At 58.1% G+C, this 115,343-nt stretch carries 105 protein-coding genes, 1 other RNA gene, 6 pseudogenes and 1 riboswitch (1 of these 113 running past the window's edge); of the genes and pseudogenes, 45 read left to right on the top strand and 67 right to left on the bottom strand.

All coding sequences use genetic code 11. The features are described from left to right. Both Q4B98_RS00550 and Q4B98_RS00545 read right to left on the bottom strand, forming a co-directional pair. A protein-coding gene (locus Q4B98_RS00550; RefSeq protein ID WP_303194689.1) for an MFS transporter crosses the window boundary here: on the bottom strand, positions 1-812 show its 5' portion. 412 nt of this gene lie to the left of the window's left edge; 812 of the gene's 1,224 nt are visible here — the first part of the coding sequence; the start codon lies at positions 810-812; its stop codon lies beyond the left edge, outside the window. 995 nt (positions 813-1,807) lie between these two features. Further along, positions 1,808-2,215, bottom strand: coding sequence for a hypothetical protein (locus Q4B98_RS00545; RefSeq protein WP_368492290.1), 408 nt, complete (start codon positions 2,213-2,215; stop codon positions 1,808-1,810). A 344-nt stretch (positions 2,216-2,559) separates the two neighbouring features. Between Q4B98_RS00545 and Q4B98_RS00540 the strand changes: the two genes are divergently transcribed. After that, positions 2,560-3,741, top strand: coding sequence for a Nif3-like dinuclear metal center hexameric protein (locus tag Q4B98_RS00540; RefSeq protein ID WP_303194685.1), 1,182 nt, complete (start codon positions 2,560-2,562; stop codon positions 3,739-3,741). A 6-nt stretch (positions 3,742-3,747) separates the two neighbouring features. Then, positions 3,748-5,067, top strand: a complete 1,320-nt coding sequence (locus tag Q4B98_RS00535) for a threonine/serine exporter ThrE family protein (RefSeq protein WP_303194683.1) — start codon at positions 3,748-3,750, stop codon at positions 5,065-5,067. Positions 5,068-5,083: 16 nt separating this feature from the next. On the opposite strand, the gene Q4B98_RS00530 is transcribed toward Q4B98_RS00535, so the two are convergent. Further along, positions 5,084-8,032, bottom strand: a complete 2,949-nt coding sequence (locus Q4B98_RS00530; RefSeq protein WP_303194681.1) for a bifunctional [glutamine synthetase] adenylyltransferase/[glutamine synthetase]-adenylyl-L-tyrosine phosphorylase — start codon at positions 8,030-8,032, stop codon at positions 5,084-5,086. 122 nt (positions 8,033-8,154) lie between these two features. On the opposite strand from Q4B98_RS00530, the gene Q4B98_RS00525 reads away from it, so the two are divergent. Continuing rightward, on the top strand, positions 8,155-8,958 hold the full coding sequence (locus tag Q4B98_RS00525) for a sterol carrier family protein (protein WP_303194679.1): 804 nt from the start codon (positions 8,155-8,157) through the stop codon (positions 8,956-8,958). A 12-nt stretch (positions 8,959-8,970) separates the two neighbouring features. Here Q4B98_RS00525 and glnA read toward each other — a convergent pair whose 3' ends face one another. Further along, on the bottom strand, positions 8,971-10,272 hold the full coding sequence (glnA, locus tag Q4B98_RS00520) for a type I glutamate--ammonia ligase (RefSeq protein WP_303195532.1): 1,302 nt from the start codon (positions 10,270-10,272) through the stop codon (positions 8,971-8,973). Between the two features lie 104 nt (positions 10,273-10,376). Between glnA and Q4B98_RS10500 the strand changes: the two are divergent. The 4 genes and pseudogenes from Q4B98_RS10500 to Q4B98_RS10495 all read left to right on the top strand — a co-directional run. Beyond that, positions 10,377-10,448 (top strand): annotated as a pseudogene (locus Q4B98_RS10500) (hypothetical protein); the annotation flags it as partial. A gap of 432 nt (positions 10,449-10,880) precedes the next feature. Beyond that, complete coding sequence (locus Q4B98_RS00515) at positions 10,881-11,240, top strand: hypothetical protein (protein WP_303195530.1); 360 nt, start codon at positions 10,881-10,883, stop codon at positions 11,238-11,240. A gap of 242 nt (positions 11,241-11,482) precedes the next feature. Next, entirely contained in the window at positions 11,483-12,223 is a 741-nt protein-coding gene (gene map / locus Q4B98_RS00510; RefSeq protein WP_303195528.1) for a type I methionyl aminopeptidase, read from the top strand. A gap of 104 nt (positions 12,224-12,327) precedes the next feature. After that, positions 12,328-12,831: pseudogene (locus Q4B98_RS10495) on the top strand (carbon starvation CstA family protein); the annotation flags it as partial. Positions 12,832-12,930: 99 nt separating this feature from the next. Here Q4B98_RS10495 and Q4B98_RS00500 read toward each other — a convergent pair. The 3 genes from Q4B98_RS00500 to Q4B98_RS00490 all read right to left on the bottom strand — a co-directional run bounded on the left by Q4B98_RS00500 (position 12,931) and on the right by Q4B98_RS00490 (position 14,336). After that, positions 12,931-13,131: a hypothetical protein gene (locus tag Q4B98_RS00500; RefSeq protein ID WP_303194676.1), complete on the bottom strand. Its 201-nt coding sequence runs from the start codon at positions 13,129-13,131 to the stop codon at positions 12,931-12,933. 16 nt (positions 13,132-13,147) lie between these two features. After that, positions 13,148-13,529: RNase P RNA component class A (gene rnpB / locus Q4B98_RS00495), an RNA gene on the bottom strand. 54 nt (positions 13,530-13,583) lie between these two features. Next, a complete protein-coding gene (locus Q4B98_RS00490; RefSeq protein WP_303194675.1) occupies positions 13,584-14,336 on the bottom strand; it encodes a zinc ribbon domain-containing protein in 753 nt (250 codons plus the stop codon). Between the two features lie 236 nt (positions 14,337-14,572). Between Q4B98_RS00490 and Q4B98_RS00485 the strand changes: the two genes are divergently transcribed. Then, on the top strand, positions 14,573-15,313 hold the full coding sequence (locus Q4B98_RS00485) for an aspartate/glutamate racemase family protein (RefSeq protein ID WP_303194673.1): 741 nt from the start codon (positions 14,573-14,575) through the stop codon (positions 15,311-15,313). Between the two features lie 110 nt (positions 15,314-15,423). Here the strand turns inward: Q4B98_RS00485 and Q4B98_RS00480 are convergent. Next, a pseudogene (locus Q4B98_RS00480) lies at positions 15,424-15,564 on the bottom strand (transposase); the annotation flags it as partial. A 303-nt stretch (positions 15,565-15,867) separates the two neighbouring features. On the opposite strand from Q4B98_RS00480, the gene Q4B98_RS00475 reads away from it, so the two are divergent. After that, complete coding sequence (locus Q4B98_RS00475) at positions 15,868-17,364, top strand: aminopeptidase P family protein (RefSeq protein ID WP_303194671.1); 1,497 nt, start codon at positions 15,868-15,870, stop codon at positions 17,362-17,364. A gap of 40 nt (positions 17,365-17,404) precedes the next feature. Here the strand turns inward: Q4B98_RS00475 and Q4B98_RS00470 are convergent, their stop codons facing one another. Together Q4B98_RS00470 and Q4B98_RS00465 are read right to left on the bottom strand one after the other, a co-directional pair. Next, on the bottom strand, positions 17,405-18,277 hold the full coding sequence (locus Q4B98_RS00470) for a heme A synthase (RefSeq protein ID WP_303194669.1): 873 nt from the start codon (positions 18,275-18,277) through the stop codon (positions 17,405-17,407). Positions 18,278-18,371: 94 nt separating this feature from the next. Then, the gene (locus Q4B98_RS00465) at positions 18,372-18,878 is read right to left on the bottom strand and encodes a general stress protein (protein WP_303195526.1); all 507 of its coding nucleotides are present in this window, start codon (positions 18,876-18,878) and stop codon (positions 18,372-18,374) included. 213 nt (positions 18,879-19,091) lie between these two features. On the opposite strand from Q4B98_RS00465, the gene Q4B98_RS00460 reads away from it, so the two are divergent. From Q4B98_RS00460 to Q4B98_RS00450, 3 genes are all read left to right on the top strand, one after another. Beyond that, positions 19,092-20,306, top strand: coding sequence for a CBS domain-containing protein (locus Q4B98_RS00460; RefSeq protein WP_303195524.1), 1,215 nt, complete (start codon positions 19,092-19,094; stop codon positions 20,304-20,306). Then, positions 20,299-20,823, top strand: a complete 525-nt coding sequence (locus Q4B98_RS00455) for a DUF1003 domain-containing protein (protein ID WP_303194668.1) — start codon at positions 20,299-20,301, stop codon at positions 20,821-20,823. The genes Q4B98_RS00460 and Q4B98_RS00455 overlap by 8 nt, the downstream gene beginning before the upstream one ends. Positions 20,824-20,885: 62 nt before the next feature. After that, the gene (locus tag Q4B98_RS00450; protein WP_303194667.1) at positions 20,886-22,040 is read left to right on the top strand and encodes an Mrp/NBP35 family ATP-binding protein; all 1,155 of its coding nucleotides are present in this window, start codon (positions 20,886-20,888) and stop codon (positions 22,038-22,040) included. A gap of 72 nt (positions 22,041-22,112) precedes the next feature. Here the strand turns inward: Q4B98_RS00450 and Q4B98_RS00445 are convergent, their stop codons facing one another. Next, positions 22,113-22,526, bottom strand: coding sequence for a sec-independent translocase (locus tag Q4B98_RS00445; RefSeq protein ID WP_303194665.1), 414 nt, complete (start codon positions 22,524-22,526; stop codon positions 22,113-22,115). Positions 22,527-22,568: 42 nt separating this feature from the next. Next, positions 22,569-23,450, bottom strand: a complete 882-nt coding sequence (gene dapA, locus Q4B98_RS00440) for a 4-hydroxy-tetrahydrodipicolinate synthase (RefSeq protein WP_303194663.1) — start codon at positions 23,448-23,450, stop codon at positions 22,569-22,571. Between the two features lie 69 nt (positions 23,451-23,519). Between dapA and Q4B98_RS00435 the strand changes: the two genes are divergently transcribed. Continuing rightward, a complete protein-coding gene (locus Q4B98_RS00435) occupies positions 23,520-24,173 on the top strand; it encodes an O-methyltransferase (RefSeq protein ID WP_303194661.1) in 654 nt (217 codons plus the stop codon). Between the two features lie 71 nt (positions 24,174-24,244). On the opposite strand, the gene glgC is transcribed toward Q4B98_RS00435, so the two are convergent. Further along, positions 24,245-25,471, bottom strand: coding sequence for a glucose-1-phosphate adenylyltransferase (glgC, locus tag Q4B98_RS00430; RefSeq protein ID WP_303194660.1), 1,227 nt, complete (start codon positions 25,469-25,471; stop codon positions 24,245-24,247). Positions 25,472-25,612: 141 nt separating this feature from the next. On the opposite strand from glgC, the gene glgA reads away from it, so the two are divergent. Further along, a complete protein-coding gene (gene glgA / locus Q4B98_RS00425) occupies positions 25,613-26,800 on the top strand; it encodes a glycogen synthase (protein ID WP_303194658.1) in 1,188 nt (395 codons plus the stop codon). A 173-nt stretch (positions 26,801-26,973) separates the two neighbouring features. Here the strand turns inward: glgA and Q4B98_RS00420 are convergent, their stop codons facing one another. The 5 genes from Q4B98_RS00420 to Q4B98_RS00400 are packed head-to-tail and all read right to left on the bottom strand — an operon-like array spanning position 26,974 to position 30,512. Continuing rightward, positions 26,974-27,141 carry a DUF3117 domain-containing protein gene (locus Q4B98_RS00420; protein WP_303194656.1) on the bottom strand — a complete coding sequence of 56 codons (168 nt, stop codon included), beginning with the start codon at positions 27,139-27,141 and terminating at the stop codon, positions 26,974-26,976. 40 nt (positions 27,142-27,181) lie between these two features. Further along, the gene (locus tag Q4B98_RS00415; protein WP_303194654.1) at positions 27,182-27,487 is read right to left on the bottom strand and encodes a DivIVA domain-containing protein; all 306 of its coding nucleotides are present in this window, start codon (positions 27,485-27,487) and stop codon (positions 27,182-27,184) included. Then, positions 27,487-28,590, bottom strand: a complete 1,104-nt coding sequence (gene dapE / locus Q4B98_RS00410) for a succinyl-diaminopimelate desuccinylase (RefSeq protein ID WP_303194652.1) — start codon at positions 28,588-28,590, stop codon at positions 27,487-27,489. Before dapE ends, Q4B98_RS00415 begins: the two co-directional genes overlap by 1 nt. A 45-nt stretch (positions 28,591-28,635) precedes the next feature. Further along, positions 28,636-29,415, bottom strand: coding sequence for an ABC transporter ATP-binding protein (locus Q4B98_RS00405; protein WP_303194650.1), 780 nt, complete (start codon positions 29,413-29,415; stop codon positions 28,636-28,638). Then, complete coding sequence (locus Q4B98_RS00400; RefSeq protein ID WP_303194649.1) at positions 29,412-30,512, bottom strand: ABC transporter permease; 1,101 nt, start codon at positions 30,510-30,512, stop codon at positions 29,412-29,414. Before Q4B98_RS00400 ends, Q4B98_RS00405 begins: the two co-directional genes overlap by 4 nt. A gap of 106 nt (positions 30,513-30,618) precedes the next feature. On the opposite strand from Q4B98_RS00400, the gene dapD reads away from it, so the two are divergent. Both dapD and Q4B98_RS00390 read left to right on the top strand, forming a co-directional pair. After that, the gene (dapD, locus tag Q4B98_RS00395; protein ID WP_303194648.1) at positions 30,619-31,581 is read left to right on the top strand and encodes a 2,3,4,5-tetrahydropyridine-2,6-dicarboxylate N-succinyltransferase; all 963 of its coding nucleotides are present in this window, start codon (positions 30,619-30,621) and stop codon (positions 31,579-31,581) included. A gap of 151 nt (positions 31,582-31,732) precedes the next feature. Then, a complete protein-coding gene (locus Q4B98_RS00390) occupies positions 31,733-32,530 on the top strand; it encodes a hypothetical protein (protein WP_303195522.1) in 798 nt (265 codons plus the stop codon). Between the two features lie 18 nt (positions 32,531-32,548). Here Q4B98_RS00390 and dapC read toward each other — a convergent pair whose 3' ends face one another. Further along, on the bottom strand, positions 32,549-33,658 hold the full coding sequence (dapC, locus tag Q4B98_RS00385; protein WP_303194647.1) for a succinyldiaminopimelate transaminase: 1,110 nt from the start codon (positions 33,656-33,658) through the stop codon (positions 32,549-32,551). Further along, positions 33,655-33,975 (bottom strand): ferredoxin, encoded by a 321-nt coding sequence (gene fdxA, locus Q4B98_RS00380; protein ID WP_303194646.1) that lies wholly within the window; start codon positions 33,973-33,975, stop codon positions 33,655-33,657. The genes dapC and fdxA overlap by 4 nt, the downstream gene beginning before the upstream one ends. 349 nt (positions 33,976-34,324) lie before the next feature. Between fdxA and Q4B98_RS00375 the strand changes: the two genes are divergently transcribed. Continuing rightward, positions 34,325-35,080 carry a hypothetical protein gene (locus tag Q4B98_RS00375; RefSeq protein WP_303194644.1) on the top strand — a complete coding sequence of 252 codons (756 nt, stop codon included), beginning with the start codon at positions 34,325-34,327 and terminating at the stop codon, positions 35,078-35,080. Positions 35,081-35,420: 340 nt separating this feature from the next. Here Q4B98_RS00375 and Q4B98_RS00370 read toward each other — a convergent pair whose 3' ends face one another. Then, positions 35,421-35,669: a hypothetical protein gene (locus Q4B98_RS00370; protein ID WP_303194642.1), complete on the bottom strand. Its 249-nt coding sequence runs from the start codon at positions 35,667-35,669 to the stop codon at positions 35,421-35,423. Between the two features lie 312 nt (positions 35,670-35,981). On the opposite strand from Q4B98_RS00370, the gene Q4B98_RS00365 reads away from it, so the two are divergent. Continuing rightward, positions 35,982-36,752: a Fic family protein gene (locus Q4B98_RS00365; protein ID WP_303194640.1), complete on the top strand. Its 771-nt coding sequence runs from the start codon at positions 35,982-35,984 to the stop codon at positions 36,750-36,752. 447 nt (positions 36,753-37,199) lie between these two features. Here the strand turns inward: Q4B98_RS00365 and Q4B98_RS00360 are convergent, their stop codons facing one another. The 4 genes from Q4B98_RS00360 to Q4B98_RS00345 all read right to left on the bottom strand — a co-directional run bounded on the left by Q4B98_RS00360 (position 37,200) and on the right by Q4B98_RS00345 (position 43,108). Next, entirely contained in the window at positions 37,200-37,751 is a 552-nt protein-coding gene (locus tag Q4B98_RS00360) for a hypothetical protein (RefSeq protein WP_368492289.1), read from the bottom strand. 352 nt (positions 37,752-38,103) lie between these two features. Beyond that, the gene (locus Q4B98_RS00355) at positions 38,104-39,525 is read right to left on the bottom strand and encodes an NAD(P)(+) transhydrogenase (Re/Si-specific) subunit beta (protein WP_303194638.1); all 1,422 of its coding nucleotides are present in this window, start codon (positions 39,523-39,525) and stop codon (positions 38,104-38,106) included. 3 nt (positions 39,526-39,528) lie between these two features. Continuing rightward, positions 39,529-41,073 (bottom strand): Re/Si-specific NAD(P)(+) transhydrogenase subunit alpha, encoded by a 1,545-nt coding sequence (locus tag Q4B98_RS00350; RefSeq protein ID WP_303194636.1) that lies wholly within the window; start codon positions 41,071-41,073, stop codon positions 39,529-39,531. A 340-nt stretch (positions 41,074-41,413) separates the two neighbouring features. Beyond that, positions 41,414-43,108, bottom strand: a complete 1,695-nt coding sequence (locus Q4B98_RS00345) for a dihydroxyacetone kinase family protein (RefSeq protein ID WP_303194634.1) — start codon at positions 43,106-43,108, stop codon at positions 41,414-41,416. 116 nt (positions 43,109-43,224) lie between these two features. On the opposite strand from Q4B98_RS00345, the gene Q4B98_RS00340 reads away from it, so the two are divergent. From Q4B98_RS00340 to fucP, 10 genes are all read left to right on the top strand, one after another. Next, positions 43,225-44,274, top strand: coding sequence for an alcohol dehydrogenase catalytic domain-containing protein (locus Q4B98_RS00340; protein WP_303194633.1), 1,050 nt, complete (start codon positions 43,225-43,227; stop codon positions 44,272-44,274). Between the two features lie 343 nt (positions 44,275-44,617). After that, positions 44,618-46,081 (top strand): cytosine permease, encoded by a 1,464-nt coding sequence (locus Q4B98_RS00335; RefSeq protein ID WP_303194632.1) that lies wholly within the window; start codon positions 44,618-44,620, stop codon positions 46,079-46,081. Beyond that, entirely contained in the window at positions 46,078-46,635 is a 558-nt protein-coding gene (locus Q4B98_RS00330; protein ID WP_303194630.1) for a cysteine hydrolase family protein, read from the top strand. The genes Q4B98_RS00335 and Q4B98_RS00330 overlap by 4 nt, the downstream gene beginning before the upstream one ends. A 92-nt stretch (positions 46,636-46,727) precedes the next feature. Beyond that, positions 46,728-47,657 (top strand): metal ABC transporter solute-binding protein, Zn/Mn family, encoded by a 930-nt coding sequence (locus Q4B98_RS00325; RefSeq protein ID WP_303194628.1) that lies wholly within the window; start codon positions 46,728-46,730, stop codon positions 47,655-47,657. Between the two features lie 4 nt (positions 47,658-47,661). After that, entirely contained in the window at positions 47,662-48,513 is an 852-nt protein-coding gene (locus Q4B98_RS00320) for a metal ABC transporter ATP-binding protein (RefSeq protein WP_303194626.1), read from the top strand. A 1-nt stretch (position 48,514) separates the two neighbouring features. Next, complete coding sequence (locus Q4B98_RS00315) at positions 48,515-49,369, top strand: metal ABC transporter permease (protein WP_303194625.1); 855 nt, start codon at positions 48,515-48,517, stop codon at positions 49,367-49,369. Positions 49,370-49,962: 593 nt separating this feature from the next. Next, positions 49,963-51,750 carry an L-fucose isomerase gene (locus Q4B98_RS00310; RefSeq protein WP_303194624.1) on the top strand — a complete coding sequence of 596 codons (1,788 nt, stop codon included), beginning with the start codon at positions 49,963-49,965 and terminating at the stop codon, positions 51,748-51,750. Positions 51,751-51,754: 4 nt separating this feature from the next. Then, positions 51,755-53,272 carry a rhamnulokinase family protein gene (locus Q4B98_RS00305; RefSeq protein WP_368492274.1) on the top strand — a complete coding sequence of 506 codons (1,518 nt, stop codon included), beginning with the start codon at positions 51,755-51,757 and terminating at the stop codon, positions 53,270-53,272. 117 nt (positions 53,273-53,389) lie between these two features. Further along, a complete protein-coding gene (locus Q4B98_RS00300; protein ID WP_303194620.1) occupies positions 53,390-53,818 on the top strand; it encodes an RbsD/FucU family protein in 429 nt (142 codons plus the stop codon). Positions 53,819-53,867: 49 nt separating this feature from the next. Continuing rightward, positions 53,868-55,127: an L-fucose:H+ symporter permease gene (gene fucP / locus Q4B98_RS00295; RefSeq protein ID WP_303194618.1), complete on the top strand. Its 1,260-nt coding sequence runs from the start codon at positions 53,868-53,870 to the stop codon at positions 55,125-55,127. A 615-nt stretch (positions 55,128-55,742) separates the two neighbouring features. On the opposite strand, the gene Q4B98_RS00290 is transcribed toward fucP, so the two are convergent. The 7 genes and pseudogenes from Q4B98_RS00290 to Q4B98_RS00260 all read right to left on the bottom strand — a co-directional run bounded on the left by Q4B98_RS00290 (position 55,743) and on the right by Q4B98_RS00260 (position 64,948). Beyond that, the gene (locus tag Q4B98_RS00290) at positions 55,743-56,414 is read right to left on the bottom strand and encodes a class II aldolase/adducin family protein (RefSeq protein ID WP_303194617.1); all 672 of its coding nucleotides are present in this window, start codon (positions 56,412-56,414) and stop codon (positions 55,743-55,745) included. Positions 56,415-56,828: 414 nt separating this feature from the next. Continuing rightward, positions 56,829-59,864 (bottom strand): cadherin-like beta sandwich domain-containing protein, encoded by a 3,036-nt coding sequence (locus Q4B98_RS00285; protein ID WP_303194616.1) that lies wholly within the window; start codon positions 59,862-59,864, stop codon positions 56,829-56,831. A gap of 473 nt (positions 59,865-60,337) precedes the next feature. Continuing rightward, the gene (locus Q4B98_RS00280; protein ID WP_303194614.1) at positions 60,338-61,708 is read right to left on the bottom strand and encodes an alpha-L-fucosidase; all 1,371 of its coding nucleotides are present in this window, start codon (positions 61,706-61,708) and stop codon (positions 60,338-60,340) included. 85 nt (positions 61,709-61,793) lie between these two features. Beyond that, entirely contained in the window at positions 61,794-62,684 is an 891-nt protein-coding gene (locus Q4B98_RS00275) for a carbohydrate ABC transporter permease (RefSeq protein ID WP_303194612.1), read from the bottom strand. Continuing rightward, positions 62,681-63,397 (bottom strand): carbohydrate ABC transporter permease, encoded by a 717-nt coding sequence (locus Q4B98_RS00270; protein ID WP_303195520.1) that lies wholly within the window; start codon positions 63,395-63,397, stop codon positions 62,681-62,683. Before Q4B98_RS00270 ends, Q4B98_RS00275 begins: the two co-directional genes overlap by 4 nt. Continuing rightward, positions 63,361-63,637, bottom strand: a pseudogene (locus tag Q4B98_RS00265) (sugar ABC transporter permease). Before Q4B98_RS00265 ends, Q4B98_RS00270 begins: the two are co-directional and overlap by 37 nt. Before the next feature lie 84 nt (positions 63,638-63,721). Continuing rightward, positions 63,722-64,948, bottom strand: coding sequence for an extracellular solute-binding protein (locus tag Q4B98_RS00260; protein ID WP_303194610.1), 1,227 nt, complete (start codon positions 64,946-64,948; stop codon positions 63,722-63,724). A 366-nt stretch (positions 64,949-65,314) separates the two neighbouring features. Here Q4B98_RS00260 and Q4B98_RS00255 point away from each other — a divergent pair, with 366 nt between their 5' ends. From Q4B98_RS00255 to Q4B98_RS00235, 5 genes are all read left to right on the top strand, one after another. Next, positions 65,315-66,313: a LacI family DNA-binding transcriptional regulator gene (locus Q4B98_RS00255; RefSeq protein ID WP_303194608.1), complete on the top strand. Its 999-nt coding sequence runs from the start codon at positions 65,315-65,317 to the stop codon at positions 66,311-66,313. 89 nt (positions 66,314-66,402) lie between these two features. Then, positions 66,403-67,329 carry an ABC transporter substrate-binding protein gene (locus Q4B98_RS00250; protein WP_303194607.1) on the top strand — a complete coding sequence of 309 codons (927 nt, stop codon included), beginning with the start codon at positions 66,403-66,405 and terminating at the stop codon, positions 67,327-67,329. 248 nt (positions 67,330-67,577) lie between these two features. Continuing rightward, positions 67,578-68,300: an amino acid ABC transporter permease gene (locus tag Q4B98_RS00245; protein ID WP_368492288.1), complete on the top strand. Its 723-nt coding sequence runs from the start codon at positions 67,578-67,580 to the stop codon at positions 68,298-68,300. Positions 68,301-68,329: 29 nt separating this feature from the next. Beyond that, complete coding sequence (locus Q4B98_RS00240; RefSeq protein WP_303195516.1) at positions 68,330-69,091, top strand: amino acid ABC transporter ATP-binding protein; 762 nt, start codon at positions 68,330-68,332, stop codon at positions 69,089-69,091. Between the two features lie 45 nt (positions 69,092-69,136). After that, positions 69,137-69,352, top strand: coding sequence for an RNA-binding S4 domain-containing protein (locus Q4B98_RS00235; protein ID WP_303195514.1), 216 nt, complete (start codon positions 69,137-69,139; stop codon positions 69,350-69,352). 117 nt (positions 69,353-69,469) lie between these two features. Here Q4B98_RS00235 and meaB read toward each other — a convergent pair whose 3' ends face one another. The 4 genes from meaB to Q4B98_RS00215 form a co-directional block, all read right to left on the bottom strand. Then, positions 69,470-70,516, bottom strand: coding sequence for a methylmalonyl Co-A mutase-associated GTPase MeaB (gene meaB, locus Q4B98_RS00230; protein WP_303194605.1), 1,047 nt, complete (start codon positions 70,514-70,516; stop codon positions 69,470-69,472). 149 nt (positions 70,517-70,665) lie between these two features. Next, positions 70,666-72,858: a methylmalonyl-CoA mutase gene (gene scpA, locus Q4B98_RS00225; RefSeq protein ID WP_303194603.1), complete on the bottom strand. Its 2,193-nt coding sequence runs from the start codon at positions 72,856-72,858 to the stop codon at positions 70,666-70,668. Beyond that, a complete protein-coding gene (gene mutA, locus Q4B98_RS00220) occupies positions 72,855-74,765 on the bottom strand; it encodes a methylmalonyl-CoA mutase small subunit (RefSeq protein WP_303194602.1) in 1,911 nt (636 codons plus the stop codon). Before mutA ends, scpA begins: the two co-directional genes overlap by 4 nt. Positions 74,766-74,844: 79 nt before the next feature. Continuing rightward, positions 74,845-75,097: riboswitch (cobalamin riboswitch) on the bottom strand. Between the two features lie 142 nt (positions 75,098-75,239). Further along, on the bottom strand, positions 75,240-76,202 hold the full coding sequence (locus Q4B98_RS00215) for an alpha/beta fold hydrolase (RefSeq protein ID WP_303194600.1): 963 nt from the start codon (positions 76,200-76,202) through the stop codon (positions 75,240-75,242). Between the two features lie 160 nt (positions 76,203-76,362). Between Q4B98_RS00215 and Q4B98_RS00210 the strand changes: the two genes are divergently transcribed. After that, positions 76,363-77,529: a nucleotide sugar dehydrogenase gene (locus Q4B98_RS00210; RefSeq protein WP_303194598.1), complete on the top strand. Its 1,167-nt coding sequence runs from the start codon at positions 76,363-76,365 to the stop codon at positions 77,527-77,529. Here the strand turns inward: Q4B98_RS00210 and Q4B98_RS00205 are convergent. The 6 genes from Q4B98_RS00205 to Q4B98_RS00180 all read right to left on the bottom strand — a co-directional run bounded on the left by Q4B98_RS00205 (position 77,526) and on the right by Q4B98_RS00180 (position 83,145). Then, positions 77,526-78,761, bottom strand: a complete 1,236-nt coding sequence (locus Q4B98_RS00205; RefSeq protein ID WP_303195513.1) for an alpha-amylase family protein — start codon at positions 78,759-78,761, stop codon at positions 77,526-77,528. The genes Q4B98_RS00210 and Q4B98_RS00205 overlap by 4 nt on opposite strands. Positions 78,762-78,810: 49 nt before the next feature. Then, the gene (locus tag Q4B98_RS00200) at positions 78,811-80,235 is read right to left on the bottom strand and encodes an amino acid permease (protein WP_303194597.1); all 1,425 of its coding nucleotides are present in this window, start codon (positions 80,233-80,235) and stop codon (positions 78,811-78,813) included. Between the two features lie 157 nt (positions 80,236-80,392). Next, the gene (gene tpx, locus Q4B98_RS00195; protein WP_303194595.1) at positions 80,393-80,896 is read right to left on the bottom strand and encodes a thiol peroxidase; all 504 of its coding nucleotides are present in this window, start codon (positions 80,894-80,896) and stop codon (positions 80,393-80,395) included. Between the two features lie 51 nt (positions 80,897-80,947). Further along, complete coding sequence (locus Q4B98_RS00190) at positions 80,948-81,916, bottom strand: aldo/keto reductase (protein ID WP_303194593.1); 969 nt, start codon at positions 81,914-81,916, stop codon at positions 80,948-80,950. Between the two features lie 24 nt (positions 81,917-81,940). Next, on the bottom strand, positions 81,941-82,459 hold the full coding sequence (locus tag Q4B98_RS00185) for a glycine cleavage system protein R (RefSeq protein WP_303194591.1): 519 nt from the start codon (positions 82,457-82,459) through the stop codon (positions 81,941-81,943). Positions 82,460-82,482: 23 nt separating this feature from the next. Beyond that, positions 82,483-83,145, bottom strand: a complete 663-nt coding sequence (locus tag Q4B98_RS00180; protein WP_303195510.1) for a peptidyl-tRNA hydrolase — start codon at positions 83,143-83,145, stop codon at positions 82,483-82,485. Positions 83,146-83,261: 116 nt separating this feature from the next. Between Q4B98_RS00180 and Q4B98_RS00175 the strand changes: the two genes are divergently transcribed. Then, positions 83,262-83,864, top strand: coding sequence for an HAD-IA family hydrolase (locus Q4B98_RS00175; protein ID WP_303194589.1), 603 nt, complete (start codon positions 83,262-83,264; stop codon positions 83,862-83,864). A 424-nt stretch (positions 83,865-84,288) separates the two neighbouring features. Here the strand turns inward: Q4B98_RS00175 and Q4B98_RS10490 are convergent, their stop codons facing one another. The 12 genes and pseudogenes from Q4B98_RS10490 to Q4B98_RS00120 form a co-directional block, all read right to left on the bottom strand. Continuing rightward, positions 84,289-84,525, bottom strand: coding sequence for a 3-methyl-2-oxobutanoate hydroxymethyltransferase (locus tag Q4B98_RS10490; protein ID WP_368492287.1), 237 nt, complete (start codon positions 84,523-84,525; stop codon positions 84,289-84,291). Between the two features lie 45 nt (positions 84,526-84,570). Then, positions 84,571-85,437, bottom strand: a complete 867-nt coding sequence (locus tag Q4B98_RS00170) for a Rossmann-like and DUF2520 domain-containing protein (RefSeq protein ID WP_303194587.1) — start codon at positions 85,435-85,437, stop codon at positions 84,571-84,573. A 213-nt stretch (positions 85,438-85,650) separates the two neighbouring features. Then, positions 85,651-86,895, bottom strand: a complete 1,245-nt coding sequence (locus Q4B98_RS00165) for an arginine deiminase (RefSeq protein ID WP_303194585.1) — start codon at positions 86,893-86,895, stop codon at positions 85,651-85,653. Positions 86,896-87,297: 402 nt separating this feature from the next. Further along, a pseudogene (locus Q4B98_RS00160) lies at positions 87,298-87,858 on the bottom strand (transposase); the annotation flags it as partial. Between the two features lie 146 nt (positions 87,859-88,004). Further along, positions 88,005-88,670, bottom strand: a complete 666-nt coding sequence (locus Q4B98_RS00155) for a gamma-glutamyl-gamma-aminobutyrate hydrolase family protein (protein ID WP_303194584.1) — start codon at positions 88,668-88,670, stop codon at positions 88,005-88,007. Between the two features lie 13 nt (positions 88,671-88,683). Beyond that, on the bottom strand, positions 88,684-89,421 hold the full coding sequence (locus Q4B98_RS00150) for an amino acid ABC transporter ATP-binding protein (protein ID WP_303194583.1): 738 nt from the start codon (positions 89,419-89,421) through the stop codon (positions 88,684-88,686). Continuing rightward, positions 89,409-90,245 (bottom strand): amino acid ABC transporter permease, encoded by an 837-nt coding sequence (locus Q4B98_RS00145; RefSeq protein ID WP_303194582.1) that lies wholly within the window; start codon positions 90,243-90,245, stop codon positions 89,409-89,411. The genes Q4B98_RS00150 and Q4B98_RS00145 overlap by 13 nt, the downstream gene beginning before the upstream one ends. Then, the gene (locus tag Q4B98_RS00140; protein ID WP_303194581.1) at positions 90,242-90,901 is read right to left on the bottom strand and encodes an amino acid ABC transporter permease; all 660 of its coding nucleotides are present in this window, start codon (positions 90,899-90,901) and stop codon (positions 90,242-90,244) included. Before Q4B98_RS00140 ends, Q4B98_RS00145 begins: the two co-directional genes overlap by 4 nt. 8 nt (positions 90,902-90,909) lie before the next feature. Continuing rightward, on the bottom strand, positions 90,910-91,878 hold the full coding sequence (locus Q4B98_RS00135) for a glutamate ABC transporter substrate-binding protein (protein WP_303194579.1): 969 nt from the start codon (positions 91,876-91,878) through the stop codon (positions 90,910-90,912). Positions 91,879-92,060: 182 nt separating this feature from the next. Beyond that, on the bottom strand, positions 92,061-92,306 hold the full coding sequence (locus Q4B98_RS00130) for a hypothetical protein (protein ID WP_303194577.1): 246 nt from the start codon (positions 92,304-92,306) through the stop codon (positions 92,061-92,063). Positions 92,307-92,458: 152 nt separating this feature from the next. After that, positions 92,459-93,532 (bottom strand): redox-regulated ATPase YchF, encoded by a 1,074-nt coding sequence (gene ychF / locus Q4B98_RS00125; protein ID WP_303194575.1) that lies wholly within the window; start codon positions 93,530-93,532, stop codon positions 92,459-92,461. A 51-nt stretch (positions 93,533-93,583) separates the two neighbouring features. Then, positions 93,584-94,864: a M18 family aminopeptidase gene (locus tag Q4B98_RS00120; RefSeq protein ID WP_303194573.1), complete on the bottom strand. Its 1,281-nt coding sequence runs from the start codon at positions 94,862-94,864 to the stop codon at positions 93,584-93,586. Between the two features lie 78 nt (positions 94,865-94,942). On the opposite strand from Q4B98_RS00120, the gene Q4B98_RS00115 reads away from it, so the two are divergent. Then, positions 94,943-96,163 (top strand): DNA recombination protein RmuC, encoded by a 1,221-nt coding sequence (locus tag Q4B98_RS00115; protein ID WP_303194571.1) that lies wholly within the window; start codon positions 94,943-94,945, stop codon positions 96,161-96,163. Between the two features lie 20 nt (positions 96,164-96,183). Here the strand turns inward: Q4B98_RS00115 and Q4B98_RS00110 are convergent, their stop codons facing one another. Then, the gene (locus Q4B98_RS00110; RefSeq protein WP_303194570.1) at positions 96,184-97,155 is read right to left on the bottom strand and encodes a 4-hydroxy-3-methylbut-2-enyl diphosphate reductase; all 972 of its coding nucleotides are present in this window, start codon (positions 97,153-97,155) and stop codon (positions 96,184-96,186) included. Positions 97,156-97,183: 28 nt separating this feature from the next. Beyond that, a complete protein-coding gene (locus Q4B98_RS00105; RefSeq protein ID WP_303194569.1) occupies positions 97,184-97,351 on the bottom strand; it encodes a hypothetical protein in 168 nt (55 codons plus the stop codon). Here Q4B98_RS00105 and xseA point away from each other — a divergent pair. After that, the gene (gene xseA, locus Q4B98_RS00100) at positions 97,350-98,597 is read left to right on the top strand and encodes an exodeoxyribonuclease VII large subunit (protein ID WP_303194568.1); all 1,248 of its coding nucleotides are present in this window, start codon (positions 97,350-97,352) and stop codon (positions 98,595-98,597) included. The genes Q4B98_RS00105 and xseA overlap by 2 nt on opposite strands. Then, positions 98,594-98,851 (top strand): exodeoxyribonuclease VII small subunit, encoded by a 258-nt coding sequence (locus tag Q4B98_RS00095; protein ID WP_303194567.1) that lies wholly within the window; start codon positions 98,594-98,596, stop codon positions 98,849-98,851. Before xseA ends, Q4B98_RS00095 begins: the two co-directional genes overlap by 4 nt. On the opposite strand, the gene Q4B98_RS00090 is transcribed toward Q4B98_RS00095, so the two are convergent. The 3 genes and pseudogenes from Q4B98_RS00090 to Q4B98_RS00080 all read right to left on the bottom strand — a co-directional run bounded on the left by Q4B98_RS00090 (position 98,838) and on the right by Q4B98_RS00080 (position 101,270). Further along, a complete protein-coding gene (locus tag Q4B98_RS00090; protein ID WP_303194566.1) occupies positions 98,838-99,353 on the bottom strand; it encodes a DUF4245 domain-containing protein in 516 nt (171 codons plus the stop codon). The genes Q4B98_RS00095 and Q4B98_RS00090 overlap by 14 nt on opposite strands. A 70-nt stretch (positions 99,354-99,423) precedes the next feature. Further along, positions 99,424-100,467 (bottom strand): annotated as a pseudogene (locus Q4B98_RS00085) (PhoH family protein); the annotation flags it as partial. Positions 100,468-100,583: 116 nt separating this feature from the next. Beyond that, the gene (locus Q4B98_RS00080; protein WP_303194564.1) at positions 100,584-101,270 is read right to left on the bottom strand and encodes a hemolysin III family protein; all 687 of its coding nucleotides are present in this window, start codon (positions 101,268-101,270) and stop codon (positions 100,584-100,586) included. Positions 101,271-101,410: 140 nt separating this feature from the next. Between Q4B98_RS00080 and Q4B98_RS00075 the strand changes: the two genes are divergently transcribed. Next, positions 101,411-102,232 (top strand): isoprenyl transferase, encoded by an 822-nt coding sequence (locus tag Q4B98_RS00075; RefSeq protein ID WP_303194563.1) that lies wholly within the window; start codon positions 101,411-101,413, stop codon positions 102,230-102,232. Between the two features lie 11 nt (positions 102,233-102,243). Here Q4B98_RS00075 and Q4B98_RS00070 read toward each other — a convergent pair whose 3' ends face one another. Beyond that, positions 102,244-104,259, bottom strand: coding sequence for a thioredoxin domain-containing protein (locus Q4B98_RS00070; protein ID WP_303194562.1), 2,016 nt, complete (start codon positions 104,257-104,259; stop codon positions 102,244-102,246). Positions 104,260-104,316: 57 nt separating this feature from the next. Beyond that, a complete protein-coding gene (locus Q4B98_RS00065; protein WP_303194560.1) occupies positions 104,317-104,526 on the bottom strand; it encodes a GNAT family acetyltransferase in 210 nt (69 codons plus the stop codon). Positions 104,527-104,581: 55 nt separating this feature from the next. Here Q4B98_RS00065 and Q4B98_RS00060 point away from each other — a divergent pair, with 55 nt between their 5' ends. Both Q4B98_RS00060 and greA read left to right on the top strand, forming a co-directional pair. Next, entirely contained in the window at positions 104,582-105,019 is a 438-nt protein-coding gene (locus Q4B98_RS00060) for a DUF4307 domain-containing protein (RefSeq protein WP_303194559.1), read from the top strand. Positions 105,020-105,040: 21 nt separating this feature from the next. After that, complete coding sequence (gene greA, locus Q4B98_RS00055) at positions 105,041-105,559, top strand: transcription elongation factor GreA (protein WP_303194557.1); 519 nt, start codon at positions 105,041-105,043, stop codon at positions 105,557-105,559. A gap of 61 nt (positions 105,560-105,620) precedes the next feature. Here the strand turns inward: greA and Q4B98_RS00050 are convergent, their stop codons facing one another. Together Q4B98_RS00050 and Q4B98_RS00045 are read right to left on the bottom strand one after the other, a co-directional pair. Beyond that, positions 105,621-106,595 (bottom strand): hypothetical protein, encoded by a 975-nt coding sequence (locus Q4B98_RS00050; protein ID WP_303194555.1) that lies wholly within the window; start codon positions 106,593-106,595, stop codon positions 105,621-105,623. A 27-nt stretch (positions 106,596-106,622) separates the two neighbouring features. Continuing rightward, positions 106,623-107,849: an AI-2E family transporter gene (locus Q4B98_RS00045; protein ID WP_303194553.1), complete on the bottom strand. Its 1,227-nt coding sequence runs from the start codon at positions 107,847-107,849 to the stop codon at positions 106,623-106,625. Positions 107,850-107,950: 101 nt separating this feature from the next. Between Q4B98_RS00045 and Q4B98_RS00040 the strand changes: the two genes are divergently transcribed. Beyond that, a complete protein-coding gene (locus Q4B98_RS00040) occupies positions 107,951-108,634 on the top strand; it encodes a uracil-DNA glycosylase (RefSeq protein ID WP_303194552.1) in 684 nt (227 codons plus the stop codon). 24 nt (positions 108,635-108,658) lie between these two features. Here Q4B98_RS00040 and Q4B98_RS00035 read toward each other — a convergent pair whose 3' ends face one another. Next, complete coding sequence (locus Q4B98_RS00035; protein ID WP_303194550.1) at positions 108,659-108,763, bottom strand: methionine/alanine import family NSS transporter small subunit; 105 nt, start codon at positions 108,761-108,763, stop codon at positions 108,659-108,661. After that, positions 108,760-110,394, bottom strand: a complete 1,635-nt coding sequence (locus Q4B98_RS00030; protein ID WP_303194549.1) for a sodium-dependent transporter — start codon at positions 110,392-110,394, stop codon at positions 108,760-108,762. The genes Q4B98_RS00035 and Q4B98_RS00030 overlap by 4 nt, the downstream gene beginning before the upstream one ends. Positions 110,395-110,541: 147 nt before the next feature. Here Q4B98_RS00030 and msrA point away from each other — a divergent pair, with 147 nt between their 5' ends. Continuing rightward, positions 110,542-111,177, top strand: coding sequence for a peptide-methionine (S)-S-oxide reductase MsrA (msrA, locus tag Q4B98_RS00025; RefSeq protein WP_303194547.1), 636 nt, complete (start codon positions 110,542-110,544; stop codon positions 111,175-111,177). 13 nt (positions 111,178-111,190) lie between these two features. After that, positions 111,191-112,054: an aldo/keto reductase gene (locus Q4B98_RS00020; protein ID WP_303194546.1), complete on the top strand. Its 864-nt coding sequence runs from the start codon at positions 111,191-111,193 to the stop codon at positions 112,052-112,054. Positions 112,055-112,203: 149 nt separating this feature from the next. On the opposite strand, the gene Q4B98_RS00015 is transcribed toward Q4B98_RS00020, so the two are convergent. Together Q4B98_RS00015 and Q4B98_RS00010 are read right to left on the bottom strand one after the other, a co-directional pair. After that, the gene (locus Q4B98_RS00015; protein ID WP_303194545.1) at positions 112,204-114,192 is read right to left on the bottom strand and encodes an OPT family oligopeptide transporter; all 1,989 of its coding nucleotides are present in this window, start codon (positions 114,190-114,192) and stop codon (positions 112,204-112,206) included. A 67-nt stretch (positions 114,193-114,259) separates the two neighbouring features. Beyond that, complete coding sequence (locus Q4B98_RS00010) at positions 114,260-114,691, bottom strand: GtrA family protein (protein ID WP_303194544.1); 432 nt, start codon at positions 114,689-114,691, stop codon at positions 114,260-114,262. A gap of 135 nt (positions 114,692-114,826) precedes the next feature. Here Q4B98_RS00010 and Q4B98_RS00005 point away from each other — a divergent pair, with 135 nt between their 5' ends. After that, the gene (locus Q4B98_RS00005; RefSeq protein ID WP_303194543.1) at positions 114,827-115,315 is read left to right on the top strand and encodes a GNAT family N-acetyltransferase; all 489 of its coding nucleotides are present in this window, start codon (positions 114,827-114,829) and stop codon (positions 115,313-115,315) included. Positions 115,316-115,343: the final 28 nt, after the last annotated feature.

The following is a 115,343-nucleotide window of genomic DNA, read 5'->3' as shown; positions in this document are numbered from 1 at the left end:
CTTCCCAAAACGGTACCAAGAGCAAATGCCCCTTCCATCCACCCCCACCATGCTAAAGAGGAATGCCACTTCTGTATCAGAAGGGGACCAGCAACCATGTAAGTGCCCCAGACGATCAAGTGCCATAGTCCGGAAAAAAGCACCACTGCCCGAATTGTTTCGTTTCCGAAAAAAACGCGGAGCCCCGACTTTGCCTCCGCTAAAACTCCACCAGGCGCAAGGGGTGACACGAGACGCCCAGCAGGCAACTTGCACTGAGTAGCCACTGCAACCACCATGAGAATTGCAATTAAGAGCCAGCTGCCTACCAGAGATCCCTCCGTTGCGATCACTGTAAACAAAATCGGACCCAGCACACCGAGAGCGTTTCCCACCATAGCTCGCGTCGAATTTGCAGTCTTGAGCAGATCTTTCGAAACGATCTGGGGTAAATAACTCCCAATACTAGGATAGAATACCGACCCGATTAATTCCAACAGAAACGAGATAACAATCAGCAGCACCCGGGATCGAAACTCAAAGTACGATACCACCGACATAAAGATTGCGACAAAAAACCACGCTATCGCGGCCGATATAAAAAGACCTCTTTGGCTGATCTTTTGCAAGATCTTTGGCGAAAATAACGCGCCCAATACCGCAGGAAGCGCACCCGCGCCAAGAACCATGCCTAACGTATCGGAACTACCCCCTTGCTTCACCGTCGAGACGATAAGGAGAGCGGGCAATCCCGCCAGACACAAGCTATAGACCGATCTAGAGATCAAAAACAATCGAAAATTACTATTTTGCCAGATTTCACCACTCAGCACGAAGACATTCCTAACTCTACCCCACCTATGCCGTTGCCATATGTAACCGTATGCTTGGCAAGCGTTGCCGCACAACTATATAATACTTCACTACTAAGTCCGCCAGCCTCGCTCCTAACTCGCATCTGGATTCCATTCCCAGTATCCTCGACGAGGCCATGAAAACGTGATTTGGGTGGCCCGAAATCCATAACGTCTTGGCTAAATTTCGGGGATCTCCTCCAGACAACGCCCTTCCCCTTCCTTTGCTGCCGTAGTTGAGAGTAGGCACTCTTTTATGTCTTCTATCCCGACCGGCAGGCTGTAACTGTGGACATCTTGTCAATCGGTAGAAAAGCGAGTTGACCCTACAGTTGACGACCAGGAATAGCAACAGACCGACGAGACTCGCGAATAGTTTTTGCGCAGATAGCCCCCGTACCTCACGCTTTTCCCGCGAAGGCATCAGGCAACGGCGACGATCAGAGGTATGGATGGTGAGGGGCTGTCAACGCAGGCTCACTTCGAGGTGACCAACGAGGTACGCGGCCGCCTATGCGTCGGCGTCGACGCAGGACATAGGGATCATCTTGGATCAGGTGGTCGCAATGATCGGCTGGAACCGTGACCACGCCCGCCAGCAGCTGCGAGCCATGATGGCCAGCCCGAGCGGCCGCGCGAGCGCAACCGTCGCGGTCATTGACAACGCCGCGCCAGGTGCTGCACCCGCATACTCCTGTCTGCTGTGTGGTCCACCAGTAGTGCGCCAGCTCCATAGCTGGCTGCAGGCGATGGAGGCCGAGGGCTGCCTGGTCCGATGGCGAGGATCGTTACAACGTCGAGGGGACCCGATCACATGCCGTGGGGGGAGGCCTCGCCCTCCACTATGCGCCGCTGGCGCACGACCCGATCACATGCCGTGGGGGGAGGGCCAAGGTCCTCCTCCCCACCACCACACTTCATTGCCATTTGGGCTGGATATGCCAACACGGCGCGAATCGTGAGCCTGGTTCTTTTCAATCCAGCAACCGCACAGTCCCCTCAGGCGCCGGAGTGGCGTCGGACCCATGCGGCCCTGTGGAGGTTTCATCAGTCAGTGCGTGGTAATCCCCCAGGTCCAAACAGCCCTCCAAGACACCCGTCGCTGTCCCCACCGTTGCGACAAGCCGTCGTGCGCCTCGCTGCTCACAATTGCCATTCGTGCGCCATGACAATTCCCAACCCGAATACTGCTGTGGAGCAAGGCGTTTAGGTGCGGCCTTGGGATCGTAGGGTCGCCATATCACTGCGACAGGGTTCCCTTCCGCAGAACTCTGTTCAAGTTCCGGCATGACGGGCAAGGTCACCGTCGATGTGCCGCAATTACGGATATGGAGTCGGGTAACTCGCTCCCCCAGCGCGGCCTGAACGTCATCAAATCCCATCGCCATTTTCTCGCCTGGCCGGCACGTCAGGGTGCTCTGTCCCCCGCCAACACTGGTCACGCGTTGTGGGGAGGTGCTCGGCTCTGGCTCAGGGTGGAGCGAGTATTTCGGGGTCGCGGTCATGGACGAAGTCGGCACAACAGCCTCAGGCACCGCAGATATCCGCGTTGTCGCACACCCCGTTGCTACGGCTGCAACTGCAATGACGACGACCGCACCCCATACCTTCATCCGAACACCACTGCCACGATAAGCCACAAGGCCACTGCGCAAACCACCATGATCCCGTTGGAACGAGGAGCCTGTTGGAGCATGGTCGCGAGATCACAGGCTACCGTTAGCCCATGGTAGCTGATACATCCCCCACCGCCGACCTATCATCGCTTGACACCCGCGTGACCGTCGGTCGCGTCCGTGACATTCTCGACCAGTGGTATCCGCCTTCCTTGGCGGAGTCGTGGGACGCCCCCGGCCTGGTATGTGGAGATCCCGATGACACCGTCAAGAAGATCGCCTGCGCCTTGGAAGCGACCGACGATGTTGTCGACGCTGCCGTAGCGGCCCATGCAGACATGCTCGTCGTCCACCACCCGCTCCTCATGCGAGGGGCCACCTCGGTAGCAGCAGACACTGCCAAGGGACGCATCATTCATCGCCTCATCCGCCACCGCATTGCTCTCATGAGCGCTCACACCAACGCCGACGCTGCTGTTGGCGGTGTCAACGACGTCCTGGCCAGGCTCCTCGGCGTCATCATCGAGCGCCCCCTCGAACCCATCGCCCAGACCGTTGATCTGTGGGGTGTTCAGGTGCCGGTCGGCTCTGCCGAAACACTCCGCCATGCCCTGTTCGAGGCCGGAGCTGGTCGGTTCGACGGCTACGACCAATGCAGCTTTGAAACGATTGGGCGCGGCCAGTTCCGCCCCCTCGATGGATCCCATCCCACCCTCGGCACGACGAACGAGATCGAGACCGTCGAAGAAACTCGTCTTCACGTCGTCGCCCCCACTTCGGCACGCTCCCAGGTGCGCTCAGCTCTCATCGCTGCTCATCCCTATGAAGTACCGGCCTACGACGTGACAACCGTCGACTCTGGAACCCGCCCCGGGCCTGCAACCCCAGGGATCGGTCGGGTCGGCCATCTCGACGAACCGATGACGCTGCGTTCCTTCACCCAGCGGGTCTTCGAACGTCTTCCCCGCACCGTGTGGGGAGTCCGAGCTGCCGGAAACCCGCACCTACCTGTCACCACCGTGGCGCTGTGCTCGGGAGCGGGAGACTCCCTTCTGGAGGCAGCTGCAGCCAGCGGAGCTGACGTGTATCTCACCAGCGATCTGCGTCATCACCCCGCAGATGAGCATTTGCGTGCCGGCGGACCAGCCCTCATCGACACCGCTCACTGGGCCTCGGAGTCGCCGTGGTGCGCAGATGTGGCACGACGCCTCCAGGAGGAATTGGGCCTGCCGTGTCAGGATCTGGGTGTTCGAACCGATCCGTGGACTATCGGGGCTGCAGTGGCAGAATAACAGTATGTGACAAGCACCGATCCCTCGAAATCTGCCGAGGACGTACGACACGACCGAGAATTTGTCAATGACACCGAGGCCGTCATCCGGCTGGGGGCAATGCTGCTGTCGTCTGGCACCGGGTCCTACCGAGTCAAGAGAGCCATGTCGGACGCAGGCCGGGCCCTTGGCATGGACCGTATTGACGCAACAGTCGGCCTCACCGAGATCACTGCAACCGCGCATCGTGGGGACAACTTCCGCACTGTCGCCCGCGAGGTTTACCGGGTTCGGGTCGATTCTTCCCGTATCGCTGCATTAGAAGACCTGGCTCATCATCTGCCAGCGGGAACCAATGGCCGTGATCTGGAATCGCGCTTGGACCACATCTCGCGAACCGTACGACCAAAATGGGCTGAGTGGCAAACCGTCCTGGCCGGCGGAGTAGCCTGCGCCGGATTCGCCATCCTCAATAAGTTCTCCCTGGCTGATTCTCTTGTCGTCCTTCTGGCTGCTTCGGTAGGGCAGTTCGTGCGTGGTCGTCTCAACCGACGCTGGCTCAACCAGTTTGGGGTGGCCGCCCTCGCCTCAGGCGCAGCCTGTCTGGTCTACATGCTGCTCGCTGACTTGTTGACCGATACCGGACTGCACACTATCCATGGCCCCGGTTACGTCGCCTCCCTCCTCTTTCTGGTGCCCGGATTCCCGATGATTACCTCGATTCTTGACATGGTCAGAATGGACTTCACAGCCGGTTTGAGCCGGGCCACCTATTCCTTCGGCCTGGTGCTGGCAGCAACAATGTCCGCCTGGGTGTTTTCAACGGCAACAGGACTACAGCCACTACCAATCCAAACCGTTTTCCCGAATCCCTGGGCCTGGCTGGCCTACGCTGTTGCGACGGCGTGCGGAGTCGCCGGATTCGCCGTCCTGTTCAATTCCTCGCCACGCATGGTGGCATGGGCAGCGACGTTGGGAGTGTGCGGAAACCTGTGTCGTCTGGCCCTCATCGACATTCACATGCCAGTTCAGTTGGCGGCCGGGGTCGGTGGTCTCATCATCGGTTTCCTCGCAGGCCCACTATCAGCCAAGACGAAATTGCCCCGCATTACCTTGACCGTCCCGGCCTGCGTCATCATGCTCCCCGGAGCAGCGATGTACCGCACCGTGTTCTGGCTCAATGGCGAGGACATGACGAAGGCCCTGTCTTTCGGAGTCGACGCCATCCTCACCGTCACCCTCATCGCGTGCGGACTTGCCGTGGCCCGTATGTGTACGGACCCGGCTTGGGCCCGCAACCTTCCGGTGCCCAGCCCACACGCGTTCAAGTTCTCCGACCAGAAATGACCTCTGGTGCCAGAACTCACTGACCCCAGAACACGGCGTCAACAACCTTGGACGCACGCCGACAATGCCGAAAGTGGTCCTCAATGAGCTGCTCAGAAGCCCCTCGGCCCATTCCCAACGCCCGGGCGATAACGTCAAGATCAATGGAATCCGAGGGGATGACGTCGCTGGGACGCCCTCGCACCACCATGATCGCGTTGCGCAGCCGACTGGCAGCCAACCAAGAATCACACAGCTCTGCGTGCTGCTCCTGGTCAATGTAGCCAGCCGTCACAGCGGCATTGAGAGCCTCAATAGTCGAGGTGGTGCGTAGTGCAGGTTCTTTACCGGCATATTGCAGCTGAAGGACCTGTGCGGTCCACTCAATGTCGGACAGGCCCCCCGGTCCGAGTTTGAGATGACGTCTCGGGTCAACCCCATGTGGAATCCGCTCGGACTCCATTCGCGCCTTGAGCTTGCGGATCTCCGCCAACTGGCTTGCCGTCAGACCGTCGGCCGGGTAGCGCAGGTGGTCAACGCATTTCAACAGAGCAGCTGTCAGATCCCGGTCTCCGGCACCATGGTTGGCCCGCAACAAAGCTTGGGACTCCCAGGTATTTGACCACTTTTCGTAATACTTGCGGTAGCTCTCCAGACTGCGCACCATCGGTCCTGAGCGACCCTCCGGACGCAGATCTGCGTCGAGCACCAGGGCAGGATCTGCACCGTTCTTGCCGAGCAGGTTGCGCAGCGTCGTGACGATACGCAACGCCTTCTCACCGGCACCGGGGCCGTCGCCAACAACGAACAGACAGTCGGCGTCGGAACCGTAAGACAGCTCCTGACCGCCCCACCTGCCCATTGCAACAATGCCGATCGGCGGGGCGTCCTCGACCCCCCGCGAAACCGCGCCGAGTGCCGCGTCGATCGTCGCTCCCGTCAAATCGGTGAGGGCCTGGCCAATGCGCACGGTGTCGGTGACACTGAGGATGTCAGCCACCAGAATCCGGAACAGTTCACGACGCCGCACCGCACGGATCGCCGCGACCGCTTCCTCGACGTCGTGATGGCGTCTGGCGACCGCGTTCATCTGACGGATGAGGTCATCTCGGCCCACTGGCGTCAAGTCATCGTCGACGAGGACCTGAACCGTCTCGGGCGCTCGTGTGAGGACGTCGACGGCATACCTCGACGTCGACAGCACTGTTGCCAGCCGTTGAGCCATGGCCCCTTCATCGCGCATGGCACGCAAGTACCATGGCGACTCCCCCAGCGCCTCGGAGACCTGACGAAACGCCAGCAAGCCGTTGTCAGGGCTGGGGCCGTCGGCAAGCCAGGCGAGCATAGCTGGCATGAGGGCAGTCTGAATGCGTACCGCTCGAGTGGTGCCACTGGTAAGGGCTTCGATATGACGCAAACCCGCGTCCTCGTCGTGAAAACCCAGCGCGCTCAGGCGAACTTTGGCAGCCTCCGGACTCATCCGCAAATCCTCGGTGGGAATGCGAGCCACAGCCTCCACGACCGGCGAATAAAAGACCTGGCCATGGGTGCGCAGGACAGATTTGGACGTGGCGGTCCACACCCCTCGCACCTCATCGGGGGTGTGCAGCCCGACGGCTCGCGCCAACCTGCGCAAACCGGGCTTATCGTCAGGAAGGAGATGAGTGCGACGCAGCCGGAACATCTGAACCCGATGTTCCATGACTCGTTCCAGCCGGTACGCATCCTCGAGGCGTTCAGCTGCCCCTCGTGAGATATAGCCTCCGGCAGCCAGCGCGCGCAAAGCCGGTAAGGTGTCCCGAACCCGCAACGACTCATCGTGACGCCCGTGGACCAGCTGCAGCAACTGGGCAGTGAATTCGACGTCCCGCAGCCCACCGGCACCTAGTTTGATTTCGCGGCCCTTCTCCTTGGCGGCAATGAGGGAGACAACCCGGGTTCGCATCGCGCGGGTTTCAGGGACGAAACCTTCCGCTTCTCCAACCTGCCAGACCATCGGCGAGACCATCTCGACAAATCTCTGCCCCAAATGAAGGTCACCAGCCATCGGACGGGCCTTGAGGAGCGCCTGAAACTCCCAATTCTTCGCCCATTTCTCGTAATAGGTGCGCATCGAGTCCATGGTTCGCACCAGCGGTCCGGCATTGCCTTCAGGGCGCAGTGCAGCGTCGAGCTGCCAGATGGAACCCGCTGCCGAATGAGCCGAACAAATCCGTGCCACTGAAGCTGCCAGCTTTGTCGCGATGTCCACAGCCCGGGTGCCGGATACGCCCTCACGGGCCGGCTCAGCGACATGGATGACATCGACGTCAGACAGGTAATTGAGTTCCTGAGCTCCGCACTTCCCCATCGCTACGATGGCCAGCCGGGCGTCGGCATGGCCCGGGCAATCGGCACGTGCCAGAGCCAATGCGGCGGTAACGACGGCATCAGCGAGGTCTGTCAGCTCACCGGCAATGTCTTCCACCACCTCAGTCGGGTCGTCTGCACCGACGTCGCGGGAGGCGATTCGCACCAGGTGTCGACGATTCGCCAGTCTCAACCGATCTGCGGCTGGGCCTGTTGGTGTGTCAGCAACCAGGAATTCGCCGTCCTCATGAGCTCCCACAACCGCCAGCAGGTCGCCGAAAATCTCGTCACGGCTGGAACGCACGGGGTCCCGAGCCACCTCGGCCAGATCGTCCGGATGGGCGATAAGGTGGCGGCCCAGCTCGCTAGAGGCCCCTAGAAGTCGGACCAGCCGACGTGCCACGTCATCATCATGGAGCAAGTCGACGACAAGCGGGGACTCTTGCGAAAGATCAGCCAGCACGTCAAGGGTGAGATCGGGGTCACAGGAGGTTTCGAGGTGACGCTCCCACTCCGCCAGCCGGTTCGGATCAGCCCCGATCCTTTCTACAATCCGCTGGTGGTGACCCAAGGCCGACTCCGGATCCATCACTCCCAGACGCAGCAGGTCCACTGCGACACTCGGCTTGCGATCCACCGTGACCACCCCCTGGTCGCACATTAGCCGACCAGGCGCACTGACGTGTTGCCCAACATCAGTGTCGAATGGGTGTACGGTCCCTGCAACTAGTTTCTCCTAGTGTTATCGAGGTGACGATCATGGCAGCACGCGCAGAACGCGGCGTAAAGCGGTTGGCGACGACATGGGTAGCCACCGCCCGTTCGTTGCTACCGCCCCCCAAGGGCACCACCCTCGGTCCTGCGGACGCTCGGCTGGGGGGACGCCACCACATTGCTCACCTCATGGTCATCCTCACTGACACCCTGCAGACCGTCACTACCTCGACAACGGTCAGGCCGATCACTCTGGGCACAGTGATCGACGAGCGCCGTAAGGCCGCTGGGACCTTGGCGACGATCGGTCGTGAAGTCGTCGCCGACGACACCGCTACCCGCCTTGCTGACCAGGCCCAGCGTCTTCTCAGTGAGGTCGAATCGGTCCTGCTGAGCTCCCCCGGCCCCGCCGCGACAGTGGAGTCCCTCGTCGGCCCAGTCCGCGTGACCGACCACCTGCGAGCAACCCTGCTTGCCATGGTGACTATGGGGTTTTACGACGGCGTGGACATCCCGTCGGCGGCTGTCACTGAAAGCTGCCGCACGCTTGCAGCTGTTATTGACGAATCTCACGGCGGTCGCACCATTGAGCTACGGGTGCCGCCCGCCTGTGCAGTGCAGCTGGCAGCCACACAATCAGGACCTATCCACCACCGCGGAACCCCACCTAATGTTGCCGAGATGGATCCCGTCACCTTCTTGCAGTTGGCTACTGGTTTCTCCCACTGGCAAGAAATGCGCGAGGCAGGAAGAGTCCAGGCATCTGGGTCCCATGTCGACGACGTTGCGAACGTCCTGCCGGTGGTAGATATGGCTGAAAGCCTCCGCACGGTGCTTGCCGAGGACTGACCGCCCTCGTGCTCACAGGTGAGGCAGGTAACGATCCAATTCGAACTGGCTGACCTGCCGGTTGTACTCCTCGAACTCCGCGCGCTTGTTGCGCAGAAAAAAGTCGTAGACGTGCTCACCAAGGGTTTCGGCCACCAGCTCGGATTCCTCCATGCACCGGATAGCGGCATCCAAGCTCTGAGGCAACCGCTTTATGCCAAGGGCATGGCGTTCCCGAGCCGACAACTGCCAGACATCATCAGAGGCTTCCTCAGGCAAGGGCAGTTCCTTTTCAATACCGTCCAGACCGGCAGCCAGCACGAGGGAAAACGCTAGATACGGGTTAGCAGCCGCGTCGATCGAACGCAGCTCCGCCCGAGCCGATGACGCCTTGTCGGGCTTGTACATCGGAATACGGACAAGGGCCGAGCGATTGTTACGGCCCCAACAGATGTAATTGGGGGCCTCTGCCCCACCCGACAGCCGTCGGTAGGAGTTCACCCACTGATTTGTCACAGCGGTAATCTCTGGGGCGTGATACAACAAACCAGCCACAAAATGCTTGGCGATCGCGGACATTCGGAACTCGTCGGCGGCGTCGTAAAAGGCATTGGTGTCACCCTCGAAAAGGGAGACGTGGGAGTGCATTCCTGAACCCGCGTGATTGGTAAAGGGCTTCGGCATGAAGGTTGCCTTGATTCTTTTGAGGGAGGCGATCTCCCGAATGACCACACGGAAGGTCATGATGTTGTCAGCCATCGTCAAAGCGTCGGCATAGCGCAGGTCGATCTCGTGCTGACCAGGAGCGGCCTCGTGGTGGCTGAATTCCACCGAGATACCCATCTGCTCCAGGACGTTGATGGCGTCACGCCGAAAGTCGGTTCCTGCCCCCAGAGTGGTGTGGTCAAAATAGCCGCCGTTGTCCAATGGCACCGGGGATTCCCCGGGATGGTGCTCATCTTTCAGCAAGTAGAACTCGATCTCAGGGTGAACGTAGTAGGTGAACCCCATGTCGGCAGCTCGTGCCATCGTCCGTTTGAGAACATGACGCGGATCGGCCGCCGAAGCCGTACCGTCGGGGTTGGTGATGTCGCAGAACATCCGGGCGGTGCCGGTCCCCGAGCGCCACGGCAAGACTTGGAAGGTCGCTGGGTCTGGGTGAGCCACCATGTCGGCCTCATAAACGCGGGCATAACCCTCAATGGCCGACCCGTCGAAACCGACTCCTTCAGCGAAGGCGCCTTCAACCTCAGCAGGGGCGATGGCAACGGACTTCAGTGACCCCAGAACGTCGGTAAACCACAGCCTCACGAAACGGATATCGCGTTCCTCCATGGAACGCAGCACAAAATCAGTCTGCCTGCTCACCCTTCCAGTGTGCATGGCACGTGTTTCGAGCGAGTAACAAAAGTCCCGAATTATCTCGGTAGACTCCTGGCATGGCTTCCGGTCCGCAAGCAGGATGGTATCGAGACCCTGACGGTACCCCGGATCGCTATCGCTGGTTTGATGGCGAGCGCTGGACAGACAGCACCACCCACGACCCCGCACCTTCTTCACAGCACGTCAGAAAGGACAGGCGGGGCAACAATGGCGGTTCGGGCTGGGCCTGGGCGATCATCGTCGTCACTCTTGTCGTCGCCGTCATCGTTGCTCTCAGTCTGCGTCAGCGCACCTCATCCGAACCTCACGCGCAGCCCGATCTCAACTCCTCTTCCCCGACCGTCTCAGCCTGGAACGAGAAATCAAGCACGCCGTCAGCCAGCTCATCGCCAGTCGCTTGCCCACAAGGCCACGACTCGGGGAGCTCCAACGCCCTCGACGGTCGGTTACATGGCGGCGGAGTCTCGGTGGAGTCCATTCCCAACTGGAGTCCCCAAAACCTCACTTTGCCATGGGTTACGGGCCAGTCGGCTCAGATTGACGAGGTCTACCCCGGTTGGATGAGCGTATCTGGAGTGGGAGGGCTGCCGGTTGCGGAGGGATTCTCCGATCCTCAGACTGCTGCATCGATGATGATGGACTGCTTTGCCAGCTCTGACTATTACATGGGGTACACCGGTGAAAAAGAGATTCGCTCGGAAACTCTCACCGTTGATGGGCATCCTGCCTGGTGGAAGCGCAGCGAGGTTTACGTACGTTTGCCGAATCTGCCACAAGTGCGCGGCGACGTGGTTGACGTCGTCGTGGTCAACACCGGACAGACGGATTTCCTCGGAATGTACTTCAACTCAGCCACGATCGGCGACTCAAAACGTCAAGCCCTCGTCGATCATGCCCGTGAATCACTCAAGGTGGATTGACAAGCCAGTCATCATCTTCATCGTCGTCGTTATCGCCACACCGTCGCCCCCCCTACACCGAGTGCGAAGAGCCGGGAAGCACACGAGTATCGCTGCCCAGTGACTCGTACGACCTAGACTTGACCGACGTGAGTGCCATCAAGCCGTATCCCCAAAGCCCGCGTCGTCATGTCCCCGGCAATATTGCCCGACCTCCATATGTGGGACTGGGCGATGTCCCTGAAACCTACAACGGCTCCCATGTGCAAACACCCGAGACGATTGCTGCCATGGGAGAGGCCGGGAGGATCGCGTGTGGGGCCATGCACGAGGCAGGCAAGGCCGTCGCCCCAGGGGTCACGACCGATGAACTTGACCGCATTGCTCACGAGTACATGTGCGATCACGGCGCCTACCCGTCGACCCTCGACTACCGCAATTACCCCAAGTCCTGCTGCACCAGCGTCAATGAGGTCATCTGTCACGGAATTCCTGACGCTCGACCGCTGGAGGACGGCGACATCGTCAAGATCGATGTCACGGCGTACAAGAACGGCGTGCATGGCGACAACTGTTATACCTTCCCATGCGGCAACGTCGACCAGGCATCCCTGGACCTCATCAAACACACCCAAGAGTCCATGAATCGGGCGATCAAAGCCGTCAAACCTGGCCGGTCAATCTCCATCATCGGACGCATCATCGAGAACTACGCCAAACGTTTCGGCTACGGAGTCGTGCGCGACTACACCGGACACGGAGTCCATAGCGCCTTCCATTCCGGTCTCATCGTCTTTCACTATGACGAACCGCGCTACGACGTCACCCTGGAAGAGGGCATGACCCTCACCATCGAGCCGATGCTGACTCTCGGAGACCAGTCCAATCACCAGTGGGATGATGGGTGGACCGTCCTCACCAACGACGGGTCCCGATGCGCCCAATTCGAACAAACTCTCGTCATCGAGAAGGGCGGGGCGCGCATTCTCACAACACTTAACTGACCGAATACCGCTCTGGCAAGCCCTGGGACTGTTTTACTCAGGGCTTCATTGCGCTCAGGTAGGGGGACCCTTCCGCCGCACGTGAACTCCCGGGTAACCTCACGACTGTCAATGGCATTTGGTTCGTTTTTGCGGCGGTCGGGTCGTACTTCATCGGCTATCGGTTCTACGCTAAGTACATTCAGGACAAACTCGTCCATCCCGACGATGACCGCGCCACTCCGGCCGAGTATGAGTACAACGGTCGAGACTTCGTGCCCACGGATCGCCGTATCCTTTACGGTCACCATTTTGCCGCTATCGCCGGCGCTGGCCCTCTCGTCGGACCGGTGCTCTCGGCCCAAATGGGCTACCTGTCAAGCACGATCTGGATCATCGTCGGCGTCTGTACCCTCATTGTTATGATCGTGGCCTGTATCTGCACCGTTCAGGCGCTGCGCGGCCACAACATCACCAACACCGAGGACCCGGCCAAACCGTCTCGTCTCTTCGCCCCCAGTGGCCTCATCGCCAACAAGGCTGAAAAGGACCTCCAGGCCGAGTGGGATGAGTTCTGGCGCGACCAATGTGACCGTCAGGACCACAATCCGCAAGCGCGATGCTGCTAGTCCAAGTGGCCGGACCTTTCCGTATTTGACGGGAAGGCCCGGCCAATTCTGCGCGCAATGTGATCGGCTCGTGCGAATATCCCCCTCAGGGGCCTCACGTCACTTGAACAAGTCTCCGAACCGAATCGTCGTCTTCCGATAAACCTTGTGGTAGGCGGCTCGACGCGGATCTCGCAACCATCCCATCCCCTTACGGCCATAGCCAGGAATGAGAGTGCGTTTAACGATCCTTGTGACTCGACCGCGTGTCCTGGCCGAGATGGACTTGGACAGGCTGGGGGTGCGAATACCGAGCTTCATAGACTCGATGATAGAGGGAACGAGCCATCCTGTAAGCCGGGTTCTGTGGCCCATCCGGGCCGGCGATCATCCATCTGTGAACACCATTGCTGGCGTCCTCCAGCCTTTCGGCTGCGCAGCCTACCCGGACGCTCGGGCGAGCAGCCCTCAAACACGTCCGCGACCTCACGGTCTTCTTGGCCTTGCTCCGGGTGGGGTTTGCCATGCCGTCACCGTCACCGGTGCCGCGGTGGGCTCTTACCCCGCCGTTTCACCCTCACCGGCCCGAAAGCCGGCAGTTTGTTTTCTGTGGCACTTTCCCGCAGGTCACCCCGGGTGGGCGTTACCCACCACCCTGCTCTGTGGAGCCCGGACTTTCCTCGACAACTCACGGTTGCCGCGATCACCCGGATGGCTCGTCCGACCGCTAATTCTACGGTCACCGACCCATCGTCGCCACACCCGTAGATGTCTCAGAACGATTCTCCAGTGCGCACCAGAATGCGATCGCATTCTTCGCAACGCACAACATCGTCTTCAGCGGCTGCGGCATAGCTGCGCAGATCATCCGGATTTGCAGCAATGCCACAACCTTCGCATACCCCGTGGACGAGCTGCGCGCAGCCCATTCCGGTGCGTTCACGCAGTAGCTCATACAGTTTCAGAAGATCTGTCGGGATACCGCCGACCTGGGTCTCACGCGACCGGCGCAACTCGACCAGCTCGTCGTCGATCCCTTTGAGGCTGGCATCACGAGACGCCAGCACGGTACGAATGTGACCATCCAACTCGATACGACGACGATCGGCGTCAGCGTGAGCGGCTTCGGCATCCTCGACGGCCTGCATCGCTTCAAGCTCGGTGTCTTCTAGCCGGCTGATCCGCCGCCCCAGGTGTTCGATCTCCTCAGTCAGCCCCTTCAGCGCCTTGTGATCGGTGATGGTCCCAGAATCAATCGTCTTCTGGTTACGCTCCATGCGAGCTCGGGCCGGCTGGAGATCCCCTTCAATACGTTCCTGCTCCATCTTGGCGTCCGACAGGGCGGTCGACTTGGCGACGACCTCCTCAGCGAGTGTTCGACGCTGGACTGCGAGATCTTTGAGTTCGGCCAACTCAGGCAGGGTCTGACGACGGTGCTCCGCCTGAGCGATCAGACGGTCAGTCCGTGCAAGATCGAGAAGCTTCCACTGATCCTGTGCCGCGGCTTTCACACTGACCTCCTGCATTCCTGGCCCGGTACCGCAGGCCCTGTTGACATGTGGGTTCAGCCTACCTTCCGTCGCTACGGTGTTGTGCGTGATGAGCGGCTTGTCTGACGGGCACACTTCATGCCCCCTACCAAACATCCTCGTGACAGCCACCCGTTGACGATCGCCACCTCATGCGCACTCCCAGCCGGCCCAGGCGTCAACGAATGCTGGGGTATCCGGGATGCCTACCATGAGCATGGAGCGACGTGTACGTGCGCTTGACCATCCCCATGTTGCCACCTGAAGAAAAGTATAATTATATAAAGCTAAATAAAACAATGGATCTCCAAGAGGATGCATACATGGCGAATCCAACAATCGCAGTAATGGCAGGCACGCATATAGATACAGAATTTGGTGCTACTTTAGCCCGGAACTTAACAGACCATATTATCTCTATTCCGATTTCCAACACCCCGGAAGAACAAACCCTATTTCAGACGATGGATGACACACGTCGACTCCAGAAAATAAGGGACGTAATCTCTCAGCACAGTGACATTTCTTGTTTGCTAGTGTACTGCAATTCTTTAAGCGGTTCAGTAGATTTTAAATCCTTATCAAAAGAATGTGGCATACATATTATCACCCCGCTGGATTTTTACAGCCACATCGCCACTCAGTACACTTCATTCGGTATAATAACCGCGAACGCACAGGGCAGTGCAGGGATAGAAAAGAGCATCCTAGACGAGAACGCCAGAGCTAGAATCTATTCCATTTCTAACTTGGATTGGGTAGACGCAGTTGAAGCTAACGCCACTCCCGCAAGTATCTACGAGGAACTTGGCCTACGTGAAGCAATCGGAGTTTATGAAAAACTACAGGTAGATTGCATCGTTTTAGGCTGCACGCATTTCCCTTATTTCCAAGACTACTTACAGGAACAGACAAAGCTAGCCTGCATAAGCCCAGACCAGTACATTCTGAACGAATTAACAAAATGCCTGTAAATCCCGCTCTCCCAGTTGCCATACTGGCCCATCAGCATGAGGGTGTAGATAGGGTTTGAATCCTCCGGCTTTCAGCAGTGATCTGGCGGTGTTGCGGAATCCCAGGGTTGCAGCTGTTGCTGAGCCCGACACCGGTCGAGGGCCTCACCAGCGAAACGGACCACATGGAACGAATCCATCACCGCAACCGCTTCAAGCACCTTTTCGGCGGCAGCGGTTTTATAGTCGGTGAACTCGCCTATCGCCACAACCCCACCAACACTGCCAGGCCCAACCGCCCACCCCCTCAACTGCGAACAGCCCAGAAAGAATCGAAACAGCAGCGCCCACAGAGCATGGAACGCACTTCACTTTTCAAGCATAATTGTGGCGTCATGAGGCATACCCATTTTAAAACACCAATCAGCAAAAACTAACTATCTCGCATTTTCCCGGGCTTGATACTCGGCCTTTATCTGTCGTTGCCAGCCCCGTTTCGTGGTCAGCGTGTAGTTTCTTGTGACTTAACCTATACTTGAAGCCATACTCATCAATTACCGGAGGTCACGACACATATGACCGAGACGAGGTCGTCAGATCTGAACGAACAGGTGAAGCAAGCCGAGGAGCAGAAGGTCCCCAAGCGTCAGACCCCATTCTCCAAGGCCTTCGTCGAGTTCATCCCCACGGACTGGGCCCCCTACCCCGACAAGCTTCCCGAACCCCTCGGCTCTATTCCCTCGGCCACCGCCCACCGTGACGCCCTGGCCGCCCGTTTCGACGGGGACCGCCTGGTCATTCCCGCCGGCCACCTCATGCGTCGCAACAACGACTGCGACTACCCTTTCCGCCCCAACACCGCTTTCGCCTACTACTCGGGTCTGGGTACGGATCGGGAACCCAATGCGGTACTCGTCGTCGACACCACCGCCGAGACCCGCGACGTGCTGTATTTCAAGCCGCGTGCCCCGCGTACCGATCGCGAGTTCTACGCCGATCCCACCTATGGCGAGATGTGGGTTGGCAAGCGTGAGTCCTTGGAGGAAATGTCAGCCATGACCGGGCTGACCTGCCGCGACATCTCTCAGCTCAACGACGCTCTGTCGTCCGGCGACGTGACGGTTCGTGTCATTCGTGACGCCGACGAGAATGTCACCACAACCGTCGACTCCCTGCGCCCCAAAGGGTCAGAACAGGACGACGAGGAGCTGTATGAATTCTCCTCAGCGGCACGTTTCTGCAAGGACGACTGGGAAGTCGAGCAGCTGCGCGACGCCTGCCGCAAGTCCAAAGTCGGATTCGAGTCGATGATCGCCGAGATCCCGGAAGCCGTACGAAAGGGGCGCGGCGAGCGATGGATGGAAGGCACCTTCGGAAGGATCGCCCGTCACCTCGGTAACGAGGTGGGCTACGGCTCGATCTGCGCCGCTGGAGACCATGCCAACACCCTGCACTGGGTGCGTAATGACGGAGACTTGCGACCGGGCGAGCTCATCCTCATTGACGCCGGTATTGAGGTCGATTCCCTGTACACGGCTGACATCACCCGCACCCTGCCGATCTCGGGCACGTTCTCCCCGGCCCAGCGTCGTGTTTACCAGGCGGTACTGGAAGCCCAGGATGCCGCTGCTGCCGTCGCCAAGGTCGGTCACGACCACGCCGAGATTCACCAAGCGGCCATCCGCGTCATCTGCGAGTACCTGCACGAGTGGGGCATTCTGCCTGTCAGCGTCGAGGAATCCCTCTCCCCCGAAGGCGGCCAGCACCGTCGTTGGATGGTCCACGGCACCTCCCACCACCTCGGCATTGACGTCCATGACTGCAACCAAGCACGTCGTCAGGACTACTCCGGGCCGCTCAAGAAGGGGATGTGCGTCTCCGACGAGCCGGGCATCTATTTCAAGCAGACCGATCTGCTCGTCCCCGAGGAGTTCCGAGGTATCGGTGTTCGTATCGAGGACGACCTGTGCATTACGGATGGTGAGCCTGAATGGCTATCCAAGGATTGCCCGCGTCAGATCGACGAGGTTGAAGCCTGGATGGCCGAGATCTGGGGACGCGCCTCCCACTGATAACCAGCTATCCGCCAGGACGGTGCGCAGTTGCAGGATTTCATCCCCTGGCGCTGCGCATCGTTGCCGTCATGGTCAGGCAAAGGATGAGGACGGCCGGAACCGCGTGCAGGGTTCCTAGACCGTGATTCGACCCATTGACAGCGATGAGCACCCCGGTAACGATTTCGATGACGACAAGCACCGCGCACAGAGTGTCCCAACCTGTGCGACGTCCCCAGCGAGCCACCAGAAAGGCGATCGCCAACAGCATTCCAATGCCAGAACTCGTCTGCTGAGCCACCCAGCCAGCGAGCGGTCCGTCGCCAGCCCCGCGCACGAACATCGCCCACCCCATACAGCGGGTCAACGATCCGGAACCAGCGACCTGGACCGCGAAGAAGTGGCCGATGACGAGGAACACCACAGCTCCCATGCCAAGCTTCGTCCGCTCATTCCAGATCCACGGGGAGCGCGGACTGTGGGCAATGAAGAAGGCCCGCCACATCGCACCCATCGAAATGATGGCTGCCAGCAGGTCGAAGGAGGCTTCGACGGAGTTGATACCCCATTTGATCGTCATCATGCCGAAGACCCCAGAGATCAACGCGCCCACTAGGGCAACGATTGGCAGTACCACAAGTAACCGGTCGACCCGCCGATACACAATTCCGGCAATGACGCTCGCAACGGCGAACAGACCGACTGACGCTGAGATGACGCGGTGAATGAACTCCACCCATGGCTGGGTGGCATCCACAGGAGTCAGGCGCCCGACGTAGCACCCGGGCCAATTCGGGCACGACGCCGACGCATCCGTGGCGCACACTGTTGATCCCAGCGCAAGGGTTGCAGTGATGACAACGGCGGTAATGGCGAAGAGGACCACCACACCTTTCGGCACGGCGTTTCTGACAGAGACGGGGTGGGTCATGGATATCCTCGCAGGTCGTGGTTGCCGTCGGTCAAGAACGTCCACGATCCTGCCACCACCGTCGGACTCATCCGTCAGCGGGTCCCGGAGATGATTAGCTCTGGAAAGCCTTCGCCCTCATGAAGGACATCTCGGAGACCATTTCCCGGGCCTTGGCAGCCACCTTATGCTCGGCCAGCACCTCGTAATGGGTCGCGACAACCTGCTGAACAGAATTAAAATCTCGCCGGCCACCCGACATCGCATATGTGATAGCAGCCGTAATCATGCCAATGACGACGCCCACGAGCAGACCTGTTAGCAGAACCGCGAAGAAAGCCTCCCCCGGGGTGAACAGCAACATCATCAAGCCGACCAGCAGACCCATGCCGAGCCCGGAGACTGCTCCCTGCCCAAGTACCGATCCCCAGGTGCGACGGCCGATGACTCGTTCCATCGTCTTGAGGTCAGTTCCGACGATGCACAGGTTCTCGACCGGGAACTCCTTGTCCGACAGCGTGTCAACAATCTTTTGGGCGGTCTCGTAATCGTCGACCACCACCACCGACTGCGGGTAGTCAAGATTGAGCATGGAACTTGCCCCACCCGGCATCACGTTCATCGTCACAGCTACCTCCTTGGTCTTCGGCACAGTCTAGGGGACGCCACCCGAAGGCCCCACAATCGTCACCTAGCGGTGCCAGGAGTGGCCCTGACCCATTACTAGCCTCCGAACCGCGACTGGCCCCGAATCGTCACTGCCCCTCCGGGTAGATTGAGCGAGGTGAGCAGGTCCCAGTCGGTATTCATCTCCCGGATTCGTGGTCTTCCCGTCATGGACGCCAGCGGCGACCAGGTCGGCAAGATCAGGGACGTCGTGGTCCAAATGCGGACACCAGGTCGTGCCCCGCTGGTACGTGGCTTCGTCGTCGAGCTGTTTGCACGTCGCAAAATCTTCGTGCCCATGGCTCGGGTACACGCCATCGACGCGGTGCAGATTATGATTTCGGGAACCGTCAATACCCGCGTGTTTTCGCGTCGTGTCGCTGAGACCTTGGTTATCGAAGACCTTTTTGACCGCACCTTTTCCCGTAACGGCACACAGGTATGGGTCATGGATGTTTCGATGGCACCGGTGCGCAGCCACGAGTGGGAGATCAATGAGGTGGCTTTGGCTGAGTCCAGACGCGGCCGGTTCATTCGTAAAACCCCCAGCAACCCGATCATTGTTGACTGGCGTGAAGTGCCCTCCTTGGTGCTGGCCGCCCGGCAATCCACCGAACGCACCATCGCCGAGATGCATGAAATGAAGCCCGCCGATGTGGCCCGTGAGCTGCATGACATGAATCCCCATCGTCGCGCCGAGGTGGCCATGGCCCTCGATGACGACCAGCTTGCCAACGCTGTTGAGGAACTACCAGAAGACGAGCAGGTCTCTCTTATCACCGTCCTCGACCCCGACCGTGCTGCAGACATCCTCGAAGAGATGGACCCCGACGATGCTGCCGATCTCATCCAAGAGCTGCCGGCCTCCACAGCTCATCAACTACTGGCACGCATGGAACCTGGCGACGCTGCAGACGTGCGATCGCTGATGGCCTACGACGAGTTCACCGCTGGCGCCATGATGACCCCTGAGCCTGTCATCGTCGCCCCTGACGCCACTGTCGCTGATGCCTTGGCCCTGGTCCGTAACGAGGACATCACCCCTGCGGAAGCCTCCATGGTCTTCGTGTGCCGTCCTCCCACCGAAACCCCGACCGGCCGGTACCTGGGAGCCGTCCATGTCCAGCGACTACTGCGTGAACCACCCTCAACCATGGTCTCGGCCATCATTGACACTGATCTTGAACCCATGCATACCGATGCCCCGGTGGGGGCAGTAAGCCGCTATTTCGCCACCTATAACCTCGTCGTCGTCCCGGTCGTCAACGAGACGAACCAACTCGTCGGGGCGGTGGCCGTTGATGACCTACTCGACCACCTGCTGCCCGCCGATTGGCGAGGCGACCAGATGGACGGCGAACTCCTGGAGGTGAACCATGACTGACGGCAATCAGAGGATCCACGACGCCGATCGCCTCGACATCCCGGGACCGCGCAAGGCCAAACGCCCCAAGGTGCAGCTTGACTCCGAGAAGTTTGGCCAGTTCGCCGAGGCCACCGCCCGATTCATGGGGACCGCAAAATTCCTGGCCTATATGACGGTCATCGTTGCCGCCTGGATCATCTGGAACCTTGTGGCAATCTACAAGCTGCGCTTCGACCCGTACCCATTCATCCTGCTCAACCTGTTCTTCTCCACCCAAGCTTCCTACTCGGCTCCCCTCATTCTGTTGGCCCAGAACCGTCAGGAGGACCGTGACCGGGTGTCGATGGCCGAGGATCGTCGAGTCGCGGCCCAGTCCCGCGCCGACATGGAGTTCCTGGCCAGGGAGGTTGCCTCAATCCGGATGCAGATGGGTGAATTAGCCACCCGCGACTACCTGCGTTCCGAGCTGCGAGACGAATTGCGATCTCTGTTGGAGGAGATTGAGGCCACTCCTGCACCTTCTGGATCGCACTGAGCGGAGCCAGTTCGCGATAGGCGAGTTGTCCGAGAGGCCCAACGGTGTGTAGACAAGTCAGCATGAGCACCGAAAACCCGTTGGTCGAAGCCATTGCCGAAGCTCTCACGCACGTCAATGACCCCGAGATCAAACGTCCCATCACTGATCTCAACATGGTCGATGAGATCACTGTTGACGAGGAGGGACGCGCCTTTGTCCGAGTTCTGCTGACCGTACCCGGATGTCCCCTCAAGACTGAGCTGCGTGAGCAGGTGACCGAGGCCGTTCGCAATATCGACGGAATCACCGGCGTATCGGTAGAACTCGGCACCATGACTGACGAGCAACGCGACGCCCTCAAGGTGCAATTGCGCGACGGCGTGCCCGAGCGCGTCATCCCCTTCGCCCAACCTGGAAACACCACCAAGGTCATCGCGGTGTCCTCGGGCAAGGGGGGCGTCGGCAAGTCCTCGGTGACCGTCAATCTGGCTCTGTCCCTGGCTCAGCTGGGTCGTGAGGTCGGCCTCTTGGACGCTGACATCTACGGTCACTCGGTGCCCGACATGCTCGGCCTAGGTGACGCCCACCCCACTCCCCTCGACGATATGCTGCTGCCGGTTCCGGGCCTGGGAATCAAGTCGATCAGCATTGGCATGATGAAGCCCAACAAGTCTGACGTCGTCGCCTGGCGCGGCCCAATCCTCGACCGTGCCCTCACTCAACTGCTGGCTGACGTCCATTGGGGCGATCTCGATTACCTCCTCATTGACCTTCCGCCCGGCACCGGTGACATCGCCATGAGCCTGGGCCAGAAACTGCCCAATGCTGAGGTACTCGTCGTCACCACCCCGCAACAGGCGGCCTCGGAGGTCGCTGAGCGAGCCGGAACGATGGCCGGAATCATGCAGCAGCGTGTGATGGGGGTCGTTGAGAATATGTCCTGGCTGGAGGTCACTGCTCCGAAGTCAGGTGAGACCTTCCGTGTTGAGCTCTTCGGTTCTGGTGGTGGTCAGAAGGCTGCTGACGCCCTCTCGGAGCGTCTGGGCACCAAGATTCCACTGCTGGGTCAGATTCCGTTGGACGTCGACCTCCGCAGCGGTGGCGACGAGGGAGACCCGATCGTCCTCGCCCATCCTGAGTCCCCGGCTGCCAAGGCCATCATCGCTCTGGCAAGCACCATTGATTCCCGCCCGCGCGGATTGGAGGGAATGAATCTGGGGGTCACCCCGGTCTGATCGATGACGACACAACTGGTCCCCGTCGTCGCTGACAGGGACCAGTTTTTTGTGGCTCACGACTGAGGCCGCTCAGGTCGCCTCATCATCGAAGGGCACAGGTTGGCTGGAATCGTGCGCCAACTCCGGTTCCGACTGAGAAGGTGCCTCCGGCAATCCCTGCGAATTACGAATATCTGCCAGGCCCAGGTCGAGGTCGGATCGAACGTCGGACAGATCAGCCTTGATTTCGTCGATGTCGTCTTGAAGATCGTCAAGGACGTACTTTCGCACAAAGTTTTGCGGCTTGAGATCCTGGTAGTCCAGATCAGCGAATTTTGGTCCCAGCTCACTGCGAAGCTGGTCTCTCGTGTTGTTCGCGATATTCCTGAGGTAGTGGTAGACGCGCGCAGCCTTGCGGGCCATCTCGGGCACCTTGTCGGGCCCAAACATGAGCACAGCAATGAGTATGAGTACCGCGATTTCCGCTGGACCTGCTGTGGACATGCGCCATACCCTACTCTGGACTACTAAGGCTATCTCCGGTTCTCACAGCTGAGTGCGATCCAGCAGATCGAATAAGGTTTTAGCCTGCTCGGGGGTCGGCATGGTTTGAGGAAGACGAACCCCACCGACGTCAAACCCCTGGTGCGCCAGCCCAGCCTTGACCATGGTGACGCCCTGAGCAGCGAACACCCCGGTGAGAACCGGCAATATTTCGCGATAGATCGCAAGGGCCTCGTCAATCCGTCCCTCGATGTAGTTATCGATGACCTCATGCATTCGCTTACCGGTGAAGTGGGTAGACGTCCCGACCAGTCCGACCCCACCGACCGACAGCAGAGCCGGGGTGATGGCGTCATCGCCGGCGTAGTACGCCAAGGTGGTGTTGGCCATGACGGTGGCCGACTCGACGACCTGTCCCTTGGCGTCCTTGACCGCCACGATGTTGGGATGATCGGCCAGCTCAATGAGAGTCTTCGTCTCGATCGGGGTTGCGGTGCGTCCAGGAATGTCATAGAGCACGACCGGCAGGTCGGTTGCGTCGGCAACAGCAGTGAAGTGCTCGATCAGGCCGGCCTGAGAAGGCTTGGAATAATACGGGGTTGCGACCAGCAAGCCGTTCGCGCCAGCCTCAGCGGCTTGACGGGCCAGCTCAAGAGTATGGGCGGTGTCATTGGTTCCAACACCGGCGACGATCGCTGCTTCCGATCCGACAGCTTCCACAACCGCCTTGACCATGGCGGATTTCTCGGCGTCAGTGGTCGTCGGTGACTCTCCGGTTGTGCCATTGACGACAATGCCATCATTGCACTGCTCATCGACGAGTTTGTGCGCTAATTGGCCGGCCCGATGCAGATCGACGGCCCCTTCGGACGTCATCGGAGTCACCATGGCCGTAAGTAGACGGCCGAAAACGGGAGCGGACATGCGAGACCTCCTTGTATACCTGATGCCCATGGTAGCCACGAGATGGCTTCGGCGGGCTAGGCTGTTCGTGTGAGTCCAGCACAGCCCAGACATCAAGTCCCAGACGCCCGTTCGTGGGAATACGCCGACGGCTTCGTCGCCCCTTCCCCAGCCATGCAGGAGGCCCGGGAGGCCGCCCGCGCCGATCACTGGGAGGTGCTCGGCAACGGCACTACTGCTTTGTTGACGTTCCTGGCACGCGTCATTCGGGCCAATAACGTCGTGTCCGTCGGTACTGACGCAGGTGTCTCAGCCCTAGCCATGTTGGAGGGTATGACCGACAGAGGCGTGCTGACTAGCGTCGATCCAGACGCGGAACGGCAAGCTGCTGCTCGCCGGGTCCTCTCCTTGGCTCGGGTCCGTTCCAACCGGGTTCGTCTCATCACCGGTACCCCGCTAGACGTGCTTCCTAAGCTGCGTGACGACGCCTACGACATGGTTCTCATCAACGGCGACCGGCTGGAGTACGTCGAATACCTCTCCCAAGCGCTGCGCCTGCTGCGTCAGGGCGGAATTGTCATCGTCAATGCCGCCCTGGCCAATAACCACGTGGCAGACCCAGACAACGAGGATGACGACACCCTCATCATCCGAGAAACCCTCGACTCGGTGCTGGAGACCGAGGAGTTCACCCCGGTCCTGCTGCCGGTGGGGGAAGGCCTGTTGCTGGCAGCGAAGGCCTGATTATCCACTAACACAAGGAAGCGGCTCCCCGGTCAATCCGAGGAGCCGCTTCACGCGTCCGGTATCAATCATCAGTAGGGAACGGTGATTCCTTTGCCGACAACCGTCACACCGCCTGGAGATACGGTGAATCCACGAGCGCGGTCGTGATCGTGATCCACGCCGACCTGAGCACCGTCGGGAACAATGACGTTCTTGTCAAGAATGGCGCGATGGACGGTGGCGTTGGACCCAATCTTCACATGATTCATGACGATGGATTCATCGACACGAGCCCACCTCTCGATGCGGGCACGCGGACCCAGCACTGTCCGATAAATGTCAGTTCCGGAGATAATGCACCCCGCTGAGACGAGGGTGTCGTCACACGAGCCACGCATCACGAACTTTGCGCCAGGAGCCTGCTCCTGCATTGTCCATATGGGCCAGTCCGGGTTGTACAGGTTGAACTCCGGATCGACCGACACCAAGTCCATGTGCGCGTCGTGGTAAGCGTCAATGGTGCCCACGTCGCGCCAATAATCGGCGTCCTTGTCGGTGTGGCCCGGAACCTCGTTGTCTCGGAAGTCATACACCTGGGCGTCGGCGGCATCAACGAACTTGGGAATGATGTCTCCGCCCATGTCGTGTCGTGAATCGGGGGCGTGGGCGTCATCATGCAGGGCCTGGACCAAAGCCTCACGGCTGAAGATGTAGTTACCCATGGAGGCGAAAGACTCATCCGGGGAACCCGGCAAGCCAGGAGGGTCGACGGGTTTCTCGAGGAACTCGGTGATTCTATGGTTCTCGTCGGCATCGATGATTCCGAAAGCCGAGGCTTCTTTGCGAGGCACTCGGATTCCGGCAACGGTGCAGCCCAGACCGGAGTCAATGTGATACTGCAGCATGGCGTCGACATCCATGCGGTAGATGTTGTCGGCCCCGAAAACCACAACGTAGTCGGGGTTCTGGTCGTTGATGAGGTTGAGGGACTGGTAGATGGCGTCCGCGCTTCCCTGATACCAGCGAGGTCCGAGACGCTGCTGTGCCGGGACCGGGGTCACGTAGGACCCCAACATCGTCGACATCCTCCACGTGATGGAGATGTGACGGTCCAGCGAGTGCGACTTGTACTGGGTCAGCACAGCAATCTGCGTGAGGCCCGAGTTCGCCAGATTCGAGAGTACGAAGTCGATGAGCCGATAGGTACCGCCGAAGGGAACGGCTGGTTTAGCACGGTCCATCGTGAGGGGCATCAGTCGTTTGCCCTCGCCGCCTGCGAGGACGACGGACAGAACCTTGGGACGCGTCTTTGCCATGGGCTTAATCTACCGCTGCAAGGCTCCCCAAGGGCAAGGATTGCAGCCTCAAAAGATCAATGTCTTGGAGAGTTTCTCATCTGTTGACGACAAGGCCACCCTCTTAACCCATCGACGCCGTCTTTGTGGCACGATCAAGTCATGTACGTGTCTGTTCTGACCCGCGAATACCCTCCTACCATCTACGGAGGTGCCGGCGTCCACGTCGCGCAACTCGTCCCTCAGCTCCGCAGCCTCATCAACGTCGATGTGCAATGCATGGGAGAACCACGCACCGGTGCCACAGCCCACGCCGAAAACTACCCGGAGGGTGCCAACGGCGCGCTGCGGGCTTTCGGCGCTGACCTGTCCATGGTCAATGCCATCCCTGAGGAGGTGGATCTGGTCCATTCCCACACCTGGTACGCGAATCTGGCTGGCTTGTTGGCCAGCGTCTTCCACGACGTCCCCCACGTCATCAGCGCCCATTCCCTCGAACCTGATCGGCCGTGGAAGGCTGAACAGCTCGGCGGCGGATACCGGTTGTCGTCCTGGGCCGAGAAAACGGCCTACGACGCCGCCGACGCCATCATCGCGGTATCCGACGGTATGAGGAAGGATGTGCTGCGGGCCTACCCTGAGCTAGACCCAGACAAGGTGCATGTGGTGCGCAACGGCGTGGACACCGAGGAGTTCCACCCCGTCACCGAGACCGACGCCTGCCGCGAGATAGGTATGGACCCGGACCGTCCTTCGGTGGTCTTCGTGGGACGCATCACTCGTCAAAAGGGTCTGGTCCATCTCGTGAGGGCCGCTGCCGAACTCGACCCTGACACCCAGCTCGTCCTGTTGGCCGGAGCCCCGGACACCCCGGAGATCGGCGAGGAATTCAAGAAGGCTTTTGACCAAGTGCGCGCGTCTCGTCATGCCCCGGTCATCTGGGTTCAAGAAATGCTGCCACGACCGTCGGTACGACAAGTGCTCTCAGCGGCCACGGTCTTCGCGTGCCCCTCGGTCTACGAGCCGCTTGGTATCGTCAACCTCGAAGCCATGGCCTGTGCCACCCCGGTGGTTGCCTCTCGAGTCGGCGGTATTCCGGAAGTCGTCGTCGATGGGACGACTGGCTATCTGGTCGACGGCGTTCCGACCGACTCCTCGACGCCTGAGCACGTTGCAGCCTTCGAGTCAGCTTTCGCCGCAGCGATCAACGCCCTCACCCGTGATCCGGAACGCGCCATGGCTTTCGGAACCGCTGGCCGTCAGCGCTGCATTGACGAGTTCTCATGGGCACGGATCGCTGAGCAGACAGTCGAGGTTTACAAAGCTGCCATCAGGCGGCACAGTTCTTGAGATGTACTTGTCTTGAGATGTACTCGTCTTAATTCGAGAAGTACCTGAGCCTTAAGAAGTACTCAGTTTCAGATCTGCATGGCCACGCGGATCGTTGCCGACGTGCCCAGCCTGAGATGTGCGAATGAGAATGCACTCGTGCCCGGCTCTCACGAGCCGGGCACGATCAGGTATCAGTCGGCGACACCCTGGAGGCACTTGAGCAGTTCCTGGGCTTCGTCTGGGTTCAGTTCAACGACCAGCCGACCGCCGCCTTCGACTGGAACGCGCATGATAATGCCACGCCCCTCCTTCGTGACCTCCATGGGACCGTCTCCGGTACGGGGCTTCATAGCTGCCATGTCACTCTTCCTCAATCACTGGGCAGTGGTGCAGACTCTATTATTCCGTATCCGAGTCCTTTTCGTTAGCGATGTGCCCCTCAGAGGTCATCGAATCCTTCTTTTCAGCTGCCTCCAACTGGGCTTGCAAGCGGTCGAGTAGATCGTCTACCTCGGACATGGAATACCCTCTCGCCACCACTGGGAAACGGACCGAACGCAGGTCATCGGCACTCAAATCCCCCTCAGGAAGGTCGGGGGCAGGGCGATCATCAACGACCGCCGGCACCTGCCCGAATTTCCCAGAGGCTGCCAACACCGCTAATCCGATGATGACGATGACAAGCCCGCACAACACCCACACCATCAGTGGTCTCCATCCTCTCGAGAGTCCTCACACAGCCATGATTCCAATGCCCGGGCGCAATCGTCGAGGCTGGATAGCTTGCAGCACTCGTCGGCCTTGTGAGCGTAGAGCGCATCGCCAGGGCCGAAGTTGAGTGCCGGCCGGCCCATCTCGAAGAAACGTGCCACATCCGTCCAGCCGTATTTTGGCAGTGGAGCCTTACCCACCGATCGGGCGAAAGACTGTGCCAACGGCTTGTCCAGGCCAGGACGCGCCGGGGAGGACAGATCAAGGATTTCCATCCTCCAGTCCGGGAACATGGTGCGCATCATCTGCTCAGCTTGCTGGGCAGACTTGTCGGGAGCGAACCGGTAATTGATCTGAACCGTGGCCTGCGGAGGGATGACATTGCCAGCCAGTCCACCCTGCACCATCGTCGCGTTGAGACCTTCGTGGTACGTCAGGCCATCGACCTCGACGAGGTGGTCACCGTCGGCCTGCCACTCGTGCAGGATCTCAAGAATGGGCAGCAGATCATGAATGGCATTGTGGCCAGCCCAGGAGCGAGCGGAATGGGCAGCCTGTCCCTCGGTTGTCAGGGTGAACCTCATCGTCCCCTGGCAACCGCCCTCGATGATGGCGTCGGTTGGTTCCATGAGGATCGCGAGATCACAGTCAAGCAGACTCTTGTCGTGGGAACGCACCTTGAGCAGCCCGTTGTGTTCGGCGGCGATCTCTTCGGCCTCGTAAAACACCCAGGTGACGTCTCGAGTGGGAGTCTCCAGGGTCGCTGCCAAGTGCAGGGCGACAGCCACTCCCCCCTTCATGTCACACGCTCCCCGCCCGACGAGGTAGTCGCCGTCGTCTCGGGTTTCGACGTGGCAGGGAAGATTGTCGGCCACTGGAACGGTATCCAGATGGCCAGCGACTAGCACTCGGGAGTCTCGCCCGAGGTTCGTAGCGGCGACGACGGAGTTCCCGACTCTTGTCACCGTAAGGTGATTGAAACCTCGCAGGGATTCCTCGACAACATCAGCAATCTGATCCTCATGGAGGCTCTCGGAAGGAATGTTCACGATGTCGCGGAACAAGTTGCGCAGGTCACCGGCAAGGTCAAGTTGCATGGCGCTCACTGTACTGAACCGGCTGATACCCGTTTCTGGAACACCTCAACGCCGGTGCCACAAAGACTTAACAGCTGCACGCAGCAAGGCCCCCGTCGGCACGGTGGATAGGTTCGGTGTCGCGACATCAACGTGGGCCGCTTCGTGGTTTGTGATCTCGGTCAACACCCCGTCGCCCATTCGCAGCACTCGGTCACAATGCTTGACCAGACGCTCGTCATGGGTCACCATCACCGTGCATTTATTCCTGGAATGAGTCTGGTTGGCAAGGATTTCTGCCACGTCGAAAGCCTTTTCGGTGTCCAGGGAAGCCGTTGGCTCATCAGCTAGGATGATCTCCGGGTCGTGGTACAAGGCCGTCGCGATGGCCACCCGCTGACGCTCACCTCCTGACAAGTCACTTGGATAGGCATTGACGTAGTTGGTGATCTTGAGAGACTCCAGCAACTCGTCACGACGCGTGCGATCCAGCGGAGCATGATTGACCTTGCCGTGCAGCACGAACTGGTCGCCCACAGTGAGGAAGGGCACCAACCCGGACGCCTGCAGGACGAATCCGAGCCGGGTGAACCTCATCCGCGCGCGTTTCTTTTCCGGCAAGGCAGAGAAAGGCTCATCATCAATGAGCACCTGTCCGGTGCTGGGCGTACGCAACCCGCCCATGATCGTCAACAGAGTGGATTTCCCAGACCCTGAGGGTCCCAGGATCCCGACGAATTCACCCCGGTAAAGCGAGAGATTAGTCTCGGCAAGAGCCTGGATCGTTTCGTCTCCGTCACTGAATTGTTTGGACACTCCGTCAAGACGCAGTACCGGGGTCGTCATGAAATCGCCTCCACAGGATCGATACCAGAAATCACCTTGACCGAGAGCAGACCGCCCAGCACGGAGAACAGGGCAAACGCTGCCGTAACCAATCCGTATAGCCACCACGTGAATTGGAAGGGCACTTTGTCGGGCATGACAACACCCGTCAGGAGGGTGAGGCCAAGGCCCACTGCCAAACCAACGATGGCCAGCGTCAGGGTTTGGACAGCCCCGGAGCACACCAGGTAGCCGGTTGGCACCCCTCGAGCCTTGAGAATTCCCAGTGCTGCTCTCTTTTGCAGGGTGAGAACGTAGACGAAAATCCCGAGCGCGAAAGAGGCGATGATGACCAACGCGCCAATCATGAGACCAAAGGTAAGAACCTGAGCTTCGTATCCCGCGAGGGTCTTCACGAAGTCGTCACTGGACAAGGTCGTCAGCCCAGCCTCGCTCAAATCATCAGCCTGAGTTGAACTCCAGCCAGGCTTGCTCACGACGGCATTGACGGCCATCGGAGCGTCTGTCGGCGGATTTTCGGCAAACGCCTTCTCATCAACGAAGATCACCGGGGTGGCCTGAAAGGTCTGATTGTGGGTAAAGCCAACGATCGTCCAGGTGTGCGAATTGGAGTTGAGCTGGACCTTGTCCCCCACCTGCCAGCCCTCGCGGGCCACAGTCTCGTCCACGACGATCTCGGAGTCCGGGTGTTCGATACTGCGACCCTCGGTGATACCGTCGCCAACTTTGTCCGGAGCCAAGAACCCAGACCGCTCGATACCAAAAGCAAACGCACTTACTTTTGTGCGTCCGGACTGGGATGAATCAGCATTCTTCAGCACCACGCCTGAGACGACAAGTGGCTCAGCATCATTGTCGGCGGTAGCTACCTTGACCTGATCCTCCGAGAGGCGCGAGGCTGTCACAGACTCATTAGAATCCTCGGTCAGCGCGACCGATGTTGCCTCCCAGTCATCGATAGCGGAGCGATAAGAGTATGCAAGCCCAGTGGCAAGCGAGGCCAAGAAGAATGCGAGATAGGCGATCAGCGCAATGACGGCAACGATGAGGGCAAATCGTCCACGCTGATGACGAATCTCACGGAATGCCAAGAACACGGGTCGGCTCCTTTCGGTGGCGTGTCCACCTTAACGAACGGTGCAGACACCCCTGTTGACTCATGACACCGCCAGTCCGTCCGAACCTGCAAGTAGACTCGTGGCCATGACGCAGACGACGACTTCACAGACCGCCACAGCTGACCGTCAAGCCTGGGGCTGGGGTCTAGCCACCGTCCATGAGGACGGCGAGGTTCTGGATACCTGGTATCCCGAACCAAAGCTGGGTGCCCCCGATGAATCTGAGGCCCCTAGCGAGCTGTACCGAGTCACAGAAGCCGGTCGCGACGCCATCCGCAACGTACACAGCGAAGTGGTGCGCACAGTCATTAATCTTGACCAAGCACCAGCTGACGTCCCTGACGCCTATCTGCGCCTGCATCTGCTTTCCTCGCGCATGGCACAGCCACGCACCATTAACCTCGACGGCATTTTCGGTGTCTTGCCCAACAATGTGTGGACGACTATCGGCCCGATCCGGGTAGCCGATCTGGAGAAGGCCCGTATGGAGGCACGGATCGCCCACGCGCCCTTCACCGTCCTACTCATCGACAAGTTCCCACGCATGGTCGACTTCGTCGTCCCAACCGGGGTACGCATTGGTAACGCCGATCGCATCCGGCTGGGAGCTTACCTGGCCGAAGGAACCACCGTCATGCACGAGGGGTTCGTCAATTTCAACGCCGGAACCCTGGGTCACTCCATGGTGGAAGGACGAATCAGCCAGGGTGTCATCGTCGGCGACGGCAGCGACATTGGCGGGGGCGCGTCCATCATGGGCACACTGTCTGGCGGCGGCAAAGAACAAGTCACCATCGGCGAAGGATGTCTGCTGGGTGCCGAGGCCGGTATCGGCATTTCGCTGGGCAACAACTGTGTTGTCGAGGCTGGCCTCTACGTCACTGCGGGCACCAAAGTAACCCTGCCCGATGGCAAGGTTGTCAAGGCCTCGGAGCTGTCGGGTGCCGACGACATCCTCTACATCCGTGACTCAACGACGGGTGTCGTCAAGGCTCTCGGCCGTGGCGACCACAAGATCGAGCTCAACACGGATTTGCACCAGAACTGATATGACGAACTACACCCCACGCCGGGCTGACCACCCCACCAAAGGACGATCCCGGCGTCGACGCAGGCGCCGTTCCAGCCATTCCGTCAGATCGGTAGTGGCCCTCGTCATCGTCCTGGCGATCCTGGCGGGACTCGGCTGGGGAGGTTACATGGTGTGGAAGGCCGTCGACCCGTTCAAAACTGTCGAACCTGAAGGTTGTCGGGTGACAGTGGCCGGTCAGTCCTACGACCTCGATCTGGAACAGTCCGAGAACGCCGCCATCATCACTGCCGAGTCGATTCGCCGCAACCTACCGGCCCATGCCGCGACGATAGCCTTGGCGACCGCCATGCAGGAGTCGAAGCTACGGAATATCGACTACGGCGACCGCGACTCGCTGGGGCTCTTCCAGCAGCGTCCTTCACAGGGATGGGGAACTCCCACGCAGCTAATGGACCCGTGGTATTCCTCCGGTAAGTTCTATGAGGAGCTAGTAAAGTTCGGAAACTGGCAGGAGATCAGCGTCAACGACGCCGCCCAGCAAGTTCAGCGTTCCGGATACCCGGAGGCCTACCGTCAACATGAGCCACTCGCCGAGGCCTGGGCCTCAGCACTGACGGGCCAATCGCCGTCAGCCTTGTCGTGTGTCAATAGGTCCTCCGCAGCGACGACCATCGACAAACTCACCCAGACAACACGCAAGGCGATGGCCAACAAAGTCGCCATCCAGACCAACGGATCTACCGTGACCTTTACCGCTGCAGACCCCGTTTCAACCCGGGCAGCAGTGGCATTGACGATGGCGAGCACGAACGTGGGTCCGATTGATCGCGCCACGGTAGCGACGACAAGTTGGAGTGCCGATCCCGAGCACTACACCTCGTGGAAAGCAGCATCCGGACCGTCGGCAAGTCCTGCTGCCAGCGAGACGGGCCGGGTCACCGGCACCGTCACCGCCCGCAGCTGATATTCCTGCCCTGGTTATTCAGTGAGACTCCGCTAACCTCTCGGCAGCGGCCTTGATCCGCTCGTCGGTGGCCGTCAGTCCGATACGGACATGGTCAGAGCCGCCTTCAACGTAGAAGTCTCCAGGTGAACAGAGAATCCCCAAGCTGGCCAACCTATCGAGGGTAGACCGGCAATCCTCGTCGTGGGTTGCCCACAAGTAGAGAGACCCCTCGGAGTGGTCAATTCGGAAGCCAGCCTTCTCCAGCGCAGGCTTGAGAACGTCACGGCGCAGCTGGTAACGCTTTGCCTGCTCCAACACATGGGAGCGGTCTGCCAGCGCAACCGTCATGGCCTCAGCGACCGGGGTCGACACCATGAGTCCAGAATGCTTGCGTATGAAAAGCAGCTCACGGGTCAACTCGGCGTCCCCGACAACAAAGCCCGCACGATAGCCGGCCATATTCGAACGTTTCGACATCGACAAACAGGCCAACAAACCAGTGACGTTGCCATCATTGACCCTCTCGTCAAGGACCGAGATGGACTCCCCCTCCCAGACGAACTCGCCGTAGCACTCGTCGGAGGCCAACACAGCCCCGGTACGACGGGCCAACTCCACCCAAGCCTTCATCTCGTCGAGGTCAAGGATGCGTCCTGATGGATTAGCTGGAGAATTAATCCAGATCAGGTCTGGAGCACCTTCGACCTCATCGGGCTCATTGACGGCCTGCACGGTGGCTCCGGCAAGCTGGGTCCCAACACGGTAGGTCGGGTAAGCGCACGCCGGAATGACGACTGTCGAGTCTGGGCCTAGACCAAGCTGGCTGGGTAGAGACGCCACCAGCTCCTTGGTTCCGATAACCGGCAGAACATTGGTCTCGTCGAGGTGGGAGGGCGCGCCCCAAACCTGCTTCATATGACCCAAGATGGCGGCCCGCAACGCCGGGGTCCCCCACACCTGCGGGTAGCCGTGGGCGTCGCTTGCCGATGTCAGAGCCTCGGTGACGAGCCGAGGAGTCGGATCGACCGGAGTGCCCACTGACAGATCAACAATGCCATCGGGGTGAGACTGTGCCTTAGCTTTTGCACCAGCGATGGTGTCCCACGGAAAGGTGGGCAGACCGGCTGAGACGACGCGGCGAGTCATTCGCCCTGCGGGGGCAAGGCCTCGACGGCCGGGTGGTCCTTGTGAGTCGGGCCAAGACGGGCGGCACCGCCTGGCGAACCCAGCTCATTGAAGAATTCGGCGTTGATGTCGAGGAACTTCTCCTGATCGTCAGGCAGGTCATCCTCATAGTAGATGGCCTCAACGGGGCAGACGGGCTCGCATGCACCGCAGTCGACGCACTCCTCAGGATGAATGTAGAGGGTGCGCTCGCCCTCGTAGATGCAGTCGACGGGGCACTCCTCGACACAGGCACGATCCTTGACGTCCACGCAGGGCAGACCGACGACGTAGGTCACGTCTTCTCCTTGTTCCGGCCCTGGCATCGGGCCTGATAGACATTCACCGACATCATAGTGCCCTTCTGTCGGACTTCAGGCTTCGTCGCGCGAGTCCTTAACCGTGAACGCGGCACCTGCGGCTTCCGAGGTTTGGCCCCTATGCGGAGTTCCGGTATCCGATCGGCCATCTTGCGACTGCACCTTGCCTACACCTCGCGCTACCGCAGTCTGGCCGTCTCGACGCGGCCCTAGCCATCCCGAAGGCGCATCGCTTGATTAGCCGTTGCTGTTCATGAGGTTGCTGACTTTTGACCGCGAGTGCCCTATCATTCAGTATCGGGTGTTTAGACTCGATCATTAGAACCATATGAAAGGATTCGATCATGACCGCCATTACACCCATGCAGCGCACATTTTGCGCCGCAGTTGCGGGTCTTCTACTGTCACCCTGTCCTTGTTTTACCTTCCTACAGCCACCGCAGCATCTCCAGACGAGCACTCGGGAGTTTGTCCTGTCGGCGAGGCGGCACCTGTCGAATTGATTCCTGTTTCAGATGAAGTATCAAAGGAGCTCAGTCAGCACACTCAAGATCTCCAAGAGCGTTCAGCTATAACAGTCGCCACAGATCCGTCTTCTCTCGCCTATAACCGGTCGATCGTCTATCAGGTTGAGACAACGCAAGGAACCGGCTACAGCGCGACAGTGCCAATTGACGGATCTCATTTCATGAGCAACTTTACTGTTCTCTATGGCCCACACATGGAGTTCTTGAGCTACAGCGAAACACATATACGGCAAGTTACTGGTGGAAACGTCCACATTGAGCAATGGACAAATGGTGAAAAGTCTCAGGATCGGACAGTCTCTATTGAATCCCAATCCAACAGTAACACTCCACCAGGGGCAACTACTAAGTCTTGGGGGAAAGCCGTGGGGTGTGTAGCGACAACACTGGGAGTTGGTGCAGGTGTTGCCAAAATCATCTTGGCCTTGTGTGCCACTTCGTGCGCTGTGCCTGAACCAACATTTTCAAAAGGTGTATGTGTTGCCTGCATCGGCGGAATTGCAACAGTAGGAGGCGGTGCTGTTGCTGCGGTTGTCAAGTGTTTTGGGTACTGGTGATCGTATGAAAATGTCCAGTCGACAAAGGATAATCAGCGTAATTGGTGTTGCGTTGATTGGAGCTCTGATCGTGCAATCCATCCCCTTCTTTTTTGGCTTAGAGTTCAGTTTTTTGAGGTTGTGCGCAAGCTTCGGTTTGACGCTACTTTGTTTTGCATTCGGTGGTGTCGCGGCAGGGGTATCTTACGTCATTCTCAAAAGACGGTCTAAGAATAGTGGTAACCCCAACAAGTAACCGGCTAGATGTTCATGTCCCAGTGATCTCGTCTGGGACATGAACCTGTTGGTCTTCTCATAGTGGGTCATGGGGCTCATCGCAAACGGGAGAGCGAACGGGGTGTCAATCTTGTTCTTCGCAAACGAGGGCGTAGAGGTTGATGGTGTGACGCTCGGGGCCTTTCCTGTCGTGCAGTTGCGCCACGTGTGTAGCTGGGCCACATCTGCACGCCTGCGCCGTCCAAGACTGGCGCAACAGTAGAGCCGCGAGGGCGGCTGTTCGCAAGGCGTTGTAGGACAGAACCTGCACGTCCATACAGCCGCTGGTGAACCCGGCATCCGGGGCCTCACCAACCATACGGAACGGTGCCATGACCGCAACCGTTTCGGGGACTTCTTCGGCGGCGGTTTTGTATCCGATACATCTACACCCTCACTTTGCGAAGAACCGGTAACGAACGCGTGTTTACCACGATTCTGCGGGCGCGAGTTGGTTAAGGACTATTCAGATTATTAGGAGGTTGAAAAAGAAGAATAGCAAGCACAGAGAGTGTAGCCACACTCCCATACACCTGCTTTCCGAGCAGCTGTAGTTAGGAATATCCCAAACCGTTGTTTTGCCTCAATGGTAGAAATATAGTAGAATATAACTATTGGAAATACTCATGCGGAGAGGCGACCAGCCATGATCGATTGCAATACTCTCCTTGCTGTTCTGCTGCGTCAGCGTGAAGACGGCATCGACAACAGTGTTTACAAGATGATACAGTGCGATTTCGCTTATAACTCAAACCATATGGAGGGAAGCCGTCTGACAGCCGAGCAGACACGCATGGTGTTCGGACGCAGGGCTATCAGCGTCGAGAACGTGCCTCTGGATGACATTCTGGAAGCCATGAACCATTTCCAAGCGTTCGATGACATGCTTGACCATTGCAATGATCCGATTGACGAAAAAATGCTGTTCTCGCTTCATGCCAGGTTGAAGAGGGACACGACACAGGAAAGGAACCCCACGTACTCAGTGGGAACGTACAAGCGATTCGAAAACGTGATTGGCGACATGGATGCCCCGACTACGCCGCCCGATAAGGTCTCGGGCGAGATCGATAGGCTCCTGTCGAAATACGAGGACACTGAGATACATGATTTTGAAAACCTTTTGAAGTTTCATGTGGACTTCGAGAAGATTCACCCGTTCAGCGACGGTAACGGGCGCATCGGACGGCTGCTGATGTTCAAGGAGTGCCTGCGCAACGACATCATCCCCTTCATCATCACCGATGATCTGCGCATATATTACCTGCGAGGTCTTAACAACTTCTCCTCCGAGCGTGGCTGGCTCCGCGACACCTGTTTGACGGCACAAGACCGATTCAGGGCAAAATACATGCCGATTGCCGAATCTTTCGCTAAAGCTATGGAGGAAACACATATCAGCCCCCGGTTACCCTGAAACAAGAGTGCGGAGATTGCCGGGTGACAAGCCATGACAGCGACCTTAACCGTCCCGTTGACGTGGGACGCGATGGTAAAGTGCGCTGACCAAGCTGAGAGGTGGGATTCACGCGATATGGTTCCCGAACGACACGCTTTTGTTCCATGTGTCCGGCCTGCACCAAGCTCAGCAGCCACCCCGCACCAAACACGCGGCGGGCGTAGAAATAGTGAGGCACCAAATCCCGGAATTATAAGGGTGTCTTTGTCGGCCGCATGGGCGGATGACTGTTACAGCGGTCCCATCTAGAGTACGGCTTACCGGCTCCCCGCAAACGAGGGCGTAGAGGTTGATGGTCACAGTCTTGTATTTGATTCACCAAACACGCCCTAAGGCAGATGCGACATAGATAAAGCCACCCGGCTCGCATGATGCCCCATCGAAGCTACCCCACTCATTTAAGGATTACTGATTATCCGGCTGGTCCTTGGGCTGCTGGCCCATGTTGAGCTGGTTCTGCAGTTGGGCTTGAGCCAAGAGCGCGGACATCTGGGCCTGCTGAACTCCCGCAGCCGTCGTAGCCTGCTGCAAGGATTCCTGATGCATCAGCAGAGCACGGTCAGCATAGAGCCTCTGCTCGACTTCTTGCTTGAAACCCTCCAGCTTCGCCTCCTCAAGAATGCTGACACCGATGCCTGTAGTAGAACCAGCATTATTGGATAAATTAAGCTGTGTATCTACAGTCGTCAACAATAGTACGACCATCAGCAGTAGGAAAAATATACCACCAAAGGAATGACCATTGCTAAACATCCCCGACCCAATCATGAACAAGATGAGTGCGATCACCATTCGACCAATATGGAACTTCTTGTTCAAACTGACTGCGGAGATAGATTGGAGGGGCATGGCGATGTCGTTGTAGCCCAGCGGAAAGATCCCTAACACCGTGTTTGCTTTGTGAGCCAAGAATCGCTGACTTGTCACAGTCAGCTCTGTCTTCAGCCACGGCGTCAACAAGGTTGGGGTGTACTCCGAAACAAAAATGTTGGTCTCCCCTGGAGCGAAACTAAAATTGCTCTGGGTAGCACCATCCTGTTGGGTACTCTGAAATCCGGGCTGACTCTGATACCCCGATTGATTCTGATTGACCATCGCCGACTCTCCTCAAAACATCACGGCCTATAACGCAGAACACCAAAGCCCCGCGCTTGAACGTGGCACTGAAGGTACCCCCCCCCCCGCTGATTTTTGTCAAGCTATCAAGTACAACCCATACCCACCACAAAACGACGCCCGCGATCAATCATGATCGCGGGCGTCGGATACTACTAGACGTGGCCGAGTGAATCAGGCCTGGCAGATCACCTCACAGCGCTGCAACAAGGGCGTCAACACTAGCTTTGGCGTCACCAAAGAGCATCCTGGTGTTGTCGGCGAAGAACAGCGGGTTCTCAACGCCGGCATAACCGGGCTTCATGGACCGCTTGAAAACCACGACTTCGTGACCCTCCCACACATGGAGAACCGGCATACCCGAAATCGGGGTACCAGGATCCATAGCGGCCGGGTTAACGGTGTCGTTCGCTCCGATGACCAAGACGACATCGGCGTCAGCGAAGTCGTCGTTGATCTCGTCCATTTCCATCACGATGTCGTAAGGCACATGGGCTTCAGCAAGCAGAACGTTCATGTGACCGGGCAAACGGCCAGCAACTGGGTGAATCGCGAACTTGACGTCCACTCCCTTATCCCGCAGTTTCTTGGCCAGCTCAGCCACCGGGTACTGGGCCTGAGCCACGGCCATGCCGTACCCAGGAGCGATGATGACCGAGGAGGCCTCCGACAGCTGAGAGGCCAGCTCGTCAGCTTTGATCTCGGTAACCTCACCAGCCGGACCGTCACCTTCCACAGCCGGGGCGTCACCGAAGCCGCCAAGAATGACCGACACAAAGGAACGGTTCATGGCCTTGCACATGATGTACGACAGGATTGCGCCAGAGAAGCCCACCAAGGCACCGGTGACGATGAGCACCGGGATGTCGAGGCTGAACCCGGAGAAGGCTGCCGCCCAACCGGAGTAGCTGTTCAACATCGAGATGACAACGGGCATGTCCGCGCCGCCGATGGCAGCGACGAGATGGAAACCGAGGAACAGAGAGGCCAGTGTAAGCAGGACTAGCGGCAGCCAGGCGATTCCACCGGAGACGTTGGAGAACCAGATTCCACAACCGATGATGACGACTAGTAGGCCAAGGTTGATCCAGTTGCGACCAGGCAGGGTCAACGGCTTTGAAGGAACCTTACCCGACAATTTGCCCCACGCAACCAAAGAACCCGTGAAGGTCAGAGCACCGATGAAGATACCGATCCAGATTTCAGAGAGCTGGAAAGTGGTGGCCCTGGTCCCTTCCTCGGCAAAGGCGTTGAAACCAATGAGAACAGCTGCAAGGCCGACGAAGGAGTGCAGCTGAGCGATAAGCTCAGGCATTCCCGTCATCTCGACCTTGAGAGCCTTCCACACGCCGATGCCGCCACCAATCAACATCGGGACGAAGAGCAAGACCAAGGACACCGGGGTGTAACCCGGCAACTTCACCAAGGCAACAATCGTGGCGACGATCGCAATGACCATGCCGAGAATGCCGTAGGCGTTGCCTTTTTTGGAGGTCTCGAACTTGGACAGGCCGGCAAGGGCGAAGATGAACAGCAGACCCGAAACGATGAAGGAAGCGTCGACGAAATTCGCCAACGACCCGGCCATCGGGGCAATAAGAAGTGTTGACGTCATGGATCAGGCCTTCCTGAACATCTTGAGCATGCGCTGGGTAACCGTGAAACCGCCGAAGATGTTGATACTAGCGATGAGCACCGTCAAGGCGGCCACGATCCGAATACCCCACGATTCACTGCCGAGCTGGGTGATGGCACCAACGATGATGATGCCGCTGATGGCATTCGTGACACTCATCAGTGGGGTGTGGAGGGCGTGGGTGACGTTCCACACCACGTAGTAGCCAACAACCACGGCGATCGCGAACGTGCCGAAAAGGCTGACGAATTCTGCCGGGGAGAAGCTGAGCAGCGCGATGAGTGCGATTGACAGCACTGCGACGATTCCGAAGGTCTGAGGCCACGGACGCGGCTTCTTCTCCGAAACCACTGGGGTGGCGGACTCGGCCTTGGCAGCCGGCTTGGGAGCGGCGGCGACCTGGACCGGTGGCGGTGGGAATGCAACCTGGCCCTCATGACAGACCGTCATGGTGCGGATAACCTCGTCGTCAAAGTTGAGGACGAGCTCACCGTTCTTCTCGGGGGTGGCCAGCTTCAACAGGTTAACGAGGTTGGTGCCATAAAGCTGACTGGCCTGACCAGGCAGACGGGACGGCAGATCGGTGTACCCGATGATCGTCACACCATTGTCGGTGACGTAAGACTCACCCGGCTGGGTGAGTTCGCAGTTGCCCCCGCCCAGAGCAGCAAGGTCAACGATCACACTGCCTGGCTTCATGGCAGCGACCATCTCGGCAGTGATGAGCTTCGGGGAAGGCTTGCCGGGAATGGCAGCCGTAGTGATGATGACGTCATCCTTGCCGGCCTGCTCCATGTAAAGCTCGGCAGCACGGGCGTTGTAGTCGTCGCTGGTCTCCTTGGCGTAGCCATCGGAGCTGACGCCTTGATCGGACTCACCGGTGCGCACGTGGAGGAAGGTGGCACCCATCGACTGCACCTGCTCGGCGGTCTCGGGACGAACGTCGGTGGCGTAGACCTCTGCGCCCATCGAGTTGGCGGCACCCAAAGCAGCCAGGCCGGCAACACCAGTACCGATAACGAAGACCTTGGCGGGCGGAACCTTGCCGGCAGCCGTGACCTGGCCGCCAAAGGTGCGACCGTAGGCGAATGCCGCCTCCACGACAGCTCGGTAACCCGAAATGTTGGCCATCGAGGACAGCGCATCCATGGACTGAGCGCGCGAGATACGCGGGACCATGTCCATGCTCAGGCCGGTGACGCCAGCGGCAGCCAGCTTCTTGGTCAGGGCAAGGTCCTGACGCGGATGGAGGAAGGTGACGAGGACGGCACCAGAGTGCATAAGCGCGACCTGGTCGTCGTTGGGTTCGTTGACGGCCAGCACAAGGTCGGCCTTCCACGCCTCCCCCGGTTCGACGATTTTAGCTCCGGCCTCTTCGTAAGCGTGGTCAGGCAAAGCGGCGTGGTCGCCGGCTCCGGACTCGACGACCACGTCGTAGCCGAGTTTGAGTAGGGCGGGAACAGTCGTCGGAGTCGCGGCGACCCGATTCTCACCCGGGAGTGACTCCCGTGGGATTCCGATGATCATACTGGCGACTTTACGGCCAAACGTCCCTAAATACGACATCGGGGCTGCACGTTTCCCCACATCGCCCGTACACACGGGACATTGCCGTCACGCCATCGTCCCACTGAGCACAACAGCCGTTAAGTGCTCATTGCCGCAACTGTCATAAGACCTCACCACCCGAACCATGGAAGAGCGCGATCACGTTCGAGCAGGGTATGACGTCGCTGCTGGACGACATCACTGCTGAGGCGTCGATCTGGTTGGACACCGCCGCCTGTGACCGTGAAGCCGGACACAGGCTCATGACCGAACTCATTTGACAGGCTCGTTACACAGCCTGGTCTCAGTCGGCACTGAGTCACAGCACCGACCCCACCGCAGCAACGACGTCGTGGAAGGACACCGCTCCTGGATCGGGAGTGCCCAGGGACTTTTCGCCCAGTGGACGCGCCCGACCAACCTTGGCCGTCACTTCGGCGGTCGACTGAGCCCCCTTCTCAGCGGCCTGACACGCCCGCTGCCATGCCTTTGGCAGCGGAGCCGTCGAGGATTCCAACGTCGCCACGAAGGGGTCCATGGCATCAACCATGGTCTTGTCACCGACTTTCGCCCCTCCCAATCTGGTCACGGCGTCGAGAGCGGCATGGGCCGCCTGGCGAATAGCGTCATCGCTAGCGGGATCGACATCACCTAAGACTGCACCAAAGGCAGTCAGCACTGCCCCCCACAAGGCACCTGAGGTACCGCCAGCATGCTCCGACCAGGCTGAACCGGCGGCATTCAGGGTGGTTGCAGCCCCGGCTCCGTCCTTTCTCACCCGCTTCGCCTCAGCGAGAGCGGCCTTGGATCCACGAGTCATGCCAATGCCGTGATCCCCATCCCCGGCCACCGAGTCGAGTTGACCGAGCTCCTTGGCCCGCGTCGACAGGTTTGTCACCACCGCTTCCAATGCCTTGACGACGAGGTCGGCGACCTCTTGGGAAACGTGCGATCCCGGGGCTGTGACCGAAACGTGCTCAGCTTCTTGAGGCAGCGGGGTGGTGTCAAAATCGACCGACCCAACCGTCCCGCGACGATATGCAGGGGTGTCGCACGCCGCCAGCCACAGCGGTTCGATGACCTCGTCGAGCCACACCAGAGTCAGGGAGACACCTGCCATGTCGAGGCTGGTGACGAATTCCCCCACCTGGGGATCGACGATCGTCAGTCCTGCCTCCGCAAGGTGACGGCTGATGTCATTCCACAGTACGAAGAGTTCTTCATACTTCGTGCTGCCGAGACCGTTGACGATCGGGACGACCCGGGTTCCGGGATTCTCGGGGCGATCAGCCAACAAACCATCAACGACCATGGCGGCCACCTCGTCGGCTGTGCCGAGAGTCTCATCATGGATACCCGGCTCACCGTGAATACCCATCCCGACACCCATCTTTCCCGGCTCAATCCGAAACAGCGGCTCATCAGCCCCAGGCAAGGTGCAACCGGCGAAAGCTACCCCGAAGGAACGGGTACGATTGTTGACACGTTCGAAGACGTTGACAGCCTCGTCAATGTCGCAACCTTCCTCACAGGCAGCCGCCGTCACCTTGAAGACCGGGAGGTCTCCGGCAATGCCGCGACGCTTCAGGTGATCCTGCGGACCCGCTGAGGCAATGTCATCAGTGACCAACAAGCAGCGGGTATCGATCCCCTCACTGCGAAGCCTTTCAGCTGCTTGCCCAAAGTGCAGGACGTCGCCGGCGTAATTACCGAAACCGATGAGCACTCCAGCTCCCCGATCCGCAGCCTTACACACTGAATAGGCCTGGGAGGCAGAGGGCGAGGAGAAAATGTTGCCACACACAGCACCATCAGCGAAGCCAGGGCCGACCCATCCGGCAAAGGCCGGGTAGTGACCCGATCCACCTCCCACAATGAGGGCTACCTTGCGGTCGGTGCGTGCAGCACGAACGACTCCACCGAATACCGGCCTGAGATGATTCGGGAAGGCGCTCGCGAGTCCGGCGACGGCCTGGGACGGAAAATCATCGGCGTTGTTTACGAGTCGGGTCATGGCTTGATCCCCCTGTCTTTTCATCATCCTTGATGATATTTTTCCCAGTTCTCATGATAATTGGAACCACTCCGGTGCGTTGCCGATGGAACACTGGAGCTGACGAAGGAGATCACATGACGCGCACCATGCCAGCACTGGTCCTCAACGGACCGGGGAACGTGAACCTAGCCGAGAAACCCGTTCCTACGCCGGGTCCTGGCGACGTTGTTCTGGCGGTCGAGGCGACAACAATTTGCGGCACCGACCTGCGCATCATTTCCGGTGAGAAAACCACCGGGGTACGCCCAGGAGTCACTCTCGGCCATGAAATCGCCGGACGGATTGCCTGCCTCGGTGCAGGCGTCGAAGGGCTGAGTGTCGGGCAGCAGGCAACCGTTTCCATCGTCGTTTCCTGCGGCACCTGTCGAGCTTGCCTGACAGGACGCGAGCATTTATGCACTCACTGCGAACTCATCGGCTATGGGATTGACGGTGGGCTGGCTCCCTGGCTGTGTGTGCCGGCCCGAGCGGTCTCCCACGGTAATGTCGTCCCGGTTGCCTCCGAAATGCCAGCGAACCGATTAGCTCTGGCCGAGCCCCTCTCCTGTGTCCTCAACGGGCACCGTCGCCATGGCGGAGTCAACCCCGGAGAGACAGTCGTCATTATTGGTGGTGGGGCCATTGGTCTGCTTCACACCCAGCTCAATCTGGCGTGCGGGGCGGGGCAGGTCATCGTGTGCGAGAAACACGCCGATAGACGCGACCGTGCTCGTGCCATGGGAGCCGTGACGACTTGTCCGGATGACCTCGCCGAGATTGTCGCTGAGCGAACTGACGGTTATGGTGCCGATCTCGTCATCGTCGCCATTGGACACAATGACCTAGCTGAACAATCCCTCGACCTTGCTGCCCCTGGGGGACGGGTGAGCTGGTTCGCCGGGTTTCCCAAAGGTTCAACGGCGACGATCACCCCCAATACTGTGCACTACCAGGAACTCACGGTGTCGGGGGGATCGAATGCCCGGCGAGCAGACGTCCACCGGGCGGTCGAAATGCTGGGCCGTGGAGACATCGATGAGACCTCGATCGTCACCCATACCTTTGGACTGACCCAGTGGACCGAAGCGGTTGAGGCAGTACGCGGCCACGCCGGGGTGAAGATCGCCATCGATCCCCGACGCTAAGCCTGATCGCTTCACTACCTCATACCTTCACTGACAGGACTCCCGGGTCAGGATTGCCGAATCGGTGAGCCGTCACCGATACCGACTGCTCGCGTAGGAAGGGCAACAGCTCGAGCTGCGGAGTGCTGGTGACCTCGTTGGCTCACACAGCCAGATCAGGGTCACCGTCGGCCTCACGCCTCCGCACCGGCGTCTACAACGTTATGACCAACTACAACTAGCTAAGGACCTGGTTCCGGGCGCCATCTTCCTCAAGAAGACAACGCGGTTACGACGGTGTACAGAGTCCAGAGGGCACCCGATGGTGCAAGAATGTCGCCGCGAACACTCGGAAGGACAGCTCATGACCCAAACCGCCCCCGAGCCGAGCGCGACGACGCGCAAGGGTATCGAGACGACCGGAATCGAAATCGTCGAGGAGTCTCAGCGGACTGCACACCCGAGGGACCTTTTCCTTCCTTGGTTCGCCTCGAATGTCTCCGTATTCGGGATGAGCTACGGCGCCTTCATGCTGGGGTTCGGGATATCTTTCTGGCAGGCCTTGGCAGCCACTCTCATCGGCGTCATTGTCTCTTTCGGCTTCTGCGGCATTATCGCCATCGCCGGTAAGCGGGGCTCAGCGCCGACGATGGTGCTCTCGAGGGCAGCTTTCGGCACCCAGGGCAACAAGATCCCCGGCGTCATTTCCTGGATGACCTCGATCGGCTGGGAGACTTCCCTGGCCATCACAGCTGTCCTTGCGACGACGACGATCTTCCATCGGCTGGGGTGGAGTTCCGGGAACTGGGTCAAGATCATCGCCACCATCGTTGTGGCTCTACTTATCGTGGGTGGTGCGGTCGCCGGCTACCACATCATCATGAAGCTCCAGGCCGTCCTAACATGGATCACCGGAATCCTGACTGTCATCTACCTCATCATGGCTGTCGGGCACATCGACTGGCACGCAGCCGCCTCACTGTCCTCGGCCTCTTTCCCAGCTTTCATTGGCGCACTCACCCTCATCATGACCAGCACGGGTCTGGGGTGGACAAACATCGCCGCTGACTGGTCGCGCTACCAATCGCGCACATCCTCCGGGTTCTCCATTGCGTTCTGGAATGTCTTCGGGGCGTCATTGCCACTGATTATCCTTATCACCGGTGGTCTGCTGCTCGCGGCGTCCTCCCACGATCTGTCTGACGCCATCGGAGCTGACCCTGTCGGCGCGCTGGCAACGATCCTGCCAACGTGGTTCCTCATTCCCTTCCTGCTGACCGCGATTCTGTCTCTGCTGGCCGGAGCGATTAATGGCATCTACTCCTCAGGGCTGACACTGCTCACCTTAGGTATTCACATTCCCCGCCCAGCTGCGTCCCTTATCGACGGGACGATACTTACCATCGGGACCCTCTATGTTGTCTTTGTGGCGCCGAACTTCATCTCCCCATTCCAGTCATTCCTCGTGACTTTGGGGGTGCCGCTGTCGGCCTGGACCGGGATCATGATGGCTGATATCACTCTTCGACGTCGGCCTTATGACGAGACCGATCTGTTCGACGGGTCCGGACGCTACGACCGCTTCGACCTCATCTCCATCGTCACTTTTGTCATTGTGACGGTCATCGGGTGGGGACTGGTCATCAACACCTATGAGGGAGTCAATTGGAACAACTGGCAGGGCTTTCTCCTCGGCCCTCTTGGTCTCGGCGGACGTGAGGGGGACTGGGCCAACGCCAACCTCGGCGTGCTTGGAGCTCTCGTTCTCGGCTATCTCGTCACCCTCGTTACTCGCCGTGGCAGGGTACATCGCCAGGAGTCACGATGAGCGAGCCATGGCTAGTCATCATCGACCCGCAGACGATCTTCGCCTCTCCTACCTCGCAGTGGGGGTCCCCAGCATTCCCCGACGTCATCGGGCCTATCAACCGGCTTGTCGAGGCTTACCACGGACACATCATCGTGACGAGGTGGATCCCTTCTGTCACTCATGAGGGGTCCTGGCACGATTATTTCCAGCGCTGGGCTTTTGCTGACCGGCCCGAGGATGACCCACTCTTCGATCTTGTCGAGGAGGCGCGAGCCTGGGTGGAGCGCCCTACTGTCGACATCACGACCTTCAGCAAGTGGGGTTCTCAGCTCTCTGCGATCACTGGAACCTATCCTCATCTTCTCCTCACCGGAGTTTCAACCGACTGCTGCGTCATCGCAACTGCGCTGGCGGCGACAGACGCTGGAGCCTGGGTAAAAATCGTCTCTGACGGCTGTGCTGGCTCCTCTCCGCAGAACCACGAGGCGGCTTTGACGGTGATGGATTTGTATTCTCCGCAAATCGAGATCCTCACCGCTTCCGAGGCCCTTTCTGGGATCCGTCGACGCTGAGGACTCCTTGTTTCTTTGGTCACCCTGGCTTGTTGATCTACCGTACGTAGACGACAATGGTTCTCACTTGCGTACTGGAAAGGGAACACTTTATGCATCGTCGTCTTCTAGCCATTGCAGCCATCAGCGCCTGCGCCTTGGGCATGGCTGGTTGCTCCGGCAACTCTGATTCCGGCTCATCGGCCTCGGGGGCTTCCTCGGCTGCCGCGACGGACAAGGTTGATATCGTCGCGTCGACCAACGTCTGGGGTTCGGTAGCCCAGAGCATTGGTGGGGACAAGGTCAACGTCCACTCTGTCATCAGCAACCCTGACCAAGACCCGCACGACTACGAGGCCACCGCCAAGGACAAGCTCGCCTTCTCAAAGGCCAAGATCGCCATCGCCAACGGTGGCGGCTATGACGATTGGGCACCCAAGCTCGTCGAGAGCACCGGCTCTAAGGCCACCCTCGTCGATGCCGTTGAAACCTCTGGTCTCAAGAAACCCGGACAAGAGGAATTCAACGAGCACGTTTTCTTCTCGATCGACAGCGCCCGCAAGGTTGCTAAGGTCGTCGAGTCCAACCTGGTCAAAGTATCGCCGGACAACAAAGCCACCTTCGAGTCGAACCTCAAGGACTTCGAGTCCACACTGGACGACCTCAAGGACCGCGCTGCCAAGGTCGGCGAAAAACATCCGAACAGCACCGCAATTGCCACCGAGCCGGTAGTTGGTTACCTACTCGACGACATGAAGATCAAGAACATCACCCCTGAGGAGTTCGTCGAGCAGTCCGAGACTGAAGCTGGCCCGTCGACCAAGGTCGTCCATGAAACCACCACGTTGATTGCCGACAAGAAGGCCTCCGTCCTGCTCGTCAACGGGCAGACCAGCGACGCCGTCACCAAAGAGCTTCAGAAGGCTGCAAAGAGCGCCGGAATCCAACAGGTCGGTGTCTGGGAGACCTTCCCAGAGGGTGTCGACACCTACCAGGGCTTCATCGACAAGGCCATCACCGACATTGACAAGGGCCTGGCCTGACCTCGTGACATCACATCTCTCTGTCAGCTCGGAGACGACGAGTATCGAGCCTGCCAGACTCACTGGAGCCAAGGTCGCCTTCGGGGACCGGGTGCTGTGGTCGGGACTCGATCTCGTCGTAGCACCCGGTGAGTTCATCGCCGTTCTCGGCCCCAACGGAGTTGGTAAAACTACCCTGCTGAGGGTCCTGCTCGGGCAGACTCCGCTAACGACCGGCACCGCCATGGTGGCCGGTCGTCCGGTGCGTCGTGGCTCGACCCACATCGGTTACATCCCGCAACAGCGCTCTTTGGAAACGACTGCCCCCATTCGCGGCCGCGATCTGGTGGGCATGGGAATTGACGGTCACAAGTGGGGATTCGGCTGGTTCAGCCGCTCTCGTCGCCGTCGCATTGATGACGCCATCGCTTCAGTAGGTGCCACTGCCTTCGCCGACGCCCCGCTGACTATGACTTCCGGAGGCGAGCAACAGCGCCTGCGCGTGGCTCAGGCCCTCGTCACCAATCCGGAGTTATTACTGTGCGATGAGCCGCTGTCCAGCCTCGACCTGCGCCACCAGCAGGAAGTCACCAAACTCATCGACAACGCACGGCGGACCCGAAATCTCGGCGTGCTTTTCGTCACCCACGAGATCAACCCAGTACTCCCCTACGTTGATCGGGTGGTCTACATCGCGGGCGGCAAGGTCCGTGTTGGCACTCCTGATGAGGTCCTGCGTTCCGAGGTCCTCACCGATCTCTACGGCTCTCCTGTCGAGGTCTTCCACCATGAAGGACGGATCATTGTGCTGGCCGACGACGAAAGACCGTCACATCTGCACGGACCACACATCACTGGGGACGAAGGGATGGTCTGACATGGATTTTTCCACCATCATCAACTTCGACAGCTTCACCCAGCTCGTTCCCTTGGTTCGCGGCTCGATCATCGCCGGACTCGTCCTCGGCGTTCTGGCCGGCCTCATCGGACCAATGATTCACGCCCGAGATCTGGCCTTTGCTATTCATGGCACTTCGGAGCTTTCCTTCGCGGGAGCTGCAGTGGCCTTGTTCTTCGGAGCCTCTGTCACTAAAGGTGCCGTGGTCGGATCGCTGGTGGCTGCCCTCATCCTGGGGCTGCTGGGGGTCAAAGCTGCCGAGCGCAATGCCTCCATTGGCATCATGCTGCCTTTCGGCATGGGTATTGGCGTGCTCTTCCTGAGTCTTTACAAGGGCAGATCGTCCAATAAGTTCGGCCTGCTGACCGGACAAATCGTCGCCGTCGACACCACCGAGCTGAGCACCCTGATCGCAGTCGCAATCTTCGTCGCCGTGTGTCTGGCCATTATATGGAGACCCTTGTTCTTCGCGTCCGTTGACCCCGAGGCTGCCAGGGCTCGCGGAGTACCCATGCGGTTCCTCTCGATTGTTTTCATGCTGCTTCTGGGCTTGACAACCGCCATGGCGGTACAGCTTGTCGGCGCCCTGTTGGTGCTGAGTTTGCTCATCACTCCAACCGCCGCCGCTGCCAAGGTCACGGCACATCCGGTGGCAATGTCTCTGCTATCCATTGTCTTCGCGACTGTCTCCGCTGTGGGCGGCATTCTGCTCTCTCTGGGGCCTGGCCTGCCAATCAGCCCTTATGTGACGACGGTGAGCTTCCTTATCTACCTGGTGTGCCTCATCGTTGGCACACTTCGTCAACGCCACGGTTGGAGCCGTCGAGCCGCCTGATTCGTCATTTCCATGCATGAGCCTGCCGACGACTTTTCTCGACCAGACGTTGTGCTGTCATCTCGACGTCACTGCGATGTCACCTAAGCGCGGTGAACTGGCGCGGTACGTCGTCGAGAGGATGATCCATGCACCGCGACGTGGCCTGAGACCTTGCGGCCACCGCGTGCGCCGCTGCCCTGATCTGCCCGTTGGCAACCAGACCTGCTTTCGCTGAACCGAACACAAATGCCATCGAGATGTGCATCAGGAACACTACAGCGCTAGCCACAGAGTCCAACGCCGTCAAGATCACCGATTCTGGCTGCGGATCGGCCTTCGCTCAACGTCACCGGCAAGATCGCGAATAACACGAGCTACGAGTCTGACACCGGCTAGGAGGACACAGGCCCCGCCACACTATTAACCCTCTACATCCCCATCTGTCTAAACCGGACACCCCAGAACTAGAAGTTCCACATGTCCCGTCTCTCCCGTGACGTTTAAGACATTCTGAGGTCTTGACACTGTCTGGGTGCGCTCCTATAGTGATGTTAGCGCTCACATAGACGTGGGTCCGGCAAAGACGCCATAATCAGGAAGGAATTGGTGTAATGTCATCGGAACTGGTTCTACACAGGTATCCCACGATCGGAATTCGACCGCTTATTGATGGGCGTCGTCGAGGTGTCCGGGAATCTCTCGAAGAAAAGACTATGAAACTCGCCCACGACGCGGCACACCTTATCGAGACCTCACTGGTTTATCCAGACGGCAGCCCAGTGCGAACTGTCATTTCCGCAACAACTATTGGGGGTGTTGCAGAATCAAAGGCTTGTAAGGAGCAGTTCCGCACCGAGAACGTTTGCGCGGATCTCACAGTCACCGCTTCGTGGAACTACGTTACTGAGGTTCTCGACCTCGACCCGTCGATCCCACACGCTATCTGGGGATTTAATGGCACCGAACGCCCAGGCGCCGTAACTCTGGCAGCAGCAACTGCTGCTTACAACATGCTGGGTGTCCCCTGCTTTGGAATCTATGGTCATGATGTCCAGGACGCCTCAGCTAGCGGGCTGACTGACGATGTCGTTGAGGAGATCCAGCGCTACGCTCGTGCAGCGATCGGCGTCGGCCTTATGAAGGGCCGCAGCTACCTAGCCATTGGAACCGTGGCCATGGGAATCGCAGGATGTCGTCCCCCAGAGCAGTTCCTGGCTGACTACCTCGGCATGAATACTGAATACATTGACATGATCGAGATCGATCGCCGTATCAATCAGGGCATCTTCGATCATGACGAATATGACAAGGCTCTCGCGTGGGCGCGCGAGAATCTCACCATAGGCGAGAACCGTAACCCTCAGAACAACCAAGTCTCACCGCAGGAATATGACGAGCAGTTCGAGTACTGCATCAAGATGATCCTCATCGCTCGTGATCTCATGCACGGTAACCCGAAACTAGCTGAGATGGGATGGTCTGAAGAGGCTGGCGGTCACGACGCCATCGCCGCCGGATTCCAAGGACAGCGCCAATGGACCGATTACAAACCCAATGGCGACATGATGGAAACCTTCCTCAACACTACCTTCGACTGGAACGGCAAGCATCCCGAGTCAGTCTTCGGTACTGAGGCTGACTCCGGCAATGCGCTATCAATGCTGTTTAACTCAGTGCTCACCCATCGCCCACAATTGTTCAGCGATGTACGAACCTATTGGAGTCCAGAAGCCGTTAAGAGGGTGACGGGGTACGAACTCACCGGGACTGCAGCCGGTGGCTTCATCGACCTTCGTAACTCCGGTGCCACCACCCTCAACGCAACGGGCAAGGAACGCGACGCCGACGGCGCACCAATAATTAAGCATTGGTGGGAGATCACCGACGAGGACATCAAGAACGACCTTGCCGCCACAACTTTCCACGCAGCCACCCATGAGTACTTCCCGGGCGGCGGGTTCTCAACCCACTTCGCTACCGAAGGTGGGATGCCCGTAACCGCTTCTCGTCTCAACTTTGTCGCAGGCCAGGGTCCGGTGCTCCAGATCGCTGAGGGCTGGACTATTGGTCTTCCGGACGAGGTGCGACGCGAGATCGAAGAACGCACTGACCCAACGTGGCCAACCACCTTCTTCGTGCCGAGAGTCACTGGCGAAGGTGCTTTCACCTCCGTGTATGACTGGATGGCCAATTGGGGTGCGAATCACACCGCTACCGGTTATGGACACTTTGGTGCAGACCTCATAACCCTGGCTTCAATGCTGAGGATTCCGGTCTACATGCATAACGTTCCTCGTGAAAAGATCTTCCGTCCAAAGTCGTGGGTCTCGTTTGGGACTTCCGACCTTGAAGGTGCTGATTTCCGCGCTTGCAAGAATTTCGGACCGATTTACCGGTGACGTTATGACGATGGATGTCAAGGGCCCTCATCGCCCCAGAAAGGCGGATGGACCTAAAATGGCGAGGGCATCGCGACCCGCTGCCCTCGCCTTCGACCTCGGATCAAGTTCGGTACGAGGGATTCTTGGGATTTTTGACGGGCAACGGATCACTACACGAGAAGTGTTGCGCGTTAACCACGAAGCCTGCAAGATGAACGGCCACCTAGTGTGGGATATAGGCCGTATTATGTCCGCCATCCACGAGGGGTTCGACTGTGCCACCGAAATGCTGGGACGACCCCCAGTAAGTATTGGCGTCGATACGTGGGGAGTCGATTACGGCCTCATCGACCATTCTGGGCATCTGCTTCGACCACCACGAGCTTATCGAGACACACGTATGTCGAAATATGCCGCTGAGGTTGATCGTCGGTTACCCCGTAGGACTGCCTGGGAAAGCACGGGAATCCAACCTCAGGAGATCAACACGACCTACCAGATCTTTGCTGATCTCGCTGAGCAACCGCAACTACGTCAGGCTGTTGCAACCGTACTGCCTATGCCCGATCTGGTCGCCTACCTACTAGGTGCCCCACCGGCGGTTGGACGGGCTATCGGCTCATCCACGGGGTTCGCCGTTCCCAGCGCCAGTCAGTGGTCCACTCCGGTCCTTGAGGCCCTTGACATTCCTCGTGAATGGTTGCCAGATCTGGTCCCGGAATCAACAATAGCCGGAACTACAGTTCACGGATCTCCCATCATCCATTGCGGCGGTCACGACACCGCTTGCGCGGTGCATGCCCTGGGCCTAGGAAAAAACGACGTCCGATTATTCCTGTCATGCGGTTCGTGGAGCCTCATGGGGGCAACAATCCCCAAGCCCTTGGTGACCGACGAAGCCCACGATGCGGGACTCACAAACGAGGTGCGCACCGACGGAGGAATCCGGATCTTACGCAACCTCACGGGTCTATGGCTCCTTCAGGAATGTCAACGTTACTGGAACGAAACTGCTATCACTAAACTATTAGCCGAGGCTCAAAATAGCTCTTCTTTAGGGGTAATTATCGATCCTGATGACGAGGCATTCGTGCGACCGGGGGGGATGCCGCTCAAAATAAGCAAGTGGTGTGATGAACACTACGGCGTTAAACCGCGCGACCGTGCTCAAATGGTTCGTCTGATCGTCGAGTCCCTGGCATGTGCTCACGCGGATGTCGTTAACTGCCTTGGCCGAGTTGTAGGTTCTCAGCTGGATTCTACAGACCCCATCATGGCCATGGGAGGCGGAATCCAAAACGGCATGCTTATGGCTGCCACCGCGTCGGCATGCCGCCGCCCAGTCATCACGACCGCGACCGAAGCAAGTTGCTTGGGAAACCTTTTGTGCCAGTTCGAGACGGCTGACTTCATCAAACCAAGCGACCGCACAAATGTTGTGGCCGCATCGATCGAGCAAAAGGTGATTGAGCCTGGTGATCCAGCACCCTTCGATGCTATGCGCGAAAAACTCCGAGAGGTGCTTCCAGTACAGCAATAGCGGCCATCGCGCACACCTTTACGACGGCTACGTGCATGACCCGTTCGTGATACAGCACTAGGGTCCGCAATCCACAAATCAAAAACACTAAATATATCACTCGAATTAGGAGCAACGATGCTTCGCAACATTCCGAAAACTCTGTCCCCCGATTTAGTTAAAGTCCTTATGCAGATGGGGCACGGTGACGAGATAGTTCTCGGTGACGCCAACTTTCCAGCCCATACCTACTCCGATCGAGTAGTCCGTGCAGACGGTTTAGGTATTCCAGATATTCTGCGCGACATCCTTACTCTGATGCCTCTGGACCGCTACTCGGATTACCAGGTTGGCCTCATGGCGACAGTCGGTAGCGATCCTCGTCCCGACATCTGGAACGTTTACGAGAAGATCTGGAATGAAGCTGAGACAGCGGCTGGCCCAGTCCACGTAAAGATGTTCGAACGTACCGAGTTTTACCGTCACACCAGGGAGGTGTATGCCGTATTAGTCACTGGCGAAACAGCCCTCTATGGAAATGTGATATTACGTAAAGGTGTTATCTGATGAAAAACATGTCGTCTATAGAACCCCCCCCCACTTCCTCAACAAAGGGATGCTGATTCCTTTCATTCTTCTCGTATGCTGTTTTGCGGCCTGGGGTATGTCGACAGATCTAACGGCTCCCCTTGTCAAGGTGTTCAAGTCGATTTTTTCGATGACTAACCTAGAATCATCCCTAGTGCAGTTCGCATACTATCTAGCATATTTCTGTTTGGCCATTCCAGCTGCCCTCATAAACAGCAGGATTGGTTACAAAGGTGGTGTCCTCATCGGACTCTCTCTGGCCGCCTGCGGGGCATTGCTGTTTATTCCTGCATCTAAGATGATGACGTATGGTGCATTCCTTGCGGCGCTGTTTGTTTTGGCTGGAGGATTATCTATTCTCGAAACGAGTGCTAACCCTTTTGTCATGGTAATGGGACCAGAAGACACGGCCACCCGTCGGCTGAACTTTGCCCAAGCCTTCAATCCAATTGGATCGAACCTTGGCGTGCTCATTGCGACCTTATTCATCTTACCCCGCGTTCATCCATTAAGTGCGGCCGAACGCGACTCTATGGGTCAACAAGAAATGCTCGCAATGCAAAGCGATCAACTTCAGGCTGTCATGTGGCCTTATGTTGGTCTCGGCATCCTATATATTGTACTAGCCCTTGGAATTTCTAGAATAAAGCTCACCGGGCGTGACGAAGGTGTTATCCAGAGTGGTCGCAAGGATCGCCTGCTCCGGCTCCTCGGCAACAAGAAATACAGTTTTGGCGTCGTCGCCCAGTTCTTTAACATTGCTGCGCAAACGTGTATTTGGACATACACATTACACTATGTCACTGAAGCACTTGGAGTATCTGACAAGGTTGCCGGATATTGGCTGCAAACAAGCCTTATCATCTTTCTCATTATGAGGTTCGCTATGGTGGCATTAATGGGGCGTTTTGATGCTCGGAAGCTTATGGTCACTATGTGCCTCATAGGTGTTTTCCTCGTCATCTTCGCGATGACTAGCGTTAACATCGCAGGAGCTGTCGCCATTGTTTTGCTATCAGGATGCATATCATTGCTGTTTCCCACCATCTACGGTGAAGCGTTAAAGGGACTGGGTCCGGACACCAAATTCGGCGCCGCAGGCTTAGTCATGGCCATTATCGGTGGAGCACTTATGCCTCCGGTTCAAGCGTGGGTACTAGATCATACTTCAGCGTCCTTCTCATATGTCGTGGTGGCTTTCTGTTTCGCTATCGTGGCAAGCTACGGCTGGTATACCTTGCGGCATGAACACCAAGCTATTTCAGCACATTGCAGCTCTTTGCAATGAAGGGTGCACTCAGGTAGCGGCCTCAGAAGTCACTATTCAAGACGTCGACTCTTTTAGGAAACTGCTAGCCTTCCAGGTCGCCAGGCTGTATGAGAGTGGTGTCACCACTGCGGAACCCGGGGAATGGTGACCTGCTAGCATGTCCGTGGCGTGATGACGGCCGACCGTGTTGCTACTGAGTTTTTTACGCTACCAATGCGGCAGATGTGGGTATATGTGAAATCGTGCACTGCTGATAACAGTCATGCGACCGTGACCATCAGGTAGCCCTGGCGCAAAACAGCATCAGCTTGGCTGGCTGCTCGACATCGCCCCAGGTACGGTCCAAGCAGCTGTTCATAACTTGCCATGCTGCCCGACTTCAGGCGTGACGCTGGGATCAAGGTGGTGGCCGACCGACGGATTCACCGGATACAAGAACACCCACCAATCTGCTCGCCGGCCGACAACAAACACACCTAAACAAGGTGTTATCTACCGATGACCACATGGAACACCGCGTATCAAGACACCGTCGCCGCCTACAACGCTTACGCCGAACAGCGTTTGGACTCGGTAACCTAGCCCCACCGTATCAACAGATCACTCATCGACGCAGACGGATTCAAACCCCATCTACGCCTCATCCTCATGCGGAGCCGACTGTCCATATCCCGTATCTCGAATCTTCATCGCTACTGCTTCAATCTGCGCGTCACTGAGAATCTTGGCAGGCCCGGATTGAGTAGTGCGAAGATAGAGTGAACATACCCATTCGAGTTCTTGGGCGCGAGTATATGCCGTATCGAGATCGGATCCAGCAACAACCGATCCATGGTTGCTCATGAGGGCGGCTGTGCGACCTTCCAGAGCCTTTGCTACATTTTGCGCAAGCTCAGTAGATCCATAAATGGCGTAATCAGCCACTCGCACATCCGAACCGCCAAACATACAAATGTAGTAATGAATGGCAGGGAGCTTTGTAACTCCGTCAAGACAAGCCACTGCCGTTGCAGCTGGCGAATGGGTATGCACAACGGCTTTCTCCCCGGTCACCCTCATAGCAGTCAGATGAAGACCCAGTTCACTAGCGGGCGCGAGAGGCCCATCAACCTCTTTTCCGGTACTGAAATCGACAACGGACACCAAATCAGGACGGATCTCGTCATAAGGGAGACCAGATGGGGTAATTGCCACAAGGTCACCTTGACGCACTGATACGTTTCCGGCAGTCGCGACTACTAATTTATCGGCAACCAGGCGAGCACATATATCACAGATGTTCTCACGTTCATTCTGGAGAAGCATAACATCCCCTTTGCAATCGCTTCCTCTACAGCTATCAATAGTCTTGCATGAAAACGATCCCATGTCAATGCTCGTAAATCTTCCTAAACATCACACTTAACATTCCATGCATCCGATTGCAAAACTATTATAAACTAACATCGCGTAGCCTTTGGCATAAATATATAAACCAAAACCGCTCATGTGACCACGACTATGCTTAACACGCCAGACCTCAATAAGCCAGTCCCCGCATGGAGCATATGCACTCCAGCGACAGGAATGCGCCTTGTGTGATGGGGGAAATGCTTCTCATGCGGCAAAAACAACACACCATTGCCAAAGTCAAGATAGCGTCGAAGCCTTCCACATGAACAGCCAGGTATGACAGCTTCCATCAGCGGAAGACCTCGACCCTACCCCAACACGGCCAACTCAACCAGCCACACCATCAATTGCGAAAGACGCTTCAGAGCCGGTGTTCGGCATGGCAACTGGCCAACTTCGTGATGGTTTTACCGCATATGATCGATTCTTCTGATTGACATTACCAGGCGCATCATGCCGTTTAGCCGGCGGGAACGTGTGCACAAAACTCACCTTCGCTCCTTGAGCTAACACAAACAGATCCGATGTGGGCTTTGCCGTTACATTTACAGTCTTCCCGGCAAGGTTTTTCACGACCTCACCAACACTAACCTCCTCACCATCATACTCATACGTCACGCCTTCAACTGCGGGAACTGTGAACGAGCCAGTTTGATCGTCCCATACTGGTTCGATTGGCGTAACGGCAGATGGCGACCCTTCTTCCGGATTGACTACTTTTTCTACCCCGGAAACCCAATACAGCAAACGCGCTTGCCCGCCGCCGACATTCGTCAACGTCACGTCACCAACACCATCTTCGCCATAAACTACATCCAGAGGTTTGGCTTCGAAGGTTTCCGGATCGACCAGCATAAGCTGCGCGTTCTCGTACGGCTGCTTCACTGTTACCTTGATATCCTGAGACGTTTGAGTAAAGCCACCGTTATCTGTACGCCGGGCAAGCGGACTCAGAGTCTTATCCACCCACTGCCCGCCAGAAATAGCTTTCGTTTCCGAAGTATCAGTGCTGCCCACGAGGCCATTAACGACCATAACTGCACGTACCGGATCAGTAGACTCCCCGAATACTCGATCACGCTTAGCCGCTGTAAGGCCAGGTACGGCATCAAAATAGCCAAGCACTACATCGCCGCTCTTTCCACTGTTAAGGCCGCCGCGATTGTTCGCCTTGACATCTTCTACGCCATACTTTGCAGCGACTTTACGCTCCGCCTCAGAGCCAAAATCTGCCAACTTATATCCCTCTTCAACTCCCGTCCCAGCACGTTTGTCATACTGGCCCGGTTTCACCGTTAGGAATTGATTATTCAATGCGGCAAGATAGTTACCGTAACCTCGCACATCCTTTAGCACCCTCGCCCACTCATAAAACTCGCGACGCGGGGCACCATCTGCATCAAAGAGAGTGGAGTAATCATACCCGTTCATCTCCATACGAAAAAGCCCTAGCCACTTTGCCCCTGCCGCCAAAGAGACCATTGGGATTACTGACTTTTGCGAATCAGAAACATTCGCATCAAAAGAATAATCGAGATATTGCCCCCACATAATCGGCTGCGAGCCATCGCCTGTTAGCCCCTCGCTAGCTACCTGACGATAGTTACGAAATTGAGTTGCCATATCCATCTTCGCAGGCGGATTTTGCGCACTAAGAATATGAGGGATCACATCAGCAGGATCCTCAGGCTGATAGTTAACCCCCCAACTGCCCGCAGTAGAGAAATAGTAGCGGTCCCAGGAAATCAAATCCGGTTTAGTTTGCTTTACATAGGAGCTCAGCGTATCATAGTTATACCATCCTTCATTAGACGCCTGGTTGGAATGAACCACAGCACCTGGGTAGTTTCGTTTACTCCAATCGAACCATTTCTCGAAATTATCCTGCTCTTCTTTGCTCCAGTTTCCTTCATCGCCATATTGAATATCGACCAGCGAATCAGCATGATCTTTCGCGGCAGTGCTAAGGAAATCATGCGGCTCTCCAGCACTGGTAATATTATTACCTGCAATAGGGGCTTTCGCGACCGCCCATGGAGTGCCTTTCCCGAGGTTATCCATCAGGGTGGCGTTAAATATTCCCTGATCCTCTACCGAATCACCTTTCATATATGGTTCTAGAAACTCATTTGGCCCGAGATTAGTGTTGTCATAAAACGCCGGAAAAAGCCCGCCAGCCTTATTAATCTCTTCGCCATTTACGGTGCCGCGGCCATACCCATCTGAGGGCATCCATGCTGGAAGTAAGATTCCGTATTGCATTGCTAGGGCCTGCGCACGGTTGACACCCCAGGTCTCTGCAACGCTCGCAGGATCAAAGTCGGTGTAACGGGATTCAAAATCCGCAGTTTCTGTTTCATCTTTTGGCCGCTGCCCGGAAGGCAACCCCCACACTTCCAGCTCATTAAATGTGTATTGAGATCCTTGCATGGGTCCAAATTCTGCGCCGTCTTTCTGGTTATTAAACCAGATATGTATTTCTTTGACTTTTTTGTATTCGCCAAAATCCCAGTACAGTAAACCGCCGGCGTCTTGGCGCATGGTTGCATGTTTAGCAATGACAGTAAACGGCTCATCATCACTAGCTCGCACAGCAATGTTCAGCGCGTCAGCTTCCCACCAATGCTTTGGCTGTCCTGCTGCTAATTGCCCGGCCCATTGGTCGATGCTTGCCCATGCGTTCACACGGTGAACCCACCGTGGCTGATCGAGCGTCAAGACAAACCCGGTGGTTGCCTGGCTTGGGTTATCGGTGATCCACATTTTACGCGGGGCACGTTTAATATCTTTGAGGGTGACGCCAGTTGTGAGATTTCCATCCACAAGCGCGCCTTCATCGGCGCTCTTCAACCCATTTACGTCCACATCTGCGGAAATCTTTTCGTTGCCACGGTAATCCGTTTGCAACTTTTTAACCGTAATGCGATATTCGTCAGATACGCCATTCAAACTAGCTGAAACACTAATGTCTGCACCATTACTCACGTTGATATCTGGGCCACGACCATTAGCGTCCGCACCTTTCCCGTTCATTTCGATAACGGCCCCGGGGACGCCAACTGCGCGTACCGAAACAGTATCGGTGTGATAATAAGCGTACGCACAATACTCGTGAACGCTGGGATCAAATTGCACAGGCTGAAACCGATCCTCGCAGCTCGCCAACGGCAGAATATCCGTGGAAAGCTCTTTAATCAGCGCGTCGCTAGATGACGCAGGACCATCCGGCTGGGCATATGCCGCGACCGGTAGGATAGTCAGCACGCTTGCTGTGAGAAGGCTAATCGCTGTCTTCTTCATCGTTGTTTCTCTTATCTTTGTAGGCTCATCGCAATTCTTATATCGGTCTTGCGATCTCATCATCAGCAAATACTTCTAACCCATCCCATGCCTCTAGAAGCTAGGCAATCAGACAGGCGCTCCATGGCCATGCAAGCTGTTCACACATCGACCCTCAAGCGAACCGCCCCATGGCACCCCATAAAGCACGCAGCATGAGCATCTGCGTACTTCAGTAACGCTTCACCAACGTATGGTGCCGACGGAGCGGCGTAGTCAGCTAACAAAACCGCGATCGAGAAATCCGACATGAACTGTTCGGGAAAAGTTCGCCCTAGAATCGCCACCACCGCCTTGCACATAACATGGACACGAGCGCACTGAGGCTGAGGTTAGGGCAGTATTCAGGAGCACCCATGCGGACCTCACTCGTCGTTTGATATCTCCCACACGGCAACTCAGCAGTAGTCGGATCAAGGATCATGACGTCGAGTCCGGGGCAGAGTGAACGGGCCATGACACCGATGTCAGAATCGCCAGCCACAAGACACCACCATTCAACGCTCGATGAGTTCTAGTCCGACCGCGTACTGCGTAGGAGATGAGGAAATGTCGATGACAGTGCGTCCTCCACTGACCCGGGTTTCGAGATCAGACCCGCCAAGCACACGGGCCAAGGCATACTCACCATCGACAATGAGACGATCCGGACTGACATTATTCTCATTAGCAACGCCCCACGCGAACAAATGCGAGTCTTTACTCGTGAGGTACCACTCAAGGTTGTCACCATGAGCCGTAATATCAGGATCCGCAGGCCGGGCAGCCATGATCCCTGTTCCGCAAACGTCCATCCACTCGCCAATCTCTCGGAGGCCTCGACGCACGGAGCCAGGCATATGGCCCGTGGCATCAGGGCCGATACCGAGCAGGTAATTGCCGCCTCTTGAGACAATTTTAATCAGGTTCGCAATGATCGAGCTGGTCGGCTTGACTGGGTCGTCGGGTGACAGCGAGCACCATTCCTTGGTCAGCGTCAGGCACGCTTCCCACGGATAGTCAAGGACGCCCTCTGGAACCTCTTGTTCCGGGGTTCGATAGTTCTCATGTGGGCCATGCACAGCCCGATCAACGACAATGATGCCGGGCTGCAACTCACGCGCTCGCGCTGCAATATCATCGATACCAATGGGTTCCTCAGGAGCACGGACCCAACCAGCATCAAGCCACAACACATTCATCGGACCGTAATGAGAGAGAATCTCAGTGATCTGATCCATGGTGAACTCGACGAAGCGCTGCCAGCGCTTCGGCTGACTTTCAATATCGTAATTGTGAAACCGATCATGAATCCGCTTAGATCGGTCCCAGTAACAGGGATGTGACCAATCAGCCTTGGAGAAATACGCGCCAGTTTCCAATCCAGCACCTCGGAAGGCGTCTACAACTTCCCTCAGAATGTCCCGACGCAGACCAGAAGACTCAGACGTAGCCTTGAAATTAGTATAGTCGGAGTCGTACATACAGAACCCGTCATGATGCTTCGTCGTAAAGATGCAGTATTTCATCCCAGCTCTGGCACAGGCTTCAGCCCATTCAGATGCATTAAAATCCTCACCGCGAAACGTTTTAGCTTGGTCGTAGTACCAGTCCTGATAACCGGCATCGTCGTTTGGGTCACCTGGAAACTGGCTCGACTTGTCGGTGAACCAGCCCAGATTGTCCCGATGCAGCGACCACGATCCTCCTTGGCCAATCGCCGAATAAATACCCCAGTGAATAATGACACCAAAGGTAAGATCCTGCCAATGCTTAAGATTCTTGACGACTAGAGGATCAGTCGGCCACTGGTACCCAAGGTCCTCCGACCCGCCGAGAGCTCCGGCAGCCTCCAGCCCGGCGGGGTCAAGATCTACATTGTCGGTCATATTTCACTTCCTTAACTATGCAAACACTGACTTAGAATCCCACGATTCACAATCACGACGTATGGACATGTGATATCGGTATTCCTCAAAACTTCAGTCCGCCTTCTTCAATACCACGGAAGAAATATCGCTGAGAGGCAAAGAACACCAGGAAAATCGGGATCACAGCGGTAATGGCACCAGCAAGCACAATTCGATAATCAGTTCCGAACGAGGACTGCAGCTGCGCAATTCCGATCATCATCGTGTAGTTAGAGGACGACTGCGTAATCAGTAGCGGCCACAGATAGTCTTGCCATGCGAAAATGAACGCTGTCAGTCCGACGACAACAAGCGACCCCTTGACTTGTGGCAAAAAGATAGTGAAGAACCTTCGCACTTCGCCTGCACCATCGATATAAGCAGCGTCCTCAATCTCATCCGGGATTCCAAGGAATGCTGCCCTCATAAGGAGCAAGTGGAACGGCCCAATCGCGCCGGGCAACCAAATACCGACAATCGTGTCGTAAAAACCGAGAGATCGAACCTGTGAATACAGCGACAGCATAATTGACTCAAAGGGGAAGATCAGAGCAGACAAGGCAATGGCCGTCACCACGCCTCGCCCCGGCCATCCTTTACGAGACAGCATGTATCCACCGACAGAGGAAAAAACCAAGGCTGACACGATATTGAGTCCACACACCGCGAATGAGTTACCAATATATCTCAAAATATCCGTGGTCCGGAGCAGCTCACCGAAGGCGTTGAGGGACCAATGTTGAGGGAACGCGGTCGCTCCTTTCCCATAAACCGGCTCTCCTGGACTCTTGAATGCGCCCAACAGAGGAATGAAAACCGGACCTACCAGAACGACAAGGACAACGACGAGAGCGATGTAGTGCCGGGCAAGTCCCCAGCCGTGATATTTCGACTTACTACGCGTACGTAACGTCGAGGTCGTGAGGGAATTAGTGGTTGTAGTCACAGGTATCACTCTTCTCCTGACCGGCGGTCAAGGATTTGACCGATAACGATGAAACCAACAGTCATAACAAAAAGGAAGACAGCGGACGCTGATCCTTCACCCAAAGAACCGTACGAGGGGTCTAGGCCAATATCACGGATATACATCGTCATTGTCGACGAACGACCACCGACACCACCGGTCCCGTTTGAGAGCAGCTGAACCTCGGTAAAAATCTTGAGACAGCCAATCGTTGATAGGGTCGAGACAAGGCCCATGATGATTTTCACGCCAGGAATTGTGACCGTGAAGAAAGACCTCACGGCACCCGCGCCATCGATAGCAGCCGCCTCGTAAAGGGATTTGTCAATATTGGCAAGCGCCGCCAGATACATCAACATGTAGTAGGGAATTCCAGACCACAAAGTGATAAGACACGACGAAATAATTAACCACCATCGCCCGGTAAGAAACGGTACCGGAGAGTCAATCAGCCCCGAGCCAACAAGAAAGTTATTGACCAAACCATTATCTTTGAGGATCGCACTCCATGCCAATGCAATGACCACTAGAGATGAGATAGCCGGCAGATAAAAGAGGGTGCGGAAAATGCCGATACCAGGGCAATGCTCTTTGACAAGCACACCGAGAAGCAGGGGCAGCATCGTCATGAATGGGACGACGATGATCGCGTAAACGATCGAATTCAGTACAGCGTTCCAAAAGACACTGTCTCCAAAAATGGTTGCATAGTTGTCGATTCCGACCCAGTTTCCCCCCTCACCTAACGGAGTTGTATCAGTAAAGGAAAGCCTAAGCGTATTAAGGAACGGGTACACATAGAAATAGATAACGAACAATAGCGGAATCCCGACCCATAGATAGGGGACCCATGGTTTTCGGAATCGTGCCGCTCCATTGACAACTTGTGCATGCTGATGGCGATGACCACCTGAACGCCGTACATCTCGACGATGAGACATGAAGAACCTTTTCGTATATAAGTTAGGGGTAATTTCCCGGTTTGGTGGCAGAGGGGCAATTGTGTCCCTCTGCCACCGGAAACATCACCGAGTCAGCTTCGCAACCATCTTGTTCATCTTGTCCTGGGCAGCATTCAGGGCATCCTGTGGTTTGACATCACCGGTAATGGCAAGATTCACATTGTCTGTCAACGCGGCGCTAACACCATGCGTAACGTAGAAATCAGGCATATAGGCTTCGGCATTAACTGCTTCCTTAGCGCAAATAACCCGAGCTTGAGCGAAAGCATCCTTTCCTTTTGCGTCACCTGCACTGGATGCCAATTCATTCAAGGCCTTCGTCGTCACCGGGAACACTGCCGCCGTATTCGTGTCGATGCCGTACTGAGCCCACGCTTTACCTTGCTCATCATCGGTAATGTACTCTGCGAAAGCGGCTGCGAGCGGAGCGTTCTTTGACTTCTTGGATACTGCGATGTATTGCCCCGAGAACAGCGGCTTAATACCGTCGTTGAGAGGCTCCGGGCCGACTCCGGTACGGGCATATGCCTGAGGAGCATTCTTTTGAATATTACGAAGGAAGGACGCGTTCGGAGTACCGAAGCCCAAGGTTCCTTCACCGTAGACCTTGGACTGATCGAGATCTCCAGTAACGGAATCCTTCGGAATTCCACCCTTGGCATACATCTCGGCCATCGTCGTCAGCCAGAGCAACGCATTGGGATCTGAAGCGAAAGTGAACTCCGTGAAGTCATCGTTCATGACTTTCACGCCGAGACCACGCCATTCCGCAAGCATATACCACGATGTGTTGCCATAGACGGCTTGTTTGCCCGCAGCGGTGATCTTCTTGGCAAAATCGAGGTACTCACTCATCGTCTTCGGCGGGGTCTCAGGATCGAGACCAGCAGCCTTGAAGATGTCCTTGTTATACGTCACAACAAATGGGCCGAAGTACCAGGGCAGCGCAGTCTTCTCGCCGTTCTTTCCGAGGCTAAGTTTGTCCCAGACTCCAGGAACGAATTTGTCCCCGATACCAGGAACTGATGTCTCAATATCGAGCAAGTAGTCCGCTTTCGACAAGGCCATGATTGTTGACGAAGGCACGTTGACGACGTCAGCCATGGTTCCATTTGAAGCCTGCGTCACCATCGTCGTGTCAAAGTCGTCAGTGCCTGGCAAGTCGGTCCACTTAATCGTGCAGCCGGAGTGTTTTTTCTCGAAATTCTTAATGAGTTCATTGAAAAAGTCGTCAAAGGTTCCTTTTAACCCCTGAGTCTGAAAGCTGATCTCACCGGACAATTTATTCAAGTCGAGTTTGGACGCTTTCGCTGGAGCAGGATCACCCCCCCCCGAGCTTTTCCCACATGCGGACAGCCCAAGGCCTGCAGTCAGCATGACCCCTAGACCGAGAGCACGGCGCCGCGAAATCGAAGGTGAATCTATCATGAGGACCCCCATTGGTCTCTAGGCTCACAGACGCGTGGCCCAATGTATGGACATCGACTCCTGCTGTGGAGTCAGCATGACTGTATCAGAAGATGTTAGCGCAAACAACCAGACACGAGACATCCTCGCGATCCATTGACCTGTGGCTTTTGCAATAATGAGCGCTGATCGTCGATCAACCTGATCGACACCGCTCACCAGTCCCGCCGAACACCTAAGTGAATAGCCTTGTCATCCAGAGCAACACTCAGCGACGTCGCCAAAGCGTGCGGTGTCTCCTCGCAAACTGTTTCCCGAGTGCTCAACGACAGCCCACTCGTGCGCGCAGAGACCAGAGCCAAGGTCCTGGCAGCCGTGGAGACGGTCGGCTACGAACCGAACCTCGCTGCCCGGGCCCTCGCTGTCGGCGGGTCGCGAGCGGTCGGAATTCTGCTGACGACCCATCTAACTCATGGCATGTCTGCAACATTTACTGCTCTCGTCGGTGCGCTGAAGGATCATAATCGGCCATTTGTTCTCGACACCGCAGTCGAGAACGATGAGGAATCCTTGCGAGCTGCTCTGGCTCGACTGCGCGGCTACAGCGTTCAGGCAACAATCTTGCTGGCACAACGGGTCGAAGCGGTTGCCATCGCATCCCAGCAAGGCCATGGGAACAAGTTGATCTCCGTCATTGCTGGGCACCCGGACTCTCCCAGCTCCCCAATAGTCGCTATCGATCAAGCGCTAGGAGCGCGCCTGGCCACCGAGCACCTTATTGAACAGGGGTACCGAGATCTCCTTCATGTCCCTGGCGATTTGGAATGGCAGGACGCATCAGAACGGCTTTCTTCATATATCAACGTCTGCCATGAGGCTGGCATTCAACCTTCCTGGGTACCAACCAATTCCTGGGGGGCCGAAGCAGGCGCAGCAGTGGCCGAAGAGCTTATCGCCGGGCACCTCCCTGACGCCGTTCTCGCTGGCAACGACGACATCGCCATTGGTATGTGCCACACGTTCCTCGCCCACGGTCTGAAGATTCCCGACGACATCGGCATTGTTGGATTCGACGACATTCCTCAAGCTCGCTGGATGACCCCCTCCCTCACTACCGTCGTACAGGACTTCGAAGCACTCGGACACCAAGCCGTCGAAGCCGCAGAGTCTCTCATTGCAGGACAGGCTCCACGGTCGTGCCAGATCTCCCCAACCCTGGCCGTAAGAGACTCGTCGCTGCGGCGCTGAGAGACATACGAATTTGATTTTATGCCACGTGATGCATAATTATGTATCTCGCGACGTCACCTGGCGCCGCAGCAGCGAAGGAACGTCACATGAAAACTCTGCGCCATGCCGCCGGTGCCGCCCTGGCCGTCTTTGCCCTTACCGTCAGCGGATGCACCCATGCTTCCGAAGAATCTGCGACTCCCAACGCGGAGTCCAGCAAGGCCGGCATCCCGTCGAATGCCCAGATCATCGACTCCATCAAGACTGATCCCAACATCGCAGCGATGGTTCCCGACGACATCAAGGAGTCCGGCACTCTCCGCAACGGCGCGGCTGCTAACTACGCCCCCGCTGAGTTCATCGACACTGACGGTTCGACTGTTGTGGGTTACGACGTCGACTACATCACTGCCGTTGGCAAGCTCATGGGACTCAAAGTGACGACCGCAAATGCTGCCTTCCCAACCCTTATCCCTGCCATCGGATCCAAGTACGACGTCAGCGTCTCCTCCTTCACCATCACTCCAGAGCGTCAGAAGCAGGTGACGATGACCTCCTACTTCAAGGCTGGGTTCTCGATGGCCGTCCCCAAGGGAAATCCTAAGAACATCTCCCCTGACGACCTCTGCGGCCTCTCCGTAGCTGTACAGACCGGCACCGCCCAAGAAACAGCTGCCCAGGAGAAGTCGAAGGAATGCACGAAGGCCGGTAAGAAGCCCATCGACCTGCTGTCCTACGCGTCTCAGTCCGACGCCACCACGAACGTCGTCGGTAACAAAGCCGATGTCCTCTACGCTGACTCGGTCATCACCGCCTACGCCATCAAGCAGACCTCCAAGCTCGAGGCTCTCGGCGGTATCACTGACGCCTCTAAGTTCGGCGTCGTCACCGCCAAGAATGATGGCGGCTTGTCGAAAGCCATCCAGGTCGCAACCCAGAAGCTCATCGACGACGGGACCATGAAGAAGCTGTTGTCCTCGTGGGGAACCGACGATGGTCTTATTGAGACCTCCGAGGTCAACCCTGAATCGTGATCGCAACCAACTGAAAGGCACTTACGGTGGCCAACCACCACGCCGACATTCCCAATCGCATTCGGGCTCGCGATGTCGCTCATCCGGGCACCTTGATCGCCGCTGTCATCGTCGCTCTTCTGGTGCTGATCTTCATCCACGGGCTCGTGACCAACCCCAACTACCAGTGGTCGGTAGTGTGGCTGTACCTGCGTGACGTCAAGGTCATTACCGGCATCGGCTACACCATTCTGCTGACCTTCGCGGCGATGGTGCTCGGAACCGCAGTAGCCCTCCTCATGGCCATCATGCGGCAATCGCGCAATCCAGTACTACGCGGTGTGTCATGGGCCTACATCTTCGTGTTCCGAGGGGTCCCGGTGTATACCCAGTTAGTCTTCTGGGGACTGCTCGCCGTGTTGTACCCGACCCTGTCCATCGGGGTGCCTTTTGGTGGCCCGCAATTCGCCAGCGTCGACACCGAAAAAGTCGTCACCGCACTGGCCGCCGCCATCATTGGTCTGGGCCTCAACGAAGGTGCCTATCTGGCCGAGATCATCCGTTCTGGATTGGAATCTGTCGATGCCGGACAGACAGAAGCCGCGAAAGCCCTGGGCATGAAACCATCCCTTATCATGCGCCGTATCATCATCCCCCAGGCGATGAGGGTGATTATCCCGCCGCTGGGCAACGAGACCATCGGAATGCTCAAAACAACCTCCCTGGTACTGGCAGTACCGTTCACCCTTGACCTGCAGTACGCCACGAATGCCATCGCGAATCGTATATATGCACCGATCCCGCTGCTCATCGTCGCCGCTTTCTGGTACCTCGTCATGACAAGTGTCCTGATGGTCGGCCAGCACTTCCTCGAACAGTACTTTGGACGTGGTTTCAACGGAAAGTCCTCGTCGAAGCGCCTACGTCGCCAAGCTGCCATTCAAGCAGCAGGCACCACGCACCAAAACATCGCCTTGGAGGTCGAGCAGTGAGCATATCCAGGTCTGCAGGCACCGAACCCATGGTGCGTATCAGAGGTCTGCACAAGGAATTCGGCCCTCTACACATCCTCAAAGGTATCGACCTCGACGTCGCCCCCGGCGAGGTGTGCGTTCTCCTCGGCCCTTCTGGTTCTGGCAAATCCACTCTGTTGCGCTGTATCAACCAGCTGGAGACCTTCGAAGCCGGCGAGATCTGGGTAGGTGGCGACCGAGTGGGCTACCAGCGGGATCCCCTGCCGGACGGACGTCTCAAGAGGCTGTCTGACAAGGCCATTGCGGCCCAACGGGCACGAGTCGGCATGGTCTTCCAGCGATTCAACCTCTTCCCTCACATGACGGCCCTGGGCAATGTCATGGAGGCCCCGACCAAGGTGTCGGGCCTGTCCAAAGAGGAGGCCAAGCCACTGGCTATGTCCCTATTGGAGCGGGTCGGGATGGCTGATCGCGCTGACCACTACCCCGCAGAACTCTCCGGCGGCCAACAACAGCGCGTTGCCATCGCCCGCGCCATGGCCATGAAGCCTGAACTCATGCTTTTTGACGAACCGACCTCAGCTCTCGACCCCGAACTTGTCGGCGAGGTCCTCAGCGTGCTCAAAGACCTTGCCCGAGAGGGTATGACGATGATCGTCGTCACCCACGAGATGGGATTCGCCCGAGAAGTCGCCGACCACGTGGTCTTCATGGACGGCGGGGTCGTCGTCGAGGCTGGAACTCCTGAGGAGGTCATCGATCATCCGAAGTCGGAACGCCTGCAAGGTTTTATCGAATCCGTGCTGTGAGGTGTCAGATCCAAGTGACACACTGACGCTGTGCATGACGACCAGATGATTAGACTCGGCCAGTACCTCAAGCTCGCCAATCTCGCCGACACCGGCGGTCAGGCTCGCGAACTCATCGCTTCGGGAATGGTCAGTGTCAACGGAGAAGTCGAGTCTCGCCGAGGACGCCAGCTCCATCCCGGTGACGAAGTGAGTGTCACCAGCGGGGGCCAGACCGTCACCGAGACCGTCGACCTCACCGAACCCGACGTCCCCTGGTAGCCGCGTAGAGTCCTTACGGAGCTGTCGGAGAGTATCTGGTTATCGGTGGTATCCGGTTACCAATGATCGTCACCGCCGGGAGCGCAACAGACCGTGGATCAGGTCGACGACGTACGATCAGGAACTGCTGCTCATCTCCCCCTGCGCCCACGGCAGGTTCGGGACAGCGCGCGCAAAAGCACGCAGGATCTGCTCGGCACCTTCCAAAGCATTGGTAGCTTCGGTGCCCATCCCCGCTTCAATCCGCTCAGCGACCTGCTGGACCGACGGATCAGTGTCCAAGGATTCGAGGATCTCGTTTCGGACCATGTTCCACAACCACTCGCGCTGCTGCTCAATACGACGCACCTGCAAGGAGCCGTCCTTCTCAAGGTAAGCGCGGTGGTCAACAATGGCCTGCCAAACGTCGTCGAGGCCATCCTTGGTGTACGAGGAGCAGGTCAGCACCGGGACGCGGCGCTTGTCAGCGTCGGAGGAGACGAGCTTCATGGCAATTGAGAGGTCACGGGCGGAAACGCGCGCGTTGCCGGCATTGTCACCGTCAGCCTTATTCACAGCGACAACGTCAGCCAACTCCAGAATGCCCTTCTTGATGCCCTGCAACTGGTCACCAGTACCGGCGATGGCGAGCATGAGGAAGGTGTCCACCATCCCAGCGACGGCAACCTCGGACTGCCCGACGCCGACAGTCTCAACGAGCACGACGTTGTAGCCAGCCGCCTCCATGACGATCATGGCCTCACGAGTGGCCCGGGCAACACCGCCCAGGTGGCCGCCAGAAGGCGAAGGGCGCACGAAAGCCTCGTCACGGTTGCACAGGTCCCCCATACGGGTGCGGTCGCCGAGGATCGAACCGCCGGTGCGAGTCGAGGACGGATCAACGGCCAGGACGGCAACCTTGTAGTTGAACTCGTCGATGAGCTTGGTCCCCATGGCATTGATGAATGTCGACTTACCGGCTCCCGGGACACCCGAGATTCCCACCCGGATGGCATCGCCGGTATGAGGAGCGAGCCGACGCAGCATGTCGCGCGCCTTTTCGCGATGTGCCGGTTTACTCGACTCCACCAGAGTCAGCGCTTTGGCAATGTGCTGGCGACTCCCGGCCAGGACTTGCTCAACCAGTTCGGAGACGTCGATCGGCATAATCACCATTTCCTTCATTGGGTGGGTATGTCTACCGTACCGCCCAGGGGCAACGTTCAGGGCCGAGAGCCAATACCCAGTGGTTTTTCGGGCTTGAATGGCGTCGACCCCCGGAACCGCACCGGGCTCCAGGGGCCAACGCTTCAGTTTTGTCGAGCTGTCCAGACTCAGTCGTCGTCGTTTTGAGCAGCGAGCAGTTTCTCCATGAGTTCGACGGCAGCGTCAGGAATGACAGTGCCAGGCGGGTAGATGGCGGCTGCGCCGTCATCCTTGAGCTCCTGGAAGTCCTGGGTCGGGATGACGCCACCGACAACGATCATGATGTCAGAGCGGCCCAGCTTATCCAGTTCCTTACGCAGGGCCGGAACCAAGGTGAGGTGTCCGGCGGCCAAGGAGGAGACACCGACGACGTGGACGTCGCCCTCAACCGCCTGCCGAGCGGTCTCCTCAGGGGTCTGGAACAACGGACCGACATCGACGTCCATACCGAGGTCAGCGTATGCGGTCGCGACGACCTTCTGGCCACGATCGTGACCATCCTGGCCCATCTTCGCGATCATGATGCGCGGACGACGGCCTTCCTTCTCCTCGAACTGCTTGATGAGTTCGTGGACCTTCTTCGTCGATTCAGTGTTTCCGGCTGCCTTGCTGTACACACCCTCAATGGTACGGATTTGAGCGGTGTAGCGCCCGAAGACCTTCTCCAATGCGTCGGACATCTCACCGACGGAGGCATCCGCGCGACCGGCGTCAATGCACAGCTTGAGCAAGTTGCGGTCAGGATCAGTCGGGTCAGGGTTGGCAGCAGCCCAGGTAAGTTTCTCCAGGGCAGCCTGGCAGGCCTCCTCGTCACGGTTGGCGCGAAGCTGCTCGAGCTTGGCCTTCTGCTCCTTGAGCACCTGGGTGTTGTCAACCTTGAGGACCTCGAGAGGCTCCTCTTCATCGAGACGGTACTTGTTGACGCCGATGAGGGGCTGACGGCCAGAGTCGATACGAGCCTGAGTACGAGCAGCGGCCTCTTCGATACGCATCTTCGGGATGCCCTTCTCGATGGCCTTGGCCATACCACCAGCCTTCTCGACCTCCTGGATGTGAGCCCAGGCCTTGCGAGCCAGTTCGAGAGTGAGCTTCTCGACGTAGGCAGAACCGCTCCACGGATCGATGACGCGGCAGGTGCCCGACTCCTGCTGAATGAACAGCTGGGTGTTTCGGGCAATGCGCGCGGAGAAGTCGGTCGGCAGGGCAATGGCCTCGTCGAGGGAGTTGGTGTGCAGAGACTGGGTGTGTCCCTGGGTGGCTGCCATAGCTTCCACGCAGGTACGAACGACGTTGTTGTAGACGTCCTGGGCGGTCAGCGACCAGCCCGAGGTCTGCGAGTGAGTACGCAGGCTCATGGACTTCGGGTTCTTCGGTCCGAACTGGTTGACCAGCTTGGCCCACAACATACGGGCCGCGCGCATCTTGGCGACCTCCATGAAGAAGTTGGTGCCAATGGCCCAGAAGAACGACAGCCGCGGTGCGAACTGGTCGACCTGCAGACCCACCGACTCTCCAGCGCGGATGTAGTCAACACCGTCGGCCAAGGTGTAGGCCATCTCGATGTCGGCTGTCGCACCGGCCTCCTGCATGTGGTAGCCAGAAATCGAAATGGAGTTCCACTTCGGCATATTCGCACTGGTGTAGGCGAAGATGTCGGAGATGATCCGCATCGAGGGCTGCGGCGGGTAGATGTACGTGTTACGAACCATGAACTCTTTGAGGATGTCGTTCTGGATCGTTCCGGCGAGCTGCTCGGGCTTGGCACCCTGCTCCTCGGCGGTCACAACGTACAGGGCGAGAATCGGCAGCACAGCGCCATTCATCGTCATGGACACCGACATGCGGTCCAGCGGGATACCCGCAAAGAGCTCACGCATGTCCAAGATGGAGTCCACGGCCACACCAGCCATGCCGACGTCGCCGGGAACACGCGGGTTGTCAGAGTCGTAGCCGCGGTGGGTCGGCAGGTCGAAGGCGACCGACAGACCCTTCTGACCAGCGGCCAGGTTACGACGGTAGAACGCGTTGGACTCCTTGGCGGTGGAGAATCCGGCGTACTGACGAATCGTCCACGGACGGAAGGCGTACATCGTCGCGTATGGGCCATGGGTGAACGGCGGCATACCGGCATAGGTGTCGAGCCAATCCATGTCGGCGTAGACATCCTCGGAGTACAGATGGCCAACCGGAATCTGTTCCGGAGTGGTCCAGGGCTTCTGCTCGCCAGCGGCGGCGGCCAGCTTGGCGAACTGCTCCTGTGCATCTGCGGGAACCGCAGTGTCTCCGAGGTTGATGGAATCGAAACGAGGCAGGGTGGTCACTTGGCAACTCCCAACGTGTCCAGAGTGGCGGTCAGGACGTCCACGACGTCCATCCCAAGGTAGATGCGACCGTCGATGACCTTCTCAGCCTCGGCGGCGTCATCACCAAATTCCTTGAAGGCACCAGACAAGTAGACCAGCTTGGCGCCAGCCTCCTTGAGGGCCTTAGCGACCTCGAGGCCCTGGGCCGCGTAGGTCTTGGCATTCGAGCACAGGTCAGCGACCTCGGCACCGGATTCCTTAAAGGCCTTGACGACCTCTTCGGTGGTGCCTCCCTCGCACTCAGGGGTATCCATACCGGCGACGTGCCACACCGGGGCGGAGAATCCTTCTCGGGGGCCGAAGTCACGACGGGTTCCCAGGCAGGCCAGGAAGACCTTTGGACGCTCGGAGCAGGTCGCAGAACGGTCAACGAGGGCCTCAAAGACCTCGGCATCGCGGTGCCACTCCAGACCCTTGCGGTCGACGGCTTCAGGGTAGGGCTTGGTCTCAACGGTCTTAGCACCAAGCAGCGGGAACTCGCTGACAGCAGTAATCGGCTGCTTACGAGTAGCCAGACGCTTGGCGCGCTCGGCATTGACCTTGTCAAGCTCGGTGCGCACGTGGTCACCGGTCAGCGCAGCTGCCATGCCGCCAGCGGCCTCGACAGTCTGGAATTCGGCCCAAGCGGCCTCGCCCAGCTTCTTGGTCAAGGCCTCGACATAGAACGAACCACCAGCCGGATCGTTGGCCCGACCAATGTTGGACTCCTCAGCGAGGATGATGCCGGTGTTACGGGCGATACGACGCGAGAAATCGCTCTTCGGCAAGCCGATAGCGGCGTCGAAGGGCAACGTCGTAATGGCCTCTGCACCGCCTACAGCGGCACCAAAGGTCGAGATCGTGCCACGCAAAATGTTGACGTAGGGGTCGTCACGGGTCAGCTCACGCCAGCTGGTGACGGCCTCCTGACGAGCACCGCGCTTGGCGGCTGGCACGTCAAACACCTCGCCGACGCGGTTCCAGAGGGTACGCAGGGCACGCAGACGGCTGATCGTCAGGAACTGGTCGTGGGTGGCGGAGACCCGGAAGTTAATGGCGTCGAAGGCCTGCTCGGCCGTCAGCCCCTGCTCGATGAGAGCGCGAACGTACTCAACACCGGTGGCAATGGCCCAAGCAAGCTCATGCACGTCGCCAGCACCAGCATTGTGGTAGATCGTGGCGTCAACAACGAAAGCACGGGAATTCTTGTACTTGTCAATCTTCTTGACCCACTCGGCCATGCCTGACAGATCCGGGGTGCCACCGTTGAGGGCAGCAAAGCCGATCGGATCCAGACCAAGATTGAACGACAATTTATCCGGCTCGATCTTGGAATCGGCGTAAACCTTGAGGAGGGCATCAGCAGCTGCCTCTTGGTCGTCCCGGCTGGAAACCTCGACCTTGGCCAAGTCCAGCAGCACGTCCTTGAGGTCGCCGGCGATGTCCTCGGGCTTGATGGCGTCGGCACCGACGCGCAGCCAAAGGGACGTCACGCCACGCTCGAGATCAGCGATGACGGCCTTCTTGGTGAACTCGACATCGGGATCCTCGTGAAGGGCTCGAACGTCCCATGCGTCCATGCTCCCGTCACGAATCGTGGTGCCACGAGTGAAGGGCGGCACCCCCGGAGCGCCGAGCTTCTCAGGGGCATCCTGACGCCGATACATCGGCTCGATCTGGATGCCATCGACCGTCGTCGGCTCGAGGCGCTTCATTGCCTGCTCGATGTTGAGTTCCTTGCCCTCGGGACGTCCCCGGTTCAAGACCTTGAGGACTGCGTCCTCCCACTGCTCGTGGGTGACCTTCGGGAAGTCCCCGGCCAGGCTCAACTCCTCGGGCATCCGGTCCTCAATGGACTCAGATGCGAGGTTGTCAGGATCAGTCATTCGTCAGACTCCTGCTCCGCTGTGGATGGTTGGACGACCTCGGTCGGCCCTCGAGACCTCGGACGCTGCGGTACACGCACGATGCACCACACCCTGTGGCAGGTATTCGGACTCGTGGGCACCTCGTCTGCCGACGAGTCCTACGTCACCGCTTCCCAGGCCGAAACCCAGTGCTTGATCGCCACCCATCCGATTCGAGAACCGGCTGGCCGACGATGGTGATGTCGTTCCCACTCACCGCTGCGGGGCAGTTCCGGAATTTCACCGGATTCCCTCTTACCGCCTCAAAACCCCACGCGGGATTTCTCGGCACCAGCACCTACGATACTAGGCCGCGCACAATCGACATGGCACAACGGGTCAAATAACTGCACGCTTGTGCATTAGCGCCGTGGACCAGTTGTTCCCGTGCCTGGGTTCCCGCACCTTTCTCACTACGCCTTAATGAGGGTTGCCTTAATTAGTGTGCCCTTATCATCGTGCCTTGCGATCCGGCACGGCCCGAGGCCGGTCAGCGACGGTATCAATCCAGTCACGCAAATGAGCGTGAACCTGCCGACGGTTGACCTCGTTGAGGATCTCATGCCGCGCCCCCGGGTAGACGACGAGATCGACCTCACGAGACCCGGAGCCGCGCAGCTGACGCGCCACTCGACGCACTCCCCGCCCAGAATCTCCCACCGGGTCCTTGGCCCCCGACATCAACAGGATGGGCAGTGCAGGAGGCGTCGCTCGGAAAATCTCAGTGGAATTGGCGAGTTCGATCAGCCGGACGAGTTCGCGGTAGAACGCCGCAGTGTACACAAAACCGCACAGCGGGTCATCGATGTACTCATCAACGACCCGAACATCCCGGGACAACCAGTCATACCCCGTGCGGGTGGGTTGGAATGCTCGGTTGAAAGAGCCGAAAGACAGGGTGTTGAGCAACGGGCTACGAGAATCCTCACCCAACATGAGTACCTGGGCCTGGGCCAGCACGGTGGCAACCATGCTCAACGGCCCAAGCGAAGAACCGGTGCCGATGATGACTAAACCGGTCATTTCACGACCTCGACGAGCAGCCAGGATTCGGGTCAGGAACGATCCCATCGAGTGCCCGACAAGGAACCACGGTTTCCCCTCCACCTCAGCCAAGAAGTAATCAGCGACCGCAGAGAGATCGTCAAGCAGCTGGTGGTAGCCGCGATCAGACGTTGTCCCGAGCTCACCTGTGGCAGCGGCGCGCGGTCCATGGCCACGGTGGTCGTTCGCCACAACCAGCCAGCCGTCATCTGCCAACACCCGGGCTACCTCGTCATAACGGGCGGCATACTCGGCCATGCCGTGACACAGCTGCACTAGTCCTTTGACAGACCGATCCGGAGCTATCTGCGGACGCCAGACAAGAACGTCAATATCGGCTCCGTCGTCGGCGGTAATTGTGATGGTGTCCATGAATCCTCCCAGGTCGTGGTTCCAGCATATTGAGGTTCCAGAACGGGCCGCCGGCAGGCTTTGTGTTGCCAGTCGTGGTGTTGGAGAGTTAGGCGCGGCATGTCACCGTCTCGTAAGGTCGCCGCTCTAGACTCGTGAACATCTGCTGAAAGGACCTCGCGTGAAGATCGCCGTCGCAGGACTGGGTTATGTCGGCATGGCTAATGCCGTATTGCTCGCCCAGCACAACAGTGTCGTCGCCATCGACATCGACGCCGAAAGGGTCGACATGGTCAACAACGGGCACACGACCATCGTCGATCCTCTCATTGAGGAGTATCTGGCCCACCACGACGTAGATCTGAAAGCCACCACTGACCCACATGAGGCATATAACGACGCTGATTTCGTTGTGATAGCCACCCCGACGAATTACGACCCTGACCAAAACTATTTCGACACCTCAAGCGTCAATGGAGTGCTCGACCTGGTTCAGCAGATCGCCCCCCAGGCGACAATCGTCATCAAATCGACGATTCCGGTGGGCTTCGTCGAGGGGGTTCGCAAGGAGCGACCCGAGCTCGACGTCATCTTCTCCCCTGAGTTCCTGCGAGAAGGCAAGGCCCTCTACGACAACCTTCATCCCTCGCGAATCGTCGTCGGAGCGAATTCGGCAAAGGCTCGCCTCTTCGCCGATCTCATGGCTGCCGGAGCCGTCGACGCCGACATCCCCGTTCTCTTTGTCGGAGCCACCGAAGCAGAGGCCATCAAACTCTTCGCCAACACCTACCTGGCGATGCGGGTTTCTTTCTTCAATGAGTTGGACACCTATGCCTCTCAGCGCGGGCTATCCACTCGTCAGGTCATTGATGGGGTGTGTCTAGACCCGCGCATCGGCAACCACTACAACAACCCCTCCTTCGGCTATGGCGGCTACTGCCTACCCAAGGACACCCGTCAGCTGCTGGCCAACTACCAGGATGTTCCGCAGACCCTCATACAGGCCATCGTCGATTCAAACACGGTGCGCAAGGACTTCATCGCTTCCGACATCATCGCCAAGGACCCGAAACGAGTGGGAATCTTCCGGCTCGTCATGAAGGCGGGGTCGGACAACTTCCGCTCCTCGTCAATCCAAGGCGTCATGAAACGTATCAAGGCCAAGGGTATCGAGGTCGTCGTCTACGAGCCGACCTTCGAAGGGGATGAGTTCTTCCACTCGAAAGTCACCAAAGACCTTGACGCCTTCAAAACCGACTGCGATGTCATCATCGCCAACCGCATGGCTCCCGAGCTGAGCGATGTTGCCGACAAGGTCTACACGCGAGACCTCTTCGGCGGAGACTAGCCTCGGCTGGACCAGATAATCTGGCCGGCCTCTCGGACCAAGGCCGAGCAGCCATCACGTACATCCAGCTCGACGACGAGAGGCTCCACCCCCGGAACTGCGCTGCGGTAAACGTACCGCTCGTTGGTGAGGTCAAGCGGCTCGGTGCGAGCGTCGACGAGCCAGGGATGACGTCGACGCAGACCCAGCAAGTCCTGATGAGCACGCAGCGTCTCGGCACCAAGGCCTGACAGGTTGGCCGGAGTAGCTGGAAAGACCGGACGGATATCGTCGTCGCCTCCAAACCTCTCCTCTTTGATACCGCGATATGCCAGCTCATCCCCGTAATAGATGAATGGGACCCCGCCGACGGTGGCGAGGATCGCGGTCGCCACTACCGCACCATCCTCCCCCACTTTCGAGGCAATGCGGGTGACGTCATGGTTACCAACGAAGGTCATCGGGGTGAAAGCGGCGCAGAACTCATTGTGACGGCCCAGGGCATGGTCCAGTTCGAAGAAGTTACGAGATTCGATAGCGGACCAGATCGCCTTCCACAGTTCGTACTGGGTCAGGGAGTCCATCCCGGACGCCTTAATGATTCCTGGGTAGTCGCCATGGATGACTTCACCAAAGATCCACACATCGGGGTGGTTCTTACGCACCATGGGCAGGACTGTGGCCCAGAACTCTGACGTGACGCAGTAGGCAGCGTCCAGACGCCAGCCGTCCACGCCACGATCACACCAGTAGTTCATCACCCGAGCGACAAGATCCCGCACTACCGGGTTGTCATGATTGAGGGCTACGAGATCGCTGTGCCCCTCGAAGACGTCAAGCTGACCGTCCTGCCAGCGAACCATACGTCCTACATCAGAGTTTGGGCCGCCCGCCAGGGCAGCCTTCACGAGCTGGTTTTGACTCGATACGTGGTTGAACACCCCGTCAAGAAGCACCGACAGACCACGTGAATGGGCGGATCGAACCAGATGGTTGAAGTCGGTCTCGTCGCCAAGGCGGGGATCAATGGAGAAGTAATCCAAAGTGTCATAACCGTGGCTGGCTGAGGCGAACACCGGCCCCAGGGCCAAGCCAGAGCACCCGAGAGCAACCGCGTGATCGAGCCAGGCCTCCAGATGTCCAAGCCGGTGACACACCTCGTCAGATTCGAGCTTCTTAGGGGCTCCCACGAATCCCAAGGGGTAGACGTGCCAGCCGATGAGGTAATCGACCCATCCGGGGCGTCGAATCATCATGCCCTCATTCTTGTCACACCCGTTCGACTGTAACCCTCTCATCATGTCAGTCGAGGTCGAGGTTTGCGGTAGAAAGGTCTGCTCGAGGAGCCTTGGTAACGATCTTGTGGCCAAGCCACAGCGCTAGGAAGACCGGGATCGTGACGTATGCGACAATCATCCCGGTGACATCACCGCTGAGGACCGCGTCACGTCCCTGCCCCAAGGTGACGATCACGCACAGTAGCCCTGCGACGATTGGCCCAGCCGGGTACCAGCGCGCCCGATATGGCAACTCGGACAGCTCGTGTCCCTGCACGAGGAAAGCGCGTCGGAACTGAATGTGAGATATCGCAATTCCAATCCACGCGATGAATCCACACAATCCGGAGACATTAACCAACCAGGTGTATGCCTGTCCCGATCCCACCAAGGATGTTGCGAAGCACGCTGCCCCGACGAGGGTCGTCACGATGAGGGCCGGAACCGGAACGCCATGCCGGTTAGTGGTACCGAGGATTCTGGGAGCTTTGCCCTCTCGAGCCAGGGCGTAAAGCATTCGAGTGGACGCATAGAGGCCGGAATTTCCCGCCGAAAGCACCGAGGTGAGGATGACGGCATTCATGACGGCGGCAGCCGCAGCCACACCGGCTCGCTTCAGCACTAGGGCGAAGGGGCTGACGGCGACGTCGGTCACCTCGCCGGCCAGCAAGTTCGGGTCGGTATATGGCAGCAGCAGTCCGATGACCGCGATTGCCCCGATATAGAAAATCATGATTCGCCAGAAGATCTGCCTGGTGGCCTTGGGGACGACCGTGTTCGGATCCTTCGACTCCCCCGCTGCAATTCCGATGAGTTCAGTGCCCTGGAAGGAGAATCCGGCGATGAGAAAGACCGTCATAATACCGCCGAACCCATTGACAAAGGGGGCGTCGCCGTGCCGCCAGTTGGAGAGTCCAGGAGAATCGCCCATGATTCCGGCAATCATGAGAATGCCGAGAACCAGAAAGACGAGGACTGCAGCCACCTTGATGATGGCGAACCAGAACTCTCCCTCGCCGTAGGCCCGCGCGGACAACACATTGAGCACGAACAACAGTGCCAAGAATCCAGCTGACCATATCCAGGCCGAAACATTCGGCCACCAATAGGCCATCACTATCGAGGCGGCAACGAGCTCAGCAGCCACCGTGATAGCCCAGTTGAACCAGTAATTCCAGCCCAGTGCGAAGCCGAAGGACGGGGAGACGAAACGGGTGGCGTAGGTCTCGAAGGCGCCCGGCACCGGGAGGTAGGAACTCATCTCCCCCAACGACTGCATAAGGAGGAAGACCATGAGTCCCATGGCCAGGTATGCGACGAGGGCACCGCCCGGCCCGGCCTGGGAGATGGTGGCACCGGATGCCAAGAAAAGGCCGGTACCAATAGCGCCGCCGATTGCGATCATGTTCATGTGACGCGAGGAGAGTCCGCGCTTCAATTCGCCGTCCATGGTGGTCCTCAGATAGGAGAGTCCGCCCTTCCGGACGAGACTTTTGTCACTGTACCGCCCTCGGATACGTCCCGTTACGCATACTCCGTATCCTGATATGGGGCATAAAACAGGGCGCCCCGGTAGATCCGGGACGCCCCCAAGACCCAGCTATAAATCAGGCCTTCTTGGCGGCCTCAAGAGCGGTGTCGTAATCGGGCTCAGTCGTGATCTCGTCGACCAGCTGGGTGTATGCCACCTTTCCCTGACCGTCAGCAACAACGACTGCACGAGCCAACAGGCCCTTCATCGGCCCGTCAGCGAGGGCGACGCCGAGATCCTTGCCGAAGTCGGAGCGAAAAGCCGAAGCAACGACGACATTCTCAATGCCTTCGGCACCACAGAACCGAGCCTGGGCAAAGGGAAGGTCGCGAGAAACACACAACACGGTCGTGTCGTCGAGTCCGGCGGCCTTCTGGTTAAAGGTGCGCACGCTCTGGGCGCAGACACCAGTATCGACGCTCGGGAAGATGTTAAGAACGAGCTTCTTGCCCTTGAACTCGTCGCTGGTCAGCTCTGACAGATCAGCCTTGACAAGGTTGAACGACGGAAGATCAGATCCGACCTGTGGCAGATCGGCGACGGTGTTGACGGTTTGTCCCTTAAAAGCAGTAGTGGCCATAATCACACTCTATGCGGATGAGAGCAGCGACCACGACAGTCTGGACGCCTTTCAGTCCCGAGTGAACAGCTCCGACGCCGCATCCAGGGCACGGACTTCGTCATGGGATAACGCCAGATCGGTGGCGGCCAGCAGTGGACCCAGTTGATCGACGGTGCGCGCCGAAGCGATGGGTGCGGTAACCCCCTTGGCCATCAGCCATGCCAAAGAAACCGACGCCACCTCAACGCCGTGATGTCCGGCGATCTCTCGTAGCCGATCGAGGACCGCAAACGCCGCCTGCTCGTGCTCGCCGTCAGGCAAATACCTCGCAATCATGGATTCCCGAGCGACACCGTGAAGATCCTCTCGAGTGGCGTACTTGCCAGTCAGGAAGCCTGACGCCAGGGAGAAGTACGGGAACAGGGCCAGGTTGTACTCGCTGGCAAGCTGACCGTACCCTTGAGGGTCCTCGACGTCCGCGCGATGCAGCAGGTTGTATTGAGGTTGCAGGGCTACCGGTCTCGCAAGCCCCTCGTGCTCAGCTACCTCGAACCACTTTTGTTCCCGGGCCACCGAGAAGTTCGAAAGGCCGACCCACCGGACCTTGCCAGCCTTGACGAGCTTGTCAAAAGCAGCCGCCATGTCCTCGATCTGCTGGGTGTCATCGTCGTAATGGGCATAGTAGAGGTCAATATGATCGGTATGAAGTCGGGCCAAAGAGGCGTCAACTGCAGCCGAGATGTTCTCCGGAGATAGACCTTTGAACTCGGGATGGGTAGACACCTTGGTAGCGATGAGGATGTCGTCCCGGCTGCCACCCTTCTCCAGCCACGAGCCGATGATCTTCTCAGATTCACCTCCGGCATTCCCCTCAGCCCAGTGGGAATAACCGTCGGCAGTGTCAACCAACGATCCCCCACCGCCGACAAAGGCGTCCAGGATGGCGTGAGAGTCGTGCTCATTAGCAGTCCAGCCAAAAGTGTTGGCTCCCAGTACCAGCGGCTTGATGTCCAGGTCAGTGCCAGAGATACGAATCATGAGGCCTCCTCGTCGGCCCCGAGATCAGGAACGATCAATGAGATCGATGTCGACCATGATCTCGGTGGCAATGGATTCCAGTTCCGAGCGTAGGTCCTCAAGGGTCGTCGCGTTCGTAATCCGGCATTGCGCCCGGGCTTCAAAGAGAATGCCATCGCCCATCGGTGCCTCGCGAAGCCCTGTGGACAGGTCGTCAATGGTGACACCGAGACGGGCCATCGTGGCCGCCACCTTGTGAATGATTCCAGGGTGGTCGTGACCGACGAGATTGACCACGAGAATCGCTTCGTTCTGGTCACCGTGCGGACTGGTATCGGTAACGGTAACTTTCAGGCCCTTGACCTCAAGGGTTCCGAGGTCGGCTTTGAGGCGCTCAACCTTCGACTCGTCGATATCAACAAGAACAATTCCCGCGAAAGCGCCGGCGAGCCGTGCCATCCGGCTATCAAGCCAGTTGCCATCGTGACTGGCGACAATTTCAGAAAGGTCAGAAACAAGTCCGGCGCGGTCCGCGCCGACCGCGGTCAGAAGAAGCTGAGACATGGCACGATTCTACGTGACCAGGATCACCACCGTGCCCGAGTCGTCGCAGTGGGGCCGTTGAACTCGGTAAATCCGGCGTCCACGACCCTCACACGGGCCACGTCCGCATCCCAGTGCTCGACCGTTGGAGTGACGACACGAACGCGGAAACCGTCGCGACGCCACTGCTCCAAGGCACGTCGATCATCGTCGCTGCCAGTAGTCATCGCCTCATGAGCAAGCTGGGCCGCGTGGCCGCACTGAGCGCAGGCCTTGCCAGTCGTCATCTCGATTCGGGGATTGATCTCGATGGTGACGACGGCATCCTCGGTAGCCGACTGGCCATCAGCAGGAAGGTTGGTGCCGGCAACCTGGAGCTTGTCGATTTGTTTGGGCTGCGGATGGACGGGAGCCGGAACAAATGCCCGCACCATCGCCGGACCGGTTTCGGGAGCCGCACCTGCGGGTGGTTCTTGGGTGACAGTTATACCGTCGAGGGCTTGTACGTCGTGCCACCGTTTTCCCGAAGCCCGACGAACTATCTTGCGAATACGCTTGTCAGACCAATGTTGAACAGCATCGTGCCATGGGCCTCCCGGTGCCGTCCGGGGGTCGTCGAGGAGAAAGACGACGGCGCGGGCAGCTGCCTCACAAGCATCCGCCTGACGAGCTGGATGGGTTTTGTCGCGAAGCAGTACCAGTTGCATCGCCCATGGGTCGGGTTCATGCTCGGGTGTGGTCACTCGTGGCAGGTTACCCGCTACCTGCTGTCACCGACGAGGACACTCGGCATTGACAACAGGTATCTGGAAGACTCGATGACGTGAGGAGCGTTATTTGGGACATGGGAGGAACACTGGTCGACACCTACCCAGAGGTCGACCGGACCCTTGCGGGCGTCGTGTGGTCTGAACCAACCGAGGAACAGTTGTCCGAAGTGGCTCAGCTGAGATCGGAATCGATCGCTCACGCCATCGAGGTGTTGGCTATGCGTTACGACATCCCCTCCGAGCTACTTGACGACGCCTACGCCTTATTGAAAAAGAAGTGGGTACACGATCCTGCCCCGCTCATGGCTGGAGCAGCTGAGGTCATGGCGGCCGTGCGCCGAGGGGGCGGCCTGAATCTGGTGGCGACTCATCGTGATCGCACCAGCGCTGAGAATCTCTTCCACGCCCTCGGGGTTCAGGTGGACGACCTGGTATGTGCCCCGGACGGTTTCGCTCGCAAGCCAGACCCCCAGATGAACAAGATCCTCATGGAACGCCACGGACTGAATCCATCCGACGTCATTGCCGTGGGTGATCGCCCCATTGACATTGACGCCGCACAGGCGGCTGGGATAAAGGCCATCCTCCTATCCAACCAACCACATCCGGGAGTAGATACCGTCCCAGAACTCATCCACTTGCTGGCCTACCTGTGACGCCTACTTCGTTAACCGGCCACGGCAACTGCGCTGACTGGAAAACCGCACTTGATCGTCAACACCAAGACTCTCAGCACGCAGCTGCGCCACCTTTGCACAGTTACGCCACCATTGCACGGTGGACCCCGGAAACCGTCGGCAACCTCCGCCACCATTGCGCACCTGCCACGTACAAACCCGGCGCAACTGCACAAAACTGGCGCAGCCAAATCCAGCAATAGCGACTGTCCATACTCAAAGACGTCAACAGAGTCCAGCTTCCAGCAGCGAACTACTATCACACCCTTCCACCCCAGACCCGTTGATAGCCTCGACGAGTTCGTTACCAGTACGGGACCGATCAACATAGCCCCAGAATGTCACCAACCCGGCCTGCTCAATCCACTCACCACGATGGGCACACAATAAATAAGAGACTCACTCACCGCGCTACATATCTACTCAGCCTGAATACAGTCAAGATCACGATAGGCAGCAACAAGACATCCCCATCCCCACCACCCTCTACACCCAGAATTACAATGAACCCGATTACCGAAATCGTAGAATCGTATCCCAGCATCACCATCCCGAGAAGATCTCGAACGCGGAACGTATCGATCCCTGCTTGATCGAACAATTTCTCAGTGGAATAATCATATGCAGTCACCATCGAGATCTTTGCCGTTGTCCTTCATGTGTTGTACGGTGCGCACCGTCGTCGTCATTCCACTCCCTCCAAAACCTGCTTCATATCTTCATAAGATCTGCCAGGGTGACGCACCTCTGCAAGTCTTATGATTTCTCGCGTCACTGTGATGTACGTAGCCTTCTTCTCTTGGTCTAAGGCGCGTAGATGCTCTTTAACAGTCTCGACGTCGTGGCGCTCGACTGGCCCCGTAAGCGCCTCGCATGCCCCCACGTCAAAAATGTTCTTCATGTTTGCAACTGCCAGGGGTTCTAATGCGGCAAGAGCCGCCTTGTCACTAAAACCGCATTCCTTGAGAAGCCCTGTAGCCTGATTCATGAGACCGACGACAAGATTTGACGCAAAGACGCTTGCTGCATGATATTTCGTCTTGTCGTTGCTTTTCAGTTTCACGATGCGATTTGGGCACATCGATAGCAACTCCATGATAGCGTCAATGCGCTCTTCGTTTCCTTCGATGCTAAAAACTGCCTTCGCTAGGTCATCATATGCGGTTTCGGTGCTTTTAAACGGAAACATCGGATGGACGGAATAGCCATATGCCCCGGTTTCTTCAATTCCGCAGAAAACCGTTGCCGACAGAGATCCGCTACAATGACAAATCAGCTTTCCCTGTATCGGATATGATTTGACGTGCTCCCAGGCCGTACTGATCGCATCGTCTGGTACTGTCAAAAACAGAACATCACTCTCAGCTACTGCCGCGTCGAGCGACGTTACATATCTAATCTGAGCGCTTTTACCCGCTGCTTTGGTGCGTGTATAGCAACATGTGACTGCTATCTTGTTACGCACAAAGTAATTATAGAGAGAACAGCCTACTTTTCCGGCTCCAACAAATCCCACCTTCATGCATCCACCACCTGCTTTCTGGCGTGCCACGTTCTATGTTAACCTAATCTACCGGCTTCGTAAGCTGTGCATACCAAGACTCTTTTCAAACACACCAAACGAGCTATTAAATAAGTAATGCGACAGTCGCGATAAGGAGCTGCACGGCTTTTGTGGACGGTTTGTGATTAAAACCACCGTCGAAACTCCTTTCGCGGCGCGATTTCCATGAAACATGGCCCCCATTCACATTCACAACATCAGTCAGTAATCCACGGGGTCCCGAGTAATCGGGCATGTCATGCAATGACCTCCACCTCGCCCACGCCCCAGCTCGGCAGCTTGAATCTCGATGACCTCCACACCGGCTTTCGCAAGCAGACTATTCGTCTCGACGTTGCGGTCATATCCGATGACAACACCGGGTTCAAGCGCCACCACATTGTTACCGTCATCCCACTGTTCCCGTTGAGCCCCCCAACGATCGCCACCCGTCTCAACAGTGCGCAATTCATCAAGCCCGAGGCACTCGGCGACGATAGCAGTGAAGTGACGATCGTCGACCCGCACCGAGAAGCCTGCTTCCTGGCTGCTTGGCTCTAACACCAAAGCGGTGATGGCATCGACAACTGGCTTATACAGGGTCACCATGTCGACATCACAGAAACTAAACACGGTGTCCAGGTGCATGGAAGCTCGGTCTGGTGCCATGGCTGCGACGACAATTCTGCGCGCGACACCGTGGACGAACAGAGATCGCGCCAGCTGGGTAATCGCCTGCCATGAGGACCGCTCACCCATCCCAATAAGGACTGTGTCATGACCAATCGGCATAATGTCGCCGCCTTCAAGGAACGACATTCCGTAATCACACTCGGCATAGCCGTACCAATACTCAAAATCACGGGTCGTGAAAGCGGGATGGTAACTGTAAATGGCATTAGCCAGAACCGTTTCGTGCCGGCGAGCCGGCCAGCGCATGGGGTTGAGGGTGACTCCGCCATAGATCCACGCCGAGGTGTCACGGGTGAACTGTGTGTTGGGCAGTGGAGGGAGGAGGAATTGATTCTCGTCACGCGCCTTGATGAGAGCACCCAGAATGTGCTTTCGCCTGTCGTCCGGCACCTCTCCGTACGTCACTCCGCCAATGAGATGTTCGGCGAGGGTGTCCGAAGGCATGTTATCGAGCCAGTCACGAACATCCTTGTCAATACCCAGACCTACCGCATTGGGAGACAATTTGCGATCAAGTATCCACGAACGCCCCTCGGCAATGTCGAGCACCTCAGCCAACAATGTGTGCATTTCGCGAACGACAACGCCGCGCTTTCTCATTTTATCGACGAAATTACGATGGTCCTCCTGTGCCTTTTCCACCCACAGGACATCGTCGAAAAGAAACTCTCTACAATTGCTTGGAGTGAGCCGACGATGAGCGAGACGCGGCTCGCACACCATAACTTCGCGCAGTTTTCCTACTTCAGACCATACACCAATTGACGTCGCCATTGTAATCCTCCGCAATCGGGAACCATGTCTCCCTCATCACCAACACGCAACTGACATTGTTCGCATATGCCCACGATACAACACAATCTGCAACAGGTATCAATGACTGCTCAGTAGAAAATGCAACTACAGCAAATCAGCTCATCGCAAAAGAGGGTGCAGGGGACGACGGTGTAGCGATTGGGGGTTCCCCCGTCATACAGTTTCGCCAGTCTTGTACAGCTGCGCCACATCTGCACGGTGCACCCCTGAAACCGTCGACAACCTGCGCCACATTTGTACACCTGCGCCGTGCAAACCTGACGCGATTGAATCCAGGAGAGCGGCTGTTCATAAATGGGGATGCTGATGAGGTCCAGCATCCACCAGTGATCGAAAGTGTCGTGCCCAAGATTATCCCAACCCCAACGCGGTGCCGCGTAGGTGTTGTTGATGGCTTCGGTGGGCCCGTTACTGGTGCGGGGCCGATCAAAGTAGGCCAGGATGTCGTCGGCCCGCCGTCTCAACATGCGTCCTAGAGTGACGAGTTCACTCAACACGGCGGGAACACCACCAGACAGGGGAGGCGATCACCCCTGCGAGAACCTTTTCCGTGTGCGCGGTCCGGGTGGCGGTAGGCGGCAACAATACGCTGGTAGACACTCCAGGTGGCTTCCACTTCGACGTGGGCATCACCAGCAAACAGGTGTTCCAGGCGTGCCTGTGGGCGGGGTATGAGAAGGTCAGCCCCTGTGTGGCGAGTGCGGCGGGCACTGTAGAGCAGATCACCTGCACGTCCCCGGTGACCGTGGAGGTGTTGTTGAACCTGGCACCGGTCTAGGGCCTCCCCGGCTAACCGGACCACATGGAACGAATCCATCACTATGGTTCCATCACTGTGGTCGCTTCGGGTATGTCCTCGGCTGCAGCAGTTGTGTAGCCGGTGAACCTGTCGGTGGCGGCCACTTCGATACCCTCGCGCCAGGGGTGCGGGCGGGCGGCAGGTGGTCTACCACAACCCCTGTTAAGGCCCAACCCAGCCCGACCCACGACATCATGGCCCGTGCCGGTGCAACCGCAGCCATGTTGTCACGCCACAGGCGCCCACACTCTCGTTGGTGATAAACCACTTAAGCCGAGCACAGGTCCTTAATGAAATACTGGAACACGCGAGTCCCATCACCCATGTCGGGACGGGCATACCCACCTCTCATCCGTTCCGGATGCCACTGAGTTCCGATAACGGGGAGCCTCTTGTGCTGCACGGCCTCGATCACGTTATCGTCACTCCACTGCACCGGAACGCAGCCATCCCCAAGGTCACGAATCGCCTGATGGTGAGCACTGTTGACTCTCACCATTTGAGGGTATATCGATGAGAGGAAACTATGCGCCTTGATAGAAGTGCCGTGAATGCGATCACCATGAGGTGTCCCCGTGTGTATTTCCCTGTTAATATCCTGCTGCAAAGAACCACCCAGGAATACGACAAGTAGCTGCATACCGCGACAGATACCAAACAACGGTAGACCCTGACGAAGTGTCTGGTCAATGACCTCCAACTCGTAGGAGTCATTGGCGTCATTCACGTCTTCGGCTGCCACGTTTTCCTGACCATACCGCACCGGGTTGATGTCAGATCCGCCCGGAATCACAACACCGTCGAGCGTCGGCAACAGCTCTTTATAGCTCGTTGGGGTGAGCGTTACAGGTTGCGCAGCACAGGCCCGTACGGCATTGTGGTATTCCCTCGAAAGCAGAACGCCTTCACCACCAACAATACCAATTCTTTTCATATCCTTTTAATCACTACTGCCCGTGTCGAGTTGATTGGATAAACTCTGCTGCGCGTTGTGTCTCGGGTGCCGTAAAGAACTTCTCTGCTGAAGAAGTCTCGACGATGCGCCCGTCATCCATAAAGACCACGCGATCAGCCACTCGGCGTGCAAAGCTCATCTCATGCGTAACGATCAGCATCGTCATTCCATTGCGCGCCAAATCAGCGATCACGTCCAAAACTTCGTTTACCATTTCTGGGTCAAGCGCGCTGGTCGGTTCATCAAACAGTATCGCCGTTGGATGCATCGCCAGTGCTCGTGCAATAGCTACGCGCTGCTGCTGTCCGCCCGACAACTGTGCAGGAACTTTGTGCGCTTGGTCTCTGACGCCTACCCGATCCAACAGATGCAACGCTTCAGCTCGAGCCTGTTTCTTCGACCGGTGGAGCACGTCGATCGGAGCAATCGTGACGTTCTCCAAGACGGTCTTATGCGCAAACAAATTGAATTGTTGAAAGACCATGCCCACCTGGGCGCGCACCTGCGATAGCTCTTTACCTTCTTGAGGGAGGGACTCACCCTGTATGAGGATAGTTCCCGAATCAATTGTCTCTAACCGGTTGATAGACCGGCACAGAGTTGATTTCCCGGACCCAGACGGACCAATGACAGCAACGACTTCCCCAGCTTCAACGCTCAGATCAACATCCTTAAGGACATGATGGGAGCCAAAATGCTTATTGACGCCACGTAACTCTATGACTGCCATATCATCTCCTTATGCTGTCCGCGTCGTTTGCGCCGACTAACATATGTCGACAACTGATTGAGCGCGTAGTTAATCAGAATATAGATGACTGCTGCTACGAGATATACCGGCAGCAGAGCGTCGTAGTTCGATATAAGCACCTTGGAATTTTGCATGAGATCCGGGAAGCTAACGATGTATGCGAAAGTGCTGTCCTTGACCACAATCACCAGCTCGGAAATCAACGCTGGCGTAATCGAGCGTAACGCTTGCGGTAACACAATCTTGAAGAAAGTGCGATGTTCGGACATCCCCAAGCTCACCGCTGCTTCATGCTGCCCGCTTGGGACAGCATTAACACCCGACCGTAAAAGCTCAGCTATCACCCCAGCAGCAGAGATGGCAACCGGCAACGAGATATTGACTAAGGCTGGCAGTGACACGCCAAGGGTAGGTAAGACAAGAAAAAAGAAGTATATGAACAGCAGTGTAGGAACACCGCGTGTAAAATTAATCAGCGCAGTACTCACTACACGCAGGACAAGAGCCGAGCTTAACTTCGCCAGCATCAAAAGGAATCCGAACAGCGCACCACACAATCCGGCAACCACTGAAATCTCAAGGGTACCGAGGATACCTTGTCCTAGAAACTTCCATGTTGACACTCTGGCGAAAAAACTCCAGTAACGCCCATCTAGCTGACCTAGAGCATAAAAGCGATAAACAATATAAGCTGCAAGTACTACAAGTACCAACGCTGAGACCCAGGTAAACAGGATGATACGCCGACGCGTGCGAGGTCCGGGGTCTTGGTAAAGGACTGAAGCCAGTGGTGTTGCCGTCATCGCAGGATCCGTACCTTCCTGTCTATGATCGTCCCTACACGCGCTATAACTAACGCGGTAAGGCAGTAGAACAGAGCAGAAATGACGAATGCGGTTACACCGCCGACTGACCGCGAATTAATGAACGTGACGATACCGGTCAGATCAGGTGGATCGAGCGGGACCTGGGACGCGAGAGACGTTGTCAGCAGGGTGGCTATCGCCAAGTTCGTCAACGGAAGCACACTTGATCTGATTGCCTGGGGAATGACGATACGCCGGGCTATCTGATTAAACCGTAAGCCCATAGCATACGCCGCCTCTATTTCTCCCGGGCGGATCGTATTGATGCCTGCAAGTAAGTATTCAGAACAGAATGAAGCAGGGATGAGAATCGTTACCGCCAGTACACATGCGTAATACGACAAGACGATATCGAGATATGGCAATGCGTAGACGAATATAACCAAGAGGGATACTCCTGGAATATTTCGGAATACTTGCACATACAAGTTTCCCGCCCAGCGCAGGGGAGGAATCGGGCAAATCCGAATAACAGTAATTCCGCACCCAAGCAAGAAGGCTGCGACGAAAGCCACCACCGTTAGCTTCCATGTGGTAAGAACTGCAAGGAGGTAGTCTTTCCCATAGCTCTGAATGAGTTCCGTAACACTCATAATTGTCTTCAGCTGAGGCTTGGGGCTTCCGGTATTGTTGCGATTCCCGCACGATCACCTAAAGTAATCTTCCACAGCTCATCCCACACGCCTTCCTTTTCAATTTTCTTCAGGAAGTCATTGACAAACTCAACACCATCGCTATTGAGCGGGAGACCAATACCATAATTGTCATCTCCGCCGAACTGCTCACCCGCGATTTTGTATGCATTAGGATTCTTGACGATAGCGTTAAGCATGAGAGTGTAGTCAGTCACGTAAGCATCCACACGACGTTGTTCTAACGCGGTGCGCGCTTCCTGATCGGACGGAAACTCTTGTACCTTGGCATCCGGGGCAACCTTCGCGAGAATAGATGGGCCGGTCGATCCAGCTTGTGTAGCCACCTGTTTGCCTGCCAATGAATCAACACCGGTAATTTCATCATTACCAGCTCTAACTAAAACAGCCTGCTTGGAAGTGTAATACGGTCCAGCAAAAGAAATCACTTTCTTGCGTTCATCAGTGATCGAGTATGTAGCAAATACGGCATCAACTTGTTTGTTGGTAATAACCGATTCGCGCGTAGATGAATCTACCTGAGTGAGATCAACCGCATTCGGGTCACCCAGAATATACTTCGCGAGAAGCTGATAAAGGCCAGCGTCGAAACCACGCACAGAATTATCTGTCTCGTCGAGCTGGCTAAATAAGTATGATGTGCGTGTGCCACCGATGCGCAACTTCCCTGCATTCTTCACCTGTGTAGCCCACGTACTGGCAGCGATATCCTTGTCACTGGCCTTATCAATAGATCCCACGAGATTGTCGTAAGCGGTCTTATCAATGGCTGATTTTGTAGTTCCTGCCCCATTTCCATTGGCGGAGACGCCAGAAGAAGAACCCTTCGTCTGGTTCGACTCGCCCGTACCGCATGCAGAAAACCCGAAAGCAAGGGTAACAGTAGTTAGCGCGGCAACAATTCTAGTAAAATGCACGTGAATCCTTAGAAAGATGAAGTGACAGTTCGCACGCAGCGAGAGCACGTATTAGATAACTAGGCTCACCGACAACACATTCGCAGCGGACAAGGAGCTGACATCTCTGACTTCATGAGCTCCCTCCTCGTCCGTCTAGTTGTTGCGTGTGAATTGAGCCTATCGCAATCTACCGTGAGTGCTCATATTTCGAGATGGCACTTCACGTTGTGGTCGTCGCCAAGTGCTGGAAGCTCCCACATAGCCCCACCAGGACGTGGCTCTCCGGACATCCACTGCACGCAGCACAGCTCGGCCATGCAGGACCCGACCGCAACCCCGGCAGAAGGATGACAGTAATGCCGGTCCGGGAGCGAGACACGCACCTTGAGACCCCAGCCATCCGATACTGAAATGCACGACAAGAAAGCCCTCGTTCGCCACACCATGACCCCCGACACCCTCAAGTGCGAATACCCCAGTTATTACGAGGCTCGGCGTACCCGAGTGTCAGCGACACACCAGCACATAGGTAGACCACCCGCTACCCGGGTCACGGTGCGGCTGGCCCGCGTCGGTGCTCGGATTCAAATTAACCGACTCACACATTGAACCGGAACTCAACCACGTCCCCGTCCTGCATGACGTAGTCCTTGCCCTCCAACCGCAATTTTCCAGCAGCCTGAGCCTCTTTCTCGCCACCAAACTCGACGAGGTCATCAAAGGACACCACTTGGGCCTTGATGAACCCCTTCTGGAAATCGGTGTGGATAACGCCAGCGGCCTCGGGGGCAGTGTCGCCCTTGTGAATAGTCCAAGCACGAGACTCCTTGTCACCCGCCGTCAGAAAAGTCTGCAGCCCGAGGGTGTCGAAACCGACACGGGCCAACTTATCGAGACCCGGCTCCTCGATGCCGGCGTCAGCGAGGAACTCGGCGGCATCCTCGGGCTCCATCTCGGCCAGCTCAGCCTCGAATTCGGCGTCAAGGAAGATCGCTTCAGCCGGTGCTACCAGCTCCTCCATCTTGGCTTGAAAGTCCGTATCGGCGAGTTGATCCTGGTCGCAGTTGAAAACGTAAATGAACGGCTTAGTCGTCAGCAGGAACAGGTCATGAAGCGGTTCAGGATCAAGCCCGGCTGAGAAAATCGTCCTGCCTTCTTCGAGCACCTCTTTGGCTTGTTCCCATGCCTCGGCCTTAGGACGCGATTCCTTCTTAATCGCAGCTTCCTTCTGCAGCTTAGGCAGCTGTTTCTCCATCGTCTGCAGATCGGCCAGCACCAACTCGGTGGTAATGGTCTCGATATCGTCAGAGGGGTCCACATGCCCATTGACGTGAGTGACGTCGTCGTCGGCGAAACACCTCGTCACCTGGCAGATGGCATCAGCTTCACGAATGTTGGAGAGGAACTCGTTACCCATTCCCTCACCCTTGCTGGCACCCTTGACGATTCCGGCTATGTCAACGAAGGACACCGTGGCCGGGATGGTCTTGGCGGAATGGAACATCTCCGTCAGCACGTCCAGACGTTTATCCGGAACCCCGACCACACCGACATTCGGCTCAATGGTTGCAAAGGGATAATTCGCAGCCAAGACGTCATTCTTGGTCAGCGCGTTGAACAGAGTCGACTTGCCGGCATTGGGAAGACCGACGATTCCAATCGTAAGTGCCACGTGGAGCCATGGTAGTCGCCGTCTCCGACAAGAGCGACGACACCACCCGGCTCAGGCTCCTTGCCAGTACGCCGCCAATGCGGAAGTCATAAACTCCACATCCTTGACGCCGGCAAGCTCGCGGGTGGAGTGCATCGACATCAGCGGAACGCCAACATCGACCGTCACCATGCCGAGCCTTGTTGCCGTCAGCGGTCCGATCGTCGAGCCACACGGCACTGAATTATTGGACACGAACTCCTGGGTGGGTACCCCAGCAGCCGCGCAAGCACGTTTCCACAACGCCCCGCCCACCCCGTCAGTGGCATAACGCTGATTCGCATTGATCTTCAGCAGCGGGCCTTCGTTGAGCAGCGGATGGTTAGCCGGGTCGAACTTGTCAACGTAATTGGGGTGCACGCCGTGTCCAGCGTCTGAGGACACGCACGACGACCTTGCGATCATCGCCCGGTAAGCCGCGCCCGTCATCCCGAGGCCCTCCGCGATTCGCACCAGGACGTCCTCAAGGAAGGGTCCGCAGGCACCGGATCGGGTCGAGGAGCCGACCTCCTCATGGTCGAAACAGGCCATAATCGCCACATCGTCAACAGATTTGAGATCGACGAATGCCGCCACCGACGAATGCACCGAGGACAGGTTGTCCATGCGCTGACTAGCCAGGAATTCCCCATACGGACCAATAACGGCAGGGCGCTGAGTCACGTAGGCGAAGATATCGTGGAAAGCCAGCTCGTCATGGTTGATTCTCGCCTCCTCACACAGCAGTTTCTCGACGTCGAGGTCGGGACGACCCACCGACAGAATCGGCATGAGATGACGCTGGCGATCCAGCGTGAGGTCATCATTGACGGTGCGATCCAGGTGCGGGGCAAGCTGGCTAATGCGCAAGATGGGACCGGTGCGCACGAGATGAACCTGGCCGTTCTTAGTGACGAGACGCCCGGCCAGTCCGAGGTCTCGATCAAGCCAGGAATTCAGCAGCCCACCGCCGTAAACCTCCATACCGACCTGTTGCCAGCCCTGATTGGTGACGGTGGCATTCGGCTTGAGCTTGAAGGACGGGGAATCGGTGTGGGAACCCACAATCCTGACTCCGACTTTCTCGGTGATCTTCTGCGGGGTAATCCAGGCAACGACAGCTCCGTCACGAACCACGTAGTGACGCCCCTCGACCGACGACCATGCCGTAGTCTCGTCCAGCTTGCCGAAACCAGCCTCGTCAAGACGTCGCGCCAGCTCAGCCGCCGCGTGATACGACGTGGGAGAAGCCTCCACAAAAGAGATGACGTCGCGGATGTGATCCGAAGTCGCAGTGTCAGCCATGGCCACCATTCAACCATCACCCGCTGTTCTCCATGATGGAACACGATCTGCGTCAAACGTGTCGGAGGTCCCTGAGACTCTCATACCATGGTGAACGTCGTTGTCGGACTCGTCGGGCTGGTTATTGGTCTGGCGCTGGGATGGCTCATCGCACAGTTACGCGCTTCTCAGCGTGTCGCTGAAGCTGCCTCAACTGCGCGAGTGGCCGCTGAGCGTTTGGAAATTGTCGAGAAAGCAGCTGCCGACCGCGACTCACTCGCCACCCAATTCAAGGCGTTATCTGCCCAGTCCATAGCTGACCAGGATGAACGGGCAGCCAAGGCGGCTCAACGGACTATGAATGACGCCCAACGTCTGCTGGCCCCGGTATCCCACGCTCTAGAGCAGCTGGACCGACGCCTGGCCGAGGTAGAGCAAGAACGCACCGCCATGACAGCGAGTCTTCGAGAGCAAGTTGCCGGAGTCAGCAGCGCCGGAGAGAACTTGCGTAAGGAGACCGCTAGCCTCGTCACCGCGCTGCGTAAACCCCAGGTCCGAGGGGCTTGGGGTGAAATGCAGCTGCAGCGCACCGCCGAGGTAGCCGGAATGCTGGAACACTGCGACTTTCAGACACAGCAAACGACGACCGCCCAAGGTACTCCCCAGCGCCCCGACATGACGGTGAGGCTTTCGGGCAACCGGTGCATCCATATTGACGCCAAAACTCCGCTGGCGGCGTTCCTCGACGCCACTGAATGCGAGGACCCCGAGGAGTATGACGCCCAGATGGCGCGGTTCGCCCGTCACGTACGCACCCACATCGATCAGCTATCTGCCAAGGGATACTGGCGCACCGACCTGGACTCCCCCGAGTTCGTGGTGTGCTTCTTACCTTCCGACGCCTTCCTCCAGGCTGCCCTACAGCAGATGCCCGATCTCCACGAATATGCCAATCGACGCGGGATCGTACTGGCCAGTCCGTCGGTTCTTATCCCGATGTTGAGAACAGTCGCTCTGGCATGGCGACAGGAGGCCGTCGCAAGGAACGCGACCGAGGTCGCAGCGTTAGGGCGCGACCTGCACAAGAGGCTGAGCACCCTAGCCGGCAACCTCGACAAGATGGGACGATCCCTCAGCTCGACGGTGCGCGCCTACAACACCTTGCTGGGCGGCATGGAAACACGGGTTCTCGTCCAGGCCAGACGGTTCGAGGACCTCGGGGTCACTGACGAGGAGGTTTCCTCGCCTACTCCCATCGACGAAACGATTCGTCCTCTCACCGCTGCGGAGCTGACGGAACACCAAGGTGACGATGGCTCCAGCTCTTGAGGTATTCACTGTGCAGGTATTCACTGTGCGCCGGCGCGGCGCTTGCGCAGCTGTGGCGGCAAAGCGAACGACAGCGACTCCTCGATGAGGGTCTCTTCCTCGGCCTGCGGCCACCCTTTCGAGGTAAGAAAGCCGAGCACGCCTTGAACGAGGCTCTCGGGCACCGACGCACCCGAGGTCACTCCAATACTGGTGGCCCCGTCCAGCCAGGACTCTTCAATTTCGCTGGCGTTGTCGACACGGTATGAGGCCCTAGCCCCTGATTCGAGGGCAACCTCCACCAGGCGGCCAGTGTTCGATGAGTTTTTCGATCCCACCACGATGACGAGATCACACTTGGGAGCCATCTGCTTGACAGCTTGTTGACGATTCTGGGTGGCGTAGCAGATGTCGTCAGAGGGCGGATCAATGAGCTGCGGATGGAGCTGGCGAATCCGGTCGACGGTCTCCACCGTCTCATCAACGCTCAACGTCGTCTGCGACAGCCATGCCACGGAACGACTCGAATCCAGCTGCAGATCATCGACATCTTCGGGGGTCTGAACCAGGGTGATGTTCTCAGGAGCCTCCCCCGTCGTCCCCTCAACCTCCTCGTGACCGGCATGACCGATGAGCAAAATCTGGGTGCCATCGTTGGCGAACCTCTTGGCCTCGTGATGCACCTTCGTCACCAGCGGGCAGGTAGCGTCAATCGTTCGCAGCCCACGGTGCGCAGCCTCGTTCTTGACCTGCGGAGAAACACCGTGCGCGGAAAAAACCACCAGAGCGTCGTCAGGCACCTCGTCAAGCTCGTCAACGAAAACAGCGCCACGCTTTTCGAGGCTCTCTACGACGTGACGGTTGTGGACGATCTGCTTGCGCACATACACCGGCGCGCCATACACCTCCAACGCCTTCTCGACGGTCTGGACCGCGCGATCGACGCCCGCGCAGTAACCACGCGGTGCAGCGAGATACAGCTTTTTGTCAGTGTCCGCCCCCGAAACAGCCATGGTTCCAAGTCTACGAGTCGCCCATCCTTTACCGAATCCGAACAAGAATGCGTCGCAGTGTCGCTTCCGCGCGTTTGAGCCCCAGAGCACCGCCAGCTGCAACTCTCGCACTCTCTGCTTCAGCTGAGGACAAACTCGCGAAAACCGCTGCCTCTCCCGACAGATTGTCGCCGTCCTCGGATAGCGTGTCAGCCATGGCCACGACGAACACTGCTGACGCCCCCCGCTCCCTGGCGTGGGTCGTCAACGCCGTCAAAGGCTGGGTGGAGCGCTGCGGGTCCGTTTGGGTGCAAGCCCAGGTTATTGAAGTTACCCGACGTTCCGGCCCGACCCAGTTCCTTACCCTGCGCGACCCGGTAGAGGAGATTTCTGCCTCCGCGACCTGTCATCGACGTGTTCTCGACGCTGCTGGACCGATTGAGTCGGGAATGATGGTCACCGCCCTCATCCGCCCGACAGTCTGGTCACGTAGCGGCCGCCTCTCCTTCGAGATCTCCGAGATCACCCCCACCGGTGAAGGGCAGTTGCTCGCCCAGCTGGAAAGACGCAAACGTCTGCTGGAGGCGGAGGGGCTTTTCGACATCACTCTGCACAAACCAATCCCCGTCCTGCCACGTGGAATCGGCCTCATCACAGGGGCCGGTTCCGATGCCGAACGAGACGTTCAACGTCACGCCACCTTGCGGTGGCCCGCTGCCCGATTTGTGGTTCGCAACACCCTGGTACAAGGACCCATGGCTGCCCAGCAGATCATCGCAGCCCTGGCCGAGCTCGACGCAGACACCACCGTCGATGTCATCGTCATCGCTCGCGGTGGCGGGTCCTTGGAAGACCTGTTGCCCTTCAGCGACGAGGCGCTGGTACGCGCGGTGTACCGCACTAAAACGCCGGTCGTCTCGGCCATCGGTCATGAACGCGACAATCCCATCCTCGACCTCGTAGCGGATCTGCGAGCTTCCACGCCGACGGACGCCGGCAAGCTCATCGCCCCGGACGCTGCCAAGGAATCCCAGGCCATCGACACAGGCCGTGCTCGACTTCGCCAGATCGTCAGGAGTTTTCTGGATGTCGAGACGGCCCACCTCGCCCAAGTGCGTTCCCGCCCAGTGATGGTCAACCCCGCAGCTACCCTCGACATCACCGCCGAGAAACTCAACTCCTCTCTCCAGCGCCTACGGCTGGCAACCCGTCGCGCCCTGGACGCCGAGAGCCGCGACGTCAATCACATGCTCGAGCGGGTACGCGCGATGTCACCCAAGGCCACCTTGGATCGGGGATACGCCGTCCTTGCTGATTCCGATGGCAGCTCCATCACCTCCGTCGGCGACACCGATCCGGGAGCGAATCTGTCGGTCTATCTGTCCGACGGTACCCTCGGCGTCACCGTCGACTCTCTCAACCGACGCACCCCCAACCGACCCACATCTCAGGAGGATTCATGAGTGAGCAGCAGGGCGAATCGACGACTCCAGAACCCGAGATCCCTTACGAGGCGGCCCGCGATGAGCTGGTGAGCATTGTCGCCCAGCTGGAATCTGGCGGGATTTCCTTGGCTGAGACCATGAAGCTGTGGGAGCGCGGCGAGAAGCTCGCCGACATCTGCCAAACATGGCTTGACGGAGCGCGTTCCCGTATCGAGGCCGCACAGTCAGAAGCCGAGAACAGGCCTGACTCGGCGAATGTCACGAAGTCGTAAGCATTCCCGCGTAGTCCGTGAGGACCCGATAATCAGCGTCGGCGACAATCACTGCCGTAGAGGATTCAATCTTCGTCACCAGCGCGCGAGTACGACCATCCGGACTCACCATCTTTGTCCAGGTGTACTGACCCGCCTTGATCTTCCCATCTGCGGCAGCTGATCTTGTCACCGACGCGACAAATGCCTTGGCAGGCTCATTGGATTGATTCACAGCCAGGTAGATGTCCTCACTGGTCAAAAAACCCAGCTCCCACCGGTTCCCCGCAGAGACGGTTTTCCCTACCCAGCGGTCCCCCTTGTCTGCATACCTCGCCTTGGTGGGCCGCCACTCTTCAGGGGTCTCTTTGGGAGCCAGCACCGGGTATCCGGCATGGGCACGAGCTGACGCCACCATGGGTTTCCAGTCGACCTTTTGAATGTTCGGCTCATCCGGAGTTCTGGTGAAAAACCACACGATGAGTAACACGGGGACGAGGATGACAGCCAAAGACAAGAACATGTCTTTGATGCCGGCTTTGGGATTGGGTGCCACGCCCCGATTGTTGCAGATGAACCTCAGACCGTCGCCTCAGCTGGTCAGCCAACCATGTCTTCGTCACGCTAGTGAGGGTATCGAGGACCGCCTGACCCCACGGGGCCATCTTCTCCCCCCGTCGCCAGGCAGATAACCCAGATCCTGACCGCCGACGGCATACAAGGGCCGGAAGACCATGACCTTCTTATGAAGCTGACGCTCCAGCACCGCCTCGAGCCCTGCGCACAGGGCAAGAGCTGACTTTCCGGTACCGGCTCTTCCTCCCATGGAAACGATGCCGACCTGCGGATCAAGCAGCATGTCGAGGGCGACCCGTTGCTCTGCGGACCGGCCACGAATACCGAAAGCTTCCTGGTCGTTGGGGATAAGTCGGGCCGATACGTCCGGCATCCTGCGGGCGAGGGCGCTCCCGCTCGGGCCTTCCAGCACGAGTCCGGCGTGCGCTGGGATCTCATCGAAGATCGAATCGACGACGTGGCCCTCCTCATAGAGAGTCGAAATCATCTCGTCGGGGACCTCAAGGTTGACCATGCCAGTCCAGCCACTGTCAGGGACGAGTTCGTGCCGGTATTCCTCCGCCTCCAGGCCAATGGCCGAGGCTTTGACCCGCAACGGCAGATCTTTCGTCACCAGAACGACGGAATGCCCGGCCAACCGGTAGTTTTGGGCAACCGCGAGAATCCGCGTGTCGTTGTCGCCGAGACGGAATCCGTCGGGCAGGCAATTGGGGTCGGAGTGGTTGAGTTCGACGAGCAGTTCGCCTCCCTCGTCGTTTACCGGCACCGGTCCGACAAGACCGCCATTGTCGAGCCGTAAGGTGTCGAGGATACGCAGCGCTGCACGAGCGAAATGCCCTAGCTCGGGGTGATGGCGTTTACCCTCCAACTCGGTGACGACGACGATCGGCACCACCACTTGGTGCTCAGCGAAATTGAGCAGGGCACGGGGGTCGGACAGCAGCACCGAGGTGTCGATGACGTAGGTCCGCCTCCCCTCAGGTGCCTCCGGAATCGGACTCTGGGCTCGCTCGGAGCCTTCTGGACGGACGGACACGAAAACCTCCCGTGAAAGGCCGCATCTGGGAAAGAAACGTCGTCGAGGCGTCGGAAGCGGCCCCTCTGACATCAAACCTAGAGCCGGAGCGAAGGCACCCAAACAGGTGGGGCGTCCATGTGCTCAGAGTTCCTCAGCTCGTCAGATGACGGCAAGACCGATGGCAACGGCGTGACAGATCGCGGCTACCGCCGTGCAACTGTGAAAGACCTCGTGGAAGCCGAACCAAGTGGGTGAGGGGTTGGGCTTCCGACAGGCGTACGCAACTGCCCCGACGGTGTAAAACACTCCACCGACGAGCAGCAGGATGACGACCGCTGGCCCGCCCACGCGCCAGAACTCAGGCAGCCACCACAGAGCCGTCCATCCCATGACGACGTAGAGAATCGTTGAGGCCCACCTGGGAACACCATTCCACACGAAGCGGAAAGCCACGCCGAGCAAAGCACACGCCCAGATAATCGACAACAGGATCACCCGGGAGGCACCGGTTGCCAGGGAAACAGTCAACGGGGTGTAAGTACCGGCGATGAAGACCGCGATATTGGCGTGGTCAATGCGTCGCAAAACGTCTTTGACCTTCGCCCCCCACGGCACCCGGTGGTAGATCGCGGAATTGCCGAAGAGTTCCAGGCCGGTAAGCGTCCAGATAGCAACGGCGAACCGATTACCCCATGTTGGCGTGGCGATCATGAGGCCGACCCCGGCCAACAAGATTACCGGGGCCATCACAGTGTGGACCCAACCTCGCAGCCTTGGCTTGGGGAGCACGACGCGGTTCGTAAGTACAGTGCAACGATTCCCCTCGACAGTGCCTTGATGCGCCATAGCTAACGACCCTCCCTCTCCACAAAGAACCTACTGTTCGGTAGGTTCTGTCTCCAGACTACCCCGCCAGCAAGCGCCGTCGTGAACGCGATCTGGAGAGCTGCTAACAGCTTGTTCCAAGCACTGACTAATCTGGACTCATGAGCAGCCTGGATCACCGTCTGTCGAAGGTCAGTGAGACCCTCGACCGAATGCACCCGTCCGGACTGCTGTACACCACCTATGAGGCACGACTGCTCGACCAGCTTGATCGCAGTCGGCTGCCCCAACATGTCGCAGTACTCGCTGACGGCAACCGTCGTTGGGCTCGTCTCAACGCCCCGGGACAGCCTCTGGTGACCGGTTACGAGGCCGGCGCGGATCGTCTCCGGGAATTTTGCGCTTGGTGCGACGCCGTTGGTATCCCGATCATCACTTTGTGGGTGCTGTCGACCGACAACCTGCAACGCGCTGAGACGGGCGAACTGGGGCCGCTGCTCAAGGTCATCGAATCCCTCGTCAGCTCCCTTGCTGAGAATCCTCGCTGGCGAGTCCAAGCCGTCGGGGATCTCGATCTTCTTCCCACTGCCATGGCCAAGTCCCTGTGCCGTGCCGGACACAACTCGGCCAATCACGTCGGCATGCATATCAACGTGGCGGTGGCCTATGGCGGTCGTCACGAGCTACGCGACGCTGTCCGGGCGTTACTTGCCGAGGAAGCGGAGAAGGGCACCAGCTTGGCAGAACTCGCGGAAACCCTTGAGATTGACCAAATCGGGGACCATCTGTACACCCGAGGTCAGCCTGATCCGGATCTCATCATTCGTACCTCAGGTGAACAGCGGTTATCAGGCTTCCTCATGTGGCAAAGCGCCCACTCCGAGTTCTACTTCTGTGAAGCGCTGTGGCCCGACTTCCGGAAAGTCGACTTTCTGCGGGCCCTGCGCTCTTTCACCCAGCGGGAGCGACGCTACGGACGCTAACCCTCGGGGTCTCAAGCTCTCCGCCACAGCGGTTCCTTGAGCTCCAGGTAGTCAGTCACCGGCTCAAAGCACACCGAGCTGCGGCACACCCAACATGTCGGCTCACCGCCACGCGGTTCCCGATCCTTGAACCAGGTGCCAAACCCAGATCCCGCACTATCTCGACGCATAATCGCCGACCCGGCCGGAGCCATCCGCCATGCTGCTGCGGCCAGATCTGTGGGTTCTTCCTGAGTGTCAGCGATAACGACAGCGGCCGGCTTGAGACCACGGCGAGCCTCGTCAGCGACGAAATAATCAGCCAACGCCCACCCCGCAAAACGAGGGGTTGACGCCACCACTGACAGCAACGCCGCAGACGCCTCGTCAGCACGAGAGATGAAGTCCTCACGCTCGGCCATCAGGCCTGCCCGACGCAGGGCCATCACCATGACGGCTGTCGCGCTGGGGCAAGCGTCATCGGTCAGAGTGTGGGCTGTTACCGTTAGAAGGTCAGATGTCTGAGCGTCCAAGAAGCTCCCGTCGGGGGCACCAAACCGGGACACTGCCTCGTCCAGCACGTCAACGGCACGGTCAAGCCACAGCGACGCGCCCGTTGCACCAGCCAGACCGGCAAACGACAAAGCCACCCAGGCGTAGTCCTCACACACTCCCGGAGTTCCCGGACGATCGTGGAAGGAGGTGCGCAGCAGCTCGCCGTCATTCCACTGGGTCGACCACAGCGCCTCAGCCAGGTCTCGAGCCTGCTTCACCCAGCGCCACTTGCGCAAAATCATTCCGGCCTCAACCAAACCGTCGATGAGCATGGCATTCCACGCGGTGATGGCCTTCTCGTCACGAGCAGGAGCGCTGCGACGATCACGAGCCGCCAGCAGGGTATCCATGTCAGCGTTGATACGCTCCCACTCGACCCTTCCACGCAGCTGCAGGGTTCCCAGGCCGTTCTCGTCGAGGGGCTCCAGATGTACAAGCGGGCGCAGCCACTCGGCTTCCTCAGACCCCAGGGCGTCGGTGATGAGCTCCTGGTTCCACAGATAGTAGATTCCCTCACGGGTGTGGCCGGCAGCGTCGTCAGAGTCAGCGTCAAGCCCGGCAGCGTACATCCCATTGGGCAGCTTCATCTCCCTGTTGAGCCACAACACCGTGCGGTGAGCGGCGTGGGAGTACAGGTCCCGGCGATCCGCGTCGTGGTCGGCAGTGCGACGCCAGCAGCGGGCCATCGTTCCTAGCAGCAGGGCATTGTCGTAAAGCATCTTCTCGAAGTGAGGGACCACCCACTGAGAGTCTGTGGAGTAACGGTGGAATCCTCCTCCAACCTGGTCAAAAATGCCACCTCGCACCAGGTGTTCGCAGGTGTTCTGTGCCATGTCGAGGCTGGTCGGATCGCCCTTGACCAGCAGGGCGTCCAGCAGGGTGGCGTTCGGAAACTTTGTCGGTCCTCCAAATCCACCGTGGACGATGTCGTAGTCCGCCCCCACCGCGTCAATGAGCTCACCAGCAATCGGACGCGGAACCTCAGGGGCCTTCTCAATGGGCTGCAGGTGCTCGACGATGGCCTGGGCCGACGACACCACCTCGTCGTGACGTTCTCGCCACGCACTACCAAGGGCCTCGACAAGTTCCACGAATGCAGGCTGACCGCCCCGGCGTACCGGCGGGAAATAGGTGCCGGCAAAGAAAGGCTTACCGTCAGGGGTCAGGAAAACGGTGTTGGGCCAGCCACCTTGACCGGTCATCGCCAAAGTCACCTGCATGAGCGCGGCGTCAACCTCCGGGCGCTCCTCCCGATCGACCTTGACGGCAACAACATTGGCATTAACGACCTCAGCCACTTCCGGATCGGAGAAGGACTCCAGGGCCATGACGTGACACCAATGGCAACTCGAATACCCCACCGAGACCATGACAGGCACATCGCGGCGGCGTGCTTCAGCGAATGCTTCCTGCGACCACGGGAACCAATCGACAGGGTTCGCGGCATGTTGAAGCAGATACGGGCTGGTGGATTCGCCAAGGTGGTTGGGCATGGTAGTCAGCCTACGAGCACAACCGGGCCATGAGCCAAGTCGAACCTCAGCACGACGTCAGTGTTTGGCCACGTCCGGCGAAGATTTCGTGGCGTCGTCTTGACGATGTTCCTTAAGGGCGGGACCGCAAGGAGCTGAGTCGAAGTCGATACCGCGGATATTGCGACGAATACTGATCCACGCGACCACGCCGAAGACAGCGAGGGCCAGGCAGCACAAGAAGTTGGCGAGGCCGGTGCTCACAAGCTGGGCTGCAAGAACTGTCATAGTGGCAGCCTACGCTTCATGCCGCCATCTAGGTAAAGAGAAATCCTAAGGCAGAATGGGCCACGTGCCGACCCCAACGAACAGCCAGGATCACGTCCTCACCGACGAGGACCGCGAACGCATCGCCAACCGCTACCCCAAGCAGCGGCGAACCCCCTGGGTCATCCTTATTTTGGTACTGGCGGTCGTGCTCGTCGGCTGGACGGTGTGGGCAGGACTCCATCACGCCGAGCAGCCGATCAGGGCTAGTTTGCACGGCTACCAAGCGGTCTCCGACGCTCGTGTCGACGTCACGATCACCCTGCACCGCCCCGACCCCTCCATCTCCGGTTCCTGCGTGCTGGCTGCCACCGGAGCAGATCATGTGCGCGTCGGTGAGACGACAGTGAAATTCCCCGCCAGCTCCGCGAAGGACGAGACAATCCACACCAGCGTCAAGACTTTCTCACGCGCTGTCACCGCCGAGCTTGAGAACTGTGGACCCCTTAGCTGACGCACGCGATAGGATTAATGAATGCCTGAGTCCCATAACACTTCTCAAGACACTGTGTGGCTGACCCAAGAGGCCTTCGACAAGCTCACCAAGGAGCTCGAGTACCTCAAGGGTGAGGGCCGCACCATCATTTCCAACAAGATTGCCGACGCCCGGTCCGAGGGTGACTTGTCCGAGAACGGCGGTTACCACGCTGCCCGCGAGGAGCAGGGGCAAGCCGAGGCCCGTATCCGTCAGTTAGAGCAAATGCTGCGCAACGCCGAGGTGGGAGAGGCCCCGTCGTCTCCCGACGAGGTCGTGCCCGGGTCCAAAGTAACCGTCTGCTACTTTGACGACGAGTCCGACACTGACACCTTCCTGCTGGGATCGCGACAGGTGATGGAAGTCGACGATTCGGTCGACATCTCCGTCTACTCCCCGCAGTCCCCCCTGGGGGGAGCAATTCTTGGTCATTCCAAGGGAGAATCGACTGAATACAAAGCTCCCAACGGCAAAACCATCAAAGTAACAATCCTCGACGTCGAGCCTTTCCAGCACTGACCCTTCATACACACACTGGGGGCGGGGCACCGTGGTGTCCCGCCCCCAGTGCGTTGAGAACTCACATTGTGCGGACTGCAATCCGTCCGACCAGACAGGAAAGGTCGAGACGGGCTGCTCCGTTACCCATGACGTACTCGTCAACATCCCCGCCCTCAGGCCAGGAGATGAAACCGGTCTGGGCCTTGCCGCGAACCGAGACGTTAGATCCTCCAGCCAACTTGACCACCAAATTGCCCGATTCGACCCGGATCTGGGAGCGGCCGGTATCGATACATCCGGTGATGGAGCCATTTCCAGCCTGGAGCAGACCATCCTCCACCTGATGGACACCATCGATCTCGGTAACGCCGGCCGTCACACGCACTCGACCGAGGTGTTCCACACCGGTGGCTCGCAACGACCCGCCTGACAACTGGATGTCGACCGGCAGATCTGGATGTACTCGGACCGTCACCTCTCGGCCCAGGCCGAGATCCTTAACCCCCTCCATGTCTGCCGGAAGTCGGAATCCCTTGAGGACACCGAGGTCAGGGGCAATATGGCCGTCAATACCAACCTCGATGACTCGTCCGATACGCCGACGGGTGTGCTTGCCTTCGATGTGCAGGCCGGAAACCGAACGGTCTCCGATGAGGCGGACACGACGTCCGGTGCAGTTCAGACGGATCCGGTCCAGATCAGTCGCAGCGTCGACATTCTTCTGCGATTCACCCTCGTCGCTGGCACGACGTGATCCGGGATACACGGTCGAGGCGACTGTCTCGCCGACACTCTCTGCCACCCCAGTGACCACACGCCAAGCCGAGCGAAGCCCTTCCTTAGCCTCCGAAGGAATGGTGAAGCCACCCAGCGGACCCTTCTCGTCGGTCGACGTTTCCTCCTCTGGTGCCCCACGGCGGGGACCAGATCCTTTGTCGGAGCCGTTGGTGGACTGGTCCTGTTCCCCAGCAGCAGCAATACGGCGATTAGCCTCGGCGGTGTCAATCCTCCCGGCAGCAAGGTCCTCGAGGATGGCGGTGATATCAGCGCTCATGGCTCCAACTTTACGTGGGCACCCAACTCATGCCTGTTCGGCAGCCCGGTCATCCGGGCTGGGGGGAACTTCGTCTGCCGGAGTCTCAGGGCTGAGAGCTTTGATGAAGGCGACACCAAAAGCAACAATCGGGATGGCGAACAGGGCTCCCACAATGCCGGAAATGATCGCGCCGACTGCGATACCGAGCAGCACTATGAGCGGATGAATAGACACTGCCTTGCCCAGCAGGAAGGGCTGCAGAACGTGTCCTTCGATCTGCATGACGGCCACAAAGACGATCAACATGATGACGGCTTTAAAGAAGCCCAAGGTCACCAGCACCACACTGACGGCGACAACACCTGCCGTCAGCGCTCCCACGATAGGCACAAAGGCGAGAATGAAGGTGAGAGCGCCGATAGCGATCGACATCGACGAACCGATGATGGCCGCGCCGATACCGGCTCCCAGTCCGTCCACGAAGGCAACGATGACGGCAGCTCGCACGTACGCCACCAGAGCAACCCAACCGCGTTTGGCTGCGTCCAAGATCTTGCTGCGGTGCTTGCGAGGGATAAGGACAGCCGACTTTTCAGCCAGCTTGTCGCCCTCGTACACGAAGAAGAAAGTGGCGAAGAGGGCCATGATGAGGCCCGCTCCAAAACGGCCAATCTGGGTTCCGGCTGCTGCAGCAGTCGACGCGATGCGTCCCTGGGACCCCGCCATGGCTTCTTCAGCCTTGTGCATGAGGTCGTTGAGCTGAGCCTTGTCGGTGTGGAGAGGGCTATCGGCCAACCACGCCAACAGCTGCTCGAAACTGGCTACCGCCTGGTTGCCCAATTCTCGCCACTGCATAGCTATTTGAGCGCCGACGAGGGTGAATACACCTCCGACCAGGATGATGAGCAGCAGCATGCAAAGAGCAGACGCAATACCCCGGTGGATGTGATGGCGCGACAGCCAATTCGCCAACGGCCACATTGCTGCTGTCAGCATAAGAGCGACCGCAATGGGCACTGTCACCTCGGAGGCAGCGTGAAGCACCTGGTAGAGGCCATAAACGAAAGCCGCAATGACGATGAGCCGCCAGCACCATCCCGCAGCAGTACGGACACCGCTGGGAACATCCTCAGCAGGAACAACCGTCGCTGTGACGGATTGCGGAGACGACGCGGCCACCTCCTGAGCACCGATAGTCTCGTCCTCGGCGTCAGTGTGAGGACAGATCGGCGTCGAATCTGGGGCCTTCTTGCCCGAGCCGAACAGCTTCATAGCTTCCTTCCGGAATAGTGTGATGGGGCTGCGGCCCCGGGACGCGTCTTCACAGGGTACCGTCTAGCCCGTCATCCGTATGTATCCATCTGGAGGTCGCCGTGGTAGCTCACCCTCTTGCTGAACTGGTCGCCCCCGACTGGGCAGACGCGCTGGCAGCTGTGGAACCGCGCATCCATGAAATGGGCGATTTTTTGCGTGCCGAGACCGCTGCTGGCCGGGGATTCCTGCCTCACGGGGATCGAATTCTGCGCGCTTTTTCCCGCCCCATGGCGGATGTTCGTGTGCTCATCGTCGGACAGGACCCCTACCCCACTCCGGGTCACCCGGTGGGGTTGAGCTTCTCCGTAGAGCGGAACGTGCGTCCGCTACCGCGCTCCTTACAGAACATCTACGCAGAATTACAGTCTGACCTGGGAATATCCCCTTGTGAACACGGGGATCTCAGCGGTTGGTTTGAGCAAGGAGTGCTGCTTCTCAACAGATGCCTCACCGTCCAGCCAGGTCGGCCAGCTTCACACCGAGGCAAGGGATGGGAAGAAGTGACCCAAACCGCCATCGAAGCGCTGGTGGCTCGCGGCGGCCCACTGGTCGCCATTCTGTGGGGCCGCGACGCACAGTCCCTCGAACCCGTGCTGGGCAGTGTCCCCATCGTCAAATCCTCGCACCCCTCCCCCATGTCTGCCCGATATGGCTTCTTTGGGTCTCGACCCTTCAGCCGCACCAACGACTTGTTGGTACAGCAAGGGGCCGACCCGATCGATTGGGATCTTTCCTCCCACTAATCGAGCCGGCCCCACAAACGCCAGTCAATCCTGCTCAGGATGGTGGAACAGGGAGACAGCCGACGCAACTAATCCGCCCCACACCGTTACCATGGCGATAATCATCATGACGATGGCAGATCCACTCATGACACGGCTCCTTCCTGGGATCCTTGTTCATGGGATTCTTGGGCATTCTCTCTAGCCAGCTCCTCCTCGTGAGTCAGCTCGTGGTGAATAGCTGAACGACTCGGCCACGGGAAGAAAGACACCACAATCGCCAGCACAACAATAAGAATGGACATTCCCCATCCGAAGATTGCGATGAAGTTGCCGGGCATCCCGCCGTATCCATTTCTGGAAACGGTGATGATCTCGGTAATCCACAGGCCCAGCAGAACCAATGGGGCGAGGATACCGACCAAGAACATCCATAGCTTGTTGACCTTGAACGAGGAATACTCGTTGAGGTGATCGCGCAGAACTGGGAGCTTGCGCAGTGCCCAGGTGATGACGAGGCAAGCCACCAACGCGACGCCGACGATACCGACATTGTTGATGAAATGGTCGGTGACATCCAACAGGTTGAGTCCAGTCGTTGTCGGGAACAGCAGGATCGACGCAGCGGCCGTCACCCCGCCAATGACCCAGGTTGCCGCCACTCGGTTCATGCCGGTTTTCTCACGGAAAGCCGCGATGACAACCTCCAGCAGACTAATCATCGAGGTGATCCCAGCAAAGACCAGGGAAACGAAGAAGAGCACACCCATAATCGGTCCGACGGCACCCGCCTTGCCGATGATCTGGGGGAAGGCGATGAAAGCCAGTCCGATACCAGAACCCGCGACCTCGCTCACTGGTTTGCCCGACGCTGTGGCCATGAACCCCAAAGCAGCGAAGACGCCCAGGCCCGCCAGGATCTCGAACGACGAGTTGGCGAAACCAACGACCAAGCCAGAACCAGTCAGGTCCGCCTTCGGCTTAAGATATGAGGCGTATGTCACCATGATCCCGAATCCCACTGACAGGGAGAAGAAGATCTGGCCATAGGCAGCCATCCACACCTGGTAATTGCCTAGGGCGTCCCACGATGGAGTGAACAGGGCGTCCAAGCCGGTCGACGCGCCGTCAAGGGTGAGAGCGACGATGACCAGCGCAATGAACATCACCGCAAGCATTGGCATGAAGACCCACGAGGCACGAGTGACTCCCTTCTGGACGCCGGTGGCCATGATGGCGAGCACCACGACCCACAAAATCAGCAACGGCCAGAAGACTCCGGGCACGAAATCGAATTCGACGTCAATGTTGCTGGCCACATGAAGGAAGTTGCCCATCAGGAACCCTTCAGGGTCATCTCCCCATGCCTTCGTCACCGAGAACCCGACATAGCGAATCGCCCAGGCGATGATGACCGAGTAGTAGATGACGATCACCCAGCAGATAAGGGTCTGCCACCAGCCGATCGCCTCCGTATGCTTGTTGAGGCGACGCAATGCCATGGGCGGCGAGCCACGGAATTTGTGTCCTACGGCGTAGTCGAAGAAGAGCAGCGGGATACCGGCAGTGAGCAGGGCAATCAGATACGGAACGATGAAGGCCCCGCCACCATTGCTGTAGGCGACGTAGGGAAACCTCCAGATATTCCCCAGTCCGACGGCCGAGCCAACCGCAGCGATGAGGAAGGCGCCCCGACCGGTGAAACTCTCACGCCGCTGGGGCTTTCCGGTGGTCTTTCCTCCACCTGCAACGGTCACGCCAGGCTGCGCAGGGTCAGACATATTGATCCTTTCCAGCGGTGAACTCCGGCCCTCAGTCTCACATAGTGATGAAGTCGCGCCGGATAGTGGGCCACGCATTGAGATGACGGGAATTGAGGCGAGCTGCCATTTGTTACGTACCCGTCGACGTCGTGAGGAAAGGGACACATGAACAAGAACGAGATGGTCTCGCCCGAGAACGCTCTGCCCGGCGGCCGTACCCCGGTGTTGGCAATGCCTTTCTTCCACCGCGTCACCGGTGACCGACTCGATCGCTCTTTCCCTCACTCGGAAACGATTTACCTTGCCATGGGCTGTTTCTGGGGAGCTGAGAAGCTCTTCTGGAACACCGAGGGTGTGCTACAGACCGCTGTCGGCTACATGGGTGGTTTCACTCCTAACCCCACTTATCGTGAGGTGTGCACCGGGCGCACCGGCCACGCCGAAACCGTTCGCGTCACCTACGACCCGAAGCACGTGCCGACCACGGAAATCCTCACCCTCTTTCTCGAAAACCACGATCCCACCCAAGGGATGCGTCAAGGCAACGACGTCGGCACCCAATACCGCTCGGCGATCTGGTGTACGACGAGCGAACAATTCATGACGGCCACCACCCTCAAGGGCTCGTATCAGGCCAATTTGCTCACTGCCGGATACGGGGAGATGACGACAACGATTTCGATGTCTCATGGGATCGAGTTCTACCTGGCTGAGGCCGAGCACCAGCAGTACCTCGAGGACAACCCCTTCGGCTACTGCCCCGTTCACGCCACTGGGGTCTGCCTCGCACTCACCCATTGAGGAGGATGAGCATATGAAGTACCGCAAAATCGGACCTTTCCGCCCCTCTGCTATCGCGTACGGCTCGATGCCGCTGGCGATCGAGGGACGTCCCGACCGCGAGACCGCTATCGCAGTTCTCCATGACGTCCTGGACGCCGGCTGCACCCACATCGACACCGCCTGGGCCTACTACGCTGCCGGTGGCGAGGAGCAGTACGGCGAGAAACTTGTGGCCGACGCTCTGGAGTCGTGGGACGGCGACCGCTCTACCATCTCGGTGGCCACGAAGGTTGGGCATTACCGCTGCTTCAACGACGCTGGGGAGGCAATCTGGGATGTCGACGGTTCGCCGGAGAGGCTGCGTCGTGACGCCAAGCTCTCGGCCGAGGCCTTGCGCACCGACCAGATTGACCTGCTCTACCTACACCGCCCCGACCCCAAGGCCGAGTATGCGGAGATGGTGAAGACGCTGGCCAGCATTCTTGACGACGGCTTGGCGCGAACTGCGGGTATCTCGAACGCTAACCCCGATCAGATACGGTTGGCTCACAGTATTCTCGGCGATCGTCTGGTGGCCGTGCAGAACCAGTTCTCCCCGGGTTTCTTGTCCTCACGTCCGGAGATCGAGCTGTGCGGTGAACTTGGTCTGGCTTTCGTGGCGTGGAGCCCGCTGGGTGGTTACCGTCGTCCCCTCGATGAGAACGCCTTCGCTGCGTTCCAGCGCGTCGCCGACGCCCGCAGCGTGAGCCGCGCCCAGGTGATCCTAGCCTGGGAGCTGGCCCAGGGCGATCACGTCATCCCGATCCCCGGTTCTCACCGCTCAGAGACGATTCTGGACTCCTTCAAAGCTGCCGACCTCACCTTGTCGGGTGAGGAACTCACCCAGCTTCCCTGACGTACCCCCGGGCCATGCACATGACGGCTTACCCCAGGCCAGTTCGTCCTGACTCGAGTGCTCTTGGCAGAACAGATCGTCCGTGGTAGGCACCGACTGGCCGAAAACGACGAAGGGGCCACCGGAAACTCCGGTGGCCCCAGGCTGAATCAAGCCTCGACGCGCTCGCGAGCCTGGCGCTTAGTCCACTGGTAGAGAATCGCGATGGCGGCCACGAAAATGATCGCACCGACGATTCCGGCCCCACTGTCCCACGACTCCGGGGCAATGGCGATGGCATCTTCGGATCCTGCAGCAGCAATGAGCGCGGCGTAGATGACACCAAAGATGGATTCGCCGACGATGAGGCCAGTAGCCAGCAAAATGCCGGTTCGCTTCTTGCCATCAACGTCGCCGCCAGTGTGTGCAGCCCACTTGTCAAACAGCCAGCCAAGAGCAGCGCCAACAGGGATGGTCAACGACAGGGTCATTGGCAGGTACATACCCATACCAACAGCCAGCGGAGGCAAAGAGAACTTCTTGGTGGTGTGGGTGAGGATCTCGTCGACGATGATGACGCCCACACCAATCAAGGCGCCGAGTCCCATCAGTCCCCAATCCAAGGAGCCGCCGAAGACACCGGTGGCCAACGATGAGATGAGGGTAGCCTGCGGGGCTTGCAGTGCGTTCGCTCCGGCGCCTGGGGCACCCTGGAATCCGAACGCGGTCTGCATGAGCTGCATGACGGGCGGGATGATCGCAGAACCAAAGACAACGCCGATAATCAGCGCTACCTGCTGCTTCCATGGGGTCGATCCGACGAGCTGGCCTGTCTTGAGGTCCTGCAGATTGTCATTCGAGATGGTGGCGATACCGAAGATAATCGACGCGGTGAACAGTGTGTATGCCACCAACTTGACCGTCTCGTCGCCCCCAACGGAACCGTAGGTGACTTTGATGAGCAGAGCGGCCACCAGCACCACAAGAATGCCGACACCCGAGATCGGGCTGTTCGACGCACCAATGAGACCGGCCATGTAGCCGCACACGGAAGCAACAGCCAGACCGACGAGCAGGATGAACACCAGGCTGACGACAATGACGCCAGCCATGGACTTCGAAACCACCATGTCGCGGGCGAAATCCCACAACATGAAACCAATCGGGAGCATGGAGACCACTACAACGGTCAACACGACGGACACCGGCAGGTCACGCTCGGTTAACGGAACCTGACCACCCTTGTGACGGGTTGTGGAGGAGCGAACAGAATCGCGAATGCCCTTGGCGATGGGACCAATCACCTTGATGAGAGTCCAGATAGCTGCAACACCGATCGTGCCGGCACCGACAAAGCGAACATCATTGGTGAAGACTTCCTCAATAACGTCAAGACTGCCGCCAACCTTGCCAGATACTCGCCACGGCAAAACCGCTCCGTAGGAGATGATGATTCCAACCAGCATGGCTGTGGCAACGGCAACTCCAACGAGGTGGCCCACGCCGATAAGGGCCATTGACATACTGACGCCGACCATCGATCCGCTGCCGTGTCCAGCCTTGAAGGGCTTACTCAGGGCTGACTTCACCAACCTCAGATCAGAAAGCAGTGCGTACCCAGCAGATACCAGGGACCCGACGATGATGACGCGCAGACCCACCTTGTTGGCCTCTGCCGCACCGGCGGAATCGCCAACCTTGAGGACCTCGGCACCGGCGACACCTTCTGGGTAGGGAAGGTCAGACCCGGTGACAAGGGCTCGCCGCAGCGGGATGGAGTACATGACGCCGAGAATGCCGCCCACCAGACAGATCGCCAGAGTCGTCCAGTACGGGAATCCCGTCCACCATCCCACCATGATGAGTCCGGGAAGCACGAAGATGATTGCCGAGAGCGTTCCAGCAGCGGAGGCAATCGTCTGAACGATGTTGTTTTCGACAACCGAATGCCCCTTGAAGTGGCGCAACACGGCCATCGAGATGACTGCTGCCGGAATTGATGTGGCAAAGGTCAAACCGACCTTGAGCCCCAAATATACGTTCGCCGCCGTGAACACCAGCGTCATGAGACCGCCGAGAATAATGCCACGGAGAGTCAATTCACGTATTGATGGCCGTGACAGTTGGGCCGACGCGGGTGCACTCGATAGGTCCGACATACTCCCCTTCTTCCGTACGTTGACCTCCTTACTATGCCACTGCCAGAAGTAGGACGGCCACAACCCGTTACGCCAATTGCCGTCGCCCGGACTTCGGAAACACCCAAAGGCTCAACATGAGATAAACGTATAGCCCCTCAACACACGCCGCAGTGAACCGGGCAAGCTCGAAATGAACCCCTACGTGTTCCAAAAGCGACGAGAGCCCAAGGGTGAGACACACGTAATTCGTCACCATCGTGATGACGTAGCGACCACCTTGACGACCCAGATTCCCATGGGATTGAAAATTCAGCCACCGATTGACGAAGAACGAGTAGATCGCTGACAGGCCGTACCCCAGAGAAACTGAAACTGGGTACGGCAGTCCAACGCCACGGAAAAACACGGCCAGCAGACTCATGTCGATGAGGAACCCAAGACCATTGATGATGCAGTAGCCGATGAATGTGACAGGCAGCCCTGAAAGTGGAAAGGGCAGAGCGGAGTGAATCGTCAAGCACCCTCTGGCGAAGACGCGAGGGGCAGAGCGCCTCGGAATCCTCCTACCCCGGATTCGCTTCATACTGGTTGCCACGTTCCTATCATTGCAGCTAGATCAAGTACCGTCGCCAACAGCCGATACTCTGAGTTCATGGCCACAACGCGACGGGCAACCACAGCAGATCTCCCCTTCATGGTCCATGTCCTCAGACACGCGGCTGGCGGAGTCTCAGGGCCGCTCACCGTCGAGGAATGCCGCACCAACCCAGCCATCGCCCACTACATCGACGGCTGGACTCCCGACCAAATTGGAATGATCTGCCTCGTCGCCGGGTCCCCTATCGGAGCTGCCTGGCTACGTAACCTGCCAGCCTCCGATCCCGGTTATGGATTCATCGCACCAGGGATCCCAGAATTAACTATCGCAATATCACCCCAACATCGGGGGCAGGGGAACGGTGGATTCCTCATTGCCAGTCTTCTCGATGTCTGTGACCACGATCGCATACGTTCCGTCAGCCTTAGCGTCGACGCCGACAATAAGGCAGCGCTGGCTATTTACCGTAAAACCGGGTTTGTTGAGGTCTCCACGCAAAATAATAATGTCAGGATGTTGCGTGTTGCTGATAGTTTGGTTTGAAATAGTAGTAGTGGTGTTACATCGGGTG

The organism is Cutibacterium sp., assembly GCF_030525615.1.
GTDB lineage: Bacteria > Actinomycetota > Actinomycetes > Propionibacteriales > Propionibacteriaceae > Cutibacterium.
The sequence above is the reverse complement of the archived record's forward strand: the minus strand, read 5'-3'. Positions and strand labels throughout refer to the sequence as shown.

What these genes read in the sequence shown, in the direction of transcription:
- Q4B98_RS00545 (WP_368492290.1), bottom strand. Translation starts at nt 2,215, where the DNA reads ATGGGATTTGATGACGTTCAGGCCGCGCTGGGGGAGCGAGTTACCCGA.
- Q4B98_RS00540 (WP_303194685.1), top strand. Translation starts at nt 2,560, where the DNA reads ATGGTAGCTGATACATCCCCCACCGCCGACCTATCATCGCTTGACACC.
- Q4B98_RS00525 (WP_303194679.1), top strand. Translation starts at nt 8,155, where the DNA reads ATGGCAGCACGCGCAGAACGCGGCGTAAAGCGGTTGGCGACGACATGG.
- glnA (WP_303195532.1), bottom strand. Translation starts at nt 10,272, where the DNA reads ATGGAGGAACGCGATATCCGTTTCGTGAGGCTGTGGTTTACCGACGTT.
- Q4B98_RS00515 (WP_303195530.1), top strand. Translation starts at nt 10,881, where the DNA reads ATGAGCGTATCTGGAGTGGGAGGGCTGCCGGTTGCGGAGGGATTCTCC.
- Q4B98_RS00500 (WP_303194676.1), bottom strand. Translation starts at nt 13,131, where the DNA reads ATGAAGCTCGGTATTCGCACCCCCAGCCTGTCCAAGTCCATCTCGGCC.
- Q4B98_RS00490 (WP_303194675.1), bottom strand. Translation starts at nt 14,336, where the DNA reads ATGCAGGAGGTCAGTGTGAAAGCCGCGGCACAGGATCAGTGGAAGCTT.
- Q4B98_RS00475 (WP_303194671.1), top strand. Translation starts at nt 15,868, where the DNA reads ATGACCGAGACGAGGTCGTCAGATCTGAACGAACAGGTGAAGCAAGCC.
- Q4B98_RS00470 (WP_303194669.1), bottom strand. Translation starts at nt 18,277, where the DNA reads ATGACCCACCCCGTCTCTGTCAGAAACGCCGTGCCGAAAGGTGTGGTG.
- Q4B98_RS00465 (WP_303195526.1), bottom strand. Translation starts at nt 18,878, where the DNA reads ATGAACGTGATGCCGGGTGGGGCAAGTTCCATGCTCAATCTTGACTAC.
- Q4B98_RS00460 (WP_303195524.1), top strand. Translation starts at nt 19,092, where the DNA reads ATGGACGCCAGCGGCGACCAGGTCGGCAAGATCAGGGACGTCGTGGTC.
- Q4B98_RS00455 (WP_303194668.1), top strand. Translation starts at nt 20,299, where the DNA reads ATGACTGACGGCAATCAGAGGATCCACGACGCCGATCGCCTCGACATC.
- Q4B98_RS00450 (WP_303194667.1), top strand. Translation starts at nt 20,886, where the DNA reads ATGAGCACCGAAAACCCGTTGGTCGAAGCCATTGCCGAAGCTCTCACG.
- Q4B98_RS00445 (WP_303194665.1), bottom strand. Translation starts at nt 22,526, where the DNA reads ATGTCCACAGCAGGTCCAGCGGAAATCGCGGTACTCATACTCATTGCT.
- dapA (WP_303194663.1), bottom strand. Translation starts at nt 23,450, where the DNA reads ATGTCCGCTCCCGTTTTCGGCCGTCTACTTACGGCCATGGTGACTCCG.
- glgC (WP_303194660.1), bottom strand. Translation starts at nt 25,471, where the DNA reads ATGGCAAAGACGCGTCCCAAGGTTCTGTCCGTCGTCCTCGCAGGCGGC.
- glgA (WP_303194658.1), top strand. Translation starts at nt 25,613, where the DNA reads ATGTACGTGTCTGTTCTGACCCGCGAATACCCTCCTACCATCTACGGA.
- Q4B98_RS00420 (WP_303194656.1), bottom strand. Translation starts at nt 27,141, where the DNA reads ATGGCAGCTATGAAGCCCCGTACCGGAGACGGTCCCATGGAGGTCACG.
- Q4B98_RS00415 (WP_303194654.1), bottom strand. Translation starts at nt 27,487, where the DNA reads ATGGTGTGGGTGTTGTGCGGGCTTGTCATCGTCATCATCGGATTAGCG.
- dapE (WP_303194652.1), bottom strand. Translation starts at nt 28,590, where the DNA reads ATGCAACTTGACCTTGCCGGTGACCTGCGCAACTTGTTCCGCGACATC.
- Q4B98_RS00405 (WP_303194650.1), bottom strand. Translation starts at nt 29,415, where the DNA reads ATGACGACCCCGGTACTGCGTCTTGACGGAGTGTCCAAACAATTCAGT.
- dapD (WP_303194648.1), top strand. Translation starts at nt 30,619, where the DNA reads ATGACGCAGACGACGACTTCACAGACCGCCACAGCTGACCGTCAAGCC.
- Q4B98_RS00390 (WP_303195522.1), top strand. Translation starts at nt 31,733, where the DNA reads ATGGTGTGGAAGGCCGTCGACCCGTTCAAAACTGTCGAACCTGAAGGT.
- dapC (WP_303194647.1), bottom strand. Translation starts at nt 33,658, where the DNA reads ATGACTCGCCGCGTCGTCTCAGCCGGTCTGCCCACCTTTCCGTGGGAC.
- Q4B98_RS00375 (WP_303194644.1), top strand. Translation starts at nt 34,325, where the DNA reads ATGAAAGGATTCGATCATGACCGCCATTACACCCATGCAGCGCACATT.
- Q4B98_RS00370 (WP_303194642.1), bottom strand. Translation starts at nt 35,669, where the DNA reads ATGGCACCGTTCCGTATGGTTGGTGAGGCCCCGGATGCCGGGTTCACC.
- Q4B98_RS00365 (WP_303194640.1), top strand. Translation starts at nt 35,982, where the DNA reads ATGATCGATTGCAATACTCTCCTTGCTGTTCTGCTGCGTCAGCGTGAA.
- Q4B98_RS00355 (WP_303194638.1), bottom strand. Translation starts at nt 39,525, where the DNA reads ATGACGTCAACACTTCTTATTGCCCCGATGGCCGGGTCGTTGGCGAAT.
- Q4B98_RS00350 (WP_303194636.1), bottom strand. Translation starts at nt 41,073, where the DNA reads ATGATCATCGGAATCCCACGGGAGTCACTCCCGGGTGAGAATCGGGTC.
- Q4B98_RS00345 (WP_303194634.1), bottom strand. Translation starts at nt 43,108, where the DNA reads ATGACCCGACTCGTAAACAACGCCGATGATTTTCCGTCCCAGGCCGTC.
- Q4B98_RS00340 (WP_303194633.1), top strand. Translation starts at nt 43,225, where the DNA reads ATGACGCGCACCATGCCAGCACTGGTCCTCAACGGACCGGGGAACGTG.
- Q4B98_RS00335 (WP_303194632.1), top strand. Translation starts at nt 44,618, where the DNA reads ATGACCCAAACCGCCCCCGAGCCGAGCGCGACGACGCGCAAGGGTATC.
- Q4B98_RS00330 (WP_303194630.1), top strand. Translation starts at nt 46,078, where the DNA reads ATGAGCGAGCCATGGCTAGTCATCATCGACCCGCAGACGATCTTCGCC.
- Q4B98_RS00325 (WP_303194628.1), top strand. Translation starts at nt 46,728, where the DNA reads ATGCATCGTCGTCTTCTAGCCATTGCAGCCATCAGCGCCTGCGCCTTG.
- Q4B98_RS00315 (WP_303194625.1), top strand. Translation starts at nt 48,515, where the DNA reads ATGGATTTTTCCACCATCATCAACTTCGACAGCTTCACCCAGCTCGTT.
- Q4B98_RS00310 (WP_303194624.1), top strand. Translation starts at nt 49,963, where the DNA reads ATGTCATCGGAACTGGTTCTACACAGGTATCCCACGATCGGAATTCGA.
- Q4B98_RS00305 (WP_368492274.1), top strand. Translation starts at nt 51,755, where the DNA reads ATGACGATGGATGTCAAGGGCCCTCATCGCCCCAGAAAGGCGGATGGA.
- Q4B98_RS00300 (WP_303194620.1), top strand. Translation starts at nt 53,390, where the DNA reads ATGCTTCGCAACATTCCGAAAACTCTGTCCCCCGATTTAGTTAAAGTC.
- fucP (WP_303194618.1), top strand. Translation starts at nt 53,868, where the DNA reads ATGCTGATTCCTTTCATTCTTCTCGTATGCTGTTTTGCGGCCTGGGGT.
- Q4B98_RS00290 (WP_303194617.1), bottom strand. Translation starts at nt 56,414, where the DNA reads ATGCTTCTCCAGAATGAACGTGAGAACATCTGTGATATATGTGCTCGC.
- Q4B98_RS00285 (WP_303194616.1), bottom strand. Translation starts at nt 59,864, where the DNA reads ATGATGAGATCGCAAGACCGATATAAGAATTGCGATGAGCCTACAAAG.
- Q4B98_RS00280 (WP_303194614.1), bottom strand. Translation starts at nt 61,708, where the DNA reads ATGACCGACAATGTAGATCTTGACCCCGCCGGGCTGGAGGCTGCCGGA.
- Q4B98_RS00250 (WP_303194607.1), top strand. Translation starts at nt 66,403, where the DNA reads ATGAAAACTCTGCGCCATGCCGCCGGTGCCGCCCTGGCCGTCTTTGCC.
- Q4B98_RS00245 (WP_368492288.1), top strand. Translation starts at nt 67,578, where the DNA reads ATGGTGCTCGGAACCGCAGTAGCCCTCCTCATGGCCATCATGCGGCAA.
- Q4B98_RS00240 (WP_303195516.1), top strand. Translation starts at nt 68,330, where the DNA reads ATGGTGCGTATCAGAGGTCTGCACAAGGAATTCGGCCCTCTACACATC.
- Q4B98_RS00235 (WP_303195514.1), top strand. Translation starts at nt 69,137, where the DNA reads ATGATTAGACTCGGCCAGTACCTCAAGCTCGCCAATCTCGCCGACACC.
- meaB (WP_303194605.1), bottom strand. Translation starts at nt 70,516, where the DNA reads ATGAAGGAAATGGTGATTATGCCGATCGACGTCTCCGAACTGGTTGAG.
- mutA (WP_303194602.1), bottom strand. Translation starts at nt 74,765, where the DNA reads ATGACTGATCCTGACAACCTCGCATCTGAGTCCATTGAGGACCGGATG.
- Q4B98_RS00215 (WP_303194600.1), bottom strand. Translation starts at nt 76,202, where the DNA reads ATGGACACCATCACAATTACCGCCGACGACGGAGCCGATATTGACGTT.
- Q4B98_RS00205 (WP_303195513.1), bottom strand. Translation starts at nt 78,761, where the DNA reads ATGATTCGACGCCCCGGATGGGTCGATTACCTCATCGGCTGGCACGTC.
- Q4B98_RS00200 (WP_303194597.1), bottom strand. Translation starts at nt 80,235, where the DNA reads ATGGACGGCGAATTGAAGCGCGGACTCTCCTCGCGTCACATGAACATG.
- tpx (WP_303194595.1), bottom strand. Translation starts at nt 80,896, where the DNA reads ATGGCCACTACTGCTTTTAAGGGACAAACCGTCAACACCGTCGCCGAT.
- Q4B98_RS00190 (WP_303194593.1), bottom strand. Translation starts at nt 81,916, where the DNA reads ATGATTCGTATCTCTGGCACTGACCTGGACATCAAGCCGCTGGTACTG.
- Q4B98_RS00185 (WP_303194591.1), bottom strand. Translation starts at nt 82,459, where the DNA reads ATGTCTCAGCTTCTTCTGACCGCGGTCGGCGCGGACCGCGCCGGACTT.
- Q4B98_RS00180 (WP_303195510.1), bottom strand. Translation starts at nt 83,145, where the DNA reads ATGCAACTGGTACTGCTTCGCGACAAAACCCATCCAGCTCGTCAGGCG.
- Q4B98_RS00165 (WP_303194585.1), bottom strand. Translation starts at nt 86,895, where the DNA reads ATGGCGACGTCAATTGGTGTATGGTCTGAAGTAGGAAAACTGCGCGAA.
- Q4B98_RS00155 (WP_303194584.1), bottom strand. Translation starts at nt 88,670, where the DNA reads ATGAAAAGAATTGGTATTGTTGGTGGTGAAGGCGTTCTGCTTTCGAGG.
- Q4B98_RS00150 (WP_303194583.1), bottom strand. Translation starts at nt 89,421, where the DNA reads ATGGCAGTCATAGAGTTACGTGGCGTCAATAAGCATTTTGGCTCCCAT.
- Q4B98_RS00145 (WP_303194582.1), bottom strand. Translation starts at nt 90,245, where the DNA reads ATGACGGCAACACCACTGGCTTCAGTCCTTTACCAAGACCCCGGACCT.
- Q4B98_RS00140 (WP_303194581.1), bottom strand. Translation starts at nt 90,901, where the DNA reads ATGAGTGTTACGGAACTCATTCAGAGCTATGGGAAAGACTACCTCCTT.
- Q4B98_RS00130 (WP_303194577.1), bottom strand. Translation starts at nt 92,306, where the DNA reads ATGGTGTGGCGAACGAGGGCTTTCTTGTCGTGCATTTCAGTATCGGAT.
- Q4B98_RS00120 (WP_303194573.1), bottom strand. Translation starts at nt 94,864, where the DNA reads ATGGTGGCCATGGCTGACACTGCGACTTCGGATCACATCCGCGACGTC.
- Q4B98_RS00115 (WP_303194571.1), top strand. Translation starts at nt 94,943, where the DNA reads ATGGTGAACGTCGTTGTCGGACTCGTCGGGCTGGTTATTGGTCTGGCG.
- Q4B98_RS00110 (WP_303194570.1), bottom strand. Translation starts at nt 97,155, where the DNA reads ATGGCTGTTTCGGGGGCGGACACTGACAAAAAGCTGTATCTCGCTGCA.
- xseA (WP_303194568.1), top strand. Translation starts at nt 97,350, where the DNA reads ATGGCCACGACGAACACTGCTGACGCCCCCCGCTCCCTGGCGTGGGTC.
- Q4B98_RS00105 (WP_303194569.1), bottom strand. Translation starts at nt 97,351, where the DNA reads ATGGCTGACACGCTATCCGAGGACGGCGACAATCTGTCGGGAGAGGCA.
- Q4B98_RS00095 (WP_303194567.1), top strand. Translation starts at nt 98,594, where the DNA reads ATGAGTGAGCAGCAGGGCGAATCGACGACTCCAGAACCCGAGATCCCT.
- Q4B98_RS00090 (WP_303194566.1), bottom strand. Translation starts at nt 99,353, where the DNA reads ATGTTCTTGTCTTTGGCTGTCATCCTCGTCCCCGTGTTACTCATCGTG.
- Q4B98_RS00080 (WP_303194564.1), bottom strand. Translation starts at nt 101,270, where the DNA reads ATGGCGCATCAAGGCACTGTCGAGGGGAATCGTTGCACTGTACTTACG.
- Q4B98_RS00075 (WP_303194563.1), top strand. Translation starts at nt 101,411, where the DNA reads ATGAGCAGCCTGGATCACCGTCTGTCGAAGGTCAGTGAGACCCTCGAC.
- Q4B98_RS00070 (WP_303194562.1), bottom strand. Translation starts at nt 104,259, where the DNA reads ATGCCCAACCACCTTGGCGAATCCACCAGCCCGTATCTGCTTCAACAT.
- Q4B98_RS00065 (WP_303194560.1), bottom strand. Translation starts at nt 104,526, where the DNA reads ATGACAGTTCTTGCAGCCCAGCTTGTGAGCACCGGCCTCGCCAACTTC.
- Q4B98_RS00060 (WP_303194559.1), top strand. Translation starts at nt 104,582, where the DNA reads ATGGGCCACGTGCCGACCCCAACGAACAGCCAGGATCACGTCCTCACC.
- greA (WP_303194557.1), top strand. Translation starts at nt 105,041, where the DNA reads ATGCCTGAGTCCCATAACACTTCTCAAGACACTGTGTGGCTGACCCAA.
- Q4B98_RS00050 (WP_303194555.1), bottom strand. Translation starts at nt 106,595, where the DNA reads ATGAGCGCTGATATCACCGCCATCCTCGAGGACCTTGCTGCCGGGAGG.
- Q4B98_RS00045 (WP_303194553.1), bottom strand. Translation starts at nt 107,849, where the DNA reads ATGAAGCTGTTCGGCTCGGGCAAGAAGGCCCCAGATTCGACGCCGATC.
- Q4B98_RS00035 (WP_303194550.1), bottom strand. Translation starts at nt 108,763, where the DNA reads ATGAGTGGATCTGCCATCGTCATGATGATTATCGCCATGGTAACGGTG.
- Q4B98_RS00030 (WP_303194549.1), bottom strand. Translation starts at nt 110,394, where the DNA reads ATGTCTGACCCTGCGCAGCCTGGCGTGACCGTTGCAGGTGGAGGAAAG.
- msrA (WP_303194547.1), top strand. Translation starts at nt 110,542, where the DNA reads ATGAACAAGAACGAGATGGTCTCGCCCGAGAACGCTCTGCCCGGCGGC.
- Q4B98_RS00020 (WP_303194546.1), top strand. Translation starts at nt 111,191, where the DNA reads ATGAAGTACCGCAAAATCGGACCTTTCCGCCCCTCTGCTATCGCGTAC.
- Q4B98_RS00015 (WP_303194545.1), bottom strand. Translation starts at nt 114,192, where the DNA reads ATGTCGGACCTATCGAGTGCACCCGCGTCGGCCCAACTGTCACGGCCA.
- Q4B98_RS00005 (WP_303194543.1), top strand. Translation starts at nt 114,827, where the DNA reads ATGGCCACAACGCGACGGGCAACCACAGCAGATCTCCCCTTCATGGTC.